103 protein-coding genes, 1 tRNA gene and 3 pseudogenes (1 of these 107 running past the window's edge) are annotated in these 113,603 nt (G+C 63.1%); 42 read left to right on the top strand and 65 right to left on the bottom strand.

All coding sequences use genetic code 11. From position 1 onward, the window contains the following. Positions 1-127 precede the first annotated feature (127 nt). From U0S50_RS14340 to U0S50_RS14350, 3 genes and pseudogenes are all read right to left on the bottom strand, one after another. Positions 128-697, bottom strand: a pseudogene (locus U0S50_RS14340) (hypothetical protein); the annotation flags it as partial. A 66-nt stretch (positions 698-763) separates the two neighbouring features. Further along, positions 764-949 carry a hypothetical protein gene (locus tag U0S50_RS14345; protein ID WP_062900434.1) on the bottom strand — a complete coding sequence of 62 codons (186 nt, stop codon included), beginning with the start codon at positions 947-949 and terminating at the stop codon, positions 764-766. A 69-nt stretch (positions 950-1,018) separates the two neighbouring features. Continuing rightward, positions 1,019-1,498, bottom strand: coding sequence for a DUF736 domain-containing protein (locus U0S50_RS14350; RefSeq protein WP_062900435.1), 480 nt, complete (start codon positions 1,496-1,498; stop codon positions 1,019-1,021). 157 nt (positions 1,499-1,655) lie between these two features. Between U0S50_RS14350 and U0S50_RS14355 the strand changes: the two genes are divergently transcribed. Then, on the top strand, positions 1,656-1,874 hold the full coding sequence (locus tag U0S50_RS14355) for a hypothetical protein (RefSeq protein WP_232014688.1): 219 nt from the start codon (positions 1,656-1,658) through the stop codon (positions 1,872-1,874). A gap of 506 nt (positions 1,875-2,380) precedes the next feature. On the opposite strand, the gene U0S50_RS14360 is transcribed toward U0S50_RS14355, so the two are convergent. From U0S50_RS14360 to U0S50_RS14435, 16 genes are all read right to left on the bottom strand, one after another. Continuing rightward, complete coding sequence (locus U0S50_RS14360) at positions 2,381-2,815, bottom strand: MucR family transcriptional regulator (protein ID WP_062900437.1); 435 nt, start codon at positions 2,813-2,815, stop codon at positions 2,381-2,383. Positions 2,816-2,936: 121 nt separating this feature from the next. Next, on the bottom strand, positions 2,937-3,224 hold the full coding sequence (locus tag U0S50_RS14365; RefSeq protein WP_062900438.1) for a hypothetical protein: 288 nt from the start codon (positions 3,222-3,224) through the stop codon (positions 2,937-2,939). A gap of 95 nt (positions 3,225-3,319) precedes the next feature. After that, positions 3,320-4,195, bottom strand: a complete 876-nt coding sequence (locus U0S50_RS14370) for a hypothetical protein (protein WP_322309454.1) — start codon at positions 4,193-4,195, stop codon at positions 3,320-3,322. Between the two features lie 481 nt (positions 4,196-4,676). After that, positions 4,677-5,108, bottom strand: coding sequence for a hypothetical protein (locus U0S50_RS14375; RefSeq protein WP_062900439.1), 432 nt, complete (start codon positions 5,106-5,108; stop codon positions 4,677-4,679). 73 nt (positions 5,109-5,181) lie between these two features. Then, the gene (locus U0S50_RS14380; RefSeq protein ID WP_062900440.1) at positions 5,182-6,867 is read right to left on the bottom strand and encodes an ATP-binding protein; all 1,686 of its coding nucleotides are present in this window, start codon (positions 6,865-6,867) and stop codon (positions 5,182-5,184) included. 110 nt (positions 6,868-6,977) lie between these two features. Beyond that, on the bottom strand, positions 6,978-7,460 hold the full coding sequence (locus tag U0S50_RS14385; protein ID WP_062902940.1) for a hypothetical protein: 483 nt from the start codon (positions 7,458-7,460) through the stop codon (positions 6,978-6,980). Between the two features lie 68 nt (positions 7,461-7,528). Beyond that, entirely contained in the window at positions 7,529-7,891 is a 363-nt protein-coding gene (locus tag U0S50_RS14390) for a hypothetical protein (protein ID WP_232014690.1), read from the bottom strand. 110 nt (positions 7,892-8,001) lie between these two features. Next, complete coding sequence (locus U0S50_RS14395; protein ID WP_062900442.1) at positions 8,002-8,646, bottom strand: hypothetical protein; 645 nt, start codon at positions 8,644-8,646, stop codon at positions 8,002-8,004. A gap of 66 nt (positions 8,647-8,712) precedes the next feature. Next, a complete protein-coding gene (locus U0S50_RS14400; RefSeq protein ID WP_062900443.1) occupies positions 8,713-8,982 on the bottom strand; it encodes a hypothetical protein in 270 nt (89 codons plus the stop codon). Continuing rightward, complete coding sequence (locus U0S50_RS14405; protein ID WP_062900444.1) at positions 8,979-9,521, bottom strand: hypothetical protein; 543 nt, start codon at positions 9,519-9,521, stop codon at positions 8,979-8,981. Before U0S50_RS14405 ends, U0S50_RS14400 begins: the two co-directional genes overlap by 4 nt. A 31-nt stretch (positions 9,522-9,552) precedes the next feature. Then, entirely contained in the window at positions 9,553-10,029 is a 477-nt protein-coding gene (locus U0S50_RS14410; protein ID WP_062900445.1) for a hypothetical protein, read from the bottom strand. A 139-nt stretch (positions 10,030-10,168) separates the two neighbouring features. Continuing rightward, a complete protein-coding gene (locus tag U0S50_RS14415; protein WP_062900446.1) occupies positions 10,169-10,405 on the bottom strand; it encodes a hypothetical protein in 237 nt (78 codons plus the stop codon). A gap of 62 nt (positions 10,406-10,467) precedes the next feature. After that, complete coding sequence (locus U0S50_RS14420; protein ID WP_232014691.1) at positions 10,468-11,316, bottom strand: hypothetical protein; 849 nt, start codon at positions 11,314-11,316, stop codon at positions 10,468-10,470. Positions 11,317-11,335: 19 nt separating this feature from the next. Then, entirely contained in the window at positions 11,336-11,725 is a 390-nt protein-coding gene (locus U0S50_RS14425) for a hypothetical protein (protein ID WP_232014692.1), read from the bottom strand. Positions 11,726-11,782: 57 nt separating this feature from the next. Further along, positions 11,783-12,976 (bottom strand): hypothetical protein, encoded by a 1,194-nt coding sequence (locus U0S50_RS14430; protein ID WP_062900447.1) that lies wholly within the window; start codon positions 12,974-12,976, stop codon positions 11,783-11,785. A gap of 308 nt (positions 12,977-13,284) precedes the next feature. After that, positions 13,285-14,217, bottom strand: a complete 933-nt coding sequence (locus tag U0S50_RS14435; protein WP_062900448.1) for a LysR family transcriptional regulator — start codon at positions 14,215-14,217, stop codon at positions 13,285-13,287. A gap of 99 nt (positions 14,218-14,316) precedes the next feature. Here U0S50_RS14435 and U0S50_RS14440 point away from each other — a divergent pair, with 99 nt between their 5' ends. The 6 genes and pseudogenes from U0S50_RS14440 to U0S50_RS14465 form a co-directional block, all read left to right on the top strand. Next, complete coding sequence (locus tag U0S50_RS14440) at positions 14,317-15,069, top strand: 3-oxoacyl-ACP reductase family protein (RefSeq protein WP_062902942.1); 753 nt, start codon at positions 14,317-14,319, stop codon at positions 15,067-15,069. A 23-nt stretch (positions 15,070-15,092) separates the two neighbouring features. Continuing rightward, positions 15,093-15,695, top strand: coding sequence for an NADPH-dependent F420 reductase (locus U0S50_RS14445; RefSeq protein WP_062900449.1), 603 nt, complete (start codon positions 15,093-15,095; stop codon positions 15,693-15,695). Between the two features lie 532 nt (positions 15,696-16,227). Next, positions 16,228-16,407 (top strand): hypothetical protein, encoded by a 180-nt coding sequence (locus tag U0S50_RS14450; protein ID WP_062900450.1) that lies wholly within the window; start codon positions 16,228-16,230, stop codon positions 16,405-16,407. Between the two features lie 37 nt (positions 16,408-16,444). Beyond that, complete coding sequence (locus U0S50_RS14455) at positions 16,445-19,315, top strand: HsdM family class I SAM-dependent methyltransferase (protein WP_062900451.1); 2,871 nt, start codon at positions 16,445-16,447, stop codon at positions 19,313-19,315. 1 nt (position 19,316) lies between these two features. Continuing rightward, the gene (locus U0S50_RS14460) at positions 19,317-20,033 is read left to right on the top strand and encodes a hypothetical protein (RefSeq protein ID WP_062900452.1); all 717 of its coding nucleotides are present in this window, start codon (positions 19,317-19,319) and stop codon (positions 20,031-20,033) included. 131 nt (positions 20,034-20,164) lie between these two features. Next, positions 20,165-20,791 (top strand): annotated as a pseudogene (locus U0S50_RS14465) (transposase); the annotation flags it as partial. 438 nt (positions 20,792-21,229) lie between these two features. Here U0S50_RS14465 and U0S50_RS14470 read toward each other — a convergent pair. The 7 genes from U0S50_RS14470 to U0S50_RS14500 form a co-directional block, all read right to left on the bottom strand. Next, positions 21,230-21,802, bottom strand: coding sequence for an RES family NAD+ phosphorylase (locus tag U0S50_RS14470; RefSeq protein ID WP_322309455.1), 573 nt, complete (start codon positions 21,800-21,802; stop codon positions 21,230-21,232). Positions 21,803-21,819: 17 nt separating this feature from the next. Continuing rightward, positions 21,820-22,401 (bottom strand): hypothetical protein, encoded by a 582-nt coding sequence (locus tag U0S50_RS14475; protein WP_062900454.1) that lies wholly within the window; start codon positions 22,399-22,401, stop codon positions 21,820-21,822. 84 nt (positions 22,402-22,485) lie between these two features. Further along, complete coding sequence (locus U0S50_RS14480; RefSeq protein WP_062900455.1) at positions 22,486-23,496, bottom strand: hypothetical protein; 1,011 nt, start codon at positions 23,494-23,496, stop codon at positions 22,486-22,488. A gap of 90 nt (positions 23,497-23,586) precedes the next feature. Continuing rightward, on the bottom strand, positions 23,587-23,904 hold the full coding sequence (locus U0S50_RS14485; protein WP_322309456.1) for a hypothetical protein: 318 nt from the start codon (positions 23,902-23,904) through the stop codon (positions 23,587-23,589). A gap of 23 nt (positions 23,905-23,927) precedes the next feature. Continuing rightward, positions 23,928-28,223 (bottom strand): strawberry notch family protein, encoded by a 4,296-nt coding sequence (locus U0S50_RS14490; protein WP_062900456.1) that lies wholly within the window; start codon positions 28,221-28,223, stop codon positions 23,928-23,930. Positions 28,224-28,361: 138 nt separating this feature from the next. Beyond that, entirely contained in the window at positions 28,362-30,380 is a 2,019-nt protein-coding gene (locus U0S50_RS14495; RefSeq protein ID WP_062900457.1) for a ParB/RepB/Spo0J family partition protein, read from the bottom strand. A 32-nt stretch (positions 30,381-30,412) separates the two neighbouring features. After that, on the bottom strand, positions 30,413-31,345 hold the full coding sequence (locus U0S50_RS14500; RefSeq protein ID WP_223181169.1) for a toprim domain-containing protein: 933 nt from the start codon (positions 31,343-31,345) through the stop codon (positions 30,413-30,415). Between the two features lie 205 nt (positions 31,346-31,550). Between U0S50_RS14500 and U0S50_RS14505 the strand changes: the two genes are divergently transcribed. Continuing rightward, positions 31,551-31,751 carry a helix-turn-helix domain-containing protein gene (locus tag U0S50_RS14505; protein WP_062900458.1) on the top strand — a complete coding sequence of 67 codons (201 nt, stop codon included), beginning with the start codon at positions 31,551-31,553 and terminating at the stop codon, positions 31,749-31,751. A gap of 115 nt (positions 31,752-31,866) precedes the next feature. On the opposite strand, the gene U0S50_RS14510 is transcribed toward U0S50_RS14505, so the two are convergent. The 4 genes from U0S50_RS14510 to U0S50_RS14525 form a co-directional block, all read right to left on the bottom strand. Next, a complete protein-coding gene (locus U0S50_RS14510) occupies positions 31,867-32,457 on the bottom strand; it encodes a mobile mystery protein B (RefSeq protein WP_062900459.1) in 591 nt (196 codons plus the stop codon). Next, positions 32,454-32,918 (bottom strand): mobile mystery protein A, encoded by a 465-nt coding sequence (locus tag U0S50_RS14515; protein WP_062900460.1) that lies wholly within the window; start codon positions 32,916-32,918, stop codon positions 32,454-32,456. Before U0S50_RS14515 ends, U0S50_RS14510 begins: the two co-directional genes overlap by 4 nt. Positions 32,919-33,053: 135 nt before the next feature. After that, entirely contained in the window at positions 33,054-34,289 is a 1,236-nt protein-coding gene (locus tag U0S50_RS14520) for a tyrosine-type recombinase/integrase (RefSeq protein WP_062900461.1), read from the bottom strand. A 172-nt stretch (positions 34,290-34,461) separates the two neighbouring features. Further along, positions 34,462-34,548, bottom strand: a tRNA-Leu gene (locus U0S50_RS14525). Positions 34,549-34,749: 201 nt separating this feature from the next. Here U0S50_RS14525 and U0S50_RS14530 point away from each other — a divergent pair. From U0S50_RS14530 to U0S50_RS14560, 7 genes are all read left to right on the top strand, one after another. Next, positions 34,750-35,685, top strand: coding sequence for a complex I NDUFA9 subunit family protein (locus U0S50_RS14530; RefSeq protein WP_322309457.1), 936 nt, complete (start codon positions 34,750-34,752; stop codon positions 35,683-35,685). Between the two features lie 202 nt (positions 35,686-35,887). After that, positions 35,888-36,682, top strand: a complete 795-nt coding sequence (locus U0S50_RS14535; protein WP_322309458.1) for an undecaprenyl-diphosphate phosphatase — start codon at positions 35,888-35,890, stop codon at positions 36,680-36,682. A 159-nt stretch (positions 36,683-36,841) separates the two neighbouring features. Next, positions 36,842-38,284 carry an NAD(P)-dependent oxidoreductase gene (locus U0S50_RS14540; RefSeq protein ID WP_322309459.1) on the top strand — a complete coding sequence of 481 codons (1,443 nt, stop codon included), beginning with the start codon at positions 36,842-36,844 and terminating at the stop codon, positions 38,282-38,284. A gap of 24 nt (positions 38,285-38,308) precedes the next feature. Further along, a complete protein-coding gene (locus tag U0S50_RS14545; RefSeq protein WP_322309460.1) occupies positions 38,309-39,442 on the top strand; it encodes a DUF2059 domain-containing protein in 1,134 nt (377 codons plus the stop codon). Positions 39,443-39,474: 32 nt separating this feature from the next. After that, entirely contained in the window at positions 39,475-44,004 is a 4,530-nt protein-coding gene (gene gltB / locus U0S50_RS14550; RefSeq protein WP_322309461.1) for a glutamate synthase large subunit, read from the top strand. Between the two features lie 160 nt (positions 44,005-44,164). Continuing rightward, complete coding sequence (locus U0S50_RS14555; protein ID WP_322309462.1) at positions 44,165-44,596, top strand: hypothetical protein; 432 nt, start codon at positions 44,165-44,167, stop codon at positions 44,594-44,596. A gap of 71 nt (positions 44,597-44,667) precedes the next feature. Next, positions 44,668-45,339, top strand: a complete 672-nt coding sequence (locus U0S50_RS14560) for a glutathione S-transferase family protein (protein ID WP_322309463.1) — start codon at positions 44,668-44,670, stop codon at positions 45,337-45,339. 64 nt (positions 45,340-45,403) lie between these two features. Here U0S50_RS14560 and U0S50_RS14565 read toward each other — a convergent pair whose 3' ends face one another. Together U0S50_RS14565 and ubiG are read right to left on the bottom strand one after the other, a co-directional pair. Further along, positions 45,404-46,012: a YdeI/OmpD-associated family protein gene (locus tag U0S50_RS14565; protein ID WP_322309464.1), complete on the bottom strand. Its 609-nt coding sequence runs from the start codon at positions 46,010-46,012 to the stop codon at positions 45,404-45,406. A gap of 2 nt (positions 46,013-46,014) precedes the next feature. After that, positions 46,015-46,740, bottom strand: coding sequence for a bifunctional 2-polyprenyl-6-hydroxyphenol methylase/3-demethylubiquinol 3-O-methyltransferase UbiG (gene ubiG / locus U0S50_RS14570; RefSeq protein WP_322309465.1), 726 nt, complete (start codon positions 46,738-46,740; stop codon positions 46,015-46,017). A 154-nt stretch (positions 46,741-46,894) separates the two neighbouring features. On the opposite strand from ubiG, the gene U0S50_RS14575 reads away from it, so the two are divergent. Beyond that, positions 46,895-48,142: an aspartate kinase gene (locus U0S50_RS14575; protein ID WP_322309466.1), complete on the top strand. Its 1,248-nt coding sequence runs from the start codon at positions 46,895-46,897 to the stop codon at positions 48,140-48,142. 200 nt (positions 48,143-48,342) lie between these two features. Here U0S50_RS14575 and katG read toward each other — a convergent pair whose 3' ends face one another. From katG to U0S50_RS14590, 3 genes are all read right to left on the bottom strand, one after another. Beyond that, entirely contained in the window at positions 48,343-50,517 is a 2,175-nt protein-coding gene (gene katG / locus U0S50_RS14580; RefSeq protein WP_322309467.1) for a catalase/peroxidase HPI, read from the bottom strand. Between the two features lie 295 nt (positions 50,518-50,812). Further along, positions 50,813-53,302, bottom strand: a complete 2,490-nt coding sequence (locus U0S50_RS14585) for a TonB-dependent receptor (RefSeq protein WP_322309468.1) — start codon at positions 53,300-53,302, stop codon at positions 50,813-50,815. A 111-nt stretch (positions 53,303-53,413) separates the two neighbouring features. Then, the gene (locus tag U0S50_RS14590; protein WP_322309469.1) at positions 53,414-53,587 is read right to left on the bottom strand and encodes a YezD family protein; all 174 of its coding nucleotides are present in this window, start codon (positions 53,585-53,587) and stop codon (positions 53,414-53,416) included. 195 nt (positions 53,588-53,782) lie between these two features. On the opposite strand from U0S50_RS14590, the gene U0S50_RS14595 reads away from it, so the two are divergent. The 5 genes and pseudogenes from U0S50_RS14595 to U0S50_RS14615 all read left to right on the top strand — a co-directional run bounded on the left by U0S50_RS14595 (position 53,783) and on the right by U0S50_RS14615 (position 58,434). Beyond that, positions 53,783-54,787, top strand: coding sequence for an NAD(P)H-dependent flavin oxidoreductase (locus tag U0S50_RS14595; RefSeq protein WP_322309470.1), 1,005 nt, complete (start codon positions 53,783-53,785; stop codon positions 54,785-54,787). A 32-nt stretch (positions 54,788-54,819) separates the two neighbouring features. Next, positions 54,820-55,563 (top strand): hypothetical protein, encoded by a 744-nt coding sequence (locus U0S50_RS14600; RefSeq protein WP_322309471.1) that lies wholly within the window; start codon positions 54,820-54,822, stop codon positions 55,561-55,563. 95 nt (positions 55,564-55,658) lie between these two features. Next, the gene (gene ptsP, locus U0S50_RS14605; RefSeq protein WP_322309472.1) at positions 55,659-57,956 is read left to right on the top strand and encodes a phosphoenolpyruvate--protein phosphotransferase; all 2,298 of its coding nucleotides are present in this window, start codon (positions 55,659-55,661) and stop codon (positions 57,954-57,956) included. Positions 57,957-58,056: 100 nt separating this feature from the next. Continuing rightward, positions 58,057-58,302: pseudogene (locus tag U0S50_RS14610) on the top strand (hypothetical protein); the annotation flags it as partial. 6 nt (positions 58,303-58,308) lie between these two features. Beyond that, positions 58,309-58,434: a hypothetical protein gene (locus U0S50_RS14615; protein WP_322309566.1), complete on the top strand. Its 126-nt coding sequence runs from the start codon at positions 58,309-58,311 to the stop codon at positions 58,432-58,434. Position 58,435: 1 nt separating this feature from the next. On the opposite strand, the gene U0S50_RS14620 is transcribed toward U0S50_RS14615, so the two are convergent. From U0S50_RS14620 to U0S50_RS14645, 6 genes are all read right to left on the bottom strand, one after another. Further along, complete coding sequence (locus tag U0S50_RS14620) at positions 58,436-59,836, bottom strand: serine hydrolase (RefSeq protein WP_322309560.1); 1,401 nt, start codon at positions 59,834-59,836, stop codon at positions 58,436-58,438. Between the two features lie 64 nt (positions 59,837-59,900). Then, the gene (locus U0S50_RS14625) at positions 59,901-61,226 is read right to left on the bottom strand and encodes a replication-associated recombination protein A (protein WP_322309473.1); all 1,326 of its coding nucleotides are present in this window, start codon (positions 61,224-61,226) and stop codon (positions 59,901-59,903) included. Between the two features lie 2 nt (positions 61,227-61,228). After that, positions 61,229-62,383, bottom strand: a complete 1,155-nt coding sequence (locus U0S50_RS14630) for a glycosyltransferase family 1 protein (protein ID WP_322309474.1) — start codon at positions 62,381-62,383, stop codon at positions 61,229-61,231. Positions 62,384-62,443: 60 nt separating this feature from the next. After that, positions 62,444-63,394, bottom strand: a complete 951-nt coding sequence (locus U0S50_RS14635) for a hemolysin family protein (protein WP_322309475.1) — start codon at positions 63,392-63,394, stop codon at positions 62,444-62,446. Between the two features lie 20 nt (positions 63,395-63,414). Next, on the bottom strand, positions 63,415-63,921 hold the full coding sequence (ybeY, locus tag U0S50_RS14640; RefSeq protein ID WP_322309476.1) for an rRNA maturation RNase YbeY: 507 nt from the start codon (positions 63,919-63,921) through the stop codon (positions 63,415-63,417). A 159-nt stretch (positions 63,922-64,080) separates the two neighbouring features. After that, positions 64,081-66,162 (bottom strand): transglycosylase domain-containing protein, encoded by a 2,082-nt coding sequence (locus U0S50_RS14645; protein ID WP_416194997.1) that lies wholly within the window; start codon positions 66,160-66,162, stop codon positions 64,081-64,083. 318 nt (positions 66,163-66,480) lie between these two features. Between U0S50_RS14645 and U0S50_RS14650 the strand changes: the two genes are divergently transcribed. Together U0S50_RS14650 and U0S50_RS14655 are read left to right on the top strand one after the other, a co-directional pair. Then, the gene (locus U0S50_RS14650; protein WP_322309478.1) at positions 66,481-67,335 is read left to right on the top strand and encodes a DMT family transporter; all 855 of its coding nucleotides are present in this window, start codon (positions 66,481-66,483) and stop codon (positions 67,333-67,335) included. A gap of 143 nt (positions 67,336-67,478) precedes the next feature. After that, positions 67,479-68,015: an HdeD family acid-resistance protein gene (locus U0S50_RS14655; RefSeq protein ID WP_322309479.1), complete on the top strand. Its 537-nt coding sequence runs from the start codon at positions 67,479-67,481 to the stop codon at positions 68,013-68,015. Positions 68,016-68,056: 41 nt separating this feature from the next. Here the strand turns inward: U0S50_RS14655 and U0S50_RS14660 are convergent, their stop codons facing one another. Next, the gene (locus U0S50_RS14660; RefSeq protein ID WP_322309480.1) at positions 68,057-68,923 is read right to left on the bottom strand and encodes a sigma-70 family RNA polymerase sigma factor; all 867 of its coding nucleotides are present in this window, start codon (positions 68,921-68,923) and stop codon (positions 68,057-68,059) included. After that, positions 68,923-69,378 (bottom strand): carboxymuconolactone decarboxylase family protein, encoded by a 456-nt coding sequence (locus U0S50_RS14665; RefSeq protein WP_322309481.1) that lies wholly within the window; start codon positions 69,376-69,378, stop codon positions 68,923-68,925. Before U0S50_RS14665 ends, U0S50_RS14660 begins: the two co-directional genes overlap by 1 nt. Before the next feature lie 167 nt (positions 69,379-69,545). On the opposite strand from U0S50_RS14665, the gene U0S50_RS14670 reads away from it, so the two are divergent. Continuing rightward, positions 69,546-69,929 carry a DoxX family protein gene (locus U0S50_RS14670; protein WP_322309482.1) on the top strand — a complete coding sequence of 128 codons (384 nt, stop codon included), beginning with the start codon at positions 69,546-69,548 and terminating at the stop codon, positions 69,927-69,929. Between the two features lie 58 nt (positions 69,930-69,987). Here the strand turns inward: U0S50_RS14670 and U0S50_RS14675 are convergent, their stop codons facing one another. The 3 genes from U0S50_RS14675 to U0S50_RS14685 form a co-directional block, all read right to left on the bottom strand. Further along, the gene (locus U0S50_RS14675) at positions 69,988-70,959 is read right to left on the bottom strand and encodes a DUF6607 family protein (protein WP_322309483.1); all 972 of its coding nucleotides are present in this window, start codon (positions 70,957-70,959) and stop codon (positions 69,988-69,990) included. A gap of 22 nt (positions 70,960-70,981) precedes the next feature. Then, positions 70,982-73,219, bottom strand: coding sequence for a TonB-dependent hemoglobin/transferrin/lactoferrin family receptor (locus tag U0S50_RS14680; protein ID WP_322309484.1), 2,238 nt, complete (start codon positions 73,217-73,219; stop codon positions 70,982-70,984). A 346-nt stretch (positions 73,220-73,565) separates the two neighbouring features. Then, positions 73,566-74,456 (bottom strand): prephenate dehydratase, encoded by an 891-nt coding sequence (locus U0S50_RS14685; protein ID WP_322309561.1) that lies wholly within the window; start codon positions 74,454-74,456, stop codon positions 73,566-73,568. Positions 74,457-74,644: 188 nt separating this feature from the next. Here U0S50_RS14685 and U0S50_RS14690 point away from each other — a divergent pair, with 188 nt between their 5' ends. Both U0S50_RS14690 and U0S50_RS14695 read left to right on the top strand, forming a co-directional pair. After that, entirely contained in the window at positions 74,645-75,295 is a 651-nt protein-coding gene (locus U0S50_RS14690; RefSeq protein ID WP_322309485.1) for a cytochrome c family protein, read from the top strand. Continuing rightward, a complete protein-coding gene (locus tag U0S50_RS14695) occupies positions 75,295-75,765 on the top strand; it encodes a cytochrome c family protein (protein ID WP_322309486.1) in 471 nt (156 codons plus the stop codon). The genes U0S50_RS14690 and U0S50_RS14695 overlap by 1 nt, the downstream gene beginning before the upstream one ends. Positions 75,766-75,837: 72 nt before the next feature. On the opposite strand, the gene U0S50_RS14700 is transcribed toward U0S50_RS14695, so the two are convergent. Beyond that, positions 75,838-76,713: an LOG family protein gene (locus U0S50_RS14700; RefSeq protein WP_322309487.1), complete on the bottom strand. Its 876-nt coding sequence runs from the start codon at positions 76,711-76,713 to the stop codon at positions 75,838-75,840. A 48-nt stretch (positions 76,714-76,761) separates the two neighbouring features. Then, positions 76,762-77,472 (bottom strand): extensin family protein, encoded by a 711-nt coding sequence (locus U0S50_RS14705; protein ID WP_322309488.1) that lies wholly within the window; start codon positions 77,470-77,472, stop codon positions 76,762-76,764. Between the two features lie 183 nt (positions 77,473-77,655). Here U0S50_RS14705 and U0S50_RS14710 point away from each other — a divergent pair, with 183 nt between their 5' ends. The 3 genes from U0S50_RS14710 (at position 77,656) to U0S50_RS14720 (ending at position 81,718) form a co-directional block, all read left to right on the top strand. Then, positions 77,656-78,783: a phosphoserine transaminase gene (locus tag U0S50_RS14710; RefSeq protein WP_322309489.1), complete on the top strand. Its 1,128-nt coding sequence runs from the start codon at positions 77,656-77,658 to the stop codon at positions 78,781-78,783. A gap of 85 nt (positions 78,784-78,868) precedes the next feature. Continuing rightward, positions 78,869-80,455 (top strand): phosphoglycerate dehydrogenase, encoded by a 1,587-nt coding sequence (serA, locus tag U0S50_RS14715; protein ID WP_322309490.1) that lies wholly within the window; start codon positions 78,869-78,871, stop codon positions 80,453-80,455. A gap of 147 nt (positions 80,456-80,602) precedes the next feature. Continuing rightward, complete coding sequence (locus tag U0S50_RS14720; RefSeq protein WP_322309491.1) at positions 80,603-81,718, top strand: ATP phosphoribosyltransferase regulatory subunit; 1,116 nt, start codon at positions 80,603-80,605, stop codon at positions 81,716-81,718. A gap of 23 nt (positions 81,719-81,741) precedes the next feature. On the opposite strand, the gene U0S50_RS14725 is transcribed toward U0S50_RS14720, so the two are convergent. Then, entirely contained in the window at positions 81,742-82,119 is a 378-nt protein-coding gene (locus tag U0S50_RS14725) for a DOPA 4,5-dioxygenase family protein (protein WP_322309492.1), read from the bottom strand. Between the two features lie 458 nt (positions 82,120-82,577). Here U0S50_RS14725 and U0S50_RS14730 point away from each other — a divergent pair, with 458 nt between their 5' ends. Then, positions 82,578-83,867, top strand: coding sequence for an adenylosuccinate synthase (locus tag U0S50_RS14730; protein ID WP_322309493.1), 1,290 nt, complete (start codon positions 82,578-82,580; stop codon positions 83,865-83,867). 82 nt (positions 83,868-83,949) lie between these two features. Here the strand turns inward: U0S50_RS14730 and U0S50_RS14735 are convergent, their stop codons facing one another. Further along, entirely contained in the window at positions 83,950-85,167 is a 1,218-nt protein-coding gene (locus U0S50_RS14735; RefSeq protein ID WP_322309494.1) for a methionine gamma-lyase, read from the bottom strand. A 115-nt stretch (positions 85,168-85,282) separates the two neighbouring features. On the opposite strand from U0S50_RS14735, the gene U0S50_RS14740 reads away from it, so the two are divergent. Then, a complete protein-coding gene (locus U0S50_RS14740; protein WP_322309495.1) occupies positions 85,283-85,741 on the top strand; it encodes an Lrp/AsnC family transcriptional regulator in 459 nt (152 codons plus the stop codon). On the opposite strand, the gene U0S50_RS14745 is transcribed toward U0S50_RS14740, so the two are convergent. After that, entirely contained in the window at positions 85,707-86,630 is a 924-nt protein-coding gene (locus U0S50_RS14745) for a haloalkane dehalogenase (RefSeq protein ID WP_322309496.1), read from the bottom strand. The genes U0S50_RS14740 and U0S50_RS14745 overlap by 35 nt on opposite strands. Before the next feature lie 129 nt (positions 86,631-86,759). On the opposite strand from U0S50_RS14745, the gene U0S50_RS14750 reads away from it, so the two are divergent. Then, on the top strand, positions 86,760-87,350 hold the full coding sequence (locus U0S50_RS14750; RefSeq protein WP_322309497.1) for an NADPH-dependent FMN reductase: 591 nt from the start codon (positions 86,760-86,762) through the stop codon (positions 87,348-87,350). 45 nt (positions 87,351-87,395) lie between these two features. On the opposite strand, the gene U0S50_RS14755 is transcribed toward U0S50_RS14750, so the two are convergent. Beyond that, complete coding sequence (locus tag U0S50_RS14755) at positions 87,396-88,640, bottom strand: spinster family MFS transporter (RefSeq protein WP_416195002.1); 1,245 nt, start codon at positions 88,638-88,640, stop codon at positions 87,396-87,398. Between the two features lie 195 nt (positions 88,641-88,835). Here U0S50_RS14755 and U0S50_RS14760 point away from each other — a divergent pair, with 195 nt between their 5' ends. After that, on the top strand, positions 88,836-90,413 hold the full coding sequence (locus tag U0S50_RS14760; RefSeq protein ID WP_322309499.1) for an amidase: 1,578 nt from the start codon (positions 88,836-88,838) through the stop codon (positions 90,411-90,413). 7 nt (positions 90,414-90,420) lie between these two features. On the opposite strand, the gene U0S50_RS14765 is transcribed toward U0S50_RS14760, so the two are convergent. From U0S50_RS14765 to U0S50_RS14775, 3 genes are all read right to left on the bottom strand, one after another. After that, positions 90,421-91,191, bottom strand: coding sequence for a class I SAM-dependent methyltransferase (locus U0S50_RS14765; RefSeq protein WP_322309500.1), 771 nt, complete (start codon positions 91,189-91,191; stop codon positions 90,421-90,423). 85 nt (positions 91,192-91,276) lie between these two features. Next, complete coding sequence (locus U0S50_RS14770) at positions 91,277-91,759, bottom strand: DUF2721 domain-containing protein (protein ID WP_322309501.1); 483 nt, start codon at positions 91,757-91,759, stop codon at positions 91,277-91,279. Next, positions 91,759-92,979, bottom strand: coding sequence for an LL-diaminopimelate aminotransferase (locus tag U0S50_RS14775; protein ID WP_322309502.1), 1,221 nt, complete (start codon positions 92,977-92,979; stop codon positions 91,759-91,761). Before U0S50_RS14775 ends, U0S50_RS14770 begins: the two co-directional genes overlap by 1 nt. 115 nt (positions 92,980-93,094) lie before the next feature. On the opposite strand from U0S50_RS14775, the gene U0S50_RS14780 reads away from it, so the two are divergent. The 3 genes from U0S50_RS14780 to clpS all read left to right on the top strand — a co-directional run bounded on the left by U0S50_RS14780 (position 93,095) and on the right by clpS (position 96,290). Next, positions 93,095-94,888 (top strand): class I poly(R)-hydroxyalkanoic acid synthase, encoded by a 1,794-nt coding sequence (locus tag U0S50_RS14780; RefSeq protein ID WP_322309503.1) that lies wholly within the window; start codon positions 93,095-93,097, stop codon positions 94,886-94,888. A 121-nt stretch (positions 94,889-95,009) separates the two neighbouring features. Then, positions 95,010-95,744: a phasin family protein gene (locus U0S50_RS14785; RefSeq protein ID WP_322309504.1), complete on the top strand. Its 735-nt coding sequence runs from the start codon at positions 95,010-95,012 to the stop codon at positions 95,742-95,744. Between the two features lie 180 nt (positions 95,745-95,924). Beyond that, on the top strand, positions 95,925-96,290 hold the full coding sequence (gene clpS, locus U0S50_RS14790; RefSeq protein ID WP_416194999.1) for an ATP-dependent Clp protease adapter ClpS: 366 nt from the start codon (positions 95,925-95,927) through the stop codon (positions 96,288-96,290). A gap of 103 nt (positions 96,291-96,393) precedes the next feature. Here the strand turns inward: clpS and U0S50_RS14795 are convergent, their stop codons facing one another. Then, positions 96,394-96,885: a helix-turn-helix domain-containing protein gene (locus U0S50_RS14795; protein ID WP_322309505.1), complete on the bottom strand. Its 492-nt coding sequence runs from the start codon at positions 96,883-96,885 to the stop codon at positions 96,394-96,396. A gap of 89 nt (positions 96,886-96,974) precedes the next feature. Here U0S50_RS14795 and U0S50_RS14800 point away from each other — a divergent pair, with 89 nt between their 5' ends. The 3 genes from U0S50_RS14800 to murA all read left to right on the top strand — a co-directional run bounded on the left by U0S50_RS14800 (position 96,975) and on the right by murA (position 99,670). Continuing rightward, positions 96,975-97,706: an SDR family oxidoreductase gene (locus U0S50_RS14800; protein WP_322309506.1), complete on the top strand. Its 732-nt coding sequence runs from the start codon at positions 96,975-96,977 to the stop codon at positions 97,704-97,706. After that, positions 97,700-98,323 (top strand): 2-hydroxychromene-2-carboxylate isomerase, encoded by a 624-nt coding sequence (locus tag U0S50_RS14805; RefSeq protein WP_322309507.1) that lies wholly within the window; start codon positions 97,700-97,702, stop codon positions 98,321-98,323. Before U0S50_RS14800 ends, U0S50_RS14805 begins: the two co-directional genes overlap by 7 nt. 63 nt (positions 98,324-98,386) lie before the next feature. Beyond that, on the top strand, positions 98,387-99,670 hold the full coding sequence (gene murA / locus U0S50_RS14810; RefSeq protein WP_322309508.1) for a UDP-N-acetylglucosamine 1-carboxyvinyltransferase: 1,284 nt from the start codon (positions 98,387-98,389) through the stop codon (positions 99,668-99,670). 36 nt (positions 99,671-99,706) lie between these two features. Here the strand turns inward: murA and U0S50_RS14815 are convergent, their stop codons facing one another. The 5 genes from U0S50_RS14815 to U0S50_RS14835 all read right to left on the bottom strand — a co-directional run bounded on the left by U0S50_RS14815 (position 99,707) and on the right by U0S50_RS14835 (position 104,652). Further along, on the bottom strand, positions 99,707-101,032 hold the full coding sequence (locus U0S50_RS14815; RefSeq protein WP_322309509.1) for an alpha/beta hydrolase family protein: 1,326 nt from the start codon (positions 101,030-101,032) through the stop codon (positions 99,707-99,709). A gap of 46 nt (positions 101,033-101,078) precedes the next feature. Next, positions 101,079-102,038, bottom strand: a complete 960-nt coding sequence (locus U0S50_RS14820; protein WP_322309510.1) for a DMT family transporter — start codon at positions 102,036-102,038, stop codon at positions 101,079-101,081. Then, on the bottom strand, positions 102,035-103,045 hold the full coding sequence (locus U0S50_RS14825) for a threonine aldolase family protein (protein WP_322309511.1): 1,011 nt from the start codon (positions 103,043-103,045) through the stop codon (positions 102,035-102,037). The genes U0S50_RS14820 and U0S50_RS14825 overlap by 4 nt, the downstream gene beginning before the upstream one ends. 62 nt (positions 103,046-103,107) lie before the next feature. After that, entirely contained in the window at positions 103,108-103,299 is a 192-nt protein-coding gene (locus U0S50_RS14830) for a hypothetical protein (RefSeq protein WP_322309512.1), read from the bottom strand. A gap of 135 nt (positions 103,300-103,434) precedes the next feature. Then, the gene (locus U0S50_RS14835; RefSeq protein WP_322309513.1) at positions 103,435-104,652 is read right to left on the bottom strand and encodes an argininosuccinate synthase; all 1,218 of its coding nucleotides are present in this window, start codon (positions 104,650-104,652) and stop codon (positions 103,435-103,437) included. A 212-nt stretch (positions 104,653-104,864) separates the two neighbouring features. Between U0S50_RS14835 and U0S50_RS14840 the strand changes: the two genes are divergently transcribed. Next, positions 104,865-106,937, top strand: a complete 2,073-nt coding sequence (locus U0S50_RS14840) for a S46 family peptidase (protein WP_322309514.1) — start codon at positions 104,865-104,867, stop codon at positions 106,935-106,937. 55 nt (positions 106,938-106,992) lie between these two features. Here the strand turns inward: U0S50_RS14840 and U0S50_RS14845 are convergent, their stop codons facing one another. From U0S50_RS14845 to U0S50_RS14860, 4 genes are read right to left on the bottom strand one after another with little or no spacing between them, the layout of a single operon-like run. Next, positions 106,993-108,231, bottom strand: a complete 1,239-nt coding sequence (locus tag U0S50_RS14845) for a cyclopropane-fatty-acyl-phospholipid synthase family protein (RefSeq protein WP_322309515.1) — start codon at positions 108,229-108,231, stop codon at positions 106,993-106,995. 36 nt (positions 108,232-108,267) lie between these two features. Next, positions 108,268-109,038, bottom strand: a complete 771-nt coding sequence (locus U0S50_RS14850; RefSeq protein ID WP_322309516.1) for a molybdopterin-binding protein — start codon at positions 109,036-109,038, stop codon at positions 108,268-108,270. Continuing rightward, positions 109,035-109,883, bottom strand: a complete 849-nt coding sequence (locus tag U0S50_RS14855; RefSeq protein WP_322309517.1) for a cytochrome b/b6 domain-containing protein — start codon at positions 109,881-109,883, stop codon at positions 109,035-109,037. The genes U0S50_RS14850 and U0S50_RS14855 overlap by 4 nt, the downstream gene beginning before the upstream one ends. A gap of 30 nt (positions 109,884-109,913) precedes the next feature. Next, positions 109,914-111,617: a class I adenylate-forming enzyme family protein gene (locus U0S50_RS14860; protein WP_322309518.1), complete on the bottom strand. Its 1,704-nt coding sequence runs from the start codon at positions 111,615-111,617 to the stop codon at positions 109,914-109,916. 76 nt (positions 111,618-111,693) lie between these two features. On the opposite strand from U0S50_RS14860, the gene lgt reads away from it, so the two are divergent. Both lgt and U0S50_RS14870 read left to right on the top strand, forming a co-directional pair. Continuing rightward, the gene (gene lgt / locus U0S50_RS14865; RefSeq protein WP_416195000.1) at positions 111,694-112,569 is read left to right on the top strand and encodes a prolipoprotein diacylglyceryl transferase; all 876 of its coding nucleotides are present in this window, start codon (positions 111,694-111,696) and stop codon (positions 112,567-112,569) included. A 25-nt stretch (positions 112,570-112,594) separates the two neighbouring features. Then, on the top strand, positions 112,595-113,603 hold the 5' portion of the coding sequence (locus U0S50_RS14870; RefSeq protein ID WP_322309519.1) for a class I SAM-dependent methyltransferase. Its footprint extends 29 nt past the window's final position; 1,009 of the gene's 1,038 nt are visible here — the first part of the coding sequence; its start codon is at positions 112,595-112,597; its stop codon lies off the right edge, out of view.

Raw genomic sequence — 113,603 nt, forward strand, 5'->3', positions numbered from 1 at the left:
CACAACCTCCGCCTCACGTAGCTTGCCGATAATCTCTTCCGGGCGATGCTTTTTGCTCGGCATTCTATATCTCCTTCGTCGTCCAAAATATCATCAATTTTGGACCACTCAGAAGGGGGCAGATCACCCGCTCGCGCAGAAAATCTTGCGCCGCGATCTGGCTCGCCATCGAGACGGACGACGCCCGGGTTCCCTTCGCCGGCGACCATGGCCAGCCGGTGAGCGCGCGATACATTTCGGCGGCATAATCGCGCATGCATTCGATGGCGTCGCGCTGTTCCGCGAGCGAGCGGCAGAGGAGCTGCTTCTCCTCCAGGCTCGTCGCATAGACTTCGCTGAGGTCCGGCGTGCGCGCGAGATCACCGAGTTCCTGCGCAATTGAATCTTCGCGGCGCGCAAGCTTTCCGGCCGTGAAATGGAATGAATTGACGAAGCCCCATGCGATGTCCGGAGCGAACGCTTCGAGGCGCGTGTCGGTGAAGAGGTCGAAGATCGCGGCGATCACGCCGCCGCATTCGGCCTGCGCGGCGAAAGGCTCGGGCATGTCGAGATCGCTCGGCTCGTCCCCGGCGGAGACGATCGAGAGCGGGATTGGGTCGCCGAAGGCGGCCTGAAATTCAGGCGTGGCGATGGCCTCGGCGTATAGCTGTTTCAGGTCGGCGAAGCGGTCGACGGACGCGGGGTTGGCGTTGGTCATGATGGGCCTCCAGTCAGCAAAAATGAAAATCGGCCGGAGCGGCTGCGCCGCCCGGCCGCACGAGGATCAGTGGAGCGTTGCGCCCGCAGGCTTCCGCGGCGCCGGGCTGGCAGCGATGCCGTCCAGCGGGCGCAGCCCGTTGACGACCTCCCATGCGAGGACGGGCGCGAGCGGTTCGAGCGCGGTTCCGGCGACGATGTCGAAGACAGCGGCGATGACGGCGCCGCATTCGATGAGACGAATCTGGGCCATGACGGCCTCCCAAGCTGGATGAGAAAAATGGGCCGGGAACCGAAGCCCCCGGCCCGTCAAGCCTGACCGTCAGAACGGGACCTCATCATCGACGTCGGCGCCGGCGCCCGCGCCATTATCCATCAGCGCGCCGTCGGTGCCTGCGGTGCTCTCGCCGAACCCGCCGCCCTGCTCACCGTCGCCATAGTCGCGGCGCGACGAGCGGATCGCGGGACCGAAGTCGTCGCGGCGCTGCGGGCGCCGCCACGCGACGCGGTAGCCATCCTGCTCGGACCCGAAGAGCGCGATCGGGAGCGGTTCCGGGAGGCTCGGGTCGTCGATCGAGCCCTGAAGGAAGACTTCGCCGGTGGTATTTTTGGCGACGGCTTCCCAGAGAGCGCCGAGTTGGACCCAGCGATTGCCGACGTTGAGCGCGACGATCTCATAGGCCGGGGCCCGCTCGTGATCGCTCTCGACCGGACGAAGGCCGAGACGCGGCAGATCGATGGTGCGGGTCGCGATCGACCCCATCAGACGGCCGTTCCGATTGCTGAATTCACCAATATTCATGGGACTTTCCTTTGACGTTCATCGCTCCGGCCAATCCCGAAGCGACACCCGCCAAGGTCCCCCTCTCCTCTCTGTCCCGCCGCCGCCGTCCGGCGCCGCGGCCTGCGGTCGCACCCGCCCTCGCGCCCTCACGCACCCGCTCGCTTCAGGCGCGCGGATGCGCTATGCAGGTCGCATGGATGCCGAGACGATGAGGACGGTTGCGCGGCTCGCGCGGTCGCGCGCGGATCGCGGCAGTTCCGCGGCGCATGGTGACGGGCTCCAGCGGCTCGGGGCCGCGCGGGCGCTGCGCCAGCTCGCGATCGATCTCGAAGTCTCGGCCGATGCGTGCGAGGTCAGTCCCCCGCCATCCCGTCGGCGCGGCCGACCGGCCTAGCTCCACCCGGCCCCCGCGCATTTCCCTTTCGGCAGCCAATCGTTACCCTTCAGGGCCGAGATCCGGCGCAGCCGGAGCTCGGTCGGAGCGGCGCGCAGCGCCGCGGAGATAGAGCGGCGGTGCCCGCGGCAGCGGACAGCCGCCCCGCAGCGACATCCAACCATCTGCGGATCAAGCACAACAGTCCGGTGCCAGGCTATTCCAGGGGACAGAGTCTCGAACGCGCCGCAGGCGCGCTGCCAATGCGGCGCGCCTGCGATCGGTCGGACGGCAGTCTCAAGATAAGAGAGGCGGCGGCCGCTAACGCCGCCGGTAGTGTCATTCCGCGATGCGAGGGGTCAGAGCGAGCGGTAGCTCGCGGTCCGGTGACGGCGCGGTCGCGGTGTTGCGCGTGAAGGTCGCCGGACCGCCCACAGAGCGGCGGCCAACGTCAAGACCAATTTCATTGAGGCGTGCCCAAAGCGCGGACGATCTAAGGGCGGGACCTTCCGGAGGATAAGACCGGGCTATTTTGCCTTGGCGCGGCCACGCGGGGCCTTGCCGCCGCCGCCCCGACCCTTGGTTCCGAGGCCAATGGCCTTGGCGAGAGTGCGGCGGGTCTCGGCATAATTGGGCGCGACCATCGGATAGTCCTTGGGAAGGTCCCACTTCGCGCGATACTCGTCGGGGGTCATGTTATAGGCCGTCATCAGGTGGCGGCGGAGCATCTTGAGCTTCTTGCCGTCTTCAAGGCACACGATGTAATCGGGCTTCACGGAGGCGCGGATCGAGACGGCGGGCTCCTGTTTGACTTCGGGGGGCTCGGTCACGCCAAGACCGGCGAGGGCTTCATGGACGGACCGAATGACGAGGGGAATGTCGGATATCGCGACGCTGTTGTTGCTGACATGAGCAGCCACGATATCGGCGGTCAGCGTTACGAGCGTTTCGGAATCGTCCATGCGTTCACCCTTCGAATGCCAAGCTATCTAACTTTACCAATAGCAGGCATTCCACCGGGAACAAAGGGCAAGTAATCGGCAGTCCGACACCGAACTATCTCATCCAGACACTTACAGGGACCTACCAAGGGAACGTCGGTAGCAAGTCCTCGGTCGGTCCGTCGCTGTCGAGCAGCACATAATCACAGCCGTTGTCGCGGCCGAGCGCCAGGATCGCGGGCAGTTCCTTGGGGAGACAGCGCTGCGCTTCGGGCGGTAGCGTCATCGTATGGAGGAACCAGCCATATTGCGTTGGCGCGACGCACAGCGGCCGCCTGTGCGGCGGATAGTCTGCCCAAGCGGTGAGCAGCTGCCCGGTCGCGCAGCGAATATGGGCGGTGCTGAGCACAAGATATTGTCCGGTTTCCATGGCGTATTCCTTGAAGGGAGGCTCTGGTCGAGGGCAATTCAACGAACCGATTCCTGCTGTTCGATCCGCGAATTCGGATCCGCGGTGCTCGATGGTCACGCCGCGAGCCGCGTGACACCGGCGTTGAACCGGTCGATCCATTCGCGGAGCGGCGGTCGCTCTTCGATCGGGATCTGCGCCGCGACTGCCTGGAATTCGACGAGGGCGACGGGTGCGCCGTTCACGATCGCGGCAATCTCGCGGGGCGGCAACAGGCCGCAGTCCCGGATGAACTCGGTCATCGTACCGGGCCGCGCACGGGTGGACCGCCGCCACAGGCCTTCGACATTGATCAGGCGGGGGGCCGCGCGCGCTTCCATCAGGACGATCAGGCGCAGACACCAAGCGGGCAAGGTCTGAACCTCGTGCGGCTTCATCGCGGCGCAGAAGAAGCAGCTCGACTTGACGGGAACGGGAAGGCCTTCGGCCTTGATGCGAGCCGCGCATCGATGCCGGTCCCAACCCCAGTCGCGTAAGGGGTAACAATAGTCATAGCGCGGGTCGACATGCCCCTCGCGGTGCGCATACCGGCGGCTGTCCGCCGGCGATGCATCGTAGCCAATGAGCTTGATCACCTTGCCGCCGCGTGCCCACGCCTGCTTCGCGGGATCCCAGCTCTCGACCCATTTATCCTGTGGCTGGATCTTCCATTTCTGACTGCAACTGTGACGCCCGAAGCTGATCGAGGGCAGGGTCGCGTTGGTGAGGCAGTTTTCGAGCAGGGAGAAATAGGGCGGCCAATGCTTGAAGCGCTTCGGGGCATAGCGGACGATCTCGTGCGCTATGCCGCGGGCATCCATCCAGCGCTGAAATATCGGGAGATAGTCATAGGTTTCCGGACGCTCGCTGCCGGTGTCGGCCGTCAGCACGAGGTCCAGGGGTCGGCCGCGCGCGATCCATTCGATGATCATCGCCGTGCTATCGAGTCCCATGCCCCATGCGGCGATGACCGGCGGACGTGGCAGCGCAGGATCGTCCGGAAGACCCGGGTGTGGCCGGACATCAGACGAGAGGCGGGCGAGCGCGGTAGCCATATCAACGGCACCGGCAGCCGAGCGATCGCCGAAAGAAGCGGTGCGAATGTTGCGGGCGTGAAGATGTCATCGGCGAATACCCTTCCAACGATCCTCGCCGATGCTTCTCCCTTCCCTCCTCCGTATTGGCCGGTCAGGCGACGAGGGTCGTCAACCTTTCGCCATTGCCGGGCGGTCGCGATGAGACCCTGAAAGGCCGCAGCGTCTCTCCAGTGTTCACGATGAACTGGGCGCGACCGCTGGCGGCGCACCGCCTGACGGCAACGGCATAGCAACGCTCGAAGGAGGCGAGTTCCGCGCGCCGCGGCGACAATCGGATCGATGGTTCAGCGTTCGCCATGACAAAGTCCAGTCGAAGTGGATGAGGAGAGGCCCGCCTTCAGGTGCCGACGCGTTTGATCGTGAGCCGGAAGGCATCACCGTCTTCGAACACGACATGAATATGCGCGGCATCGATCCTGGAGCTGGTCGCGATGCTTGCGATATAAGCCTGCGTGCCAAATGCCTCGGAGACGATGTGCGGCGGGCGCTCGTCCGGACCGCCCCCGGCGTTCTCGCATTTGTCGATATGCGTCTCGATCAGTTCGGAAAGGAACGCGGCCATCGTCGAAAGGCGCGTCCTCGCGGAGCCCGCGTCGCCACTCTCGGGAGGGCCGAGGTCGCGCAAGATGGGCGCAAGAGCATCGTTGATCAGGTTCAGGAGATGCGATCTCCCCTCGGCATCCATTCCGGCGAGTAGCGAGGATGGGATCAAATTGTTGACCGCATGGGTCGCGTTGTCGACGAGATCGTCGAATTCGTCTTCCGCCATGGGAGTGACTCCTCGGGAATTGGGCCGGTCAGGTGACCACGGATCGCCCGCTCGGTTCAAGATTCCGGCATCGTCATGCCACAGTGGTTTCAGGGTCGGCGTCATTGGCCGCCAACGCGACCCGCACATTGCCGTGATAGGCCTCGAGCGTGAGCCGCCGCCCGATCGGGATCATCCATTGAACTTCTTCGGCGAAAACGGCGCGGATGTTCTCGGCGAGCGCTTCATCGGCTCCAAGAAGCAGTTCATTTGCAAATTTGCGGGCATCGCGTTCAAAATCGCGGTGCTGGGTGTGCCAACTATCGCTGCTACAATCCTCGTCGTAGGCAAAGCAGCAATCCTCGATCATCTGCGCAAGCGCCGCCGGCGCGATAGTGGCTCCTTCGCGAACGAAGACATGGGTTTCATCAAGACCGCTTCCGCCATTCGCACAGACCAGCATGTCGACGGGAAAGTTCAACGTCGCGATCGGCTCGTCGGACGCGGCGCAGCGGACGACTGGAACTTCGAGCGTGATCATAGGAACGCGGCCAGACAATGTGTCCGAGCAAATCACATCGCCGTCGGCGTAGTGAATCTGACGCCCGTCAATCTCGGTCGCAAAGGACAGGCCCGTGACGCGGGGAAGGTCATCATACCATTTGTAGCCCGCGAACGCGTCCTCGGCGCGGACGGCACGAAAGCCGAGCCTCTCTTCGGTCAGCAGCGATGCCGCGCATTGCTCGATATCGGCGTCATGATCGGGAATCAGGATCATCGGGACGGCCTCGATGCGGGCGCCCTCGGCGCCGCCACGATCGTCCGCCGTGCGTGGGCACCATTCGGAGAGCCAGGCACTGGCTTCGGGAAGTTCGATGCCGAGATCGGCTGCGCGCTGCCAGTTCTGGAATGAAAGTCGGTGGCTGCTCTCGGTTGCAATGGTTCGATAAATGGTGGCCTGAACGGCTACCCGCAGCGAAGCGAGCGCGGCATTATCGACCATTTCCTTGCGCGCAGGGAGCACGAGCTGCAACGATGGCGCGTCGACGATGTCGATCCGGGCCGTCCAGGGATACGAACCATCGACCTCTTTGACCGACGGCAAGCGGCAGGCGACCTTGACCCCGTGAAAGTTGATCCGCGGTTCAGTCGCGAGATCATAATTCGCGCGGAAGATGCCGATCCGGCAACCGTTCCATTCCTCGACCCGATGGGCCCCTTCGAGGAAATCCTCACGCGGCAGCAGTGCGCCGTGGAAGTGGACAGGCAGGGGGAAATGCTTGGCAGCGGCCTCGATCTGGCCCCGAAGATTGCAGAGCCATTCCTTGGGCATGGCGATGATGATCTCTGTGCCCGCCCGGATGCGACAGTTTTCGACAGCCAGGGGCTGCGCTCCTTCCCAGCCGTCCGCGGGGATGGTCATTGTCCAGCCCTCGTCTGCGACCCGCGAGAAGGACCGCACGGTCACGGTCCTGCCGGCCAGGCTGAACACACCCATGCCGGCCGGGTCCTCGCGCTGCGCGATCTCGTCGCTCCAGCCAGAGCGCCCAAGCGTGACGAAGGAAGCAGGGTCGTCGATACCGCGGCCATCGTCGGCGATGTGAAGGCTCGAGCTGCCCTCGTGGTCGCCCAGATGAACGTCGATCCGTCCGGCGCCCGCGCGGCGGGCATTCTGGAACAGCTCGTTGAGAACGTCGGTGATCGTCCCATTGAACAGGCGCGATACCTTCGTGATGAGTTCATCGCCGACCGATGGCCGAATCTCGCGGGGAAGCGTCATGACAGGATCTCCGGTTGCCGGGCAACATCATTGCTGCCGCACCGCCCCGCTCCCCCTTTCCTCCTAGCCCAGGGGAAGCGGGCGCATGGGCCCGTCATCAGGGGCCCCGCTTATCGGCTTCGGCGAATGGCTCGCTCAGCCTCGGTTTCGACATAGACCTGTTGTGAGCGACCGCGGCGGCGCTTGCGGATGCGGCCATCGACATGGGCCTCGGCCCAGCGCCGCGCCTCGGCGGCGCGCATGCCCATCGCGCATTCGTCGGCTTGCTCGAAGATCGTGTAGGCAAGCGCATATTGCTCGCGCTCGGGAAGAGCGAGCAGGGCCGAAGCGACCGGCAGAAGCCCCTCGTAGAATTCGAGAACATGGCGGCCGCCGCCATGGTGCATCAATATGGCGAGGCGGCCCTTCTTGCCGATGCCGGTCGGCCTTGCGATCATCACATTGTGCGAGGCATAGGTGACGCCGGCGCTGCAGCCGTCGGGTTCCGTCGGATAGTAGACGCGATCATCGCGCGCCGGCAGTGGGTGGGCGATGATATCGTAGCCGTCGAACGTTTCGACCTTTCGTATGTGATTATGTCCGATAACGCTCATTTCAGACCCTTTCTTTTTGGGTGGCTTCAGGACGAGGTTGCAGGTTTCGTGGACTCGGCCGACCGACATCAGGCGGCGCGTAAATTGTCGCCCTGACGCAGACCGAGGTCGAAGGCCGTGAGAATGTCGAGGTTGGCCTCAAGGCGATCGAACGCGGCCGTGAGGTCCGCGATTTGGATCCAGACGCACGCATCGCCTGGGTCATGGTCGAGCTCGAATACGATCGGCACCGAGTCCGCTGTCATCTCGGGGAAGATCGAGCGGATGATCAGCAATTCGATCCTGCGACTGAGCGCCCCGATGCGCGGCGCGAGGGCCGCACGTTCGACGGGGCTCATCATCAAATAGCGCTCGGGCGCTACGATGGGCGCCATGCGAACACATGCGATCCGCCCCGCAATCTTGGGCGCAGCGGACGCACCGCCGATCATGCGTCGTTCTGCCGCGACGCCGTCGGCGGGGACCAGGACGCGGTAGATATAATGGGGCGGCGTCCCCGCGAGGCGGGAACGGGAGACAATGATTTCCATCGATTTGCTCCTCAGGCAACGAGCCGCAGGGGCGGCGATCCGGGGTTGGGGAGATGGAGGTCGCGGCGGATGCGCGCCGCCAGGCGATCGGGCTCGAGCAGTTCGCCAATGGCGGCCCAATGATTGCGGTCGCCGCAATAGTCTCGTCGACCTGCGACACGGCGAAACATCACCTCGCGGCCGGACCCGATGCCGAGGCCGAGCTGGACATAGATGCCTTCGCCATGAAGGACGATCTCGCCGCTGACCGCGATGCCGCCCTTGTTCGAGCGCAGGTCGTAGCTTCCGTCGGCGAGGCAAAGCGCGTCGGCGAGGCGCTTCAGCGCCTTCCGGCCATCGCTATGGAAGAGCTTCTTGGCCTGCTCGTCATAGCTGACGCCCTTTTGCGCGAGCACCGCGAGGGCGGATTTGCCTCGCATGTCGGCAATCCGGTCCATGCAGGCGCGGCGAAGCAGACTGTCACCCTCGCCCAAGTCTCTCGCGATGGCGCCGAGATGGCGTGCCAGCAAAATCACGGCGGGATCGAGATCGTCGGACTTGCCCGCGTTCCGGCAATCCGTGATCGCGGCGGTCAGCGCGTGGAGACAGGCGGGAAGCGTCGACAGCCCCGAGGGATCGAGCGCTTGCTGAAATCGGAACGCGATATCGTAAGCCATGGGATAGGCTCCTGCCTTCGGGCGCCCCATCGCGCCCGCCCCTGCCCATCCCCCTCTCCTCCGGCTTCAGTCGGCCAGTTGCGGTTCGCAATTATCGATTAGCTCGGCACAGCAATCCTCGATCTGGACGCCCAGCGGGCTCGGGCCGGGATCGAAGATCATCTTGAGGCATGCGCAGATATCGGGCTGGCCCTGTGTCCCGCACATCAGTTCAAAATCGGACTGATCGGCGGTTCCGCTCGTCTGCGCATAGGCGGCAAAGGCCGATTGCCGCATGATTTGCTCGTCCCACACATCGACATAGAGCGTCACGCTCGCGCTGGTGATGCCGGTCACGTCCTCAATCCCGGGCGGACCGATCGCAGCGTTTCGTCCATCATCTCGCGGGTCGAGGTGCCGAGAATCTCCGTGCCGGTGATGACGAAATATCCGCCGCCATGCTGGCCCGGCCTGAACTTGTCGCAGGTAGACGCCCACTCGAAACCGAAGGGAAGCGCGCTTTTGCAGACCTTTTGGATCAGCGATGCGAGCGCCTCAACATCGGCTTCATGTCCGCGAATGAACGCGACGCGGCCCGTATCGTCGCGATTGTCGTCGATCGTGATGTCCGCATCGAATGAGGGAATATCAGGATAGGGCCAGAGTTCGAGGAAGGATGCGAACGGATCTTCTTCGTGATCTTGCTTGGGGAAGAATTTGCTGAAGGCATCGCTGCAGGCGGCGTAGAGCGACGCGAGCGCCGCCATCTCCCCGCTCGGTGTTCCCTCGAAATCGCCGGACAGTTTCTCGGCGACAAGAAAGCATTCCTCGAGCAGCGATGCTTCTTCGGGCGTGACGGGCACATTGAAGGCCGTCTCGACATAGTTGTTGGCCATGTTCGGATTCCTTGGCGTTCGTGCTGGTCGCTCATTTCTGCGATAGGTGGATGTCCAGGGCCTGGCGGAGCAGGTCGTCGCGCGCGCCATTGACGATGATCGCATCGGGATTGGTCGCCAGGACCGCACTGATGATCGTGTCGGCCGGGCGCTTACGCAGCGGGTACTGGAAGATCTGACCACGCTCGATCGTAACGACAAAGGTGCGCATCAGCCGCTTCAATCGGCGGCGTTCGAGTTCGCGGGCAAGGAGATCGCCGACTTCGACCTCGAGGTCATGATCGTAGGTGAACTTGCCGAAGGACTGCTGCGGCCGGTTCGCGACCAGCCATTGGTTGACTTCCATCTCGGTCCAGCGGCCGACCTTATGGAAGAAGTCAGCGCCGCCCGTCCCTTGGTTGCGGGCATGGAAGGCCAGTTCGCCATCGATATAGACGTCGGCCGTGTAGGCGCTGGTTTCCTGCGACAGCGCAGCATTATAGGTGATGCGGCGAAGTTCGATTTTCATGGGTAGTATACCTCCTGAGTTGGACGATCACCCGAGCCCCTCTCCCTCTTCTCCATGCAGCGACCACGATGGCTGCGCTGTCGGTCGCTGTTTGTCGGGAATTTCAGGCCGTGCTGGAGTATCGAGCCTGGGCTCAATTCTATGTGCGGAGAGTCGCTGTTCGATCGTACAGGTCGAGGAGAATTCCCAACCCCGCGGCTTCCGTATAGGTGAGATCGCGATGGCCATCCGCATCGAGGCCGCTTGCCAGCTCGATGACAGGGTGAACCGAGATAATTTGCCCTGAGGGAAGCCGAAACTGGTTCTCGATGCCGGGTGAGGGAGTGGTGCCGTCAGGCACGTCCATCCGACCTTGAATCTGGAAAATGATGTGCATGAGCTTTCTCCGTGAACGAGTAGATTTGGGCAGTCGTCGCCGCCGATCACTGAAAGGACCGCCTAGGCAGCGAGGTCGAGGAGCGGGAGCGCTGTGACGTCGCCTCCGGTCGCCGCCCGGTCTAGGATGGGATAAGGCAGGCTCGGCACCTTGCGCGCGGCGATCCGGACCGCCCTCGTCAAGGGAAAGAGATAGGCGTGGCAGCCAGGATGGCGGCGCCGTGTCAAAAAGCCGGTGTGTTCTAGGCTGGCGAGCCATTCGCCACGGTCCTCACCGAGGCGCGGCGCGCGGGCACCGGCTCGGATCAAATCCTCCATCGCATATCTCTGACCGCATTCGGCATTGCGGATCTTGGATATTGCCCGCGACGATATGGGGCGCCCATCGGGAAGGATGAGGTCAACGCGCGGGCTTGATCGGCCGGTGTAGCGACTTCCCATCACCGCGTAGAGGCCGCCGACATGGCCAGGAAGGAACACGTGTCCGTCTGCATCGACGCGCCTGACCGGGTCGGCATAGGATATGACCGACAGAATCTCGGGTTTCTGGCGGCGGAGCAGCCGGAACGCCCGTGCCGCCAGGAACGATTCCGAATTGGCGCCCTGACTGTCGAGTATGACGAGACGTCCAAGGTCGCACGCCGCGCGCGGATCGCCGAGGCCCGCCGTTTTCGGAGCGCTTGCATTATTGACCGGGTGCGAGAAGACGCAAACGCCCACGAGTTCCGATCGTCCGCCGCGGCCATTGGCGAAGAGGCCGACCGAGAGCCGTGCGACCGGCATCGCCCCCGCATAATGATGTTCCCTGACGAACGGCGCGGCCTCACGCCGGGTATCGATTATATCGACGGACAGGGTTCCGGGGTCGATCTCCCAGTGCCCGGCACCCAGCGGCACCGGCGCTCGCGCCACCGCTGGGTCCGGTCGGTGATCATTCGGGATCGCCCGCGCCGTCGTCGGTGGATTTGACTGCGGCCGTCCGAGAAAGGTCGGGAATGCGCGGGTCGTTGTAGATGCTGTCGAGCGACAGCGAGAGCGCGCGGTGCTGGGCGCCTTCGGGCGTCGAAGCGTCGATCGTGAAGACCTCGGTCGCGAAGCGGTCATCGCCGCTATAGAAATCGACGTCGACGACATAGGTGACGATATCTGCCGGAGCGGTCGGCGACAGTGACTTGTCGAGCAGGTCGATGACGGTGGATCGCAGACCGTCGATATCAGGATCGAAATCTTCCCACGTCACATGGTCGGGGCATTCATCGACGAGATAGTTGGACATGAGATCCTGCATCGTCTCAAGCAGCGTGTGGCGTGCGTCGGCCATGGTTTTCCTCCTTCGGAAAATTGGCCGCCGGACGATCGCGTCCGGCGGCGCAGAATGTCAGTGGACGGCTTCGAGGAGCTTGCGGGCCTTGCTCTCGATATCGAGCCTGCTGTCCTGGTGGGTCTTGGTACGGGCGAAGGCGGTGATGCCCTGCACGAAGTCGTAGATGCTCTCGGGCGGGCGGCCTTCCTCGCCCAGCACCGTCGCGACAATCTTGGCGGACTCGGCCTTCGAGAAGCCCCGCTTGCGCAGAAAGTCCTCGCGATCTTCGTCCTTCCGGGCGACGATGCGTTCACGCGCGGTTTTGACGCCACTGACGAAGCGCATCGGCGAGGAGTCCGCGAAACGCTCGAGCGCCGGCGCGGCTTCGTGCGCGAAGCGGTTGGCAGCGAATTTCGAGTGCCGGATCTTGACCTCCTCGAAATTCTCCACGCCCCAGAGGTTCCGGTTCATGCAGACGGCGCGGAGATAGAAGGTCGCCATGCCGAGCGTCTTCGCGCCGACCTCAGAGTTCCAGGTGTAGAAGCCGCGGAAGTAGAGATCGGGCTCGCCGTTCGGAAGCTTGCCCGCCTCGATCGGGTGCGTGTCATCGACCAGAAAAAGAAAGACATCGCGGTCCGAGGCATAAAGCGTGGTCGTGTCGCGGCTGACATCGACATAGGGATTATAGTACATGTTCGACCAGTCGAGCACGCCCGGAACCTTCCACCGCGTCTGCCCGACGCCGTCGCCGGCGATCTTCATCACCGCGGCGACGAGTTCGTGATCGAATATCCGGCCATAGTCAGGACCGGTGGCAGCGCGTAATTCGTTCCGACCATCGTGGGTCTGGTAGAGTTTGACCTGCTCGGCCCGGTGCGCGACGAGCCCGTGCTGGAGGTTGATCCCCGCGAGCGCCGCAGGCAGTTCGCGCAGATAGGATGCGGGCGCACTGACAAGGCTGCAAAGCTGTCCGAACGACCAGTTGGTCGGGGCAACGGGCCGTTCTTCACCGGGAACGATGAGCGAGAGGCGTTCGGGGCTGTCGCTGCGCGCCTCGACGCGAATCTCCTTGCTATCCACGACGCGCGCCGTGGAGCGGTCGGCGCGGGTACGAACGGCCGCGTAAAGCTCGGTCAGCGAAAGATAGCGCTCATCGTCGGGCCGCGAGAACCATTCAGAAGATACGCGCCCGATATTTCGGCCGCGGGAAATATCGACACGATAGGCGCCGGAAACGGGATGATCGGTCGTGGGTGCAAGCGTGGCCATGGTGGCTCTCCTTGATTGGCTGGGTTACGCAGAAGGCCGATCAGCCTTCGGACGCACTCCGCCCTCACCCCCTTTCCACCTCTGAAGCAGGGAAGCCGACGATCAGTCCAGACGGTCGAGATCGATCCGAATTCAGGATAGAGCGTCATTCGATGCCGGGGCGGTAAAGTGGCCGTTCCCGCTGCCACCGCCAAACGGTCAAGCTGGTCAATCGCTCACGGGGCTGCTTTTGAAGCAATTCTGACCGGTTGCGGTCGTGCAGCTTTTATCTAGCCAGCATCGAGAAGCAGACTTTCCGGGACTGAGCGTTAACTACCCAAGCTACCCGCAAACCGTTCGGCCAGCCGCTCGCGTTTGAAAACATCGGCGACCCAATCGACGAACGCGCGCGTCTTGCCGGGAAGCAGCGTGCGCGACGCATAATAGACCGAGATCGCACCCGCGTCGGCGTACCAGCGTGGGACCAGCCGCACCAGCTTACCACTCTCGAGTTCCGGCAGCACATCGGGCATCGCGAGAAGCGCGACACCGAGCCCGAGCCGCGCGACTTCGCGCATCGCGGCGGGATCGTTGACGACGATATCCTCACGCAATGTCGCCGCGCTCTCGTTCCCGACCGCATCGCGCATCATCCAGTGGCGGATGCGCCCCGACTGGAGCGAGCGCATGACGATGCCTTCAAACTCGACCAGTCCGGCAGGATCGCCCGGCGCGACGCGGCCCGCCATATAGGCGGGCGATGCGACCGCGACGATATGCGCGGGCGCCAGGGCCCGCGCCACGACTCCCGGCGACAGGTCGAAGCCGCCCCCGATCGCCGCATCATAACCCTCGGCAACAATGTCGACCGGCCGATTCTCGAAATGCCATTCGGGCCGGATGCGGGGATAACGCGCGAGGAAGGCGGGCAGCATCGGCAGCAGGTGCATAACGCCAAAGGTCGGCGCCATACTGACCTTCAGCACCCCCGCCGGTTCCCCGCTGTCCGAAGCAATCCCCGCGATCGCCGCCTGGATGTCGTCGAGGCTTCCCGCAATCGCGAGGCGAAAGGCTTCCCCCGCCTCGGTCAGCGTCAACCTGCGCGTCGACCGGTGGAAGAGCCGCACCCCCAGATTGCGTTCGAGCATCGTGACGTTGCGGCTCACCGCCGCCGGGGTCAGCGCCAGCCGGCGCGCCGCTTCGGAAAAGCTGCCCAGCTCGGCGCTGCGCACAAAGGATATAAGATTGGCGAGCGTTTCCATTTTCAATCAATGATTGAATATATAGCAAATCATTACCGACTAATCGAGCCATAAACATTGCGCCATCTTGGTCTCACCCCACAACAAGGAGTGCAGACCATGACCAAAGCTAGCCAGAACCTCACGGGCAAAACCGCCCTTGTCACCGGCGGCTCGCGCTCGATCGGCGCCGCCATCGCGCGCCGCCTCGCCGCCGACGGCGCGGCGGTCGCCATCACCTACAGCGCGTCGCCCGACAGCGCGGCGAGCGTTGTCGCCGAGATCGAAGCCGCGGGCGGGAAGGCCATCGCCATTGCCGCCGATGCGGGCGACCCCGACGCCGTTCGCGCCGCGGTCATCCAGACCGTCGAAGCCTTCGGCGGCATCGATATCCTCGTCAACAATGCCGGCGTCGCGGTCAACGCGCCGATCGAAGAGTTCCGGTTCGAGGATTATGAGCGCATGCTCGCGGTCAACGTCACCGGCGTCTTCGTCGCGACACAGGAAGCCGCGCGGCGCATGAAAGTGGGCGGCCGCATCATCCACATCGGTTCGTCGATGACGCGCTACGCCGCCTTTCCAACCGCGTCGGTCTATACGCTGACCAAGGGCGCGATCACCGGCTTCAACCGCAGCCTCGCGCGCGATCTCGGGCCCAAGGGGATCACGGTCAACACCGTCCACCCCGGCCCGACCGACACCGACATGAACCCCGCCGACGGCCCCGTCGCCGCGATCGTCGGTCCCGGCATGGCAATCGGCCGCTATGGCCAGCCGGCTGAAATCGCCAGCATCGTCGCCTTCCTGGCCAGCGACGAAGCCGCCTTCGTCACCGGCGCCGACATCGTCGCCGACGGCGGCTTGACCGCCTGACCCGACCAGAAAGGACTATCGTCATGCCCAGCATCGGCATCATCGGCGCCGGCAACATCGGCCGCGCCATCGCCACCGCGCTCGCGAACAAGGATATCCCGGCGACGCTCGCCAACCGCCGTGGCCCCGAGAGCCTCGCCGAGGTCGTCGCGGCCATCGGTCCGGCGATCACCGCCGGAACGCGCGAGGAAGCCGCCGCGAAGGATATCGTCTTCGTCGCGGTGAACTGGTCGAAGCTTCCGGCCGCGCTCGCCGACCTGCCCGACTTTGGCGGCCGCATCGTCGTCGACACCAACAACCCGATCGAAGCGCCGCTATTCAAGCCTTTCGACCTTGGAGGGCGTGCGTCATCAGAAGTGTTCGCCGACATGGTGCCGGGCGCCCGGGTGGTGAAGGCATTCAACCACCTTCAGCCGCATCTCGTCTCGCGCGATCCGGCCAGTGAAGGTGGCCATCGCGTGCTCTTCTACTCAGGCGACGATGCCCCGGCCAAGGCCAAGGTCGGCGCGCTGATCGACCGGCTCGGCTTTGCCGGGATCGATCTCGGCTCGCTCGCGACCGGCGGACGCCTCGTCCAGTTCCCGGGCGGACCGCTCCCTGCTCTGAATTTGGTCAAATTCGACTGATCAAACCGATCGGCGGCGGATTGAAGTGCAATCCGCCGCCACTGGCCGGTGCACCGAAGACTTTCTGACGCCTGGCGGCGTCCGAAACTCTCAACGTTTGCGGTCAGGCCGCTTTCGGTCACGAATCTTTGAAAGCGGACGCGGAGAAATGCTGAGCGCAGTGCGGCCACCCCAATGCACCTTACTTGCAGCCGTTTGGCGCGCGCGACCCGAGGTAGGCCCCGATGCAGGCGCATTCGCCTCCCCGCCATTCCGCACAGCCGGTGAAAGGAAGAAAACCCAACGCATCCTTAGTCACAATTTGCACCCACGCGGATTGCTTGGTGCATTTGTTCCTTATTTGTTCTATTGCGACATTTGAATCGGAGACCGAATTCGAGGACGACGCGTGCTCACCATTCCCAGGTTCCTGATTTCTGGATATCCAGATTTCTTGCAATCCACATTTGTGGATTGCAAGAAAGGCCGATTTCTGTATTTCTCCACCAGATGCGCACGGCCCACGGCGGTCCGCAGTGGGGAGGTTCGCCTGATGGTCGACAAGCAGATCGTAGACGATGGTGCCACGGATGGCGAAAACAAATCGCTCAATTTCAAGGTGAGCGCCGACTTCAAGAAGGACTTCAAAGGGTTCGCTGTCGCGCAAGGCATGACGATGACAGACCTTCTCAAGGAAGGCTTCGCGCTAACGAAGAAAAAGCGGCAGAAGTGATGCTGACGGCGCCGTCGCGGCTGACCGGACTCCGGCGATGACAGTGCACGCGCCCGATGCGGCGTTCGCTGGCGCCGAATGGCTGTTTTCGATCGGCCGCGGGGACGTCCCGGCCGTCGAAGGATTGGTTCCGGTTGCCTCGTTCGATCGCGAAGGGCAGAATCCGGATGTCGTAGCCATGATCGAGCGTGCGGCCAGTTATGGGGCACGCGCGGTCTTCTTCGAGGCGCAGCGACAAGGACGGACCCCGGTCGCGCAGGCGTTCGTCTTCGACACCAAGGATCATCCCGACGACACAAGATTTGCCGAACTCCACAAGCGACTATGGAGCTGGGGCGGCGTGCCGCTGGTCTATCGCGCAGGACCGGGCGTCATCCAGTTGTTTCGCTGCGCACACCAGCCGGATTTCGTCGGTACGGACGATCGTCCGATATGCAATCCGATCCGCACGCTGGAATTGGGCGCGGCGATCGCGGAGCAAGATGTCTGGTGGGACGCGCAGCGAATCCGCAATGGCGCGATCTGGGATGACCCCGACGCATGCCTGCTCATGCTGTCCGCGACCAAGTCGGCTCACCGCAAACTGGTCGCCGGGGTCCGCGCGCTCGCCATACAGCTTTCGGACAGCGAATTGCTTGACCCGGCGCTGCGCCGCCGGCTGCTCATCCTGTCACTGCTGATCGCATATCTCGAAGAGCGACTGGTCTTGCTCCCCCATGATTTCGCGAGCGCCCTGCCCGGTGCCTCTCGCTTCTTCGAGGTCCTTGCCGACGGTCCGGCGCTGATCAGGCTGCTCGAAGCGCTTGAGGCAAGATTCAACGGCCATGTCTTCCGACTTCGCGACAGCGAACGCGCCGCCTTGGCCAAAACTTCCGATCTCGCCCGCTATGCGCGATTGGTGCAGGGCTATGAAGATGAAACCGGCCAGCTCAGCTTCTGGCGCCTTTATTCGTTCCGAGACCTGCCGGTCGAGCTGATCAGCAACATCTACCAGCTCTTCGTGAAAGACGAGGCCAGCTCCATCTACACGCCGCCGGCGCTTGTTCGACTGATGCTCGAGGAGGTTCTCGATTGGGATCGGATCGACGCGCTGATGGAAAGCGACGGAGTCATCCTCGATCCGGCATGCGGTTCGGGCGTTTTCCTCGTCGAGGCGTACAAGCGGCTCGTGCTCCATTGGCGTTCGCGCAACGGATGGGTGCATCCCGGCGTGGAAACTCTTCGCGGGCTGCTCCAGCGCATTCATGGCGTCGATCTCGAGGAAGGTGCGGTCGAGCTCGCAGCATTCAGCCTCTGCCTCAGCCTATGCGACGCCTTGAAGCCCGAGGATATTCGCGCCAGCGTGAAGCTCTTCCCACGCCTTGCCGGCGAGACGCTCCATTGGAGCTGCTTTTTCGACGCAAAGAAAAATGGCCTTATCGCGCAGAAGGTCGCGATCATTGTCGGCAACCCGCCCTTCGCCTCGTCGCTGACGACCAAGGGTGCTCGCGATTGCGCCGCGTCGTATACGAAGGAGTACGGCCCCCTCGCCGACAAGCAGCTCGCCTACCTGTTCCTCCACGAAGCCATGGCGATGGCGACTAAAGGCGGCATTCTCGCAATGATCGAGCCGTCGGGGTTCCTGTACAACCAGAATGCCCATTCGGTCCGCCAAGCGTTCTTCAAAACCTGGCGTGTCCGCGAGCTATTGGACTTTGTATCCGTCCGGGGACTGTTCAAAAAGGGAAACGCCGATCCGAAGATTGTCGTCGTAATCGCAGAGGCGGAAGATCCCGAAGTCGACGGCCGCCTCCTGCACGCAGCTTTCCGGCGCAACGGCCGGGCGACCGCAGAGCAGGGATTCGACATTGATTATTACGATCTTCACTGGATCAGCAACATCGATGCTCAACAGTCGCGGGACATCTGGCGGGCCAATCTGCTGGGGGGCAGCCGGGCGCACGATCTGATCAAGCGGCTGCGCACCTATCCTACGCTGCGACAATTCGCCGAACAGCGGCAATGGGATTTCGGCGAAGGCTATATTGCGGGACAGAAGGGTATCTCGCGCCCCGCCAACCATCTCATCGGCAAACCGCTCCTTCCCACCAGCGCGCTATCCAGCGCCGGTCTCGACACGAGCAATCTTGCCGTCGTGCCCAAGCAACCAATCAAGGATACGAAGACGGAGCGCCGATTTACGCCGCCGCTCCTGCTCATCAAAGAGCATGAAGATCTGCACCACGGGATGTGGACGGGTCACTATCTAACCTATAAACACGAGATCGTCGGCCTTGCGGCACCACGCGGTCAGCTCCCTCAACTCGCGGCGATTGGCGAATGGCTTGAACGGGAGTCGGTAGCCCTGCGAGCCTATATCGCGGGCATCAGCCCCCGCCTGTTTACGCAGCGTGCGACGGCGATCCTAAACGCAGACGTGCTTGCCCTACCCTATCCCGAAAGCGGGAATCTGGATCTCAGCGATAACGAAAGGATCATTGCTGAAGACATCGTCGAGCATCAGCGCGATTTCATTCGGCTTGGTACGGGTTCCGCCGTCATGCAGGCAGCCCCGCCAGCGGCCCTTGAAGCCTTCGACAAGGTGTTCACGCGGCAGTTGAATGCGATCTATTCGCGCACGCCGCTGCGCCCGCTTCCCGCACAAAAATGGTCCGGCGCTATTTGCCGGGCCTTTGCCTTCGGTGATGGCCAAGTCGATTGGACGGGTGCCGATGAACTACGCATCAAACTCGACAGCTTGTTGCGCGAGCGGCGGGGCTCGAGCCTGACGATCACGCGGATTACGCGACTGTACGACAAGGAATTCGTTTTTCTGCTCAAACCCGACCGGCACCGTTTCTGGACCCGATCGGTCGCGCTCCGCGATGCCGACGATGTTCTCGCCGATCTGCGAGGCCAGGGTTTCTGATATGCTGGCCGACGACGGTGAAAGCGTTGGTCATGCGGGTTCGCTTGACGCCGGCGTGCATCTTCCCGGCGAATGGTTCTCATCCCTGATCCGCTTCCTACGCGATGCCCTTCCGGGATGGCGCGACGATCCTGCGCGCGAAACGGCGACAGGGGAGACGAAGTTGACCGCGCAACTCTGCGCGCGCCTCGCCAGCCTGACACGGCACGCTCCGGGATGGGATTTTCTTCAGTTCCGGCGCGAGGAGCCCGACGAAACCAACGGCAATCGCGCAATCGATCTCGCCGTCGCGCCCTGCGGCGATGTCATATGGATCGAAGGGCGGGCGTACACCGAGTATCAGACCCTACTGCCCGTGGAATGCAAGCGCCTCCCCACGCCTCCTGGCTCTGACCGCGACGAGCGCGAATATCTGATCAGCCGTTTCAGCAGCGCGGGCGGAATCCAGCGTTTCAAGGCGGGCCACCATGGGGCTGCACACAATCGCGCGGCGATGATCGGGTACTTGCAGGCCGAAGATTGTGTCTTCTGGCGAACGCAGCTCGACAGTTGGATCGACGGCATTGTGGCGGAGCCGGTGGAAGGATGGTCCGAAAGCGACAAGATCACATTGCACGACCATGACGCCGGAGCGCGTCTTGCCGCTCTGCAGTCCAACCATGTCCGGAAGCCTGGCCTAGCGCCAATCCTCATCGATCACCTTTGGATCGAAATGTAGGTCACGCGTACCTGCCTGACCAATGCGCCGAAGGGAGGGAGCGAGGCCGATGCAGCGGACCGTGGAGATAGCCGATTTCGAGCTACCGCGCGGCGGCATTGCTATTTCCCAGCTGATGACGATGGACCGGGCGAAGAATGATCGACCGGACGCAGGAGCGCTTCGGCATCTGGCCGCATCGGCTTGTAGCGGACGCAGCCTATGGTTCCGCCGCGAACCTGGCGTGGCTGGTGGAAGAGAAAGGCATCGAGCCGCATATCCCCGTGTTCGAAAAATCCGGTCGCAATGACAGCAGCTTCGAGCGCGTCGACTTCATCTATGATTATGACGACGACAGCTATATCTGCCCGGGTGGCAACCACTTGCGGCGGTCTAATCGCAACTTCAGTACACCGCGCACCGGGATCGATAAGGACGGCTCCATCCGCTACCGCGCGCGTCAGCACGACTGCGAAGGCTGTGCTCTGAAGCCGCAATGCACGCCCAATGCGCCAGCCCGCAAGATCACGCGTTCAATCCACGAAGGCGCGCGCGACATGGCCCGCGATATCGCGACAACCGACGCCTATCTTGTGTCGAGCAGAGAGCGGAAGAAGGTCGAAATGCTGTTCGCCCACCTCAAGCGCATCCTGAAACTGGACCGCTTGCGTCTGCGCGGCCCCAATGGTGCCCGTGACGAGTTCCACCTCGCCGCCGCGGCCCAAAACCTCCGGAAAATGGCAAAGATCTTCCCGATCCAGCACCTCGCCACCGCCTGATCAAGGTGGGGAGGCCGTTCGCCTCCCGTCCGCTTCCACCCTCCGCAGTCCGCCGGGCGACTTCTTCAACAGAATAGGGCGCTAAGCCGACAATCATTCGTCGCCTCTGAGGTCGATTCGGACGGGCGGATCGACATCTTCTCCTCGGCCAGGATAGTCGTCGAAGACCGTGACACTGTTGTCGGAACAATTATCGCGCTGGGCGGTCAGCTTCGATGGTCGCCGCATTTTTTTGCGCTGTCTGGATCGAAGTCGATTGCCCGGCGAGCGCGATACGCCGGCGTGGTGAGGTTCCGGGAACAGGAATGAATTTGAAATGCTGGGTATCCGCCTCGAACGTCCGCGCTCGGCGGTTCATTTCCTGCGCGGTTTCTCGCAAAAGTGAAAAATCCACTGCAAAATATGTAGCTCAACGCGCAACCGGGATCGACGGTGGATCTAGAATTCTATGAGTTCGAATCCACGCGGTTTGAGGATCTTGCGGACCCAGCCCTTGTCGATCTGCAGATTCTCACCGGTCAGGTCGATTGCGGGATCCGCTCGCTCGAACAATGCGATGCAAAGTTCGTCCGTGTCGAAGCGCGACCTATACTGGATGCCATCGAACGCCGTCTCGGTATAAACGATCGCGGAAATCCGTTGCGTAATGTCGTAACCACCAGGATTGGTGACCGGATCGAAATCGGCCGCTACGCCGGCAGCGGTGGTCTGAAACCAGGCGAGACCGGGGCCATGCAGCTTGGCAAGGCGTAGTGTTCGTCTGGTCTTGAACGTAGCCGCGCGCTTCTGCTCGACACGGTCCCATAACAGGTCCCGGTCAGCGGGCTTCCGCAGCAGGCTTTCCGCGAACGGGCCAACCAGTGTTTTCCCAAGATAAAGAACGCCGAATTGTCCGTCGGGATCGTCCCAGCGCCAGGACGCGTCCTTGCGGCCATACCAGCGCGCGTCGACGGATTTGCCATGAACACGGTGCAGCGTCCGTCCGGCAGCGATCGTCGCCACCGGCATCATCGATTTTGCCGCCATTGTCAGTCGTCGAGTGTTTGGGCGACACGCACGACACGATCGACATCGTCTTGATTGCCCCTTAGGAGGTCGATCGGCCGCGCGTCGCCCAGACCGTCGTCGCCGCTCACCAGATACTGGAGGACCGCCCAGCCGCTCGCCCCGGGTGCAGCACCGAGAACGCGGGGAATCGCCGGGAGGATGGCATTGCCATCGAACTGGAATGCCGGAAACAGCTTGGCACCATTGTCATCGATCATGAGGAGGCGACGGTCCCGGGCGGCCTTGTAGACGGCCTGCACTGTCTTGTGTCCGAGCAGATTGCGAACTGCTTCGGCATCGAAAGCTCCACCTGCGGCTTCGATCAGTCGCCGTTTGAAGGCGATGGCCCGGGTAATCTCTTCCGCCTGTTCCGGATCGCCGGCTTCGACCGACGGAATGCCGCGCGCGATATTCAGGACAAGCGCGGGGACGTCGATGCTGCCAATCGCCGCCGTCTTGGCGGCAGCTGGCATCATCTTGATGATCCGGTCGGCGCTTGCCAGGATGCGGTCACGCAGGATGCGATCTACATCGATAGCGGCCATACTGGCTGTGCGAGACATGTCGGCGCTCCTAGTTTAGTGAGTTTCATATAGGGCATATTGGGAACGCTTTCAACCATCCACAGACGCCGAAACGATGAACCTTCAAACATGGACGTCGACGGACGTCGTGCCATCACGCTGGCTCCGTGGCCTTGGCGGCTGCCGCTTCAACTCGCTGGGAGTAGCAGTAAACACCGTCCAGTCGCCGTAGTAGACCCCGTCATGCTCGACATAATCGTTGAAGATGGTGAGGCGCCAATCGCACAGCGGGCCGACGACGTTCGACAATCCTCGCGCCCGCCAATCGGACATCACCGCCGGGAAGTAGCGGTCCATCACTTCAGGTGTGGCAGCAAATTTGACGTCACACATATAGGTGGTGTGGACATAAGCGAGCGGCCCGATGACGGGTCCATCACTGCCCCAGTCTTCGAGGTTCTCATCGGGATCTTTGCGACCATGATAGAGGTGGAGATAGAGTTGCGGAACATCCGGGGCGACGGCTTCGGCTCTTGGCATCGTATCACCGGTCTCATTCGCTTCGCGGGCGGCAATCCAGTCCAGATAGCCGAGACGCGTGTCATCGTTTGAGATCTCGTATTTCCAGTCGGCTAACGGATGACCGGCGCGGCGGCTCCACGGTCCCTGCTCTTCCGGCGCGGAAGCGATCGAAATCGGAGGCGGAACGAATGCGGCAATTTCGAACCAGGCGTCGGCCGCGGCTATGGATCCGAGCCCATTCAACTCGGTCCGGCTCATGAGAACATGGTCCGACCCGTTGGTGTCGAAATATAGCGGATCGCCCTCGCCGGTATAGACGGCACGCTGAGCGCTGAACGCGCCGACACACGGATCCGAATTGCGAACAAAAGGAATGCCGTGGTGGGTGCAGAAATCCTCGACCTGATCGAATTGCCCGCCAACCAGGCCATGGGCGCAGATTTCGAGGGCTTGGCCATCGACAATGTGGGACGCATCGACGGTCGCTCCAACCCAGTCGAGCATTCCATGGTCGCACGCTATGGCGTCGATCAGCGGCTCGATCAGATCGCTCCTGATCGCCCCGCCGATCCGAATGATCGCGGATGCACGGTCTGTCATGGGAACCTCCATCGTCTCGATGGCCCTGCGGACAATTCCGCCGCCACACCGAGCCCCCCCCCACTCCCCCCTTTTCGCCTGTAAATTGGCCCAGCACGCAAACTATGGCGGTGACTGGGGGCCGCATTCGGCAGCGCCGATGAGGCTGCGAAGCTTCGACCATGCGAGTGCTTCGCCGGCGCACCGCCCTTGCCGGACGCCTATTTCGTACAGGCGATAGGTCAGGCTGACGATTTCAGGTGTGGCGTTCGAGGGGACGAGGATCAGGAAATCGCTTTCGTCGTCCAGGAGCTCGAAGACCGTGCCGTCGGTCGGCAAGGTCGTGACTGCAATGCTGGCCGAGCTCCCGAGCGCGGTGAGAGCCGTGTTGAAGCGGTCGACAAAGTCCTGATCGACCAGTGGATAGAAGTCGGACATCATGGCCCCCTTCGTGGATTCGGGATTCACTGCGGCCGCTCGGCGATGATCGCGGCGAGGACCTCGTCGGCCTTCTCGACAGGCAGGAAGAGCCGCGTCTTGTACTGGATCACCTCGCTGAACAGACCGCGCGCCTTCAGCCATTCGCGGTCCTGTGGCTGGAAATCCCGGACCTCGAAGCGCCGGCTACTGTTCACCATCGTGGAAACGAGGCGCGCGCCATGGAGGCCCGGGATCAGTGCGCCATCGCCGCCACGCGCCGCCTCGATCAGTTCATCGGGCGTGAGTTTGATCGAGGACTCAAGACCGAAGGCGGACTCCAGTTTCTCGAGCGCGGTGGGCATCACGATGCGTCCGAGGATGGACGTTCCCGCCGCGTCATCGATCCGCCAGACGCGGACATCGTCTTGCGGCAGCTTGTTCCAGACGGGCAAAAGGAGGCCGGTCGCGACGCTGATCGTGTCAATATCGACCTTATCGAGCGCTTCGGACACCTCTGCTTCCCAGAAGCTTTTGAAGCTATCGTGATCGACCTCTTTCCAGAAGGTGTGCCAAAGTTCGGCGAGTTGGATACGATTGGAACCCGTCGGCCGGACAAGCTCCAGCATCTTGACGGGGCGCCCCTCGTCGTCGGTGATCGACCAGGATGGAACGCAAACGGCGACGCGCCCCGAACGGCTGTTCCGCAGATATCGCACGTCGTCGGAGCTTCCCCAGATCTTGTCGAGGCGCGTCCATCCGGTGACGTGCGGCTTCAGATGAAGCTCGAGGCGGAGCAAACGCGTTTCGGCGCCGGATACCGGGTCTTTCCTGAGCACGCGCTCCGAGATCTGAACGATACGCTCGGCCCGGATCGCTTCGACGCCGAGGTCGAGCGTTCCGGCTTCGCGCGCTGCGTCGACGCGGGCCTGTATGAGCCCCATATATTCCTCGAAAACCGCGTTCTGGGTCGCGATCCTGAGCGCGAGGATGCGGTTGAGCCAGCGCTGGATCGGCGGCAGCTTGTCGAGCAAGGTGCCATGCTCATCGACAAGCTTCAGGCCTGTGATGATCTGGAATTTCTCGAGGCTGACGCTCGCGAGCTTGCCGGCGTGGAGGAGGTGATACCACTGGGTCAGGGCCTCGCGGGCATAGCTGCTTTCGAGATTATCGGCGGGATCGAACAGGTTCTGGCCGCCTGTCTGGCGTTGGCCGCGCGTGAGCGCGCCCAGCGTGTCGAGACGGCGCGCGATCGTGCTGATAAAGCGGCGTTCACCCTTGCAGTTGGTCGTGACCGGGCGGAACACCGGCGGCATGGATTGGTAGGTGCGGTGGGTGCGACCGAGGCCCTGGATCGCGATGTCGGCGCGCCATCCGGGTTCGAGCAGGAAGTGGATGCGCCGCTTGCGCGCGGTCGGGCAGTCCAGGTCAGCGTGGTAGGACCGCCCCGTGCCACCCGCCTCGGAAAAGACGAGGATGGGCTTTCGCCCCGACATGAAGTTGTCGGTCTCGGCGATGTTGGAACTGGACGTGCGACGCTCGACCTTCTGCCGGCCCTGCCCATCAACGACAATCCGCCGCGTGCGCCCCGTGACCTCGGAAACCATGTCGGTGCCGAAATGTACGATGAGAAAGTCGAGCGCAGCCGGAACAGGCGGCATCGAGCAGAGCCGCTCGATCAAATCGTCGCGCGCGGCGACCGCTTCCTGGCACAGGACACCGTTGCCGTCGTCATCGAGCATTGGCTCGGAGCGCATTGACCCATCGGTCGCGCGAAAGGCGCGCATTTGCCGGGTTGGGAAGGCGGTCTTCAGATAATCGACCATGGTGTCGAGTGGGGAGACATCGATCGAGAGGTTCGCCCGTTCTTCGGGTGACAGGTCAGCCAGGCGGCGGTCGAGTATTGCCTCGGCGGTACTGGTGAGCTGAACGACGGCGACATGGCCCGCGGCGAGTTCATCCTCGATCGCGCGAACGAGCGTCGGCATCTTCATCGCGATCAGGACCTGCGAGAAGAACCGCTGCTTCGCGCTTTCGAACCGGCTCAGCGCCGATCCCTTGGCCTGGGCGTTCATCGTCTGCCCCGAAATGCGGTCGACGATGTTCGACGCCTTCAGAACCTCGTCGAGGTTCTGGTGAATGATCGCCCATGCATCGGCATAGGCGTCGTAGATGTCGATCTGGTCCGGCGTGAGCTGATGCTCGAGCGGGTCATATTCGACGCCGGCGAAACTGAGCGCCCGGGCGGTGTAGAGACCCATGGACTTGAGATCGCGGGCGACGATTTCCATCGCGGCGATGCCGCCGTCGGTCATCGCGGCGAGAAAGCCGTCGCGATTGGCAAACGCCGTACCGGGACCCCAGAGCCCGAGCCGCGACGCGTAACTCAAATTTTCGGGCTTGGTGGCGCCGGTCGCCGATTCATAGACAACGCGGGCGCGCGGCAGCGCATTTTGCAGGCGGACCCCGGCGAGGCCCTGCTCGGATCCCTTGGCTTGCCGGTACTCGTCCTTGGTCCCGGCGGCGTTGCCCATCGAATGGGATTCATCGAAGAGGATCACGCCTTCGAACCCGGCGCCCGTCCACTCGAGAATCTGCTGCAGGCGCGAGCATTGGTCGTGGCGCTGGGACCGGAGCGTCGCATAGGTGAGGAAGAGGATGCCACTCGCCATGCCGATCGGCTGACCAAGCGGAAAGGCGTCGAGCGGCTGGACGTCGATTGGAAGCCCGCCGAGCGCGCTCCAGTCGCGCCGGGCATCTTCGAGGAGCGTCGCGCCCTTCGAGATCCACATGGCGCGCTGATTGCCGCAGTTCCATTGGTCCCGGATAATTGCGGCGCCTTCACGGCCCTTGCCGACGCCCGTCCCGTCCCCGATGAAGAAGCCCATGCGATAGGGGCGGCCTTCGGGGTCCTCGATCAGCAAGTCGCCTGCCGTGTTGGTGACGAACCGGCCCGAGAGGTCGCGCGAGAAGGCATCGCCTGCGTAAATGATCGCTTCGAGCTGGGCGTCTGACAGCGCCTCGCTTGCCCGCTTCTGGAAAAGCGGGCGATATTGGGGGATCGGGGGCAGAACCGACGCCATGGCGAGCGATTCCACGAGATCGTCGGGGTGGGGCTTCGCGCCTGGAATATCGATGCGGGCGAGCCGCCAAGGCGCATAGATACCGACCGGATCGCCGACAGGGAGCGGCGCGTCGCGGACCGAATAGGCGAGCGGCTGCGCTAGATCATCGGTCGCGGCGATCCGCGAGGGTGCGATGATCCTGGGGCCAGCGAGGCCGGAGAAGAGTGAGGACGACGAAGGCCTCAGCGCGGGACGCATCGGGATTACCGCCGGGGACGCCGGGGGCGGTTCGTCGGATGGGTCAAGCCGCGCCGGAGCCGCGAGCACGATGGGCAGCGCCGCCGCGATGGTGTCGACCGTGTGGCGCTCGGTTTGGCCGATCCAGCCCTTGTCGAAGACGATCAGGCGGACGGCGACGCTGGTGCCATGCTTCGCATAGGGACGGCCGAGAATCGTGATCTCGACGCGCGGGCGGGCAATTTCGGCGACGGAGACATAGCCGCTCGCGCCGCTCGCATCGTGCGCGAAGGTCGGCGACATGATCGCGACGCAGCGTCCGCCCTCGGCAAGACGCAGCAGCGCGGAGCGAAGATGGCGCGCTCCGGCATGGCGATCTTGGCCGCGCCCCTCGCTGCGGCTGAAGGGCGGGTTGATCAGGACAATTGTCGGCCGAACATCCGTCGGCAGCCGGTCGTTGATGAACTCGGCGTCATGGGTCGTGACTGGGCGGCCCGTCACGAGGGAAAGCAGCGCCGCCCGGCAGGGATCGCGCTCGTTGAGCGAAGCGCTCGCGCCCGCGGCGATCGCGCGCGCCGCAAGCATGCCGGTACCTGCCGACGGTTCGAGCACATGATCGCCAGCAGTGACCGCCGCCGCTCGGGCCGCGAGCCAGGACAGCGCCGCCGGCGTGCTGAACTGCTGCATATCGACCTGGTGCTCGCTGCGATAGGTCTGGGTCGGCAGCGCCTTCTCGAACGCGAGGATATCCGCGAATTCGTCTTCGGGCCCCCAGTCCGGGTTCGGGTCATCATCGGGCACGAGCGTGTCCGATGCCTGCGCGGCTTCGAGCGCGTCATAGGCATCGCGCATCGACCAGCGCCCGTCGGCATCGGAGCCGCGGAACGCTTCCACCATCAGGCGCTTGAGCAGCGAGCGGGTCACGGATTGCGGATCGGCGAGCCGGTCGCGCAGTGCGCGGGCGACGCCATAAAGGCGTTCGGCTTTTTCCCGGGCCTCGGTGCCCGGGGTTTCAGCGAGCTTCAGAAGCGGAAGGGTCATGGCAATTCTCCTGAAGAGGTTCGGGAGCAACACGCCCCCGCTGCCATCGCCCCTCCCCCTCTCCTCCCGACTGGAATGGGGGCATAAGAAAAGGGGCCGCGGCGCAGGACCGCGACCCCATAAAATCGAAGAGCGAGATTAGGCCGCGTCGGAGAGCGGCTCGTCCTCGTGGGTATCATCGGCGGGATCGCCCGCCGCCTCGGGTTCGACGGTGCCGCTCGTTTCGTCTTCGCCATCATCGTTCACCGGCTCGGCGACCGGATGCTCGAAGCGCATGGCGTCAGGCAGCCAGGCAAGCGCCTTTTCCTTGACGTCCGCCTCGACGATGATGTTCCCGGCGAAGAGCTGTTCAGCCGAAGAGGCGAGCAGGTTCTTCTTCGACGCCCCGTAGCGCTGGCTGAGCTCGCTGCCGCCGATCTCCTGAAAGAGGTCGATGATGGAGCTCTTGGTGAGCCGCTTGAAATAATTCTTCGCGGTCGGGCGCCACCAGGCGGCGACATCGATCTTGAGCTTGCGACCGAGATGATCGACGAAACCGCTGGCGGAATCTTTCATGGGCACCGCATGGATCGTCCGGGCGATCGCCCAAGCGAGCCAAGCCGCACGCGCTTCTTCGCCGAGCGCGCAGAAGGCATCGTAGCGCCCGGCGACGCCGATGTTCGGCTGGACCCAGCTTCGATCGAGCCCCTCTTCGAGCTTGGCCCATTCGTCAGCCGCGAGCGATCCGCTTTCGAAGCCAATGACACGCGACGGCGCGGCATCGGCGCGAAGGTCGCTGGCGAGATCGGAAGCGTAGCGCCGTAAAGCCGCATCGACCATCACGAAGGTTCCGAGATCGAGCGCAAAGCGGGGATCGCTTGCGACATGGACACGAAGCAGTTCCGCCTTCATCGTTGCGAGCTCGTCGATGAGTCGTTGGCTCATTGCCGGTTTCGCCGAGACAGAGCCGTCGGTCTCGGCGTCGCTATCATCGTCGCCATCGATGTCTTCGTCGGCCTCGGTCGGCACCATGTAGGCCTGATGGTGCACACGCGGCTGGCCATCTTCGCCGATGACGAGGAAGGCAAGTGCCGCGGCCTTTTGGTCGTCGGTCAAGACCGCCGGTCGATTCTGGATGCCGCTCAGTTCGGATTCAAGTTCGCGATACCGCTGTTCCTCGTCCTCGGTGATGCCGTCATCACTCTCGTCGGCAGATTCGGCGATCATGTTCATCTCAGCTTCGATTTCGGCGCAGCGCGCTACCTCCTCTGCGGTCGGTTCAGGAATCTCGCCGCGGACCGGGCGGAGGCCGTCATAATCCGCGAACGAGATGCGCGTCATCGGGACCGCGCGAATTTCCGCGAAGCCCTCGCGCGCCCGGATCGCTTCGGCTTCCGCAGCCAGCTTCTCATCAGCGAGGCGGTCGAGGACGTCGCCATCGATCCAGTTCTCGGATGCACTGTCGGAAAAGAGGTCAGAGTCGATCCGCCCGCCCGCCTCGACATAGGCATCGCGGCCGACGAGCAGCGCTTTCGGGTCGCCGCCCCGGTAGCTGCCGGCGGCGAGCTCACGCCGGATGGTGTACGGGTCGTTGCGGTAATAGCTGTCGCGATATTGCTCGAAGACGCGGGATTGGCGAGCCGTATCCGAGGTGCTGCCATAGGCCTTTGCAATTTCGAGGGTGATTTCGCCCTTGCGCAGCGCATCGAAGATCGTCTCGTGGAGATCGGCGAGACGGACGCGGCCGAGCACGAAGCGCTCGGTTTTGCCGAAGCGCGCCGCGACCTGGGCCGCAGTCTTGTCCTCCTTCTCGATCATGTTCTTGAACGCCATGCACTCGTCCGCGGCGGTCATCGGGAGCTTGTTATTCTCGGCGTAGCTGAACTCGATGGCACGCTTCGCGTCCGGCATCACCATGACCGGAATCTTGAAGTCGTCCGGGAGCCGCCCCTTTTCGATCAGGACGTGCACGCGCTCGAGGCGCCGACCGCCGCCGAAGATGCTGTAGTGGTCCTTCTTGCGCTTGACTGCCGTACCAATCAAATTCTGGAGCACGAAGCCGGCCTCGCCGATCATCGCCTCCAGTTCTGCGTCGGCATCGGGATCGCTTTCGGTCCTGACGTTGAGCGGCGAAGGGACGCAGTTGCGCGCAGGCGCGTATACGATGGGAAATGACATAATCAGTCTCCTGGCGGCGGAAGCCCGACCATTCAGGCCGCTCGGCGCCGCCAGTCCCCCACTCCCTTCCCTCCTTGCCTGAGGACATCGTTCCAGTCGTTTCGGCCGTTCCATGGCCAGATCGTATCGATGCGTCGTCCGGGCACCGCGTGCGCCTTCACGGCGAGCGGCACGGCGAGGCGGCCGGCACGGTCGTTGTCGGGCAACAGGATGAGACGCGACACCGATTCTGGAATAGTAATTTGTGGGATGCGCTCATTGCCGAGTGCGGCCCAGACCGGGATGCCGAGGAGGATCATCGCCGAGATCGCTGTCTCGACGCCCTCGGCAATTCCGAGTGTATAAGCGGCCGGCGCGAGTCGAACCGCACCTGTGCGGGGGTGACCGAGCAATCTGCGAGGGTGCCGGAGGTCGCGCGCGCGTCGGCCCCTGCCATCAAGGAAGGTCCGTTGGACGGCCAACAATCCCGAGTCATCGGTTACCGCGGCGAGCATCGCCGGTCGAAACACGGCCAGTCGGCCCTTGCCGAGAGGCGTTCGGGGAGCGAACCGCAGGCAGTTAGGTGCAATATCGATCGACCTGTTCCGCAAATAGGTCTCCGCGATTGTCCAGTTTATTGGCCGACCAATGCCCCACAGGTCACGGGCACGCTGCTGTAGCCATTCTTTAGGGAGGGAGGATGGCGCCCCCCTGCCGTCACGTGCGTCGAGGGCGTTCAGACCGTCGCGGCGAAGCGCCCGGAGCACATCGGAAATATCGCAGCCGGCAAAGCATTTGAACAAAAGTCGTGTTTCGCCAATCCTGACCGACAGGCTCGGGGTTTTATCCTCATGAGCAGGGCAGCGGCACATGCCAGAATCGCCAGACCAAGTCCCGCCGAAGCGGCGCACAAGAACGGCCCCGGCGACTTCGAGTTCTGGCTTGCGAGACGTTGAAAACCCTGCAGGCATGGCAAGCCTCTTCATCAGGACGGATACGCAATAACCCCCTCTTTTCCTCCTCGCTCCGCTTGGCTGCGGCATTAGTCTGTGGCCCCGCGGCGCGGGAATGCCGCCGACCGGTAGCTACGTGCCCTCCTCCTTGTGAAAATCGTGCCGCCGACCATGCTTGAGCGGGCGAAAGCTGCGTTGGAACCGCGCGCAAAAATGTCTCGTTGCGAGGACATGAAAGATGCGGGATTCCGATGACACTCCGGTTGAGATCGTATTTATCGAGCCCCTTACGGTACGGATTTCCACTGCCGTCAAGCTCACCGGAATCAGTCGATCCAGGATTTACGAACTCATCGAGTCCGGCGACCTTGAAACCGTCAAGGTCGGCCGATCTACGCTGATCCCATATAAAAGTCTGAAAGCCCTAACCAGCGCATAATCGGTTGCGCCACCGCTCGAAAAGAGGGTCCCAAATTTTCGTTCCCACCGTGTAGCTCGCGTCGGAGCAGCTATTGATCGCTTGGTCCATGCGGAGTCACATGCTGGCTATCTAGCTATGATCGTGCAAAGAGCAACAATGGCCCGATATCATGGCTATCGGCTACTTTAAGTGCGGCAACATAAGCTGCTCTCGTTTCGCTGGCATTGACCAGGCCAACGCTTCCCCATGTAAACGGTGTACATCCGAGTTGGACCGCCAGCATGTCGCCGACCATACGCGAAAAACGGCCATTGCCGTTCGGGAAAGGATGGATGGCAACGAGCCGGTGGCTGAATCGGACGGCAATTTCATCGGGTGGGTAGGTTCCATGCTCGACCCAATATCGCGTGTCGTCGATCAGTTGACGAAGGTCCATGGGGATTCTGTAAGCATCGACGCCAATGTTGCGCGGCGTGGTGCGATACTGCCCGGCCCAACGCCACACGTCTCCGAACATGCGTTTGTGAAGCTGGTTCATGAAATCCTGATCGAGAATATCCCGCTTCCGGCTCATCACCCATCGTAAAGCTTGCCTGATATTGATCTGTTCGGCTTCATTCAGCTCATGCCGCATGGTGATATAGGACGGGATGAGTTGTTCGCGCTCCTCGGCGGTCAGCGGCGTGTTGGCGTCGTCGTCATCGTTAAACAGCTTATCTGTCATTCATCATCCCACAGGCCGCGCAAGGAGCCGGATAGAATGAGTTCGATCATGCGCCGCTGTTCTTCGTCGAGATCGGCTTTGAGCAGGGCCTGATTTTCCAGCCGCATGGTATGGTCCAGCCGCGCAATATCCTTGCTCGCTTTCTGCTTCGCGCGGTCGCGCAGGATATCATCAAGCGGCTTCGTCGGTACGAAGGCATAAACGAAAGTGCAGTTCATTGCCTCAGCCGCCTGACGCAGCGTCTTAATCGTGGTGGATCCGCTGACTTCGGCCTTCTCAATCACGGGAATGCGCGAAATCGATGTTCCCATACGAGCGGCAAGCTGGCGGACCGTCATGCCCAGAGCTTCGCGTATTGCCTTTATCCAGCCTCTTGGGGGCACGGCAAAAGACGTTTCGCGCAAGGGCGCGAAACGTCTTTCGAGTTGCTTGCGGGCAAGGGCGGCCTGATCTTCGTTCATATATATATGTCCTGATGAGCCTAAGATGTATATATAAATATGAACATATCAAGATATTTTGATCGTAAATTTATGATCGTTACCTCATAAAATATACATAAATATATGAACGTACTACCGCAAAACCTGAGCGCGCTAGGCAGTCATTCGGCCGCCCCTCTGAAAAGATGGCCGCACAATCTGTGCGCCATCGCGGAGCTGGTCGAGATAGTCCGACCAGTGCTGCATCATGCGCACACGCTCATCCCAATATTCGCCGCGCGTGTAGATTCGCCGCGTCGCGTTTGCATCCAGATGCGCGAGCTGCCTCTCGATCGCATCGGGATGCCACATGCCCATCTGGTTGAGAAGAGTCGCGGCTGTCGAACGGAAGCCATGCGCCGTCATCTCCTCGCGGCTATAGCCGAGACGCCGAAGGGCCGCGCTCACCGTATTCTCGGACATGCACCGCCGGGAAGTTCGAAATGAGGGGAACAGAAATTGCCCATGGCCCGTGAGGCCGTGCAGCGCTTCAAGCATTTCGAGAACCTGCCTGGACAGCGGGACACAATGCTGACGGCGCATTTTCATCTTGTCGGCCGGGATCGTCCACACCGCGTCCTCGACATCGATCTCCGTCCATTCCGCCTGTCGCAGTTCGCCCGGCCTCACGAAGACATGCGGCGTCAGTCGCAGCGCAATTGCCGTGATTTCGTGACCAGCATATCCTTCGATAGCGCGCAGGAGCGCCCCTGTTTCCTTGCGGGTCGTGATCGCGGCGTGGTGCTTTACCTTCGGAGCCGTGAGCGCGCCGCGCAAGTCAGCCGCAAGATCACGGTCCGCCCTTGCGGTGGCGATCGCGTATCGGAAGACCCTGCTGATCACGCTGCGCATCCGACGCGCACTTTCATACCGTCCATTGGCCTCGACCTTACGGAGTACGGCCAGAACCTCCTGGGGCGTGATTTTCGAGATCGGACGGCTGCCGATCAGTGGATTGGCGATATCGAGGAGCCAGCGAATTTTGCGAAGCGTGACGGCCGCGCGCTCTTCCCGTTCGTTTTTCGCCAGCCATTCCTCTGCGATCGTCTTGAACGTGTTGTCCTCGGCGATCTTTCGGGTGATCCGTTCGACCTTCTTTTCCGCGGCCGGATCGAGCCCTGCAAGAAGCAGCTTTCGCGCTGCGTCGCGCAGTTCCCGAGCGGAAGCAATTCCAATATCAGGCCACGAACCGAAGTAGAGAGTCTTTTGTCGGCCCAGGTGACGATAGTTCATTCGCCAGACCTTTGCTCCGCTCGGTCTGACCACGAGATATAGGGCATCGCTATCGGCCATTTTATAGGCCTTTTCTGCGGGCTTGGCGTTCGAAATCTGGATGTGGGTAAGCGTCATGATGGTTTCACCTGCAAGAGGCTGACCGGAACCATCAAAAACACCATCAAAGCTGATGGTACGCTGATGGTTCCGGCTGGATCAGCCTGGATTCCATTCAGCGATTCTCATCGAAAAACGGTGGAAAACCAGCCGCTTGCTGGACGTTCCCGGACGTTGCCGGAAAGGTCACTGGTGCCCAGAAGAGGACTCGAACCTCCACGACCTTGCGATCGCCAGCACCTGAAGCTGGTGCGTCTACCAATTCCGCCATCTGGGCACGGGGTAGGAGCGGGCGCTTAGCGGCGTGGGCGGAGGCTTGTCAACCGCGCTGCGAACAAAGGCGCAGATTATTTTCAGGATCGGCGGTTTTGCGTTGCCGAGGCGCAGCCCGCCCCTTGCCCCGGCGAGCGCTTCGCGGCATGGGAAGCCGAATTGCCCCCTCTTGGGCACGGCAGAGAATCAAACATAGGCGGACGCGATGCAGAAACTGGAAGGACAACTTATCACCGTGCTGGGCGGCGGGGGGTTCGTCGGTCGCTATGTCGTGCAACGGCTGCTGGCGCGCGGTGCGCGCGTCCGTGTCGCACAGCGCGAACCGCGCCAGGCACTGTTCCTGAAACCCCTCGGCGGGCTGGGCCAGACGCAATTTGTCGCCGCCGACGTCCGCGACACGGCCAGCGTGGCCCGCGCTGTTGCCGGCAGCGATGCCGTGATCAACCTCGTCGGCAGCTTTTCAAACATGCAGGCGGTGCAGGCGGTCGGCGCAGGCCATGTTGCCGCCGCCGCCAGCGCCGCGGGTGTCGGCACCCTCGTCCACATGTCGGCGATCGGCGCCGACAGCGAAGCACCCTCGGCCTATGGCCGCAGCAAGGGCGATGGCGAGGCCGCCGTGCGCGCCGCCTTTCCCAGCGCGGTGATCCTGCGTCCGTCGATCATCTTTGGCCGCGAAGATCAGTTCATCAATCGCTTTGCCGCGCTGCTCCGTCTGGCGCCGGTGGTGCCGGTCCTTGCCCCCGAAACAAAGTTCCAGCCGGTTTATGTCGGCGATGTCGCCGATGCGGTGGTCGCCGCTCTCGACGCAAACGCCGCGGGCAAACGGTTCGACCTTGGCGGGCCGCAGGTCCTGAGCATGGCGGCACTGCTCGCGTGGATCGCGGATGCGACAGCCCGCAAGCCGCTGTTCATCAACCTGCCCGACGCCGTCTCCTCCGCCCTCGCCACCGGTCTTGGCTGGATGCCGGGCGCCCCGATCACCCGGGATCAGTGGCAGATGCTGCAGCGGGACAATGTCGTTGACAAGGGCGCCGACGGGCTGAGCCAGTTCGGCATCACCCCAACCTCGCTCGCAGCGCTCGCCGATGGCTGGCTGGTGCAATATCGCCGCAACGGCCGCTTCGCCCAATATGCGGCATGAAGCCCGTGCGCCTGTAGTGCCGGGAAAATAGCCGCTGGAAAAATCCTGCGCCGCTGCGTAGGTCAGGAAACAGGACAGGGGGCGTCCGGCAGAGGTCGGGCGTCCCCTTTTTGATTTTATGCGACAGCAAGGCCAGGATCGTCGATGCCCCTTCACCGTCCGTCCCCTGCCCCCCCCCTTTTTGACCAATGGAGCTTAAACCATGTGGCTGACCGCCATCATCCTCGGCATTGTCGAGGGGCTGACCGAATTTCTGCCAGTATCCTCGACTGGCCACCTGATTTTGGCCACCGAGCTGCTGGGCTATGACGCCGCGCGCTGGGCGATCTTCAACATCGCCATCCAACCCGGTGCGATCCTGGCAATCGTCGTGCTGTACCGGAAATTATTCTGGGATATGGGAACGGGGTTTTTCCGCCGCGATCCCGTCGCCATTGCCTTTGTCCGTAACCTGCTCCTCGCCTTCATCCCCGCCGTGGTGCTCGGCCTTGCCTTTGGCGACTATATCGAACTGCTGCTCGAAAATGCGGTCGTGGTCGCCTGGGCATTGGTGATCGGTGGCTTTGCCATCCTGCTCGTCGAGCGATTCGCCAAGCCCAGGGAAAGCGGCGGCGTAGCCGCACTGTCGACGAAACAGTCCATCATGGTCGGGCTGGTCCAATGTATCGCGATGATCCCAGGCGTCAGCCGGTCGGGCGCAACGATCATGGGCGCGATGGCAATGGGCGTCGATCGCAAGACCGCCGCCGAGTTCAGCTTTTTCCTCGCCCTGCCGACGTTGACCGGCGCCACTGCCTTGCAACTGTTCAAGCATCGCGACGCGGTATCGTCGAACGATCTCGGACTGATCGCGGTCGGCGCGTTCGTGTCCTTCATCGTCGCATGGGCGGTGATCAAGGCCTTTCTGGCGGTCGTCACCCGCTATGGCTTTGCCCCCTTTGCCTGGTACCGAATCATCGTCGGCGCAGCGGCCTTGATCTGGCTGGCCGCCAGATAAGGCCGATTCGGACTTAATTTGAGAAAGATTGTTGCGCCAGCCGTTACCGCCACCGAGATAGCTCCGATTTTAAGGCAGTATTACTAACCTAAATACGAATTCGATAATGACAGATGCTCGGCGGCCATGCTTCCCCCTTTTCAACGAAGGGGAATCTGCATGGCCGCCGAACGCATGCTCCAATTTGTGGGGCGCGAACAAAATTATCCCGACAAGCGCTCAGCCGAAGAGCGTGCCCGCGATTTTCGCGAGATCGCCGAGCGCTATGCAGCGTCCGATGCCGATGCACAGGCGGCGCGATGCTCGCAATGCGGCGTGCCCTATTGCTCGGTGCATTGCCCGCTGCACAACCATATTCCAGACTGGCTGCGCCTGACCGCCGAAGGGCGACTGCGCGAAGCCTATGAGCTGTCGAACGCCACCTCGACGATGCCCGAGATCTGCGGCCGCATCTGCCCGCAAGATCGGCTTTGCGAAGGCAATTGCGTGATCGAATTTTCCGGCCATGGGGCGGTGACGATCGGCAGCGTCGAAAAATATATCACCGATACCGCCTGGGCCGAGGGGTGGGTCGAACCGATCCAGGCCGGACCCGCGACCGGCCAGTCGGTGGGGATCATCGGCGCCGGTCCCGCCGGGCTGACCGCCGCCGAATATCTGCGCGTCCAGGGGCATGAGGTGCATGTCTATGACCGCCATGATCGCGCGGGCGGCCTGCTGACCTATGGCATTCCCGGTTTCAAGCTGGAAAAGGATGTGGTGATGCGCCGCATCGAGCGGCTGGCCGACGGCGGCATTCATTTCCACCTGGGGTTTGAGGTCGGCCGCGAGGCGGCGCTCGACGATCTGCGCCGCAAGCATGATGCACTGTTGATCGCAACCGGGGTGTACAAGCCGCGCGAGATCAAGGTGCCGGGCAATGAAGCCGAAGGCGTCATCGCCGCGCTCGACTATCTGATCGCGTCGAACCGCAAGAGCTTTGGCGACCAGGTTCCCGCCCTTGACGACGGCCGCCTCGATGCCAAGGATAAACATGTCGTCGTCATCGGCGGCGGCGACACCGCAATGGACTGCGTCCGCACCGCGGTGCGCCAAGGCGCGAAATCGGTGAAGTGCCTCTATCGCCGCGACCGCGACAATATGCCGGGGTCACAGCGCGAAGTCGCCAATGCCGAGGAAGAAGGCGTGGAGTTCGTGTGGCTGTCCGCCCCCGAAAGCTTCACCGCCGACAAGGCGGTCAAGCAGGTGGCGGTGGCGGGCATGCGTCTCGGCGCCCCGGATGCCAGCGGCCGCCGCAGCCCCGAACCCGACCCGGGCCGCACCTTCGATGTTCCTGCCGACATGGTCATCAAGGCGCTGGGCTTTGATCCGGAGGATCTGCCGCAGATGTTCGGCTCCCCCGATCTCAGCGTCACGCGCTGGGGCACGCTGCGCGTCGATCACCAGACGATGATGACGAGCCTGCCGGGCGTTTTCGCCGCGGGCGACATCGTGCGCGGCGCCAGCCTGGTCGTCTGGGGCATCCGCGACGGGCGCGATGTGAGCGAACAAATGTCGAAATGGTTGAAGGCGAGAGCAAAAGGCGAAAAGAAGGCAGCCTGACCAACAGGGTAAGGAATAATAGATATGTCGACTTGGAAATCCCTTCTGCTCGCCGGAGCCGTTACGATGGCGCCGCTCCCCGCCTGGGCGCAGGAGGCCCCGGCCGCCGAGACCATCGCCTATGACGCCGCCACAGAAGCGACCGAAGCCGATAACGGCATGACGGCTGACGATGTCGCCGCCGCCAAGACCAAGATGCAGAAGGAAATGGACCAGGCGCTGGCGCTGATCGAAAAGCTGTTCGACACCAGCGACCTGCCGCCGATCGAACCGGCGCGCCTGACGCTGGCACAGACGACCACCGCGGCGCTTGTCCCGACCGGCAGCCTCGAAAAGATGATCGACCGCATGTACGGCCGCTTCGTCAACCTGTTCATGGAAGAAATGAGCAGCAAGTCCGATCTGATGCTGTCGATCAAGACCGGCCTGGAAAGCGACAAGATCGCGAAGCTCGACGATGCGACGAAGGCGAAGGTCGCCGACATGTTCGACCCGCACCGCAAGGCACGCGAAGATCAGATGATGTCGATCATCAAGCCGCTGATCAGCGAGGTACTCGCCGACATGGAAGGGCCGATGCGTAGCGGCCTCGCCCGAGCCTATGCCCGCCAGTTCTCGGTCGAACAGCTTGCCGAGATCAACCGTTTCTTTGCCACCCCGACCGGCGCCGCCTTTGCCGGGGACTCGATGGTGCTTCAGGCGGATCCCGAGGTGATGCTGGCGGTGATCAAGGCGATCCCGCCGATGGTGAACAAATTCATCGATCGGGGCCCCAAGATCGAGAAGCAGTTCAAGGATCTTCCGAAAGAACGTTCGCTGACCGACCTCGACGATAAGGAACTGGCGAAGCTCGCCAAGCTTCTGAAGGTCGACGTCCAGACGCTCAAAAACCATCGCGACATCTGGAACAGCGACACCGAAGAGGCCGTCGATGCAGCCGCCGATGGGGCCGAGGCGGCGGCAGAGGCGGCAGCAGACGTCGCGGGCGATAGCGACTTTGAAACCTATTATGATCGCACCACATGGTCCGACACTGATCGGTCACGGGTCGAAAAGCTCGAAGAAGCGGCCGAAGCCGCCTCCACCGCCGCCTATGAAGCCGAACAACAAGCCATTGCCAACGCCCGCAAGCAGGCGGGCGGCGACCCCACCACCTGACAGGCCCCGGCCTTTATCGCCAGGAACAGACGATGACCCAATACCCGACCCCCGATCATGCCCGCCTTGCCGAAACCGGCATGTACCGCCCCGACCTTGAATCCGACGCCTGCGGCGTTGGCATGGTCGCGGCGACCGACGGCAAGGCCTCGCGCCGCGTCGTCGAGGCGGCGATCGAGGCGCTGCGTGCCGTCTGGCACCGCGGCGCCGTCGACGCCGACGGCAAGACGGGGGACGGGGCGGGCATCCATGTCGACCTGCCCGTGCGGTTCTTTGACGACGCGATCGCGGCATCGGGGCACAAGGTGCTGCCGAACCGCCTTGCGGTCGGCATGGTCTTCCTGCCGCGCACCGACCTTGGCGCGCAGGAGGAGTGCCGTACCATCGTCGAGGCGGAGATCATCGACGCCGGCTTCACCATCTATGGCTGGCGCCAGGTGCCGGTCGATGTGTCGGTGATCGGCGACAAGGCGCAGCGCACCCGCCCCGAGATCGAACAGATCATGATCGCGGGACCGCTGCCCGAGGAACAGTCGCTCGCCGAGTTCGAAAAGCAGCTCTATCTCGTCCGCCGCCGGATCGAGAAAAAGGTGATCGCGGCGCAGATCCACGACTTCTACATCTGCAGCCTGTCGGCGCGCTCGATCATCTACAAGGGGCTGTTTCTCGCCGAGAGCCTGGCCGATTTCTATCCCGATCTGGCGAACAAGATGTTCGAAAGCCGGGTCGCGATTTTCCACCAGCGCTATTCGACCAACACCTTTCCGCAATGGTGGCTTGCCCAGCCCTTCCGTTGCCTTGCCCATAATGGCGAGATCAACACGATCCGCGGCAACAAGAACTGGATGAAAAGCCACGAGATCAAGATGGCGAGCCTCGCCTTTGGCGAGCATTCGGAAGACATCAAACCGGTGATCCCGGCAGGCGCCAGCGATACCGCCGCTCTGGACGCGGTGTTCGAGGCACTGTGCCGCGCCGGCCGCGACGCGCCGACCGCGAAACTGATCCTGGTGCCCGAAGCGTGGGGGCATGACAGTGACCTGCCCGAAGCGCACAAGGCAATGTACAGCTTTCTCGCCAGCGTCATGGAGCCGTGGGACGGCCCCGCCGCGCTGGCGATGACCGACGGCCGATGGGCGGTCGCGGGAATGGACCGCAATGCGTTGCGCCCGCTGCGCTATTCGCTCACCGCCGACAATTTGCTCGTCGTCGGTTCGGAAAGCGGCATGGTGCTGCTGCCCGAGGCGAGCCTGCGCAAAAAGGGGCGACTTGGCCCCGGCCAGATGATCGCCGTCGACCTGGAAGATGGCACGCTTTACGAAGACCGCGCGATCAAGGATCTGATCGCCGGGCGGCAGGATTATGGCGCCCGGGTCAAGGGTTTCCGCACCATGGTGGACCTGCCCAAGAGCGGAAAGCCGAGCATCGGCGGTTGGGAACGCAGCGAATTGCTCCGCCGCCAGGTCGCCGCGGGCCTGACGATGGAAGATATGGAGCTCATCCTCTCGCCGATGGTCGAGGATGCCAAGGAAGCGATCGGATCGATGGGCGACGACACCCCGCTCGCGGTCATTTCGGACAAGCCGCGCCACGTCGCGCAATTCTTTCGCCAGAATTTCAGCCAGGTCACAAACCCGCCGATCGACAGCTTGCGCGAACGGCATGTCATGAGCCTGAAGACGCGCTTTGCCAATCTCGCCAACATCCTCGATGAAAAGGGCCAGAGCGACCATGTGCTGGTCATCGATTCGCCGGTTCTCGTGGGCGACGACTGGGATCGGCTGCGGGCCTATTTCGGCGATGCGGTCGCTGACATCGATTGTACCTTTGCAACCGGCGGCGATGCCTCGACGCTGCGCGAGGCGATCGCCCGCGTTCGCCGTGAGGCCGAGGATGCGGTACGCGCGGGGCGTAGCGAGCTGTTCCTGTCGGACCAGAATATCGGCGCCGGGCGGGTCGGCATGGCGATGGTGCTCGCCGCCGCCGCCGTTCACACCCACCTCGTCCGCAAGGGGTTACGCAGCTATGCCTCCATCAACGTGCGTTCGGCCGAGGTGCTCGACACCCACGCCTTTGCCGTCCTTGTCGGGGTCGGCGCAACAACGGTCCATGCCTATCTGACCGAAGCGACGATCGCCGATCGTCACGCCCGCGGTCTGTTCGGCACCGAACTGACGCTCGACGATTGCCGCCAGCGGTTCCGCAAGGCCATTGACGATGGCCTCCTCAAAATCCTTGCCAAAATGGGGATCGCGGTGATCTCCAGCTATCGCGGCGGCTATAATTTCGAGGCCGTCGGCTTGTCACGCGCGCTGGTCAACGACCTCTTTCCCGGAATGCCCGCCAAGATTTCGGGCGAAGGTTATCAATCGCTGTTCATCAACGCGACCGAAAAGCATGAGGCCGCGTTCGACACGCGCGTCACTGCGCTGCCGATCGGCGGTTTCTATCGCCAGCGCGCGGGCGGAGAGGCCCATGCCTATTCGGCGCAGTTGATGCACCTGCTTCAAACGGCGGTCGCCACCGACAGTTATTCGACCTATTTGCAATTCTCGCGCGGGGTGGCGGACCTGCCGCCCATCTATCTGCGCGACCTGATGGAATTCAACTATCCGGCACAGGGGGTGCCGCTCGACAGCGTCGAGGCGATCACCGAAATCCGCAAGCGCTTTGTCACCCCCGGCATGTCCTTGGGCGCCTTGTCGCCCGAAGCGCATGAAACGCTGGCGATCGCGATGAACCGCATCGGCGCGAAGGCGGTGTCGGGCGAAGGCGGCGAAGACAGCTCGCGCTATCAACCCTATGCCAATGGCGACAATGCCAACAGCAATATCAAACAGATTGCGAGCGGCCGTTTCGGTGTCACCGCCGAATATCTGGGCGCGTGCGACGAGATCGAGATCAAGGTCGCCCAGGGCGCGAAGCCTGGCGAAGGCGGCCAGCTCCCCGGCTTCAAAGTGACCGAATTCATCGCCCGCCTGCGCCATTCGACGCCGGGCGTGATGCTGATCAGCCCGCCGCCGCATCACGACATCTATTCGATCGAGGATCTGGCACAGCTGATCTATGACCTGAAACAGATCAACCCCAAGGCGCGCGTGTGCGTAAAACTCGTCAGCTCCGCGGGCATCGGCACCGTCGCGGCGGGTGTCGCCAAGGCGCATGCCGACGTCATCCTGGTGTCAGGGAACACCGGCGGCACCGGCGCCTCGCCCCAGACCAGCATCAAATATGCCGGCACGCCGTGGGAAATGGGCCTGAGCGAAGTCAATCAGGTGCTGACGCTCAACGGACTGCGCCATCGCATCCGGCTGCGCACCGATGGCGGGCTCAAGACCGGCCGCGATATCGTCATCGCGGCGATCCTGGGCGCAGAGGAATATGGCATCGGAACTTTGAGCCTGGTGGCTATGGGCTGCATCATGGTGCGGCAGTGCCATTCGAACACCTGCCCGGTCGGTGTTTGCACCCAGGATGAAAAGCTGCGCGCCAAATTCGGTGGATCGCCCGAAAAGGTGATCAACCTGATGACGTTCATCGCGGAAGAGGTGCGCGAAATCCTAGCGAAACTCGGCTGCCGCAGCCTCGATGAGGTGATCGGTCGTACCGAATTGCTGCGTCAGGTCAGCCGCGGCGCCGAACATCTCGACGATCTCGACCTCAATCCCATATTGGCCAAGGTCGATGCCCCTGATGATCAACGGCGTTCGATGGGCCCGGCGTATCGCAACCCCGTTCCCGACAGCCTCGACGCCCAGATATTGAGCGACGCGCGCCCGCTGTTCGAACGCGGCGAGCGCATGCAGCTTACTTATAACGTCCGCAACACCCACCGCGCGGTCGGCACCCGCCTGTCGGCCGAGGTCACGCAGCGGTTCGGGATGAAAAGCCTCGCCGACGACCATGTTCATGTCCGGCTACGCGGCACCGCGGGCCAGTCGCTTGGCGCCTTTCTGTGCCACGGCATCACGCTGGAAGTATTCGGCGACGCCAATGACTATGTCGGCAAGGGCCTGTCGGGGGGCCGCATCATCGTGCGCCCGACAGTGTCGAGCCCGCTGGTCAGCCAGCATAACAGCATCGTCGGCAACACCGTCCTCTATGGCGCAACCGCGGGCACGCTGCTGGCCGCAGGCCAGGCGGGTGAACGCTTCGCGGTCCGCAATTCGGGCGCGCGCGTGGTGATCGAGGGCTGCGGCGCCAATGGCTGCGAATATATGACCGGCGGGACGGCCGTGATCTTGGGGCCGGTGGGTTCAAACTTCGGCGCCGGGATGACCGGCGGTATGGCCTTTGTTCTCGATACCGACGACAGTTTCGAACGCCATGCCAACGGTGAATCGATCCTGTGGCAACGTTTGGACAGCGCGCATTGGGAAGGCGTGCTGAAAGAACTGGTCGCCGATCATGCCAAGGCGACGGGCAGCAAATGGTCGGCCGAGATCCTGTCGGACTGGGATCGCTGGCGGACTCGCTTCTGGCAGGTTTGCCCGAAGGAAATGGTGAGCCGCATCGCCCATCCGCTGAGCGATGCCGCCCCCGAAGTCGTCGCGGCGGAATAGCGTTCCGGGCCCCGTCCCCGAGACGGCGGGGCGGAAAGTGCGGACTGTCGCGCCGGGACATCGTCTCGGCGCACGTCCTGCAACGTTCAGCGCAGAGAAAGCGTCGGCCGGCTAAATGAAGAGCCATTGTCGATCTGGCCTCGCTGAAAGGATGAAGCCGATGCCGCGCTGGACCATTGCCGCCCTTCCCCTTCTTGCGCTTGCCGCCCCGCTGCCCGCTGCGGCCGCCGACGGGAGCATGCAACGCGCCGTGGGCACGCTGAACGACCCTGCAACGCAGGATCGGATTGCCGACACGGTTGCGACGTTGATGAGTGCGCTGATGCAGATGAATGTCGGTCCGCTGGCCGAGGCCGTGGCCCGGATCGATCCGGAATCGGACGCCGCCTATATTCCGCCCGATGCAACGCTCGGCGAAATCGCCGGTCGCGACCCCGGCTATGCCGATCGCATGGGGGACGACGTCCGGGCCAGCGCCCGCATGGCGGGTCATGCCGCGTCGGCGCTGGCCACCTATGCCCCTGTTCTGAAAGACATGGCGCGCGACATGGCCGCGCAGTGGGAGCGCGAACGCGAGGCCGCCCGCCGATAATGCCACGGTCCGGGCGCGCATTTGCGCCATAGTCGTTGCGCGCGCCGCCCCGCTGCCGCTATGCGAAACCTATGTGGCAACTCTACCAATTCCCCCTCTGTCCCTTTTCGCGCAAGATCCGGCTTTTGCTGGGCGAAAAGGGCGTCGGATATGAACTGGTGCGCGAATCGCCATGGGAACGCCGCGATGAATTCGTCGATCTGAACCCGGCGGGGCGTACGCCGGTCATGGTGGACGCCGGGCGCGGCCAGGTGCTGATCGACAGCAATGCAATCGCCGAATATTTCGAGGAAACGGTCGAAGGCAAGGCGATGATCAACGGCACCGCCGCCCAGCGCGCCGAGATTCGCCGCCTGGTCGCGTGGTTCGACCAGGATTTCTATTATGAAGTCACCGGCCCCTTGCTGTTCGAGCGGATGCAAAAGCGCATCGTCCATCGTCAGCCACCCGATGGCGGAGCGTTGCGCGAAGCGATGAAGGCGGCAAACCAGCATCTCGATTATATCGATTATCTGATCGACCACCGCACCTGGCTCGCCGGTGCGACGATGAGCCTCGCCGATCTGGCCGCCGCCGCGCATATTTCGGTCGCCGACTATCTGGGCGGCATCGACTGGACGGGGCATGAGCAGACCAAGGGTTGGTATTCGGGCCTGAAATCGCGTCCTAGCTTCCGGCCGCTGCTCGCCGAGCGGATGGAGATCGTCACCCCACCCAAATATTATGAGGATGTCGATTTCTGACTCTTGCCGCCGGACCATACCGCCCGTTGCACGAAGCACGCTGGGCGCTGCGACAGAAAATGCTTCAGCCCGTCTTGTACTTCCAGTTCCGACCTCGCCCTGCGGCGATCCACTCGATCGCTTGAGCGACGCGCCGCGCGCGCGTCTCCTCGCGCTTGGCGTCGGCAATCCACGCACAATATTCGCGGCGATGGCTGGGAGCGAAGGCGTTCCAGGCTTTCTGTGCCGCAACATCGGCGGCCAATGCGGTGGCCAGCGCAGCCGGAACCGCCGCATCCGGGTTCCTCTGCCTGTCGCTGGCACGCCGCGGATCGGGCACCTTGTCGCGGATCAACCGTACCGCCTCCACCAACCGCGCCACGATCTCGGCATCCGGTGGCAGGTCAGCAAGGCCGGCCAGCCGCCCAAAACTGCCCATCGCACCGCCGCGATCAGCGGTTCCCATCACCTCGGCATGACGCCAGAATCCAAAGGCGGCATGTTCCTTGAACGCCGCGAGATTGGCAAGATTGGCGCCCTCAAGCGTAAAAAAGGGCATGCCCCATTTGATCGCTTCGCCGACGTCCGGCACCGCGCCATGGACCAGCACGCGCAGATGGGTCAGGATGGGCCGTGCAAAGGGCTGCGCACTCGCGATATAGGCGTCGACGCGAGGATCGCGGCGACCGGTCATCGCTATCCTGCGTGGCGGGCGGACACCAGATAGTTCAGTGCCTCGCTGCCCCCCAGCTTGAATCCCTTCGCCGCCGATGGCGACAGGCCGGTACGGTCGATGAGTTCCAGCCCCGCGTCCCTGAGCAGCGCCTCCAACTCGTCGGGGCGCAGAAACTGGTCCCAATCATGCGTGCCACGCGGCACCGCGCCGATCCGCTCGGCCGCCTCGACCAACAAGAGTTTCGAAGCAAGCGTTCGGTTCGGGGTCGACAGGATCATCAGCCCGCCGGGCGCCAGCCGCGCAGCGAGTTCGGCAATGAATACGGCCGGGTCGGCAACATGCTCAACCACTTCCATGGACGTGACCAGATCAAAGGTCGCAAGCGGCAGCGCCCCGATTTCTCCGGCATGATAGGTAATCGCCAACCCCTGCCCTTCGGCATGGGCCCTGGCAGCCGCGATATTTTCGGGTGCCGCATCGACGCCCGTTACCGAAGCGCCCATGCGGGCCAGCGGCTCTGCAAGCAATCCCGCCCCACAACCGACATCGAGTGCGCTTTTGCCCTCCAGCGGGCGGCGTGCCCGTGCATCGCCATGCCAATGGCCATCGATCTGTTCGCGAATATAGGAAAGCCGTACCGGGTTCAGGCGGTGGAGCATCGCCGAACTGCCCTTGGGATCCCACCAATCGGCGGCCAAGGCTCCGAAATGGGCGGCTTCATCGGCTTTTATCGTCGCGGTCGTCATGTCATAATCTTTGGCATCACCACCCAGTCCGCGCAAGAAATTTACGCCGCATACGTCGGCGGCCTTGCCAATCCCCTCCCCCTTCCGTAACAGCGCAGCGCCGCAAAACCGACGGGAATGTTGCGGTTGAAACCAGATTTAGAAAGCAGGGCACATGGCGCGGATCGTGATGAAATTCGGGGGCACGTCGATGGCGGGCACCGAACGAATTCGCACGGTTGCGAAGCTGGTCGCACGCGAAGTTGCCAATGGTAACGAGGTCGCGGTGGTCGTGTCGGCAATGGCAGGCGAAACCGACCGGCTGGTGAATTTCTGCCGAGAGGCCAACCCGCGTTACGACCCGGCCGAATATGATGTCGTCGTCGCGGCGGGCGAGCAGGTGACGTCGGGCCTGCTGGCGCTGACGCTGCAAGCGATGGGGGTTCCCGCCCGCAGCTGGCTCGGCTGGCAATTGCCGATCCGCACCGAAGAAGCCCATGCCCGCGCCCGCATCGCCGATATCGACACCGGCGCGCTGTCAGCTGCGATGGCGCAGGGCGAAGTCGCAGTCATTCCGGGCTTTCAGGGGATGATGGACGATGGCCGCGTCGCGACGCTCGGCCGCGGTGGGTCGGACACCAGCGCGGTCGCGGTCGCGGCGGCGGTCAAGGCCGACCGCTGCGACATCTATACCGATGTCGACGGCGTCTATACGACCGATCCGCGCATCGTCGCCCGCGCACAAAAGCTGGACTATGTGACCTATGAAGAAATGCTCGAACTGGCGAGCGTCGGCGCCAAGGTGCTGCAGACGCGGTCGGTCGGGCTTGCGATGAAGATGGGCGTGCGCGTGCAGGTCCTCTCCAGCTTCGTCGAAGGCGACGAAGCCCCGAAAACCGGCACGATGATCGTCAGCGACGAAGAAATAGAGGAACATCAGATGGAACGGCAGCTGATTACCGGCATCGCCCACGACAAGAATGAAGCGAAGATCATCGTCACGCGCGTCCCCGACAAGCCAGGCGGCGTCGCAAACATCTTTGGCCCGCTCGCCGCGGCCGGGATCAATGTCGACATGATCATCCAGAACGTCGGGCGTGACAAAGGTGAAACCGACGTGACGTTCACCGTCCCCGGTGCCGACCTCTTGCGCTCGATCGACCTGCTCGAAGCAGCCAGGGACAAGATCGGCTTCAACCGCATCATCAGCGATGACAAGGTGGCGAAGGTCAGCGTCGTCGGCGTTGGCATGAAAAGCCACGCAGGCGTTGCGAGCACGATGTTCCGGGCGCTGGCCGACCGCGGCATCAACATCCAGGCGATCTCGACCAGCGAAATCAAGGTCAGCGTGCTGATCGACGAGGACGAAACCGAACTCGCCGTGCGCGTGCTCCACACCGCCTACGGCCTCGACGCCGACTGAGCGCAGCCGCAAACGGATCGCAACACTCCAAAGCGGCAAGCTGGAAGGACGCCGTTTCGGCGGTCCACTCGCAGGCCGCCTGGGCGCTGTAGCTGATAAAAACCCGCCCCCAGGCCCATGTCCCCGGGGGCGGGCTCGACCGCCCCCCAAGAGCAGGGCGGCCGGCAACCAATATTCATTCGGCCATTGGCCGCGATTGGTTACGCCAGATCAAAGCGATCGGCGTCCATCACCTTGGTCCAAGCCTTTACAAAGTCCTTCACGAACTTTTCCTCATGGCCATTTTCGGCATAGACCTCGGCAACCGCGCGCAACTGGGCGTTTGATCCAAAGATGAGGTCGGTACGGCTGGCCTTCCACTTCGCAGCACCGGTAGCCCGATCCGACCCGACAAACTCTTCGTCTCCGCTGGCGTCCACCACCTTCCATGCCGTGTTCATGTCGAGCAGGTTCACGAAGAAGTCGTTGGTAAGCTGGCCCTTGCGGTTGGTGAGAACGCCATGATCACGGCCGCCCGCATTGGCGCCAAGGACGCGCAACCCGCCGACCAGCACGGTCATTTCCGGCAGCGACAACCCCATCAGGTCAGCACGGTCCACCATCATCTCTTCGGTCTTCACCGACATCTTGGTCTTGAGATAATTGCGGAAGGCGTCGGCCTGCGGTTCCAGAGGGTCAAAGCTTTCGGCATCGGTCTGCGCCTCGCTTGCATCGCCGCGACCGGTCGAAACCGGCACGCTGATCACAAAGCCCGCATCCTTCGCGGCCTTTTCGACCGCTGCCGCGCCGCCCAGGATAATCATGTCGGCGATCGACACGTCGCGGCTGCCCTTCACGTCTTCCAGCTTGGCAATCACCCGGGCCAGGTCCGCCGGGTCGTTGACCGCCCAATCCTTTTGCGGCGCCAGCCGGACACGCGCGCCATTGGCACCGCCGCGGTGGTCAGACCGGCGATAGCTCGCCGCCGAAGCCCACGCCGCCTTGACCAGTTCGCTCACGGTCAGGCCGCTGGCCAGAATATCGGCCTTGATCGCCGCAACATCGGCATCGCTCAACGGCTTTCCGGCCGGAACCGGGTCCTGCCAGATCAGATCCTCGGACGGGACTTCGGGGCCATGGTAACGCGCTTTGGGCCCCATGTCGCGGTGGGTCAGCTTGAACCACGCGCGGGCGAAAGCATCTTTGAAGGCTTCATGATCATTCCGGAAGCGCTCCGAAATCTTGCGATATTCGGGGTCCATCTTCAACGCCATGTCGGCGGTGGTCATCATCGTGGGAACCTTTTTGGACGGATCATGCGCGTCGGGCGCCATGTCCTCTTCCTTCTGGTTCACCGGCTGCCACTGCTGCGCGCCTGCCGGGCTCTTCACCAGTTCGTAGTCATAGTCGAGCAGCAGGCGGAAGAAATTTTCCGACCATTCGCGCGGGGTGTTGGTCCATGATCCTTCAAGGCCGCTGGTTATCGCATCGCCGCCAATGCCGCTTTGATATCCGCTGGTCCAGCCAAGGCCCTGAAAGGCAATATCTGCCCCCTCGGGCGAAGCACCGACCAGGCTGGCATCGCCAGCACCGTGGCATTTGCCGAATGTGTGGCCACCAGCGGTCAGCGCGACGGTTTCCTCATCGTTCATCGCCATGCGATCAAAGGTCACGCGCATGTCGCGCGCCGACAGCAACGGATCGGGATTACCGCCCGGCCCTTCGGGGTTGACGTAGATCAGGCCCATCTGGATCGCCGCAAGCGGATTTTCCAGATCCATGTCCTTGTCAGGCTGGATACGCGTTTCGGCGCCATCGCCGACCCATTGTTCTTCGGTGCCCCAATAGACGATCTCGGGCTCGAACACGTCTTTGCGGCCGCCGCCAAAACCAAAGGTCGGCCCGCCCATCGATTCGATCGCGACATTGCCGGTCAGGACGAACAGGTCGGCCCAGCTGATCTTGTTGCCATATTTTTGTTTGATCGGCCACAGCAGGCGCCGCGCCTTGTCGAGATTGGCATTGTCCGGCCAGCTGTTGAGCGGAGCAAAGCGCTGCTGTCCCTCGCTGGCGCCCCCGCGCCCGTCGGCGGTCCGATAGGTGCCCGCCGCATGCCACGCCATGCGGATGAAGAAGGGACCATAATGACCATAATCGGCAGGCCACCAGGGCTGGCTGTCGGTCATCAGATCGGTCAGATCCTTCTTCAGCGCCTGATAATCGATCGATTTGAAAGCCTTCACATAATCGAAATCTTCGCCCATCGGGTCGGCGACGCGGCCGCCGGTCTGCAGAATGGTGAGGTCGAGCGCGTCGGGCCACCAGTCGCGATTCTGCCGTCCGAGCAGCGGGCGAACCTCGGCCCCCGAGAACGGGCATTTGCTTTCGGCGTTCATGCAATCTCTCCTTTTTCTGCGATTGTTCGATGGGATTGGCGCGGCAGGATGACCGGCCCATGACGAGCGGGCGGCCGCAAGGCGGTCCACCGCTTGGCGGCACGGTTCCAGGTCGAGTCGATAACCTCATCCTTTCGCTCTGACCGGGGCAGGATAGGCAGCAGCCTTCCATCGACATAACCGAATAAGCTGTATTCAGTAATTGACTGATCCGATCAGAAACGCTGCACGCCGCACCGGAGTTGCAAAACAGGCAGGAAGGGCGGCCCTCCCTGCCCATATCCTTGCATGAGGATCAGAAGCGCGCCTTGATCGTTCCTCCCCATGTCCGCGGGTCGCCCGGCAACCCCGTGATCAGGCCGGTGTTGCCCGGGCCCACGAACAATTGTTCGAAATAGCGGGCGTCGAAGGCGTTTCGAACCCAGACGAATGCCTCGAACCCCGTATCGGCGCGAAAACCGGCACGGATGTTCGACAGCGCATAGCCATCGATCGAGGTATAGGCCGAGGGCGAGGCATTGGACGAGAAGCCCGATCGATAGCTGCCGTCATATCCCAGATAGAATTCGCCATCCCGACCGAACAACGATCCCGGCAGGTTCGCTTCGGCGCCATAGGAAAATGCCCATCGCGACACGCCGGGCAGGCGCTGGCCCGAAATGTCGCAATTGGCTGGGCTGATCCCGCCCGCCGTTCCGGGCGCGCTCGGCGCCTGGCCGGGCCGGGCAATCGTGCCCCCGGACAGTTCGGGCGGGCACGGCGCATCGACGAAACGGACATATTTCGCGTCGGTGTAGGCCGCATTGCCATAGGCGTGAAAACGCTCGCTCGGTCGAAGCGAAAAATCGGCCTCAATGCCCTGCGACCGCACTTTGCCCGCATTGGCCAGATATCCGCGCAACACCCCGAATTGACCATTGTTCACATTGGCCTGATAGTCGCGGATATCGGTACGAAAAGCCGCCAGATTGACCGTGGCGCGGCGCTCCCAGAATTCGGCCTTCACGCCGACCTCATAATGGCCCACCGATTCAGGCTTTACCGTGCCAGCCGCCACGATAGGGTTGTTATTCGCATCGACCGGGACCCCATTCTGGTTGATCCCGCCTGATTTGAAAGTCTTGGCCCAGGTCGCGTACAGCAGAAGTTCCGGCGCCGCCCTGTAACTAAGCGTCAGATCATAGCTGAAATTCCAGTCGCTGAAGCGCGGTGAAATTTCCTGCGGCGCAAAAACGCCCAACCGCGCATTGTTCACGGCGACATTGGTTCCCGGCGGCGGATTGAACAACACGGGCGTCCCGTCGCCCGCAAAAACAAGCCGTCGATAAAAGCCGTCCTTCTTGTCGTAGTTGATCCGAATGCCAGGCTGGATCGACAGGGCGTCGCTGACTTTCCAGCTCAGTTGCCCGAACAATGCCAGGCTGGTGTTCTTCAGATATTGCGTGTTCCGCGCAGTCAGGCCGTTCAGCACCGACGGATCGTTCGACAAGGGGTTTGACGGATTGATCGTCCAGCGGCTCGATGCTGGCCCATGCGCCTCTGTCCCCTGGGTATCGATCCGCTGATGGAAAGCGAAGCCACCTAGGACGAAATCGAACCGATCGCCGCGGTAATTATATCGCAGTTCCTGCGTGTACTGATTTTGCTGCGACGGGTTCTGCGACTTGGTGACGATAGGCAGGCCGATAAAGTCCCGGTCATTTTCCGGGATCCAGTCCCAATAGCGCCAAGCCGTGACCGACGTCAGCGTGCCTGGCCCCAAATCCCACTTGACGCGCAGCGCCAGCCCGCCAATTTCGTTCCCGGCGTTCAGATTGGCGTCGAGATCGGTTCGCCGGTCGAAGGGGTTATCGCTGATCGGGGCATAGCCTTGCGCCGCCGCAAGCGCCGCGAACTGGCGGTTCAGCGGACGCTGGGTCGCACCGGTTCGTACGAAGACCGAGCCGCAGCATTCGGCGTCCTGACGATTCCAGTCGCCGACCAGCGTAACATCGATGTCGTCGGTCGGCCGCCACAAAAGCTGGCCGCGCACGCCGATATTGTCCTGGCTCTGAATCCAGCGATCGGTCGTGACGTTGCGGATTGTGCCGCGGCGGCTGGTCGCAGAAATTGCGATGCGAGCCGCAAGTCGGTCAGATAGCGGCCCCGATATCGCGGCCTTGGCCTGCTTGAAATCAAGGTTGCCGATGCTGAGTTCGGCCTTGCCTTCAAAGTTGAAAGCCGGCTGATTGGTTCTGATGTTGATCGCGCCGGCTGTCGTATTCTTTCCGTATAACGTCCCCTGCGGCCCGCGCAGCACCTCGATCTGGGCGACATCGAGGAAGTCGAAGGTCGCCGACGCGACGCGCGAATAATAGACATCATCGACATAAATGCCGACACCCTGTTCGATCCCGTCGTTGGTCAGGCCGAACGGAACCCCGATGCCGCGGATATTGACTGCCGAGTTGCGTGGGTTGGAGGAATAGAATTGAAGCGAGGGCGCCAGTTGCTGCAACCGCCCGACATTGAAGCTGCCGCTATTGTCGATCTGGTCGCCGCCCACCACCGAAATGGCGACGGGAACGTCCTGTACCGTTTCCGCGCGGCGGCGCGCGGTGACGACGATATCGTTTCCCTGTGTCGCCTGGACGCTTTGTCCGGCGGCTTCATCGGCTTCATCGCCCACGGGGGCGACCGAAGCGGGGGCAGCGAAAACGGGAGCGGCGGAAAGCAGAAAAACGGCAGAAAGCGTGAAGAAGGACGCCGGGGCAACCCGGCGCGTGAATATGGATGGGGCAGTCATGGCAATTCCCTGTTGCAAGCAGTTGCAAGAAAATTGCCACATCCGGTGGTCCGGTCTGCGGCAGAGGATCGGGGCGCACCCCGGTTGGGAGGTTGAAAAGTCGGAGCGGCGTCAGGAATTGGGGTAGCGGTGCCGTTCGGTCACATCGACCTGGACCAGCCGTCCTTCATGGATGGTCAGCTGGATGGCACCGAAGCGAAGCTTTTCCAGCGCATCGAGTACGGTCTGTACCCCGCGCGGAACCGAAGCCGGGACGTCCCCGCCAATATCTTTCGATTGCGTCATATTTTCCTCTCTGAGTCATGGAATCAATGCCTCGAAACTTATATCAAGTTATTTACTAGACAATGATTGTTTTGCTTTGCGCGGCCAAAGGATCGGTTGCCGCGCCGAGCCGTTGGCTACCCACCTCCACGCTTCCCTCATTCCGTTACGGCAATGGATTGCGCCCGGACGCTTGTGCTGGCAAAGGCACTGACGATGAGCAAAATAGATGAATTGATGGCACGCGGGACCGACCTTCTCGGCAGCGAATACGCCATCCTGTGCGGCGCGATGAGCTGGGTTTCGGAGCGCAATCTGGTCAGCGCGATCAGCAATGCCGGCGGTTTCGGCGTCATTGCCTGCGGGGCGATGACGCCCGACCTGCTGGATGCCGAGATCGGGGCGACAAAAGCGCTGACGACCCGGCCATTCGGCGTCAATCTGATCACCATGCACCCGCAATTGTTCGACCTGATCGCGGTGTGCGCGCGGCATGGCGTCGGGCATGTCGTGCTCGCCGGCGGCCTCCCGCCCAAGGGCAGCCTGGAGGCGATCAAGGCATCAGGGGCCAAGGCGATCTGCTTTGCGCCGACGCTGGCGATGGGCAAGAAGCTGGTCCGTTCGGGTGTCGATGCGCTGGTGATCGAGGGCATGGAGGCAGGCGGCCATATCGGCCCCGTATCGACAAGCGTGCTGGCGCAGGAAATCCTGCCCGCGCTTGCCGCCGAGGTGCCGATTTTCGTCGCCGGCGGCATCGGCCGCGGCGAAGCGATCGCCGGCTATCTCGAGATGGGCGCCTCGGGCGTCCAGCTCGGCACCCGTTTCGTCTGCGCAACCGAAAGCATCGCGCACCCCAATTTCAAGAAAGCCTTCATCCGCGCCTCGGCGCGCGAGGCGGTCGCGAGCGTCCAGATCGACCCGCGCCTGCCGGTCATTCCGGTCCGTGCGCTCAAGAATGCGGGCACCGAGGCCTTTACCGCCAAGCAGCGCGAAGTGGCGAACATGCTCGACACGGGTCAGGTCGACATGGGCCAGGCACAGCTTGAAATCGAACATTATTGGGCCGGGGCGCTGCGCCGCGCGGTGATCGACGGCGACGTCGAAAATGGCTCGTTAATGGCCGGGCAATCTGTGGGTATGGTAACACAGGAAGAGAGCGTCGCCGACATCGTCGCAACTTTGGTGCAACAGGCCGAAGCCGCGTTGCACGCTCGGGGTTGAAGCTGCATGATGATGCAGCTGGGGAGAAGGTCATGAATTTGTCGCGTAAGATTATCGTTGCCGGCCTGCTGGTGAGTGTGGCCGCCTGTGCGCCCAAGCCCGCTCCGCCGCCCCCGCCGCCCCCGCCGCCACCCGTGGTGATCGTGGTGCCGCCGCGCCCGCTGCCGCCGGGCAACGCCGCGCTGACGCAGATATTGCCAGCGCGCGGGATGGACGGACGTTTCGTCACCGCAAACAGCAATATTTCGGGCGATCGCGCCTTCTGGCAATTGAGGATCGGCCTCAACGTCGCGGCGATCGGCTGTCGCGGCGCGGACGAAGCCACGCTGGTTTCGGCCTACAACAATATCATCAAGGTCCATGCCCGTACGATCCGGTCGACCGAAAAAACGGTGATCACGCAGCTCGGCAAGGAAACCCGGGGCAATGGCACTGCAGCACGCGACCGTTTGTCGACGCAGCTTTTCAACTATTTTGCTCAGCCGCCGGCGCAGCGCCAGTTCTGTCCGCGCGCCAATGAAATCGCCCAGCTGGTGTCGACAATGCCTGCGGCACAGTTGCTGGAACAGGCCCCGACCTATCTCGCGCGCCTCGACCAGCCTTTCCTCGATTTCTATGAAGCCTATGCTAAATATCAGACCGATGTGGCGGCATGGGACGCAAAATATGCGCCGCGGCCAACCTTGATGCAGGCGCCTCCGGCGCCCGGCGCCGCAACCCCGGCCGGCCCCGACAATGTCACCGCCGTGCCGCAGCCGCCAGCCGGCGCGAGCTAGGCACAGCGCTCCACCGCAATGATCGCGCACCCGATCGGCCCGCGCGGTCATTGCGGCAATAGCGCTTGCGTTTGGCATCTGTTAGCAAGGGGTCAATGACCAACGCCCCACCCCCGCCGACCTCGGCCGCCCAGTCCGCACGCACCATCCTGACCCGGCTCCACGAGGTCATGGCATCGCGCGTCAATGCGCAAGGAAAACTCAATCAGGTCGTCGGCATCATAGGCGAATGCCTCGATAGCGAGGTCTGCTCCATCTATCTTCTGCGCGACGGAGCGCTCGAACTTTATGCGACGCGCGGCCTGAACCAGGAAGCTGTTCATGTCACCCGGCTGGGCCTGGGCGAAGGACTGGTCGGCACAATCGCCGAGCATATCGAAACGCTGAACCTCGACGAAGCGGCGGCGCATCCCGACTTTTCCTATCGCCCCGAAACCGGCGAAGAATTGTTCCACAGCTTTGCCGGCGTCCCGATCATCCGCCGCGAACGCGCCGTCGGTGTCCTGTGCGTCCAGCACGCAGAGCCGCGCCGTTATGACGATATCGAAATAGAAACGCTCCAGACCGTGGCAATGGTTCTGTCCGAACTGATCACCAACGCCGATCTAGTCGACACCACGGCACGCATCGACGCCGCCGCCACTGACCAGTCGGCGCAGCGGCTGACCGGCCAGAAACTGGTCGACGGCATGGGCGCCGGGATCGCGGTGTTTCACCAGCCGCGCATCACGATCGAACATACGGTCGCCGACGACATCGAAGCCGAGCGCCACCGCGTCTATGCCGCGTTCGACAAGATGCGCGAGCAGATCGACCGTATGGCGAGCCAGGCCGAATTCGGGGTCGGCGGCGAGCATGAAGAGGTCCTCGAGACCTATAAGATGTTCGCCTATGACGAAGGCTGGTCGCGCCGGATCAACGAGGCGATCGACAGCGGCCTAACCGCCGAGGCAGCGATCGAGCGCGTCCAGCAGCGCACCCGGATGCGGATGCGCCAGATCGACGACCCGCTGCTGCGCGACCGGATGCACGATCTGGAAGATTTGTCGAACCGACTGATCCGTATCGTGTCCGGCCAGATGGGCACCGCGGCGCAAATGGGACTGCGGCAGGATTCGATCCTGATCGCCCGGAATCTCGGCCCCGCCGAGCTGCTCGAATATGACCGTCGCCGCCTGAAAGGGGTGGTGCTGGAGGAAGGGTCGCTGACTGCGCATGTCATCATCGTCGCGCGCGCCATGGGGGTGCCGGTGGTCGGCCGCGTTCGCGACGTGCGCAGTTCGATCCGCGAAGGCGATCTGCTGCTTCTCGATGCCGGCAACGGCACGGTGAATGTCCGCCCTTCACAGGCGGTGCAGGATGCCTTTGATGCCAAGCTGGAAGCTTCGCAGAAAAGACGCGCCAGCCTCGCGACCTTGCGCGATTTGCCCGCGGTCACCAAGGACGGGGTGGCAATCGAGCTGATGATCAACGCCGGGCTGCGTGAAGATGTCGCGGCGCTCGACCTGACCGGTGCGAGCGGTATCGGCCTGTTCCGCACCGAGTTCCAGTTCCTGGTGTCGGCCACCCTGCCGCAGCGCGAGCGGCAGCAGCGGCTTTATCGCGACGTGCTCGACGCCGCGGGCGACCGTCCGGTCATTTTCCGCACCGTCGACATCGGCGGCGACAAGGCCCTGCCCTACATGAATGTGGAGGATGCCGAGCGCGAAGAGAATCCGGCCATGGGCTGGCGGGCGCTGCGCCTCGCGCTCGAACGCGAAGGGCTGCTCAAGGTCCAGGCGCGCGCGCTGATGGAGGCCGCCGCCGGACGCACGCTCAACGTCATGTTTCCGATGGTGTCCGAACCCTGGGAGTATGAAGCCGCACGCGACCTTTTCGTGCGCCAGCGCGAATGGTTGAAGCAGCGCGGCAAGAAGCTGCCCGCCGCGGTACGCTATGGCGCGATGCTCGAAGTGCCAGGGCTCATCGAAACGCTCGACCTGATGCTGCCGCACCTCGATTTCCTGTCGATCGGCACCAACGACCTCACCCAGTTCCTGTTCGCCGCCGACAGGGCGCACCCCCGGCTTGCCGAACGCTATGACTGGCTGTCGCCGACCGTGATGCGCTACCTGCGCCGCGTCGTGACGACCGTATCGGGCAGCAAGGTCGCCTTGGGCGTCTGCGGCGAAATGGGCGGCCGTCCACTCGAAGCGATGGCGCTGCTGGGCGCCGGGATCGAGCGGCTTTCGATCACCCCCGCCGGGGTCGGCCCGGTCAAGGCGATGATCCGCTCGCTCGATCTTGGCGCGCTGCGCGCCGACATTCCGGCCATCCTCGCCTATCCGTCGCCCGATCCGCGTGGCCAGTATCGTGCCTGGGCGACAAAACATGGCGTCGACCTCGGCGATTGACCGGCAAGGTCATTGCGACCAGGCAAATGTTTATGATATGTTCTCCATTCAGATCGAGGAGAACGAGAATGAGCGATTCGACCGAACGCGCAGCCGGCCAATGCCATTGCGGGGCGATCCGTTTTTCCATGCCCACGACGGTGGACCATCATGCCTTGTGCCATTGCACCGATTGCCGGCGCCATTCGGGCGCGCCGATGGTCGGTTGGGGCCTCGTCGGACAGGCCGATCTCGACATGACGGGTACGCCCAAATCTATGCTTCGTCCGAACATGGACGGCGCCATTTCTGCGGTGATTGTGGTACCGGCCTCTTCTATACCAACGAGACGATTTTTCCCGGAAAGATCGATGTGCAGATCGCCACGCTCGACAATCCCGACCTGATCCCGGCACAGGTCCAGATTCAGACCGCCGAACGTATCGGCTGGATGGAGCATCTGGACGAAATGCCCGCGTTCGAGCGCTATCCGGGCTGACTCAATCGCCTGTACCGGCACGATCCGCGCTGACGATCGCCCGAACAAGCTCGGCGATATCCAGTCGTTCCACGCGATCGTCATAGCCCTGGCGCACGATGACCAGGTCACGCGACGGGACCACGACCAGATACTGTCCGCGATTACCGAAGGCGCCGAAAGCGTCGGCGGGAATGCCCTCCGATTTGTCGAATAGCCAGAAACCTGCGCCATAGCCAAAAGGGCCTTCGGGCTGTGGGCCGCTCGGCGTGGAGATGAAATTGCGCCAGCCCGCAGGCAATAGGCGCTCTTTCCCCCACATGCCGTCGTCTTGATAGAGTAGGCCGAGCCGGGCCAAGTCGCGCGCAGTCGTCCAGACCTGGCTCGACAAAATGTAGTCGCCATCCTTGTCCCGTTCGACAAAGGTGCGTGTCATGCCGATCCGGTCGAAGAAGGCGGCCGGATCAAGCGGCTCCCCGGCTTTCTCCACCGCCGCCTTCAGCGACAGGGTTGCAAGCAATGTGTCGTTGTTCGCATAGCGATAGCGCGTCCCCGGCGGGTGCAGCAGCGGCCATTGCACCGTCCACTGCCGGACCGACGCTCCACCCATATAGATGGCATCGGTGCGGTTGCCGGCACTGTCGCTGGTGAGTCCGCTCGCCATGCGCATCAACTGCTCGGTGGTGATCGCGGCGCGCGGGTCCCCGGGCGATTGCCAATCGGCGATTGCCGCAGGCGCTTTCACATCGACATACCCACGCTCGACCGCATGGCCGATCAGTGTTGCCGCCATGGACTTGGCGACCGAGAAAGTGCGCTGCGCGGTGTGCCGGTCATGCCCGAAGAAATAGCGTTCGGCGACGATGCGTCCGCGCTTGACGACCAGCAGCGAACTGGTGCGGCCGCCAAAGCGCGCTGGATCGCGTACCACCGTTTCGAACGGCGCATCGCTGCGTAACGAAGGCGCGAGGGCGTTCTTGTCGCCAAGCGGCCAAGGCTCCGCGTCGCGCTTCGCCCGCGCCGCACCCTGCCCCGCGTCCACGGCTACGGGTTCTGCGCCGATGGGCAGCGTGACGCACCCCTCGCGGGCGCTCCACTGCGCGATACGCGGCGGCATGTCCGGACGATAAGGTACAGTCACGCGGCGCGCCTGTTCATCCACTTCGGCGGTCAGGCTCCGCACATCCGCCTCGGTCTCGGGATAAATGTTCGTCAGTTCGTCACGCTCGATCGCCGCCAGCGGCTTGCCCGCGCCGTTCCAAAGCGACGAACAGGTAAAAGCGGCGCGATAGCCCGCTGCCCAGGCGCGGATCAGATCGGCGTTGGTGTCAGCCGCCTGCCCGGGCAGCGCCGGCCATATCAGGACCAGGGCCGATGCACGCAGCCACCATGTCTTCGGCACCCCCTTGGGCACGGATATCATTTTCAAGCCGCCTCTCCCCATTTCTGTGCCCAGCTATTGGCCCGGCATGACAGGCGCATTCCAGTCAGCCGCCATCTCTCTCACGGCGACGGGCATCCCACCACGCCAGCCGCTCGGCGATCCGTTTCTCAAAACCCCGCTCGACCGGTTGATAATAGTCGGCGGGTTCCATGCCGTCGGGCCAATAGTTGTCGCCTGAAAAACCGTCGGGCGCATCATGGTCATAGCGATAGCCCGCACCATAGCCCAAATCCTTCATCAGCCCGGTCGGAGCATTGAGAATATTGGCGGGCGGAGCCAACGAGCCCGTCTCGCGCGCGGCAATCCACGCAGCCTTTTGCGCCTTGTAGATTGCGTTCGATTTGGGTGCCGTCGCGCAATAGAGACAGGCCTGCACAATCGCGAGCTCACCTTCGGGCGATCCAAGGAATTGATAGGCATCTTTGGCAGCAAGGCATTGAACGAGCGCCTGGGGGTCGGCAAGCCCGATATCCTCGCTCGCAAACCGCGTGATACGGCGCAGCACGTAAAGCGGCTCTTCGCCTGCCACCAGCATTCGCGCCATCCAATAGAGCGCCGCCTGCGCGTCCGAACCGCGCAGCGACTTGTGAAGCGCGGAAATCAGATTGTAATGGCCGTCGCGATCCTTGTCATAGACCGGCATGCGCCGGTGCAGGAAACTGGCGAGTTCTGCCGGATCGAGCGGGTCGGGGATCGCCGCGGCAAACAGCGTTTCGACCTGATTGAGCAGAAAGCGCCCGTCGCCATCGGCACTGGCGATCAGGGCGGCGCGAGCCTCGCCCGTCACCGGCAACGCGCGACCGACCTCGGCCTCCGCACGGTCCACCAGCGTCGCCAGCGCCGCGTCGTCGAGGCGGTTGAGCACCAGAACCTGCGCCCGGCTGAGCAATGCGGCGTTGAGCGCAAAGCTGGGATTTTCGGTCGTGGCGCCGACCAGCACCACGGTTCCGCGCTCGACAAAAGGCAGAAACCCATCCTGCTGCGCACGATTGAAACGATGAATCTCATCGACAAAAAGCAGCGTCCGCTTGCCCGATGCCGCCATCTTCTCGGCATCGGCAAAGGCCTTTTTCAAGTCGGCCACACCCGAAAAAACAGCAGACAGTGGTGCGAAACGCATCCCCACCGCCTCGGCCAGCAGGCGCGCGATGGTCGTTTTCCCGGTCCCCGGCGGCCCCCAGAGGATGATCGAAGACAACTGCCCAGCCGCGACCATACGGCCGATCGCGCCTTCGGCACCGGTCAGATGCTCCTGCCCAACCACGTCGGACAGTCGGCTAGGACGCAATCGCTCGGCCAGCGGGACCGGCGCCCCTGCCCCACCATGGAGCGGCGCGGGTTCATCGCCAGCGAACAGGTCGCCGGCCATGCTCAACCCTTCCGCTGTTTCTGCCGGATCAACCGCAGGTACGTATCGGCGACCGCCTGATTGATCGCATCCCACTGATAGGCCGTACTTTCCTTGAGCGCGGCGGCGCCGTGCAGGGCGCGCAGTTCAGGATCGCGGCAATAATGCTCCAGATTATCCGCGAAAACGCTGATCGTTCCCGGCGGCACCAGATAGCCTGTCTGGCCATGCTTGACGATGCTGGCGCTTCCCGTCGCGCGGGCGGCGACGACGGGCAAGCCGCACGCCATCGCCTCCAGCGTCACATTACCGAAGGTCTCGGTGACGGAAGGGTTGAACAGCACTTCGCACGACGCCACCGCACGGGCCAGATTTTCGCCGCCCTGGAAACCGACGAATTTCGCATTGGGCAACCGCGATTCAAACCAGTCGCCCGCCGGCCCTTCACCGATCACCACAAGCTGATGCGCAACGCCGCGACGGACAAGCACGTCGATAGTGTCGGCGAATACGTCGAGCCCCTTTTCCATCACCAGCCGGCCGAGGAAGGCAATGACGGGAACGTCATCGGCGATCCCCCAACTGCGCCGCCAGCTCATATCGCGGCGCCCGGGATTGAAAATGTCGCGTTCCACCCCGCGGGTCCAGATACCGATGTCATAGTTCATCCGCTGTTCGCGCAGCACCTGCGCAAAGCTTTCGGACGGCGCGATGAGCGCATCGCAGCGACGATAAAGTCGGCGCAGCCACGCCACGACGAGCGGTTCGAGAAAGGAGAGGTTGTAATAGCGGAAATAGGTTTCGAAACGGGTGTGGACCGAACAGGCCACGGGAATATTTCGCCGCCGTGCCCAGGCTGCCGCCTGCCGCGACACGCGATCGGGGCTGGAAATGTGCAGCATGTTTGGCGCAAAGCGGGCCAGATCCTCGCGCACCCGTGACGAAAGCGACAGCGGAATGCGATACTCGCTGCGTCCGGGGATTGCGACCGACGGCACGCTGATCAGATCGCCGGTCGGTTCGAAATCGGGATCGTCGACCGTCGGCGAATAGACGCGTACCGCAGCTCCCTGGGCCAGAAGATAGCCAACAAGGCGGTTCAGCGCCTTGTTGGCGCCATCAACGGTCATGTTATAATTGCCGCTGAACAGTGCAATGCGAAGGTCGGAAACGTCCATTCGCACCCAGCTAGTCCCATCGGGCCGCAAAGGCAATTGCCCGCGCCCGACCGGCGCGGGTCAGAAAGCCTCGCCGCCCGTGGCGGACGGCGGCGCTTCCAGATCGACCTCGACCGGCGGATGCAGCCGCAGGCGGTGAACGCGGCGCTCGTCGGCCTTCGTCACTTCGATCCGCCAGCCGCTGGGATGCAGCAATATTTCGCCAACCTCGGGGACATGGCCCGCGAGCACGGCGGCGAGCCCGCCCAGCGTGTCGACGTCTTCCTCAACCTCGGCCAGCCGCGGATCGACCGCCTCGCCAATATCGTCAAGCTCAGCACGCGCGTCAGCTTCCCAGCATCCGTCCGCGCCGGGCGCGAACAGCGCGGTTGGCTCGTCGTCATGCTCATCCTCGACCTCGCCGACGATTTCCTCGACCAGATCCTCGAACGTCACCAGGCCTTCGGTTCCGGAATATTCGTCGATGACGATCGCCAGATGGGTTCGCTTCGCGCGCATTTCGGCGAGGAGGTCGAGAACGCCCATCGATTGCGGAACATAGAGCGGCTGGCGCAACAAATCGAGCAGCGGCGGCGGTTCGCGCCCTTCAGCCAGCACCGCAAACACATCCTTGACGTGGATCATGCCGACCACCTCGTCCAGCGTTTCGCGATAGACCGGCAGGCGGCTGTGTCCCGCTTCAACGAACAAGGCCGCGACTTCGGCGAAAGCGGCGCTTTCGGGAATCGCAATGATCTCGCCGCGTGGTACCGCGACATCATCCACGGTCTGCTCGCCGAAATGAAGCAGGTTGCGCACCATCTTGCGCTCGATCGGCGACAGATCGCCGACGACGCTGTTTCCGCGCCGTTCGGGTCCTTCTTCTTCCGCTTCGTCGATGAATTCCTCGATCTGTTCGCGCAGCGACGGCTCGCTGTTACCACGGAACAACAAGGTCCGGAGTCCGGCCAGCAGGCCGGTTCTACTACTGTCCTCTTCCGATCGGTTCGAAGACCCTTGGTCGTCGGGCATGATATTCGGCGTTTCCCTGATCAATCCTGATGCTCATATGGATTGGCGATGCCCAAGGATGCAAGCGCTTTCACTTCCAATGCCTCCATCGCGGCAGCACTGGCATCATCCATGTGATCATAACCGACAAGATGCAGCGTTCCATGGACGATCAGGTGGAGGGCGTGATCCGCGAGCGCAATGCCTTTTTCCTGGGCTTCGCGCGTGCAGGTCTCGCGCGCCAGCACGATGTCTCCCAGCAATATCTCGCCATCGTCGCTGTTCGCCAGTCCGCCGAGCAGATCTTCCTGCACCTGAGGAAAGGACAAGACGTTGGTCGGTCGGTCCTTCCCCCGAAAATCGCGGTTGAGCACCTGAACCTCTGCGTCGTCCGTCAGCCGGACCGAAACCTCTACCATGGGTGCGGCATCGGCGAGCGCGGCATAGGGCGTCAGCGCGAGCGCCGCCGCCACCGCTTCTTCAGCCCCGGCATTCCAGTCGAGCGAGTCGGGCCAGGGCGCAGCCTCATGCGCCTCGACGCTCAGCATGACGACACGGCACCGCCGTCCGCTTCCTCTCCTGTCGCGAGCAGGATAATATAGGCCATAGGCCGCTGAGGCGAATGCCCGGCACGGCAAAAGGAGCAAAAAGACGCAGCAATCATCCGGTCACGCTACCGCTGCCGGAGGCGGGAGGACAGCGAAATTTCATTCACCGCGTCCAGGTGTCGGTGCTGGCGGAACGGGCGCAGGCGGCGGGGTTCCGGGCGGTGGAGCCGCCGGCACCAGTGGCCGCTCACCATCGATCGGCACACGCAGGTCGATCCGCGTGCCGCCGATCTCGGTCCGCAGCACCGCGTCGCCATTGTCGACGCCGATCCGAGTCCGCTCGCCGACCGGAATATCGCCGAGATCGGGTATGTCGAGCGGCTGGATGGGGCCACGCGGATTCGCCGGCGGCGGCACGGCGCGTTTTGCCTTACCCGAAGCTTGAATCATGAAATCGCGCCAGACGCGTGCTGGCAATCCTCCGCCCGAAATGCCTTTCAGGGGGCTGTTGTCGTCGTTGCCGATCCACACCCCCACCACCAACCCGTCGGCATAGCCCACAAACAGCGCGTCGCGATTGTCCTGACTGGTCCCGGTCTTGCCGAAATTGGGCACCGAAAGGCGCGCGGCGCGCCCCGTGCCGCGGTTGACTGCGGCGCGGAGCATCTGCTCGATGCCGTCATGCTCGCGCGACCCGAAATGATCAGGACCGGAAAACAGGCGCTCGAACCAGCCCTTTTCCTCAGCCTTGAACGCCCTGGGCTCAACCGGATAGGCGTCGGCCGCGACCGCGGCATAAGCAGCCGTCAGTTCCAGCAAGGTCATGCTCGACGTGCCCAGCGCCAGGCTGGGGTCGCCCTTCGGCAGCGGCGCCGTGACGCCCAGATCGCGCGCCATGGCGATCACCGCTTCATCGCCAACCTCGCCGAACAGACGAACCGCCGCAACGTTGCTGGACGTCGCAAAGGCATCCGCCAACGTCATCGATGGCGAATAGCGTTCACCAGCATTTTTCGGACGATAGCTTCCGGCTTCAATCGGACCGTTGGCGATACGGTCGTCGGGGCGCCATCCCTGACGCAGCGCGGCCAGATAGACGAACAGTTTGAACGTCGAACCCGGCTGGCGCCGCGCCTGGGTCGCGCGATTGAAGGGCGATGCGGCATAGTCGCGCCCGCCGATCATCGCCACGACTTCGCCGCTCGGGCGCATGGCGACGAGCGCGACCTGCGCCTTGCCCACTCCGGCGCGGGCCGTCACACGGCGGGCAATCCCTTGAAGCCGCGCGTCGAGCGTGGTCGTGATCGTCTGGCGGGAATAGCCGACATCGCTCAGCTTGCGCGCCTCGGGCAAAGCCCAATCGGCAAAATAGGTCCCGGTGGGCAGGTCGTTACGGGTACGCACGTCGATCCGCGGCGTTCGGATCGCCTGTGCCTCACGCGCCGTCATCGCGCCCGTCGCCACCATGGCATTCAGCACCAGCTTCATCCGCTTTTCGGCAAGCTCGGGATTTTTGGTCGGCGCCAGACGCGACGGCGCCTGCACCAGCCCCGCCAGCATCGCCGCTTGCGCCGGAGTCAGATTTTCGGGCTGCCGGTAGAAATAGTGGAGCGACGCAGCGCGCAGCCCATAGGTGTTGTCGCCGAAATAGGCATTGGACAAATAACGCTCGAGAATCTCATCCTTCGTCAGCCAGGCCTCCAGCCAAAAGGCGATCAACGCCTCGCGTGCCTTGCGACCCAGCGTGCGCTTGGGGCTGAGGAATGTGAATTTCGCGAGTTGCTGAGTAATGGTGCTGCCGCCCTGGGTGGGACCGCCGGTCACATTGCTCCATACCGCGCGTGCGATGCTTCGCGGATCAATGCCCCAATGACTGTAGAAGCGGCGATCCTCGATCGCCAGGAACGCCTGCTTGACATGGCGAGGCAGTTTTGCGGCCTCTACCGGCCGCTCGACGATCGCCCCCGTCCGCGCGATCGGCGTTCCGTCCGCAGCAAGCAGGGTGATTTGCGGCGGCGCGATCGGCTCCAGCGATTTTGACAAGGGAGCGGTAATCGCCAACCAGCCCACAATCAGAATCAGGATTAGCGCCAGAACCGCAAAGCCCCGCGCCACCCAGCGCAAGCGCTTGCGGCGCCGCGATTCTGAGGGTGGAGAATCGAGAACGGATTCAAAGGGAACCTCCAGCGGCGAGGGCGCTGCGGGCGGAACGGAAGGAGCAGGCTTACGGAACCAGAACATGGGATGGATAGCGTATTACACCTGCAATACAGTTTAGGCAAATCACGAGCCGCTGACCGCCCGAAGCAAGGCGGCGATCATGGCTTGCATTGGCCGGATGCTCATCCTAACCGTAACGCCATGTTCGCGAAAGCTTCCTTTGCGCCTGATGCCATCCCGGTTCGCAGCCTTCGTGACGAATTTCTTCCTGATCAAATGATGCGCACGGCGCCGCCCATGGGCTCGCCTCCGCCGCCGGTTGTCTCCTTCGACTAACCGACACCCCGATTGACCCTTCGACCCGATGGTCCGAGGGTAGGCATCATACAGGTCATTCTCATGCACATTCGACATATGTCGGCCGCCGCGCCGACCCTTTTCTTCGTCATGTTGTGGAGCAGCGGCGCCATTCTATCCGAAATCGGATTGCGGCATGGCTCCCCGCTCGCCCTGCTGATCCTGCGTTATGTTCTGGCACTCGCCTTGCTCGCCCTGATCGCCCTGCGTCGGAGGACGCTCCTGCCAGCGAAAGGAACCCGCGCACGGGTCGCGCTCACCGGCCTCGCCATCGCCGGGCTCTATTCGGTCTGCTACCTCCTCGCGCTCGACCAGGGGCTGACGCCTGGCGCATTGGCGACGCTGCTCGGGATCCAGCCGCTCCTCACCCTGCTCATCACAGAACGACAGGTCAGCAGCGCACGCTTCTGCGGCCTGATATTCGCGCTTGCCGGGTTGGCGCTGGTTGTATCCGACGGGGTCGCGGCCGCACGCTTTGGCCCCCTTGGCCTGCTGTTCGCCGGATTGTCGCTTCTCGGGATCACCGCCGGATCGATCCTGCAAAAACGTGAAACGCAGGCCCCGTGGGAAGTGCTGCCGCTGCAATATGCCGTCGGGCTCGCCTGCGCCTGTCTGCTCATTCCCTTCGATCCGCTGCACTTCTCTTGGGATTGGGGCTTTATCGGCCCGGCATTGTGGTTGGCCGCCGTCATCTCGGTCGGGGCGACGTTCCTGCTCTATCGGCTCATTGCGCGCGGCAATCTGGTAAATGTCACCAGCCTATTTTATCTCGTTCCCGGCGTGACCGCGATGATGGACTGGGCAATACTCGGCAATCCGATGTCGGTAACCGCCATGGCCGGTCTTGCCCTGGTTCTCGTCGCTCTTCTGCTGGTGCTCCGCCCCGCGCGAGCCTGACGGCGACAGGTCAGAGCCCCCTTGCCGTGGGCAAATGCGACTGCGGCAAGGAGCGCTCCGGCCCCGGCACATGCAAAACGACGAAAAATGGGGTAAAAGGGCCGCGCGCCTTCTTCGGCGTAACTCTAATGGTGGGAGGAGTTATGAAGAATTGGCTTTTCTGGTTGATCGCGGGAATATTGGCACTGGTGGGCGGGTTCTTTGCCCTCGCCAATCCCTTCGGTGCATCCCTTGCGGTGAATTTTCTTGCTGGATGGACCTTCTTGATGATCGGCGCGCTGCAATGTGTCGCCGTATTTAGGACCGAAGGACTAGGCTCCAAATTATGGGCCGGATTGGTCGCCATACTGGCGATCTGGACCGGCATTTCGCTCTTCTCGCATCCGCTTGCCGGACTGTTGTCGTTGACACTGATGCTGGCGGTCATCTTCATGGTCGAAGGGATCGCCAAGATTTTCATGTCCTTTCCGTTGCGGCGGCTGGGCGGCAGCACCGCATTATGGGTCCTTCTGTCGGGGGTCGTCTCCATCATCCTTTCGGTGATGATCTTTTCCGATTTTCCGCAGTCCGCCGCCGTCATGTTGGGCATATTGCTGGCGGTTGAGCTCATTTCGACCGGCGCATCGTTGATCGCCGTCGGTCTGGCCTTCAAGAAAGAGGGTTCGGCAGCGACCGACTGATCGGCCTGTCCACATGCACCGACCCTCGTGAACCATGGGCGTCAGTGCATGTGGCGCAGCTTGTCGGGGTTGCGCATCACATAGATGGCAGCGATGCGGCCATCTTCTATCTCCAGAGCCGTGGTCTGAAACTCGCCATCGGCTTCGCGCGTCACAAAACCCGGCAGGCCGTTGATCATGGCGGCGTGGAGAAAGGTCGATCCGTGCCTAGCGAAATGCACCGCTAGACTGCGATGAAGCCGTACCACGGTACCGAAGCCCAGAACCGGCACCACCGCAGCGGGGCGTTTTCCACCGCCATCGGACCACATGCTGACGTCAGCCGCCAGCATCGCGCCAAGTGCATCCATATCGCCGCCACGGGACGCAGCGAAAAACGCCTCGGCGATCTCCAGTCCCCGTTCGCGGTCGAGCTTGTAGCGTGGACGCGCCTCGCGAACATGGGTTCGCGCCCGCGTCGCCAGTTGCCGCGCGGCGGCGGCGTCGCGGCCGATCGTCGCCGCCACTTCGTCAAAGCCGACGCCGAAAACGTCATGGAGCAGAAAGGCCGCACGTTCGAGCGGAGAGAGCCGCTCGAGCGCGAGCATCAGCGGCAGGGTCACGTCGTCGACCGGTTCCTCCTCAACCAGCGGATCGGGAAGCCACGGTCCGACATAGGTTTCGCGCTGCGACCGTGCCGATTTCATCTGATCGAGGCAAAGCCGGGTCACCGTCCGGCGTAAAAAGGCGGCCGGCTCGCGAACGCTGGCGCGGTCAGCCCCGAGCCAGCGGATAAAGGCATCCTGCACCACATCCTCGGCATCGGCGACCGACCCCAGCATACGATACGCCACACGGGTCAACAGCGGACGCAGCGGATCGAAACTACCCACCGCGTCCGCCATGTCCGGCGAAGCCTCTACAGCCATCAGGCTGCCTTCGTCGCTGGCTTGTCGTACCAAAGCTCGAACGCCGCAACGATCCGGTTCCAGCCGTTTATGACATTGATCATCAGGGTCAAATTCACCTGCTCCTCCGGCGTAAAATGCGCGTCGAGTTCAGCCTTCAGCGCCTTTTGTGTGTGGCCTTCCGACAGACGGGTCAAGGCGTCGGTCCACGCCAGCGCGGCCCGCTCGCGCGGTGTGAATACCGGCGCCTCGCGCCATGCGGCGAGCAGATAAAGCCGCTGTTCGGTTTCACCGTGCGATCGCGCATCGGCGCTGTGCATGTTGATACAGTTGGCGCAACGGTTGATCTGTGACGCGCGGATTTTTACCAGTTCGATCAGGCTGTATTCCAGGCTGGCCTCTACCGCGAGAGACATCGCCATCCACTGCTTCATCAGGTCGGGCGCCGCCGCGAAGGGGTCGTTCTTCGTCGTCATTTCGATACTCCTTTTGGTCTTGCACCCTCTTGACGAGACCCGAGCGCCGAATGTGACATGAGGTGAAATTTTCTGAAACCTTGCCTCCGGCGCAGGGGTTGCAATGAGGCTTTGCAACGCGCCCGTTCCGGCATAGCATCGCCGCACTTTACTGGAGGGGGTAGATCATGAAATTCCTCGATGCTCATGTTGACCGTGCCTATGCGTTGCTGCGGATCGTCAGCGGCCTGCTGTTCCTTGCCCACGGCGTTCAGAAGTTCCTGAACTTTCCCACGGCCTTTCCTTATCCGCTAAACCCCATGCTCTATGCGGCAGCGGCAATCGAACTGGTCGCGGGCAGCCTGATCGCACTGGGCCTGATGACGCGGCCCGCCGCCTTCATCGCCAGCGGCATGTCGGCGGTCGGCTATTGGCTTGCCCATGGCAGCAAGGGGCTGTTCCCGATCGCCAATGGCGGCGAAACCATCGCCCTTTATTGCTTCATCTTCCTCTATATCGCTGCACGCGGATCCGGCATCTGGAGCGTCGACGGAGGCACCAAAGCGGCCTAAAAAAATGGGGCGACCCTTATGGGCCGCCCCGGTCGCGGACTTCACATGGAAGAATGCGTCAAAGCTTGCGCGTGTTCGCCTCGATCAGTTTTCGGGCTTCCGCGATACCTTTTGGCGTCGTCAGTTTTCCATCCTGAATCTGGTCAGCGATTTCGAGCAGGCGGCCGCTGATCACCGTACCGGTATCGGCCTTTTCGGCGATCGCGATGCCGCCCTTCGCCGCAGCGACGGCGTCCCAGCTCGCGCGTACCGCCGCCCAATAGTCCCGGGTCGCGGCCCAATAATCGTCGGCCGCCTTCACATCATAACCGTCAAAGCGGGTGTAGCTGTTGAGCACATATTCCTGAACGACGGGGACGAGCTTTCCGTCCTTCATCCCCATCTTCATATTGTCCTGCCAATGGACCCAGCCTTCAGGCCCATTCTGGTGGCGGTTGATCGCATAGTAACGGTCGTACACCGGATTGCGCACAGCATCGCGGCGCGCCAACGGGCGCCAGGTCCAGTTCGAACGCCAGCGGCGGATACCACCCTGCGTTTCGAACTGGCCCCAGCCGCCATAGCGCGGGCTGTCGTCGACTTGCCACACGGTCTGCGACCAGCGGCCGGTGCGCATGCGTTCGGGAACTGCATCCCATTCCCAGCGATTGCGATCGGAATAGACCAGGACGCGCGCCGGTTCATATTCCCAATCCTGGCGCCAATGCTTGATGATGTGGGTCTGGCCTTCATGTTCGATGACCAACAGGTGCTGAAGGACGATCTTGCGCCCCGTGTCCTCGATCACCCGCACGACCTCGTGCCCACCCGATGTCTTGGCCGCGAGCGGTGTATAATCGGCGTCCCAGCGGGTCGATTCCTGCATGTCAAAGCGGACCTTGTAATTGCCCGCCATCGCCAGAATGTCGGCGCGGTCCTGTTCGAAATTGGCCGCCGCCTCGGCCGCGGCGACCGGCGGATGCGCAAAGGCGGCAGCCGGGATCGCGGCGGACAGCAGCAGCGCGGCGGCGATGGTACGAAATGGGGTCATGATGAACATTCCTTTGCGTTGATCAGAAACGAAAGCTCAACGACACGCTCGCGTTGCGCCTCGGTTGGGTGAAGGCGTCGGCGACGGTCGTGGTGGCGGCGAGCCCGCGCACATCGCTCCACCAGCTATATTTGCGGTCGAGGATGTTGAAGACGCCGGCGCGCAGCGTCAGCCCTTCGACGATGCGCACAAAGGCGGTCGCGTCGAGAATGGTAAAACCGTCGGGGCGGAAACAGGCGGGGGTGCAAAGCCCGCTGGTCCGCGATGCTTCCTTGCGCGCGCTGTGCGTCATGATGATCTGGCCACCGAACCGCCCGCTCTTGGGCTCGCGATAGCCGATTCCCGCAACCAGCTTGAGCGGGTCGATCGAGGCGAGCGGAATACGGGTGCCGTCGGGCGCGATCTGGTCGCCCTTCGCATGGGATAGGGCGAGCGTCGCATACAGGCCGGACGACGCTCGCCCCTCGAACCGTGCTTCGGCGCCTTTGACCCGGACACGATCGAGATTGGTGAATTGGAAGAGGATGGGATCGGCGATGGAGCCCGTTCCGCCAACCTGTTCCTGGCTGATGAAATCCTTGTAGCGCGCCGAAAAGGCGGTGACGTCAAGGTTGACCGCATCGGACCCGAAACGGACGCCACCTTCGAAACTTTCGCTGCGTTCGGGCCCCAGATCGGGGTTGGGCAGCGTCCGGTAAGAGAAGAAGGGCGAGGTCAGATTTTCGAAGAATTGATTGACCTGCCCGGGTTCGGGCGCCTTGAAACCCGTCGCATAGTTGGCGAACAACCGCACCGCGTCGGTCAGTTTCCACACCATGCCCAATTTCGGCGACAGGCGCGATCCATCCTGCTGCGCCGCCTTGAAACCGGGCAGCAACCGGTCATCCTGCGGCGCCAGATCATACCAGTCGAACCGCAGCGCCGGATACAAGATCAGGCGCCCGTCGGCGATCGAGATTTCATCGCCGACGAACAATCCGCCGCGGGTAAAGTCGGTGACCGGAAAGGCGCGGGTCGGATACACCTCGCCCGCCGGGGGGACGGTGCCGTCGCGCAGGCCGCGCTGGCGCGTCTTGCTGATGTCAGCGCCAAAGACCAGGCGATGGCCGATCGCGCCGGTCGCGAAATCGGCGCGCGCATCGACAGAGGCGCCGAAAACGCGATTTTCAAAGCTATTGAGGCGGGTGCGGTCGGCGGCGGGGGTGCGATCTTCCTCGGTATATTGGCGGTCCTCGCCATCCTGCCAGTACAGCGCGGCGCGGGCGAAATCGATCGCCCCCTCGCCCTGCCAGCTCCAGTCGATCGACACCCGACGGCGCTTTCCGGTATCGATAGCCTCCAGCCGGTCGACACGGCCGGCAAAGCCCGGCCCCACCCCCGACAGCCCGTTGGTGTAAAGCCGCGTGTCCAGATATTCCCCGGTCAGGCGCAATCGGTGCCCGTTCGCGGGATCATAGACGATCCGGCCGAGCGCGGCGTCCGAGCGCCCATCCTGCGGATTGGGCCGGGTGCGCGCCGACCCGGTCCCGCCGACGCGCCCCTGATTGTCCAGCTCCTGCCAGTCGCGGCGGGTATAGGCGGCCATCGCCGACCAGTCGCCGCTGCGCCCCGCCACGATTGCGGTTTCACTGAATTCCTTGTCGGCGCTGCTGAAGCCCGCGCGGAGCAGCCCGCCGAGATTCTTGCCGTTGGTCAGGAAATCGGCGGGATCGGCGGTGATGAAGCTGACCGCACCAGCCAGCCCGTCGCTGCCATAGAGCGCCGACGACGGGCCGCGCAGGATTTCGACCGATTTGATCAGCCCCAGATCGACATAGTCGCCGCGCCCCGATGCCTGCGCGCCAAAGCTGAAACCGTCAGGAACGCGCACCCCGTCGACCTGGATCAGCACCCGGTTGCCGCCAATGCCGCGAATGTTGAAACTGTCATTCCCCGCGCGGCCGGTCGCACCGAGCGCGGCGCCAAAGCGAGCGGGCTGGCGCTGGACGCTAATCCCAGGCTCGAAGCGGATAAGGTCGCGAATGTCGGTGGCAAGTTCGTCGGCGATCTGTTCGGCGCTGATCACCGACACGGTGACCGCCAGATCCTCTGCCTTGGTCGGCGTGCGGGTCGCGGTGACGACAATCTGGTTCTTGCGTGCCAGCCAATAGGCGCCGTCATTGTCCTGCGCCGCTGCCGGACTGGCGGCGGCCACCAGCGCAAGCGCAAGGGCGCTGGCGGCGGCAGAATGGGAGGCGGACAGCGAATAGCGACAGATCAATTTTCTTCCCCTTATTAATTGCGATTGATTCGCAATAGATGCGCTCTAAGCGGCGCCAGCGCCAGGGTCAAGATTAATGATAATGCGACTCGTTATTATATATAGCAACCCGGCGCGGCATGCGCCAAGCGAGGACCAACCAACGGGGTAGTCGCGACGCTGCGCCCACGCCCCACCGACAGCGGAACGGATCGAAGAGACAAGAATGGCACGCGCCAGCGCGCCCAGCATTGTGTTTAAGTGGCACCGCGCCCCGGTCGAAGACCGGACAGCACGGGTGCGCGAGCATCGCAGCGAACAACCGCCCCCCAAGGTAGGCGGGATTGGCGGCCTTGCGGCCTGCGGGTCAGCCGCGAACCCTTGCCTGCGCGTAAGTGCCGAGCAGGGTCAGCGACTTGGTCTGGAAATCCAGTTCCTCCAGCGCGCGGTCGACCGCCTCGTCCCCGGGCGCTCCGACGATGTCGGCGTAGAATTTGGTCGCGGCAAAGCTGCCGCCGACCTGATAGCTTTCCAGCTTCGTCATGTTGACGCCATTGGTCGCGAAGCCGCCCAGCGCCTTGTACAGCGCAGCAGGGATGTTCTTCACCTCGAAGATGAAGGTCGTCATCAAGGGAATCCCCTGCGGCAACGCGGCGAGCGGCTGGCGGGCGAGGATGACGAAGCGCGTCATATTATGATCCGCATCCTCGATTCCCGCCTCGTGCAGCGTCAGACCATAGAGCTCGGCGGCATGCGGGGGAGCTATGGCCGCCAGCCCGACCTCATCGCTGTCGGCCACCCACGCGGCGGCACCGGCCGTGTCGCTGTGCGCAACTGGTGCAATATTATTCGCACGAAGCCAGTGCCGGCACTGGCCCAGCGCCTGTTCGTGGCTCATCGCCCGGATCACGGGCCCCAGGTTGCGGCTCATCAACCCGTGGCGGATGCGCAGAAAATGTTCGCCAACGATCGAAAGACCGGATTCGGGAAGCAGAAAGTGAATGTCGGCAACCCGGCCGTGCAGGCTGTTCTCGATCGGGATGATTGCGCGATCGACACGCCCTTCGCGCACGGCATCGATGGCATCTTCAAAGGCATAGCATGGCAGCGGCAGCGCATCGATGTCGAATTCGCGTGCCGCCAGATTGCTGTTCGCCCCGGGGGCGCCCTGAAACGCCAGCCCCCGCGCCGGCGCGGCCAATGCCGCGCTTTTCATTTCATCGACCAAATGTTGTGCCGAAGCCGAATAGCTGCCCATGATTGCCTTTCCGCGCCAGAGCCGCGGCGCATAGCCGGGCACCCGGCCGGGCGCAACCGGACGCTTCGGCCATTTCACCTGCCGACACCTTCATCCCCTTGCGCCGTTCGCCCCGCGCCAGTAAGGGAGCGTCCAAATCACAAGGGCGCGTCCGCGGGCGGGCGCTAGCGAAACGGGGCTGATCGAGCATGGACAATCGCAACAATACTATTGCCGGCTGGGTTTTGTTTGCGGGCATTTGCGCCCTGGGCTTTTCCGTCGGTTCCAGCATGTTGTTCGCCGGCCATGCCCCGGAAACGCCCGGTTTTCCGATCGAGGACGCCGAAGCAGGCGGTGGCGGCGAGGCGGCTGTTCCGCTCGCCAACCTGCTCGCCGCCGCCGATGCGGCAAAGGGTGAAACCGTGTTCGCCAAATGCGCGGCTTGCCACACGATCAATTCGGGCGGCGCCAACGGCATCGGCCCGAATCTGTGGGGCGCGCTGGGCAAGGCTCATGGTCATGTTCCCGGCTTCGCCTATTCGGACGCGCTGAAGTCGGTCCCGGGCAACTGGGATTTCGCCAGCATGGACGAATGGCTGAAAAGCCCGCGCAAATATGCTCCGGGCACGAAAATGTCCTTCGCCGGCCTGTCGAGCGCCGAGGATCGGGCGAACCTGATCGTTTACATGAACAATCAGGGTTCGAACCTGCCCCTGCCCGCACCGGAAGCCGCCCCTGCTGAAGGCGCAGAACCGGCCGACGGCGCAGCGCCGGCTGATGCAACAGCGCCCGCTCCCGCCGATAGTGCTGCGCCGGCCGACGCCGCCGCGGCGCCTGCTCCGGCCGAAGCCGCCAACTAATGCGGATCGCGCCCGTCCTTCTGGCGGGCGCCATCGCTCCCGCGCTTTTCCTTGCCGCATGCGGCAAGGCGGACACCCCGGCAGAACCAGCTGCGGCGAGCCCCGATTCGGCGGCTCCCGTCGACGACGCACCCGAAGCCGCCACCGTTCCGGCGGTCGAGCCGACCGCCGCGATGGGAGAACAGGTCTTCAAGCGGTGCGTCGCCTGCCACACGATCAATGCGGGCGGCAACAATGGCATCGGCCCCAATCTGCATGGCATTGTCGGCCGCGCGGTCGCCTCGCACCCGGGGTTTTCTTACTCCGCCGCAATGAAAGCCAAGGGCGGTGTCTGGGACGAGGCCGCGCTCGACGCCTATCTCGAAGCCCCGATGAAGGCGCTTCCCGGAACGCGCATGGCCTTTGCGGGCGTCATCGACCCTGCCGATCGCAAGTCCCTGTTCCTCTATCTGCAGCAGCAGTCGAACTAGGCCGATCAGGCCGATCCGATCAAAATGAGCGGCTAACCCCGGACCATTTGGCCCGGGACGGGACCGCATCGATCAGTGATGATCGTCCAGCGTCGCGTAGAAATCCTGAATGATGGCCCAGGCCTCGGCGGCTGTCTCCACGAAGGTGAACAGGTTGAGATCGCGGGCGCTGATCACACCCTCCTCGACCAGCGCGTCGAAATTCACGACGCGATGCCAGAACTCCTTGCCGAACAGGACTATCGGGATCGGCTTGATCTTGCCGGTCTGGATCAGGGTCAAAAGTTCGAACATCTCGTCGAACGTACCGAACCCGCCGGGGAACACCGCGACCGCGCGGGCGCGGAGCAGGAAGTGCATCTTTCTCAGCGCAAAATAGTGAAACTGAAAGCTGAGGTCCGGGGTTACGAAACGATTGGGCGCCTGCTCATGCGGCAACACGATGTTGAGCCCGATCGAATCGCGCCCCGCATCAGCCGCACCGCGGTTCGCCGCCTCCATGATCGAGGGACCGCCGCCCGAACAGACAACGAAATGACGGCACCCCTTGTCGTCGCAAGGCACTTGACTGGCGAGCCGCGCAAGCGCCCGCGCCTCTTCATAATATTTGGCCTTCGCCTTCAGCCGCCGCGCAATGTTACGCGACGCATCATCGGTCGCCGCGGTTTCCAGTGCGTCAGCCTCGCCGGGCTCGGGAATTCGGGCCGATCCATAGATCACGAGCGTGGATTCGATCCCTGCCTCGTCGAGCAGCAATTCGGGCTTTAACAGTTCGAGCTGGAAACGGACGGGGCGCAGATCCTCGCGCAACAGGAAATCGGTATCCTGAAAGGCCAGCCGATAGGCAGGGCTGGCGGTTTGCGGTGTGGTGGTCGCCTGCTGGGCGAATTGCGCGTCGTCTTTGGCCTTGTGGAAACGCGAACGATGGGGTTGCTTGTCATTGGTCATTGACGAAGGGCTAGCGGCTTCGACCGGCTTTGCCAAGCCGCCCGGAAATCAGCGGCAAAAGCCGTTGCCGCTCATGTCGAAATGGAAATGATCATGATGCGCGGCATTATATTCGGGGCCAAGCACGGTGCCGAAACGGCGGCAGGCCGATTTATGAAGGGCGCGCAGAAAATCCTGTGATGCACCGTCCCCCTTCCACCCGCCGGTCAGTGTAATCCGCCGCCCGTCGGCAAGCACGAATCCCGACACGTCAATCGCGTTCGAATAGGCATGTTGCGACAGCCGCCCCGAACGCCCGCCATAAATGTTCCGGCAGCTGTATGTGCCGAAGGTTTCGATCTTCACCACCTCCGATTTCAGGAATTTGCGCGCGGCCGGCTTCACCGCATATTGCGCCCACGCCGCGAAATTGCGCGCGAGCGGGCACGTCATCGGACCAAGACCGGACACTGGCGTCCCGACATCGAGCAGCTTGACCGAATCGATCGAGCTGCATCCGCCGCCATGATCCTGATTGGGTAGAGGGGTAAAGCGCACCCCGGCCTGTTGCAGATCGACTGCGCACTGCTGCGCTTCAGGACTGGTGAAGGACGGAGCTCCGGTCAGTTGGGGGCGCGGCGGCATCTTCGTGCTGTTCGCCGATGGCCGCTGCGAGTCGCCGCGCTTCATCACCTCGGGAGCGCCGAAACAGCCCGTCAGCGCCAGCGCCGCGGAAACCGCGACCAGCATCCTCGGCTTCAGGATCGTCGAAATCGCCATGGCGTCAAATTACCGACAAATTCTTTAACGACACGTAAACCATCGCAACGGCTCGTCGAAAATTTCGCATGAAATTTCGTGTGGACAGCGCAATTTATTTGACAGTTGCGCACCCATCCTTAAACGCGGCGCCGGGCCACGCGGTCCCAACGCCGCGCGAGCTCTCTGCAAGGAGAGACTATAATGACTGAAGTGACGACGCCGCAGGTGCGCCCTGCGCGCCCCTATTTTTCTTCCGGTCCCTGTGCCAAGCCGCCGGGCTGGACCCCCGAGAAAATTTCCACCGAATCGCTCGGCCGCTCGCACCGCGCCAAGATCGGCAAGACGCGCCTCCAATATTGCATCGACCTGATGCGCGAGATGCTGCGCCTGCCCGACACGCACCGTATCGGCATCGTGCCGGGATCGGACACTGGTGCCTTTGAAATGGCAATGTGGACGATGCTGGGCGCCCGTCCGGTGACGACGCTGGCATGGGAAAGCTTCGGTGAAGGTTGGGTCACCGATGCCGCCAAGCAGCTGAAGCTCGATCCGACGGTCGTCCGCGCCGATTACGGCCAGCTTCCCGACCTCGGCCAGGTCGACTGGTCGAACGATGTCCTTTTCACCTGGAACGGAACCACCAGCGGCGTCCGCGTGCCGAACGGCGACTGGATCGCCGACGATCGCGAGGGCCTGTCCTTCGCCGACGCGACCTCGGCGGTGTTTGCCTATGACCTGCCGTGGGACAAGATCGACGTCGCGACTTTCAGCTGGCAGAAAGTACTTGGCGGCGAAGGCGGTCACGGCGTCCTGATCCTTGGCCCTCGCGCGGTCGAACGGCTTGAAAGCCATACTCCCGCCTGGCCGCTTCCGAAGGTTTTCCGGCTTACCAAGGGCGGCAAGCTGGTCGAAGGCGTGTTCAAGGGCGAAACGATCAACACCCCATCGATGCTGGCGGTCGAGGACGCGATCTTCGCGCTTGAATGGGCCAGATCGCTCGGCGGCCTTGACGGGCTCAAAGCGCGCAGCGACGCAAACGCCGCCGCGCTCGACAAGATCGTCGCAGCGCGCGACTGGCTCAGCCACCTCGCCGCCGATCCTGCCAGCCGATCGAAAACCTCGGTCTGCCTGTCGGTCGCCGGTGCCGACGAAGCGTTCATCAAAAAGTTCGCAGGACTGCTCGACGCCGAAGGCGCCGCCTATGACATCGCCGGCTATCGCGATGCCCCGCCGGGCCTGCGCATTTGGTGCGGCGCGACCGTTGACACGGCCGATATCGAAGCACTCGGCCCGTGGCTCGACTGGGCCTACGCCTCGCTCAACGCCTGACTTTGTCCCAGCGAAAGCTGGGACCGTTAGCGACCATCCCCATTCCAAAGGATCCCAGCTTCCGCTGGGATGACGGAGACAAGACATGACCACTCCCAAAGTCCTCATCAGCGACAAAATGGACCCCAAGGCCGCCGCGATTTTCGCCGAACGCGGTATTCAGGTCGATGAAATCACCGGCAAGACCAAGGATGAACTGATCGCGATGATCGGCGACTATGACGGTCTCGCCATCCGCTCGGCCACCAAGGTCACCGCCGATGTCCTTGCCGCCGCAACCAATTTGAAGGTCGTCGGCCGCGCCGGGATCGGCGTCGACAATGTCGACATTCCGTCGGCCTCGAAACAGGGCGTTGTCGTGATGAACACGCCCTTCGGCAATAGCATCACCACCGCCGAACATGCGATCGCAATGATGTTTGCTCTCGCCCGTCAGATTCCAGAAGCCAATACTCTGACCCAGGCGGGCAAATGGCCCAAGAACGACTTTATGGGGGTTGAGCTGACGTCCAAGACGCTCGGCCTGATCGGCTGCGGCAACATCGGCAGCATCGTCGCCGAGCGCGCGCTGGGCTTGCGCATGAAGGTTGTCGCCTTCGACCCTTTTCTGACCCCCGAACGGGCGATCGAGCTGGGCGTCGAAAAGGCCGATCTCGACACCTTGTTGGCCAAGGCCGACTTCATCACGCTGCACACGCCGCTCACCGACCAGACGCGCAACGTGATGTCGGCTGAAAATCTGGCCAAGACCAAAAAGGGCGTGCGGATCATCAACTGCGCGCGCGGTGGCCTGATCGACGAAGCTGCGCTGAAGGAAGCGCTCGACAGCGGACACGTCGCGGGCGCGGCGCTCGATGTGTTCGCAACCGAGCCGCCGGCGGCGGATCATCCGCTGTTCGGCACAGCAAACTTCATCTGCACGCCGCACCTCGGCGCCTCGACCGACGAAGCGCAGGTCAATGTCGCGATCCAGGTTGCCGAACAGATTTCGGACTATTTGCTCACCGGCGGTATTACCAACGCGCTCAACGTGCCCAGCCTGTCGGCTGAGGAAGCGCCGAAGCTGCGCCCCTATATGAGCCTCGCCGAAAAGCTTGGCAGCCTGGTGGGTCAGCTCGCGCACGACAATCTCACCACCATTTCGGTGGAGGTCGAGGGCGCGGCGGCGGAGCTCAACATGAAGCCGATCGTCGCGGCCGTGCTCACTGGCCTGATGCGCCGCTATTCCGACAGCGTGAACATGGTCAATGCACCGCATCTGGCGCGCGAGCGCGGGCTCGACGTGCGCGAGGTGCGCCACGACCGCGAGGGCGATTATCACACCCTCGTCCGCGTCACCGTCGCGACGAGCCAGGGCGATCGTTCGGTCGCGGGCACCCTGTTCAGCAACAATGACCCGCGCCTCGTCGAAATGTTCGGGATCAAGGTCGAGGCCGACCTCGACGGCGACATGCTCTATATCGTCAACGAGGACGCGCCGGGTTTCATCGGCCGCATCGGATCGACGTTGGGCGATGCCGGGCTTAACATCGGCACCTTCCACCTCGGTCGCCGCGCGGCGGGTGGCGAAGCGGTCCTGCTGCTGTCGCTCGACTCCGCGATGCCCGAACCGCTGCTGTGGCAGCTGTGCCAGCTCCCAGGCGTCAAGACCGTGAAGGGCCTGAAATTCTAACGCTTAACCGCTCCTCCCGCTTGCGGGAGGGGCGAAAGAATTTGCGAAACAGCAGGGTGAAATCATCGCCCCTCCCTGCGTCGCTCCAAAAGGCGGGAGGGGAGATCGGTTGAACTCCCTTCGCCACCCGCCTAAAGGCCGCATTCGATGACCAAGGCCCCTGCCCTGCTGCCCGAAGGGCTTCGTGACCGCCTGCCCGCGCAGGCCGAAGCCGCATCGCGTGTCACCCGCGCACTTGTCGATGCGATGCGCGCGCACGGCTATGGCCGGGTATCGCCGCCGCTCGCTGAGTTTCGCGAAACGCTGGGCGGCGATGACGAACGCACCGCCCGTGACCTCTTGCGCTTCACCGATCCGGTGTCGCAGCGCACACTGGCGCTCCGCCCCGACATCACGCGGCAAGTTGGACGCATCGCTACCTCACTGCTCGCCGCCGCCCCGCGTCCCTTGCGGCTTTGCTATGCCGGGCAGGTGGTCAAGCTGCGCGCCAGCCAACTGCGCCCCGCGCGCGAGATGCTGCAGGTCGGCGCAGAACTGATCGGAAGCGACAGCGTCGCCGCCGCGCGCGAGATCGTCAGCGTGGCGATCGACGCGCTTGAAGCGGCGGGGATCGGCCCCGTGACACTCGATTTCACCCTGCCCGACGTCGTCGATCTGCTCGCCAGCGGCCCGCTGCCGGTCACTGCGGATATCGAGGCACTGCGCGATGAACTCGACGCCAAGGATGCCGGCGGGCTCACCCGCATCGGCGCCCAGGCTTATCTGCCACTGCTGCGCGCGACCGGCCCCTTCGATCAGGCGATCGCCGATCTGCGCGCCTTTGACACCACCGGCATATTGGCGGCGCGGATCGACGCGCTCGAAGAAATTGCGGCACCGGTGCGCGAGCGCGTCAACCTGACCCTCGACCCCACCGAACGCCATGGCTTCGCCTATCAAAGCTGGTTTGGCTTTTCGATCTTCGTGCCCGGCCAGGGCGATGCTGTCGGGCGCGGCGGCGCCTATTCCATCCCGCTCGGCGAAGCGCAGGAAGAACCGGCGATCGGCTTTTCGCTCTATCCCGATCCGCTGATCGATGACGGGCTGGGAGTCGAAGACGATAATGACCGCCGCATCTTCCTGCCGCTCGGCCACGACGCCGCGCTGGCGGCAAGCCTGCGCGCCGACGGCTGGCGCACGATCGCCGCGCTGACCGAGGCCGACGAGGCGCCACGGCTGGGCTGCGGCTTCATCCTTGGTCCGGACGGCCCGGCCGAGGCCTGAACCGTCGAAACAGTCCACGCCGCCTAAAAATCGGTCAGGCCAAAGCGCGCGACGCCCTTGTTCGCCCCCGGCGGATCGAGCACCGACAGGTCGAGCTCCACGACATCGCCGATCCATTGCGCAAGCACCGTATGGTCGGCCAGATCATCGTCGGTCAGCGGATGGACAAGCGCGCGCAGCCCCGCGGCTTCGATCGCACCAACGACATCGGCGCGATGGTGGGCGAAAAAATGCACCTCGAACTGTGCTATCGGGTGCGGCCCCACCGCCCCGTCAGTCATCGCGCCGACAAAACGCACAGCCGGATCGCGGCGAAAAACATCGCGTAGCGCCGCCGCCGCCGGGCGCTCGGAACGATCATAATAGATATGGGCATGATATGGCGCCGCGCTATCGATCATCGCTCGTCATCCCCGGGCTTAATGGCAATTAACGGCATACCTACTTTATGGCGCCGTGCCAGCCAATGTACCACTTTTTGAAATCGTCTGCATCGCGCCCATGATGCCGCCTGCGGCGCGGCGGACGCCCGGCTTGGCCCTTAAGCCATAAAGGGTACTAAATCGATGCGTTCATACGGCACTTTTTCAGGCTTCAAGCCCGCCTACGCGGACCGAAGGCACCGCTTTGCACCGGAGCGTTTCGCGCCTGGAGGCGTCCTGTCGCTTATCCTTGCCGCCGCGTTTCCAGCCACCACCATCGCCGCTCGCTTGTCGTCCGCCCCCGACAACGCAATGCCCCATTCTGCCCAATATTGTCGCTTATTCGTGCCAGCCATGCTTGTATCCGCGGCCAAATCCGCTAAGGCCGCGCCGGGTCGGCTCCGCCCGTTTTGGGGCCCGTTCAGCAGGACAGCATCATGGCAAATGTTACCGTCATCGGGTCGCAATGGGGCGACGAGGGCAAGGGCAAGATCGTCGACTGGCTCGCCAGCCGCGCCGACGCGGTCGTGCGTTTCCAGGGCGGGCACAATGCCGGCCATACGCTGGTCGTCGGCGAACAGGTTTACAAGCTGTCGCTACTCCCGTCGGGCATCGTCACCGGCACGCTGTCGATCATCGGCAATGGCGTGGTGCTCGACCCCTGGGCGCTGAAGGACGAAATCGCCAAGCTGCGCGGCCAGGGCGTCGTCATCAACGCAGAGAATTTCGCGATCGCCGACAATTGCGCGCTGATCCTGCCCTTTCACCGCGACCTCGACGCCTTGCGCGAAACAGCGGCGGGGGCGGGCAAGATCGGCACCACCGGGCGCGGCATCGGCCCCGCCTATGAAGACAAGGTCGGCCGCCGCGCGATCCGCGTCTGCGACCTCGCCCATCTCGACCATCTCGAACCCCAGATCGATCGCCTGACCGCGCACCATGATGCGCTGCGCGCCGGTTTTGGCGAACCGCCGATCGACCGCACGCGGTTGATCGATGACCTGCGCGAAATCGCCGATTTCGTCCTCGAATATGCGCAGCCGGTGTGGAAGCGGCTGAAAAAGGTCCGCAAGGCGGGTGCGCGCATCCTGTTCGAAGGCGCGCAGGGCGTGCTGCTCGACATCGACCATGGCACCTATCCCTTCGTCACCAGTTCGAACACGGTCAGCGGCACCGCCGCTGCGGGTTCGGGCCTCGGCCCCGGCTCGGTCGGCTTTGTGCTCGGCATCGCCAAGGCTTATACGACGCGCGTTGGCAGCGGCCCCTTTCCCACCGAGCTGGAAGATGACATCGGCCAGCGGCTCGGCGAGCGCGGGCATGAATTCGGGACCGTCACCGGGCGCAAGCGCCGCTGCGGCTGGTTCGACGCCGTGCTGGTGCGCCAAAGCTGCGCGGTATCGGGCGTGACCGGCATCGCGCTGACTAAGCTCGACGTGCTCGACGGCTTCGACACCATCCGCATCTGCACCGGCTATCGCCTGCGCGGCAAGATCCTCGACTATTTTCCGGCCCACGCCGCCGACCAGGCAGCGGTCGAGCCGATTTACGAGGAAATGGACGGCTGGCACGAATCGACCGCCGGGGCGCGCAGCTATGCCGACCTGCCCGCCCAGGCGATCAAATATATCCAGCGGGTGCAGGAACTGATCGAAACGCCGATCGCGCTGGTATCGACCAGCCCCGAACGCGACGACACCATCCTGATCCGCGACCCGTTCAGCGACTAAAGGTTGGTCGTATCGGGCCGAATTGTCGTTCAAGGCGCCCCGATAGGGAATCGCGGCGCCTCGACCACTTAAACTGCCTCCATCAGGCGTCGACGGAAACCCTTGCGGCCGTCACAGCATCCAGCGCCTGCATCAGGTCGGCGGTGATTTCGTCCACCTCTTCCAGCCCAACAGACAGGCGCACCAGCCCGTCCGAAATACCATGCTCGCGGCGCTCCTCGGTGGTGTAGGTCGAATGGGTCATGCTCGCCGGATGCTGGATCAGGCTTTCGGCATCGCCCAAGGACACCGCGCGCTGGACAAGGTTGAGGCGGTTCATCATCGCTACTCCCGCCGCATAGCCGCCCGTCAGTTCAAAGGCGATCATACCGCCGAAACCCGGCATCTGCCGCCGCGCCAGATCGTGCTGCGCAAAGCCGGCAAGCCCGGGATAATGGACCGCCGCCACCGCCTGATGGGCATCGAGCGCCGCGGCGACCGCCACCGCCGAGCGGCAATGTTCGGCCATCCGCAGCTTCAGCGTCTTCAGCCCGCGCAGCACCAGCATCGCGTTGAACGGCGCCATCACCGCGCCGGTCATGTCCTTGATCCCGACCAGCCGCACCTGCTGCATGTCGGCGGCGGTGCCAAGGGCGATGCCGCCGACCAGATCGCCGTGCCCGCCCAGATATTTGGTCGCCGAATGGACGACGATGTCGGCGCCGAGCGTGATCGGCTGGGTCAACACCGGGGTCGCATAGGTGTTGTCGACGATGGTGCGGGCGCCATGACGGCGCGCGATCGCCGCCACCGCCGCAATATCGACAAGCCGCATGTTCGGATTGGCCGGGGTTTCGAAATAGACGATCTTGGTCGTCTTGCTGATCGCGGCGCTCAGATTGGCGGGATCGGTCAGGTCGGCATGGGTGATCCGGATCCCAAAGCGCGCCAGCCCATGGCGCATGAAGGCAAAGGTGCAGCCATACAGTGTCTTGTCGACGATGATTTCATCACCGGGCTGCAGAAAGGACCACAGCACCCCCGCAATGGCGCCCATGCCCGACGCCGTCGCAACCGCCGCCTCGGCCCCTTCCAGCGCGGCCATCCGCTGTTCGAGCAGGTCGACGGTCGGATTGGCGATACGGCTGTAGAAATAGCCTTCGCGCTCCCCGGCGAAAATCTCCGCGCCCGCCTCGGCGCTCTCGAACACAAAGGTCGAGGAGAGGTGCAGCGGCGGCACCAGCGCGCCATCATGCGCGGCGGCGTCATAACCGGCGTGGATGGCGCGGGTCGCAAAACCCGAAAGCGGAAGGCATGTCATGACCGGCGGCTCCTGTTCTTGGACACCCGCGAAATATCAGATGAGCCGTGGCAAGTGCTGCCGATATGTGCCACCATCTTTATCAATATTGGAATTATCTGCCAGGGATTGTGCAATGGACCGCAAGGATCACCAGATTATCCGTGCCCTGATGACCGACGGGCGGCTCAGCAATCAGGACCTGGCGGCGCGCGTCAACCTCTCGCCCTCGCCCTGCCTGCGGCGTGTGCGTCTGCTCGAGGAGCGCGGGGTGATTGCGGGCTATGCCGCGCTCGTCGATCAGAAGGCGATGGGTTATCCGATCACCGTCTTTGTCGGCATCAAGCTCAGCAAGCATGATCAGGCGACGGTGCGCGCCTTTGAACAGGCGATCGGGGCGATCGACGCCATTCTCGACTGTTTCCTGATGACCGGCGACATCGACTATCTGTTGCGCGTCGTGGCGAGCGACCTCGATGGCTATGAACGCTTCGTCCGCGAACAATTGCACGCGATTGAAGGGATCGCGTCGATCGACACGAGCCTAGCCTATGGCGTCGTCAAACAGAGCCGGGTGCTGCCCCTGCCGATCTGACGCCATCTGCCGCGACAGCGACCGCCGCAATCGCTGCGACAAAACCTTCCGGATCATCCTCCTGAATGAAATGTCCACCCGACAATGTACGGTGTGCCATGCCTTCACTTCCCGGCACCCGCCCCCGGAACAGCGCATCGCCGCCACGTGTGATCGGATCCCCATCGGAAAAGCAGCACAGAAATGGCTTGTCGAACCTTTCCAGGCTGGCCCAGGCGCGTTTCTGGTCGGGTACCGCGACATTGTCGCCGAGCGGCACGAAGGAGGGAAAAACACGCGCTGCGACTTTCGACGCGCGGGTCGGGAACGGCGCGTCATAGGCTGCGATTTCCGCGGCTTCTAGGTCGCGCTTTGTACCCGCATTGACGATTCGCCCAATCGGAAAAACCGGGCTGAATCGCGAAAAAGCACGCCATATGGCAAAGGCCCGCGGCGCGGGCTGGCCTTCGGGCAAACCGCCGTTCGACAGGGCCACACCGCAAAACCTGTCGGGCATTTCGGCAACCAGTCGCAAACCGATCAGCGATCCCCAGTCCTGACAGACCAGAATGATGTCACGAAGATCCAGGGCCTCGAGCCATTGACGCATCCACGCCACCTGGGCGGCATAGCTATATACGCCATGGTCAAGCGGCTTGTCCGAGCGCCCGAAGCCGATGAGGTCGGGCGCCAGAACCCGAAAGCCTGCATCGACCGCTGGGCCGATCATATGGCGATAAAGATAGGACCAGGTGGGCTCACCATGCAGCATCAGCACCGGCCGCGCGCCTTTTTCGCCCTCATCCACATAATGGACACGAAGCCCATCCCCGACATCCAGATAATTCGGTTCAAACGGCCAGTCGGGAAGTCCGACAAACCGATGGTCGGCGGTTCGATAGATATGCATGGGTCGCGTCCCTTTCCTCCCCTTCATCTTCCGGCACCCTTTCCGCATAGGAGCCTGCGCCGCCCGTCACGTCCGGCCGGTCAGCAAGCACCCTTTCGTTTCTGTGCGCTGCATGGCACCTTCATTGGCATGAGCAGAGATATTCTCGTCCTTTACGGCAGCTATCGCCGGGATCGTCAGGGCATCAAACTGGCGCACTGGCTCGTTGATGCAATCGATGCACGCGGCGATCACGCCGAATTGATCGACGCCAAGGCAGTCGGACTCCCGATCCTCGACCAGCGCCACAGCGACTATCCGCCAGGCGAAGCCCCGGCGGCCATGGCTGCGCTCGCCGTGCGCCTGGAAAACGCTGACGGGTTCATCTTTGTCGTTGGCGAATATAATGGGGGCCTTCAACCTGGGCTGAAAAACCTGGTCGATCATTATCTGCCCGAATTTGCGTGGCGACCAGCGGCCATCGCCTCCTATTCGGCCGGTCCTTTTGCGGGAGTCAGATCGGCGACGGCTTGGCGCACGACGCTGGGCGCGATGGCAATGGTTGTCACATCGACCCCGCTCAGCCTTGCCCGGATCGGCGCCGCCTTTGACGCCGACGGCAAACCTACCGGCGAAGACGGCACCCGACTGATCAGAGCCCTTCCACGCTTCGCCGACGATCTTGGCTGGTGGATCGATGCGGCGAAAGCGCAGCGGGCAAGGGTCGGCGCGCCTTTCTGATACGGCACCTTGGGCATCATCCGCGCCTCTTCCGGCAGCGCGCATCTATTCAGCTCTCAGCTCGTTTCCAAGGCGCAGGCTTGCCCGCCAGAAGAAAAAGGCGGGGATCAAGCCCAACCATGCGGCGCCATAAAGCACGTAGCGTATGCTTTCCTGGCCATAGGCAGGGGCAAGCGCATCAGACAGGAGGCCGAAAAGAAACGGCCCCAGCCCAAGGCCGATCAAATTCTGACCGAAGAGCATGATCGACGCCGCGACCGCACGCGCCTGTGGCCTCACCAACCCTTGAACACAGCCATAAGCGGGACCGTAATAGGCATTGTTGACCACGCTGGGGATGACCAGCAACGCCATCGCCACCCACCATTGTTCGACATAATAGCCGAGAAACAACATCGGCGCGACGATAGCCATGCCATATGCCGGAAAGGTCAGTATGTGCTTTTTGTCCCGCTTTCCAAATTTGTCGGCAATCTTGCCGCCGAGCCAGGTACCGACCGCCGCCGCCAGCCCTAGCACCACAGCCATCCCCAGTCCGGCCTCGGTCGTGGACAGGCCATGGCTGCGAATGAAGAAACTGATGGTCCAAAGCGCCTTGCCATACCCCAGGAAGGCCGTGACCGAGGCCGCGATCAGGATATAGACGAATGAGCGGGAACCAAAGATGTCGCGCATGGCATCCGCGGTCGATAGCGGCACAGCCGATCGCGCAGTCGCGGCGGTTGTTTCCTTCACTCGGTCAAGACGCGGCTCGCGCATGATGAACAGCACGATCAGCGCCAACAGCAGCCCCGGCGCTCCCACAAGCATCAACGCAACGCGCCAGCCATAGAGGTCGTTGACGATGCCGCCGATGACCAATCCCAGGAGCGACCCGATCGGCACCCCCATGCCGTAGAACGCGATTGCGGAGGATCGCCTTTCTGCGGGCACGCTGTCGGTAATGAGCGAATGGGCCGCGGGCGTGCACCCCGCCTCCCCCACCCCGACACCGATGCGTGCGAAGAGCAGCTGGACGAAGTTCTGAGCGAGGCCGCACACCGCCGTCATCGCCGACCATATGGCTAAGGCCAACGCGATAAGGCGGACGCGATTCGTGCCCTCCTTGTCCGCGTATCGGGCAATGGGAATACCCAGCAGCGCATAAAACACGGCAAAAGCAGGTCCTGCCAACAAGCCCAATTCCGTATCGGTCAGCCCGAGGTCGGCCTTGATGGGTTCGGCCAGGATATTTACGATCTGTCTATCGAGAAAATTGAAAATATAGACGATCAGCAAGATCCACAACATCGTCCGCGTACTCGCGGCAGCGCCGTTGGACTGATCGTGCAGCAGTTCGGGCGGCTTTGCGACCGACGGGTTGCTTGTCATATTGTCTCTCCGGATTGCTTTGGTGCCGCGCAGACCCGGACCTGTCAATCGCCCCCCCCTGGCCAAGACGGCAAAAATCCTTGCAAAATAGGGGGGGCGTGCCAGCATCGCGACATGCAATTTCACCGCCCTCTGCTCGCCCTTTCGGCGCTATTGATCGCCCAACCTGCCGCTACGACATCAATGCCGCGCCCGCCGCTGGAGGGCATCGACGCGGCCCAGTTGCAGGAGGAGATCAAGGCGGGTCGGATGACCAGCGAAGAGGCCGTAAAAATTTATTTTGATCGCATCGCGCGGATCGATGACAGCGGCCACAACATCAACGCCGTCCTCGCCACTTTTCCCGACGCGCTGGCGCAGGCGCGCGCCCGCGACAAGGAGCGCCGGGCCGGAAGATCGCGCGGTCCGCTGCACGGTATCCCCATCCTGATCAAGGATAATATCGAGGTGGCGGGACCGCTGCCCACCACCGCCGGATCGCTTGCGCTCAAGGATAATGTCACCGGTCGCGATGCGACACTCGTTGCCCGGCTGCGTCAAGCGGGCGCGGTCATCCTGGGCAAGACAAATCTGTCCGAATGGGCGAACATCCGTTCGAACAATTCGACCAGCGGATGGAGCGCGATCGGCGGGCTGACCAAGAACCCGCATGAACTGGCGCGCAACACATGCGGATCGTCGGCGGGCAGCGGCGCGGCGATGGCGGCCTCGCTCGCCACGATGACGATCGGCACCGAAACCGACGGGTCGATCGTCTGCCCGGCGGGGACCAATGGGGTCGTCGGCTTCAAACCCAGCGTCGGGCTGGTCAGCCGCACGCACATCATTCCGATCAGCCACAGTCAGGACACGGCGGGGCCGATGACATTGACGGTCCGGGATGCCGCAGCGATGATGGCCGCCATGGCCGGAAGCGACCCCGCCGACCCGGCAACAAAGGAAGCCGACGCACGCAAGGTCGATTATCTCGACCGGCTGTCTCCCGACGCATTGAAAGGGAAGCGCATCGGCGTAATGCGCGACCGGATCGGGGAGCGGGGCGATATTTCCGCCTTATTCGACGTCGCTCTCGCGGACATGGCGGCGCTGGGCGCCACATTGGTGGAGATTGCGGACAGCCGTTCGGGGATGGATGGCCTGGGCGATGCCGAGTTTGAAATCCTGATGACCGAGTTGAAAGCCGGAATGGCGGCCTATCTTGCCGACCTGCCCGGCACGGATGCCCCGCGCACACTGGCTGACCTGATCGCTTTCAACAAAGCCGATCCGGTCGAGCTACGCTGGTTCGACCAATCGCTGTTTGAGCTAGCCGAAAGCAAGGGCGGGCTGAACGACCCGGCCTATCAAGCCGCGAAAGAGAAAGCCGCCCGCCTGGCGGGTCCGGAGGGAATCGACCGGCTGCTCAGGTCGCATGGCGTCGATATGCTGGTCGCTGTTACCAACGGCCCCGCATGGACAAGCGATCTCGGCAACGGGGACCATTTTACCGGCCCCAGCGCCAGCCAGCTTCCCGCCGTCGCGGGCTATCCGCATCTGACGGTACCGATGGGCGCCGTTGAAGGATTGCCGATCGGCATCAGCTTCATCGGAGCCAAATGGTCCGATGCCGACATCCTTGCGGCTGGCCATGCCTATGAAATTCGCAGCCGCCGACGCATCACCCCAGTCTATCGACGCCCCCCGGCACCCTGACGAAGGATCAAGCCGCAGGTTTTCGAAACCGCAGCATGAAGCGGTCGGTCTTTCCCCGGACCGCCGGGTCGAAGACGTTCTTGCTATGATCATCGCCCGCAACATGCAGCGCATCGCTTTCACCATCGAGCACGAAACCAGCCCGTTCCATATCGGCGCGGACAACCGCCGGGTCGATGCGATGGAGCTTGTCGACCAGCGCGCGGGTGTCGCCGCCTGGACCGGCATGATCGATCACAATTACCGTTCCGCCGGGACGCAGTGCGCGATACCAGTTCGCGACCATCGCATCGACGTCCAGTCGCGGGAATTTATACTTTTCACTTTCCCAGTAGAGGTCGTGATAAACCAGATGCGTGAAGATCATGTCCACGCTGGCAGGGGCCAGCGACATGCCGGGCGCGGCCCGCACCATCGGCGTCAGATTGGGATGGGCCTTTTGCAGCAGAGCCCAGCTTTCCGCTTTGTGAAAGCCAGGCGTGTTCATGGGAATAACGGTTCCCTTGGGCCCGACGAGATCGGCCAACATCTCGCTGTAATATCCGTTGCCCGCGAGCAGATCGGCGATTGTCGATCCACGCTCAACCGCCGCAAAAGAGAGGACTTCCGCCGGATGGCGCCCTTCGTCAAGCTTTCGATTATCGGCAAGGCGCGCCTTGCTGGCGACCGCCGCTGCGACGGATCGCTCCGACGCCTGATCTGCCGCGCTTGCATATCCCGACATCGCCAACAGCATTGCCGCCCCGGCCACCGTCGTCAGCCATCGCAATCCGGTCATGATTTGCCCTCCCCAGTTTCCATAGGGCTGGCGTAGTGATGCACGCGACGCCAGCCCGTATCGACGAGGCGCCTTTACGCTTCCATCAACGGCCCGCCTTGCGCTTCAGCCGGTCCATTTCCTCCAGCTCGAGCAATTCCATCGGCACATGAATGGCCCGAACCGCCAATCGCACCTCGACGAGGAAAAGAATCAGCGACACCAGCAACAACAGCATCGCGACCGCAAAAGCCCACGAAGCCGCGACCCCCAGATTGATGCCGGTGAAAGCCTGCGTGAAGAGCAAGGCGACCAGCAGGCACACCACGATACCGCAAGCCACGGCCGACAGGATCGAGTTGTTAATGATCCCCATCCTGCGATCGGCGATGCGCAATTCCGCGACGATGCGCGCATGTTCTTCGCCTTCGGTTTCGGCCCATTTTTCTCGCAGGTTACGCGAACGATCGACGACACGCGCCAACCGTCCCGCGATGACGTTCAGCAAACTGCCGGTCGCGACCAGAAGGAATACCGGCGTGACCGACAGTTGGATCGTTTGTGCAATTACACTGGCATCGGGGGACATTACCCCCGACCGCCCGCCGCAGCCGAAGGGGCATTCACGCCGTGCATTTGCAGGAATTTGCGCACGTTGCGAGCGGCCTGGCGGATGCGCTGTTCATTTTCGACCATCGCAATGCGCACAAAACCTTCGCCATCCTCGCCATAACCGACACCGGGCGCGATCGCGACCTTGGCCTGGGTCAACAACTGCTTGGAAAATTCCAGGCTGCCCATTTCCTTGAGGGCGGGCGGCAACGGCGCCCATGCAAACATCGACGCCGGCGGGCTCGGAATGTCCCACCCCGCACGGGCGAAGCTTTCCACCATCACGTCGCGGCGCTTTTGATAAAGTTCGCGGTTCCGCTCGACAATGTCCTGCGGGCCGTTGAGCGCGGCACAGGCGGCGGCCTGGATCGGGGTAAAGGCACCATAGTCGAGGTAGGACTTAACGCGGGCCATCGCCGCGATCAGCCTTTTGTTGCCGACGGCAAAGCCCATTCGCCAGCCCGCCATCGAATAGGTTTTCGACATCGAGGTGAATTCGATCGCGACATCCTTTGCCCCCGGCACTTGCAGGATCGAGGGGGTCGGATTGCCGTCATAATAGAGTTCGGAATAGGCAAGGTCGCTAAGAACCCAAACCTTATTCTCCTTCGCCCAGGCCACCAGCCGCTCATAGAAAGCAAGGTCGACCGCCTCGGCAGTCGGGTTCGAGGGATAGTTGACGACCAGGATCGACGGACGCGGAACGGTGAAGGCCATCGCCCGGTCAAGCGCGCGCCAGTAATTTTCGTCCGGCGTCGTCGGCACGCTGCGAATTGTCGCCCCGGCGATGATGAAGCCGAAGGTGTGAATGGGGTAGCTGGGATTGGGAGCCAGCACGACATCGCCCGGACCGGTGATGGCGGTCGCCAGGCTTGCCAACCCCTCTTTCGACCCCATGGTCACGACCACCTCGGTTTCCGGGTCCAGGTCGACATTGAAACGGCGGCCATAATAATTGGCCTGCGCGCGGCGGAGACCGGGAATACCCTTTGATTGCGAATAGCCGTGGGCGTCCGGTTTTTGCGCAACCTCGCACAGCTTGTCGATCACATGCTGCGGCGGCGGCAGATCAGGGTTGCCCATCCCAAGGTCGATGATGTCCTCGCCCGCGGCACGCGCGGCCGCTCGCATCGCATTAACTTCAGCGATGACATAGGGCGGCAGACGCTTGATGCGGTAGAATTCATCTTCAGACATGGGAAACTAGAACAACTCCTTTTCGTATGTGTACGGATTGACGCGAGCAGCGCCTCGCCAGCCGCGCCGCAGCTTGTTATAGGGATTCTCGCGGCAGTGACTAGCGGGAACGAGCATGAACAACGCAGGGAAAGACGGCGGGCCGACGGGCGATACAACAGACGTACCGAACCCCTTTCTCCCTTCCCCAGAGGACCTGCAGCATTGGGCCAGCGTCATGGGCCGCGCGCAGCAGATGATGCTCGATTATGTCATGGAGCAGTCAGCCGACGACAAGATCGCGCAACCGCCGCTGTTCGATCCACGCAAATGGCTGGACAGCCCAGCATCCCAGATGTGGGCGGAGCAGACGGCCCGCATGTGGGAACAAGGCATCGCCTTCTGGTCCTCGCTCGCGACATTGCAGCCCCCCTTTTCACCGGCGACGCCCCCCAGTGCGCCATCCGACAGGCGCTTTTCCGATCCCGACTGGACAACGAACCCGGCCTTTGCCCTGATCCGTCAGACATATGGCCTGTTGTCCGACCAGCTTCTGGAAACCACCCGCCAGATGCAGGGATTGGATGACGCCGCCCGCGCCAAGATGGAATTTGCGGCGAGAACGATGGCCGACGCGCTGTCCCCGACCAATCTCGCGGTCACCAATCCCGAAGTGATCAAGCGCGCCGTGGAAACGCGCGGCGAAAGCCTGCTCAAGGGATTGAAGCATATGCTCGCCGACCTGTCGCGCGGGCAGCTTTCGCACGTCGATGCCGATGCGTTCGAAGTCGGGGTCAATATCGCTACGACCCCGGGCAAGGTGATCCACGAAACGCCGCTGTATCAGCTCATCCATTATGCGCCGACCACGCAAGAGGTGCTGACGGTCCCGCTCGTCATCTTTCCGCCATGGATCAACCGTTTTTATATCCTCGACCTCAATCCGGCGAAAAGCTTCGTTGCCTGGGCACTGGAGCAGGGGCTGTCGGTGTTCATGGTATCCTGGAAGTCGGCCGACGCATCGATGAAAGATGTCGTTTGGGACGATTATATCGCAGCCCAGGTTGACGCGATCGACGTGGTTCGCGATCTTTTGAACGTGCCCCATGTCCATACGATCGGATATTGCGTCGCGGGCACCACGCTCGCCGCGACACTGGCGATGCTGGCGGCCAATGGCGAAGCCGACAAGGTAAAGTCCGCGACATTCTTTACCGCACAGGTCGATTTCGAACAGGCTGGCGAACTCAAGCTCTTTGTCGACGAGGCCTATCTTGCGCTTCTCGAGCAACTGTCGGCGCCGGGTTTTCTCGACGGACGCTATATGGCTGCCACCTTCAACAGCCTGCGGGGGCGCGACCTGATCTGGAACTATGTCGTCAACAATTACCTGCTCGGCAACGACTATCCGCCGTTCGACCTGCTCTATTGGAACGGCGACACCACCAATCTGCCCGCAAAGTGGCACCGCCAGTATCTGATCGACCTTTATCGCGACAACCGGCTGGTCGTGCCCAACAGCCTGACGGTGTGCGATACCCCGATCGACCTGCGGCAGATCAGGACGCCCGCCTATATTCAGGCCGGACGCGAAGACCATATCGCGCCGCTCGCCAGCGTATGGCGGTTGATGGATCATCTGGCCGGACCAAAAACCTTCGTGCTTGCGGGCTCCGGCCATATCGCGGGCGTGGTGAACCCACCGGCTGCGGGTAAATATCAATATTGGACCAGCGACAATGACGCCGCCACCTTGGCAGCCTTTGAAGCCGGCGCCTGTGAGACCAAAGGCAGTTGGTGGCCGCACTGGATCGGCTGGATAAACGAACTGGACGGCGGAAAAGTCGCGACCAAAGGCGGGCGCATTCCCGGAAAAGGCCGAAAAAAGGCGATCGAAGATGCGCCCGGCCGCTATGTCAAACAGCGGTAATATCTTGCGAATATCCTGACTTCGGATCGCGACGGCAAGAATTTTGTGCACCGCACAAAAAATTCCTTGAAATCGCGGCGCGCCTCCTATATTGTGCACTGCAACATAAAGGAGTTGTCCGATGGCTACCAAGATCGATAGTGCCGAAAAGGCTTTCGAGGCCGCGACGCTGGAAACCGCCGCAAAGCCGGTGGAAACTCCCGCAGCCCCGGTCGTGGCCGCCCCCGCGGCGGCGAAGGTCGAGCCGGCTCCTGCCAAGACCAAGACCGTCAAGGCAAAAGCCAAGCCGGTCCAAAAGAAAACCGCAAAGCCGGTGACGAAAAAGGCCGCTCCGAAAAAAGCGACCACCAAGACCATTGCCCCCAAGGCCGCGCCGAAGGCCGCCGCCGTCAGCAAAGGATTCAAGACCATGAACGACACTGTCAAGAAGTTCGCCGAAGACGCCAAGACCCGCGCCGAAACCCTGACCGCCGATTTCAACGAGCGCGCCAAGGAAGCGATGAGCAAGTCGAGCAAGCTCGCCGAAGAAGCCGTTGAATTCAACAAGGCGAACGTCGAAGCGTTGGTCGAAGCCGGCAAGATCGCTGCGAAGAACCTCGAAGTTCTGGGCCAGGAAGGCGTGACCTTCGCGCGCAAGAGCTTTGAAGACACGACCGCTGCGCTGAAGGGCTATACCGCCGTGAAGTCGCCGACCGAATTCTTCAAGCTGTATGCCGAAAACAGCAAAAAGGCGTTCGACGCCGCTGTCGCGCAAACGTCGAAGACCAGCGAGCTGGTCGTCAAGATGACGAACGACAGCTTCGCCCCGATTTCGAACCGCATGTCGGTAATCACTTCGAAGATGAAGGCAGCCTAAGGGCCTTCTTCTTCTCCGCTGACGCAGGCATCTTCCCTCCTCTCCCCGTCTGCGTCGGCGATCACAGGACCGCCCGCTTCACCTTGCGAAGCGGGCGGTTCTTGTTTTTGGCGCAGGCCCCGGGGCAAATTAACCACCCCTCCCTCTTGCGCATCGACTTCGGCTTGCGATATTCCAGCGATGATGCTTCCCGCCTCGATCCCCCAACCGGTCCGCGCCATGGCGGACAAGGATGACGACGCGCCGGGCGCCCCCGGCGTCGGCATCGCGACCCGCACGCGCGCCAAGGCCAAAAAGCCATCGATGTACAAGGTGCTGCTGCTCAACGACGATTACACGCCGATGGAATTCGTCGTCATGGTGCTCCAGCGCTTTTTCAACATGGACATCGAACGCGCGACACAAGTGATGCTCCATGTTCATCAACAGGGCGTCGGGGTGTGCGGCGTGTTCAGCTATGAAGTTGCAGAGACCAAGGTGAACCAGGTGATGGACGCTGCACGGCAGAACCAGCACCCACTCCAGTGCACGCTCGAGAAGGCGTGATCGCGGACGCCCGCGCGCTTTTCCAATTTCAGGAAATCCCTTTGCCCCCGAACGCAATCGACCTGCTCAAGGCTGGCGACTGGCTCGGCAATCCCCGCAGGCTCTAAGCGCCCTTTGCTTCCTGTTCCGCACGAAGCGCGGGCGACGGATCGCCCTTTAGGTCGCCATAGCGCAGCAATTCACCGCATCCCGGACAGACGGCCTCGGTCCCGACATCGGCGCCGCATGCGCGATGGATATAGCGCATGGCTGGTCCATCGCCGGTCTCCCCCGGCGTATAAGCCCATTTCTCGGCCCAATTGCGCATTGCATAAAGGACACCGAACAAGTCCTTGCCCTTCGCCGTCAGCTGATATTCGTAACGCGGGGGCCGTTCCCGATAGGCCTGTTTGATGACGACATGTTCGACAACGAGGAGCTTGAGCCGCGCCGAGACAAGCTGCGGCCCCAGGCCGGTATTGGCGGCGATCGCCTCGAAGCGCCTCCGTCCGAAGAAAAGGTCGCGCAGGATCAGAAGCACTGCGCGGTCGCCGAGCAGCTCAGCCGAGCGCCCGACGGGGCAGAAAGTATCCGAAAGATCCGCACGTTTAGGCATGCTGCATCCCTAGCCGTCTTCGACCGCGAACAAAAATCGCTTGCTACTATGATTATCATAGTCACTATGCACGGCAAGAGGAGAGTCGCATGACCAATCCCGCAGCCATCATCATTGGAGCCGGGGATGCCACCGGGGGCGCGATCGCACGCGCCTTCGCAGCCCAGGGAATGACCGTCTGCGTCAACCGCCGCCCACGAAGCGCCGACCAACTCGAAGTGCTGGCACAATCGATCCGCGACGCGGGGAATCAAGCACGCGCCTTCCCCGGCGACGCGCGCGAAGAGGAAGACATGATTGCTCTCTTCGATCAGGTCGAGGCCGAGGTCGGCCCGGTCGAGGTCGCGGTGTTCAACATCGGCGCGAACGTGAACTTCCCGATCACCGAGACGTCGGTGCGCGTTTACACCAAGGTATGGGAAATGGCCTGCCTGTCGGGCTTCCTGATGGGACGCGAAGCCGCGAAGTGCATGGCACCGCGCGGGCGCGGTACCATCTTGTTCACCGGCGCCACCGCATCGCTGCGCGGCGGATCGGGCTACGCCGCCTTTTCGGGCGCCAAGGGCGCACTGCGCATGCTCGCTCAGTCGATGGCGCGCGAACTGGGCCCGCAAGGCATCCATGTCGCGCACATCATTATCGACGGCGCAATCGACACCGACTTCATCAAGGAGCGCCATCCCGATTTCGATGCGGCAAAACAACAGGATCTGATCCTGAATCCCGATGCGATCGCCGCCAATTATGTGACGCTTCACAATCAACCGCGGAGCGCGTGGACGCACGAGCTCGACCTTCGCCCGTGGGGAGAAAAATGGTGAGCAAAAGCCTCGAGTTCATCTTCGACTTCGGTAGTCCCAACGCCTATCTGGCAATGCAGGTGCTTCCCGCCCTGCTCGAGCGCACCGGCGCGGAGCTGATCATCACGCCCTGTTTGCTGGGCGGGATTTTCAAGGCGACGGGCAACAGAGCGCCGATGGTGCAATATGCCGACGCTCCGGCAAAGCTTGCCTATGAGCATCTGGAGCTGCGCCGCTTCATCGAACGCCACGACCTGACGAAGTTCAGGCTCAATCCGCATTTTCCGGTCAACACACTGCTGATCATGCGCGGCGCGATCGTCGCCGGGGAAGAGGGACGCCTGGGAACCTATGTCGAGGCGGTGAACCGCGCGATGTGGGAGGAGGGGTTGAAGATGGATGACCCGTCGGTCGCCGCCGCCTTTCTGTCCGACAACGGCTTCGACGGCCCCGCCCTGCTCGCGCGGACACAAGAGGCGGACATCAAGGCAAAGCTCGCCGCCAACACCGACGACGCAGTGGCACGCGGCGTGTTCGGCATCCCGACCTTTTTCGTCAGCGACGCGATGTTTTTCGGCAAGGACCGGCTGGGCCAGGTCGAAGCGGCGCTGAGCCGAGCCGACCGCCCTTTAGCCTAGGTCGTCCGTCCACCATTCCTGCCGGGCGCTTGCGCGCGTCCACGCATCCGCTAAAGACAGCCGATGGATCAAATCGTCATTCGCGGCGGCCAGCGACTCAAGGGCCGTATCCCAATTTCCGGCGCTAAAAATGCGGCGCTGACCCTGCTGCCCTGCGCGCTGCTCACCGACGAGCCGCTGACGCTGCGCAACCTGCCACGGCTCGCCGACGTCGATGGCTTTGGCCATCTGCTGAACCAGCTCGGCTGTTCGACGACCATCGAGGGTTCGCGGCCCGAAGATTTCGGGCGGGTGATGACCGCGCGCGCGACGACGCTGACATCTACCGTTGCTCCCTATGACATTGTGCGCAAGATGCGCGCATCGATCCTGGTACTCGGCCCGCTGCTCGCGCGGGCCGGTGAAGCGACGGTGTCGCTGCCCGGCGGCTGCGCGATCGGCAACCGGCCGATCGACCTGCATCTGAAAGCGCTCGAAGCCTTTGGCGCCGAGATCGAGCTTGCCTCGGGCTATGTAAAGGCGAGCGCGCCTGGCGGGCGGCTGGCGGGGGGCAAATTCACCTTTCCGGTCGTGTCGGTCGGCGCGACCGAAAATGCCGTGATGGCGGCGGTGCTGGCAAAGGGCACATGCGTCCTCGAAAATGCGGCGCGCGAACCCGAAATCGTCGATCTGTGCAACTGCCTGGTCGCGATGGGCGCGCATATCGACGGCATCGGCACCGAAACGCTGACGATCGAGGGCGTCGACCGTCTGCACGGCGCGACCTATCGCGTGATGTCGGACCGCATCGAGGCGGGCAGCTATGCCTGCGCGGCCGTGATTACCGAAGGCGATGTCGAACTCGTCGGCGCCAAGGCGTCGGAAATGGAGGCGACACTCGCCGGCCTGCGCGAAGCGGGCGCGACGGTCGAAGAAACCAAGACGGGCATCCGCGTCGCCATGGCGGGCCGTGCGCAGCCGGTGACGCTGTCGACCGCGCCCTATCCCGGTTTCGCCACCGACATGCAGGCGCAGTTCATGGCGATGGCGACGCTGGGCACCGGTGCGTCGCTGTTCACCGAAACCATCTTTGAAAACCGCTATATGCACGTCCCCGAACTCGCGCGCATGGGCTGCGACATTCAGGTCAAGGGGCGCACCGCGATCGTCCGCGGCGTCGATCACCTGGTCGGCGCGCCGGTGATGGCGACCGACCTGCGCGCCTCGATGAGCCTGATCATCGCGGGCCTTGCCGCAAAGGGCGAAACCCAGGTCAACCGCGTCTATCACCTCGATCGCGGCTATGAGCGGCTGGAAGAAAAGCTGCAGGCCGTTGGCGCCGACATCGAACGGGTCAGCGCGGGATAGGGGAATCGCCCCTTCCCCAATGCCGCGTTTCCCGCATTATTGCGCGGTCAGATGTTCCGCCCGTCCATAGGCGCCGCGCGCTTCGCTCTTCATCCAATCGCCAAGCAGTTTCAGATAGCCGTCAGTGATGCGGGTATAGCGGCGCGAACCATCGGGCCCGGCGGTGAATTCGATCATGCCGTGATCGGTGCCGGGAAAGAGATAGAGGTCGACGGGGCGCCCCTCTGCACGCAGGCCGAGCAATGCGGATCGCGTGGTTTCGATGGGCGCTTCCTGATCCTCGCCCGCCAGAACCCATAGCAGCGGGGTGCGCAACCGGCGCAGCGCCGACACCGCATCATAATCCCAGATCAGCTCCAGATTGTCGAACCGCGCCCGGCCTATTCGGCGCAGTTCGTCGTTGGACATACGCAGCATGGCGCCGCTGTGCTCGCCATGGATCCTGGCCACCCACGGCTGGTTTGCAAGCAACGCACGCGCCGAATCGATCTCGTCATAGCCTTCGGAGAAATTGGTGAGCAGCAATCTGGCCGTCGCCTGCGACAGGCGGTTGACCAGCGCCTCCGCCTCCTGCCCCAGGCCCGCGGCGCGCACCTCCGCCACCATCTGTTCGCGATCCTCCTCGATGGGAGAGGCCACAAGGCCAAAGCCCACCGCCACGAAATCGGCCGGAGTCAGCGTCGCGGCGAGCGGCGCGACCCAGCCGCCCTGGCTACCGCCGAAAAAGCCTGTCCGGCCGGTTCGATCGGGAGTCATGGCGCGCGCCTGTTTCAACGCCGCCGCCGCGTCATTCGCCAACAGTTCGAAATTCTGGGTATATTCGCCTTCTGATGCACCAGTTCCACGCTTGTCATAGACGAAGACCGCCAACCCCTGGGCAGCCATCGCATAGCCATAGATGCCCCCGATCGGAGATGAACGTTCGGAACCATGGACCATCACAACGAGCGGACGTCGTGGATCGCTTCCTGGCGGCTCGATCAGCATCCCGCTGAGCCTGCTTCCCGCGCTGTCGAAAGTGGTCGGTGTCTCGCGAAAGGCGATACGCGCCCAGGTTCCAGCGGCTTTGGTCCCCGCCGCGTCCCCGATGCGCACCGTATCGCCCTGACAACGGACCGGCGCGTCGACATCTCCCGTTGCGCCGCGGCGTCCATCGCGAAACAGATAACGAAGCCCGGCGTTCGGATTGCCCCCCGATCGGGCAAGGGCAACGAAATCGCCGTCGGGACCGCGGTACGCCCCTATTTGACATTCGGTCGCGGTGAGCGATGCCTCGGCGACCGGTTGGGCTGAAACGGGGACGGTGACGAGAAACGGAGCGAGCGCTGCCGCCAGTGCGGGCGTGAGGAACCTTCTTGCCATTCCGGTTATTTACATGCGCATATCCGCGCCCGCAAATCGGCTTCGATCAACGGTCGGAATCGACCGGCAAAGACACCATATTGCCGCTGACCGACGGCCGGTCGGGGCGCTTGACCACTGCAATCACCAGACCGACAAGCGCGACCACACCGCCCGCAATCGACAGCGGAGCCCAGCGATAGCCTTCGAACAGGGTCGAAATCCCCATGGCGATGATCGGGATGAGCACGCTCGACCAGGCCGCCTGCCCCGGCCCGACCGCACGGATCACGCCGAAATAGAGCGGAAATGTCACGGCGCTGGCCACGACCCCGAGATAGAGAACGCCACCAAGATAGGGCAAGCTCCATTCGATGACCGGAGGGCCGGTAGTCACCCAGGCGAACAGCGCATCGCCCAGCGCGCCGAACAACATCGCCCAGGCGATCATCACCACCATCGGCTGCGCACGCGCGAACCCGGTACCCTGCATAATATTGGCGGCAGAGGCCATCAGCACGCCCGCGACCGTCAGGGCGGTACCCGTCGCCACGGCCGCAGGGCCCAGCGCCGCCGCGCCATATTCATGCGCAATCATCATGGTAACACCGATAATGGCGATCCCCGCCCCGGCGAGGAAACGCGGCTCAAGCGGCGTTTTCAGGAAAAGGCGCCCGAACAGGGTGTTTGGAACGATCAGCAGCGCGAAAAGAACCGCGACCAGCCCCGACGTGATATGCTGTTCAGCGCGATAGACGAAATTGAAATTCAGCGCGAACTGCGCCAGTCCTAGCAACGCTGCAAAACCGAGCGCGCGGCCATCGAGCAGCAACCTTTCCCCGCGCAGCGCAGCAAAAGCAAACATGGCGATCGCCGCCACCACGAAGCGATAGGCCACCGACCAGCTTGGCGGCACGACCCCCAACTGCCCCTTGATGACGATCCACGTCGATCCCCAGATCAGGGTGACGAGGATGAAAGGGATCAGGACACGCGGGCTGAGCAGCGTCGGCGGCGTAGGCGTCATAACGCCAAGAGGGCCGCCGCGAGCGGAGCGACGGCCTGTGCATCCTGGTCCCAACTGACAACCAGGCGCGCCGCGCCGTCGCCCCAGTCATAAAAATCGAACCCGGCCGAGCGTAGCTGCGCCGCCTCTGCCGCGCTCAGCCGTACGAACAGTTCGTTCGCCTCGACCGGATACATCAACCGTCCCCGGCACGCCGCAGCGAGCGCCGCCGCCCCCGCATTGGCGGCGCGGGCATTGTCGAGCCACAGATCGTCGGCGAGCATCGCGCGGATCTGTGCCGCCACGAAACGCCCCTTGCTGAGCAGGTGGCCGCCGCGCTTCTTGAGTTCGCGCACCCCCGCGCCGCCGCTGCCGCCAAAAAAGACGATCGCCTCGGCCATCATCGCGCCATTCTTTGTGAAACCGAACGACAGGGCATCCACGCCTGCGCGCCAAGTGACATCGGCGGGCGAACAGCCCAGAAAGGCGACCGCATTGGCAAATCGCGCGCCGTCCATATGCAGCTTCAGGCCGCTGCTTCGCGCAACCTCGCTGATCGCTCCAATTTCCTCGGGCCGCCAGGCAAGGCCATATTCGGTCGCATTGGTGATGCTGATCGCTGCAGGCTGGACCTGGTGAACATCCTTGCGGATCCCCGCGATGCGCGCCTTCAGCGCCTCTGCATCGATCTTGGCTCCCTGCCCCGGCAGCGGCATCAGCTTGGCACCGCCCGAATAAAAGGTCGGCGCGCCGCATTCGTCGACCTCGATATGCGCTTCCTCATAACAGAGAATGCCCTGCCAGGGTCGCACGAAATGCGCCAGAATGATGCTGTTCGCAGCGGTCCCAGTCGGGATCCACACCACCTCGCACGCGGTTTCGAAGAGCGCCGAAAAGGCCGTATCGAGCGATTGGCTGAGCGCGTCGCCGTCATAGGCTGTGTCGACGATATTGGCCCTCGCCATCGCCTCCATCACCAGTGGATGAACGGTGGCGGCGTTATCGGAAAAGAAGCGCGTAGCGGTCATACGCCGCCTTTAGCGCAGCCGGTGGCCGCTTGCTAATCCGATCTGCGCCGCAGGCTTCGAAATCAGCGCGGTGCACGGCGATAGAGCCACTGCCGCAGGCTAGGCGACCAGCGCGCCAGATAACGGCCCGGCATCAGCAGCCGCTGGGTAGTGCAATAGGCTGTCACGCGCATACCCACGCGCGGCAGCAACAACCAGCGGGCACGCCATTCGCCGCGCGCCGCCGGAACGGTTTGAAAGGATGGGAAAGCCACGTCATGTCACTCCTGCAAAATAGCAGGACGTTGAATATCAAGCGAAATCGCTAGACATACGGCATTGACGACAGCCGGGCCAGAAACGCGACCAACGGACGGATCGAGGTATCCCCATACCCGTCCGCGATAGAATCAGCGATCGCGCTTCGCGAGCAGCTTCAACCGCAGCGCGTTCAATTTGATGAAGCCGGCCGCGTCCTTCTGGTCATAGGCGCCCGCGTCATCCTCAAAGGTCACATGGCGTTCGCTGTACAGGCTGTGCGGCGACTTGCGGCCGACGACGCTGGCATTGCCCTTGTAGAGCTTCAGCCGAACGGTGCCGCTGACCTTTTCCTGGCTGTGATCGATCGCCGCCTGCAGCATCTCGCGTTCGGGCGCATACCAGAAACCGTTGTAAATGAGCTCGGCATATTTCGGCATGAGCTCGTCCTTGAGGTGCGCGGCGCCGCGATCGAGCGTGATGCTTTCGATGCCGCGATGCGCGCGGGCATAGATTTCGCCACCCGGCGTCTCGTACATGCCGCGCGATTTCATGCCGACGAAGCGGTTCTCGACCAGATCGAGGCGGCCGATACCATGTTTGCGGCCGAGATCGTTGAGCGCCGCGAGCAAGGTCGCGGGCGACATCGCCTGGCCGTTCAGCGCGATGCCGTCGCCGCGCTCGAAATCGATGGTGATATATTCGGGCGCGTCGGGCGCATCCTCCGGATTGACGGTGCGGGAATAGACGTAATCGGGGGTTTCTTCCCACGGATCCTCGAGCACCTTGCCCTCCGACGAGGTGTGGAGCAGGTTGGCGTCGGTGCTGAACGGGCTTTCGCCGCGCTTGTCCTTGGGCACCGGGATCTGGTTCTTCTCGGCGAAATCGATCAGCGCGGTGCGGCTGGTCAGGTCCCATTCGCGCCACGGTGCGATCACCTTGATATCGGGGTTCAGCGCATAGGCCGACAGTTCGAACCGCACCTGGTCGTTGCCCTTGCCGGTCGCGCCATGGGCGACCGCATCGGCGCCGACTTCCTTTGCGATCTCGACCAGCCGCTTCGAGATCAGCGGGCGCGCAATCGAGGTTCCGAGCAGATAATCGCCCTCGTAACGGGCGTTGGCGCGCATCATCGGGAAGACGAAATCGCGGACGAATTCCTCGCGGACATCGTCGATATAGATATGCTCGGGCTTGATCCCCATCAGCTCGGCCTTGGCGCGCGCGGGCTCCAACTCCTCGCCCTGCCCCAGGTCGGCGGTAAAGGTCACGACCTCGCAGCCATAGGTGACTTGCAGCCATTTCAGGATGACGCTGGTGTCGAGACCGCCCGAATAGGCAAGAACAACGCGCTTGATGGACTCGGACATGACTGCACCCTTGGCTGGAAAAGACGCGGGCGCGCCTATCAGCCCTTCCCCCGCGACGCAACGCCCGGCGTGACGAACCGCGCCGCATTCAGGCGGCCGGGGCACGACAGGACAATGGGAAAATAGAAGGGCCCCAAGGAATAGAACTTGGCCGACTCGCATCGCGGGTTTAGGGCCGAGGATATAGCATTACACGACTTAGAGGATTTTTCATGCGCCTGACGCTCGCCTTTGCCGGGACCGCCCTTGCGGCCCTTGCCGCCGCCACGCCCGCCGCCGCCGAGGAAGGAATGTGGACCTTTGACGCCGTGCCGACCGAGGCGATCAAGGCGTCCTATGGCTGGGCGCCCGACCAGCAATGGCTCGACCGCACGCGCGCAGCAGCCGTACGACTGACCGGCGGCTGCTCGGCCTCTTTCGTGTCGGCCGAAGGGTTGATCCTGACCAATCATCACTGCGTCATCGGATGCCTGCAAAATCTGTCGACCGGCGAGAGCGATCTGGTCGCGGGCGGCTTCAACGCCGCCGACCGGGCGCGCGAGATGAAATGTCCCGGCCAGCAGGCCGAGGTCGTCACCGCGATAACGGACGTCACCGGTGACATCGCGAAGGCGATCGGCAGCCTGACCGGCGAAGCGCTGGTCAAGGCACGCGACGCCCGCATCGCCGAAATCGAGGCAGCAGGATGCACCGACCGCGACAAGACCCGTTGCCAGGTCGTGACCTTGTTCGGCGGCGGCCAGTACAAGCTGTATCAGTATCGCAAGTACAGCGACGTCCGCATCGCCTGGGCGCCCGAATTTCAGGCGGCCTTTTTCGGCGGCGACCCCGACAATTTCAACTTCCCGCGCTATGCGATGGATGCGGCCTTTCTGCGCGCCTATGAAAATGGCAAGCCCGCCACGACCCCGGCGCACCTGAAATGGAACCCGCGCGCGCCGCAGGAAGGCGAGATCACCTTCATCGCCGGCAATCCGGGATCGACGAAGCGCCTGCTGACCGAAGCGCAGCGCCGCTTTGAGCGCAGCGAGCGGCTGCCGCTCACCCTGCTCCTGCTGTCCGAATATCGTGGCCGCCTGATCACCAAGATGGAGGAAAGCCCCGAAAAGACGCGCGAAGGCGGCGATGAACTGTTCGGCTATGAAAACAGCTTCAAGGCATTGTCGGGCCAGTTCCGCGCGCTCAACGATGCTGCCTTCACCGCCAAGCTCGCCGCCGAAGAGGCGGAGCTGCGCCAGCGGGTGAAGGGCAATGCCGAAATCGGCGACCCCTGGTCCGAAATCGACGCGGCGGTTGCGGCGCGGCGCGATAGCTATCTCGACAGCGTCTTTCTCGAACGCGGCCCGGCCAGCTTTTCGACGCTGGCGGGCTATGCCCAGACGCTGGTGCGCGCGGCCGCCGAACGCGCCAAACCCAACAGCGAACGCCTGCCCGGCTTTACCGATTCGGCGTTGCCGCTGACCGAAAAGCGGCTGACCGATCCGGTACCGACCTATCCCTGGCTCGAGGAGCTGGCGGTGAGTTTCTGGGCGAGCAAGGCGCGCGAATATCTGGGCACCGACAATGGCGACATCCAGGCGCTGCTCGGCAAGGAAAGCCCCGAAGCGCTGGCAAAGCGGCTGGTCGACGGCAGCAAGCTCGCCGACCCCACCTATCGCAAGCAATTGTGGGAAGGCGGCGCCGCGGCGATCGCGGCATCCGACGATCCGATGATCCGGTTCTTCGCCAAGCTCGATCCGCGGTCGCGCGCGATCAAGACCGCGTTCGACCGCGACTATGACGCCCCCGTCACCGCCGCGCAGGCGCGGCTCGCGAAAGCGCGGTTCGCCGCCTATGGCGACAAGCTCTATCCCGACGCGACCTTCACGCTGCGCCTGTCCTATGGCCGGGTCGAGGGGTGGAAGGAACGCGGCAAGCCGGTGCCCGCGACAACCGTGATGGGCGGCACCTATGACCGCGCGACGGGCCAGCTTCCTTACAAGCTGGCCGACGGTTTCGTGAAGGCGGAGAGCCGGATCGACAAAAATACCGTTTATGACTTTGTGTCTACCAACGACATCATCGGCGGCAATTCGGGATCGCCGGTAATCGCACGCGACGGCAGCGTCATCGGCACCGCGTTCGACGGCAATATCCACTCGCTGGGCGGCGCCTTTGGCTATGACGGCAGCCTCAACCGCACCGTTTCGGTTTCGACCGGCGCGATCCAGCAGGCGCTGGATGTGATCTGGCCTGCCCCGGCGCTGTCGGCCGAACTCAACGGCGGCAAGCGCCGCAAGCGCTGAACCGAGCGGGTTTGCCCGGGCAAGGCGCCCGGGCAAACCCCTTGATCAGCGGAACTCAGACCGAAAAGTTCGTTTCGGCCGCCGCCATATAGTTGCGGGTCAGCGGCAGCGCGTGGCGACTGCGCGTAAACTGAATCTGATAATTGCCCATGCCGCCGCTTTCGAACGCCGCGGTCGCGCCAGCGAGGTAAAAGGTCCACATGCGAAAGAAACGGTCGCCCATCATTGCCACGATCGCATCGCGCTGGGCCACGGTGCGCGCATACCATTGGCGCAGCGTCAGTGCATAATGCAGCCGCAGCGTTTCGACGTCGGTTACGATCAGCCGACTTTTCTCGCTCGCCGCCAGGGTTTCGCTGAGCGCCGGTATATAGCCCCCCGGAAAGATATATTTGCGGGTGAAAGCATCGGTTGCGCCCGGCCGCCCGAACCGCCCGATGGTGTGGAGCAGCATCACACCGTCTGCGGTCATCAGATTGGCGGCGGCCCTGAAAAATGTATCGAAATTGCGCGCGCCGACATGTTCGAACATGCCGACCGACACGATCCGGTCGAACGCCCCCGCATCCCGCACCGCCAGATCGCGATAGTCGATCAGTTCGAAACGCACTCGGTCCGCGACCCCCGCCGCGGCGGCCCGCTCGCGCGCCAGCGACAGCTGTTCTTCCGACAGGGTAATGCCGAGCACCTCGACCTGTTCCAACCGCGCCAGGGTGATCGCCATGCCGCCCCATCCGCAACCGATATCGAGAATGCGCTGCCCCGGCGCGAGGGCGAGTTTTGCGGCGATATGCGCCTTTTTCGCATCTTGCGCCTCGTCGAGCGTCATGCCGGGACGCGGCCAATAGGCGCAGCTATATTGCATGTCCGTATCGAGAAACAGGCGGTAAAGATCGTTTCCGATATCGTAATGATGTGCGACATTTGCGCGCGACCGGCCGCGACGATTGATCGAATTGATCCGCGTCTTGACCCAGTCGGCGGCGTGGCCCACCGGCCCGAGATCCTTTAGCTGGCCGCCGCGATCCCATGGCGCGTTCATCCGCAGCAGCGCGACCAGTTCCATGATGTCCCCCTGGACCAGCTGCATGGTGCCGTCCATGAACGCTTCCGCCGCACCCAGGCGCGGATCCATGATGATCCGGCGCATCGCACGTACGTGAAGGAAGCGGACCGCGACATCGGGGAAACCCTGTACGGGTTCGCCAAATATTTCCCGCGTGCCGTCCGGCGCGATGACCGTCAGTTGTCCGCGACGGATGATGTGCGATAGAAAGGGCCGAAGGATCGACATGCGGGGGAAGCCTCCTTGTGTCGTGATCAGAACCTGTCAGATGCCTGCATACCATTCATAATCGACGCGATCCTCCCAATAACCGCCCTTGCCCGCGCCGATGCTGGCGAGGCTCGCAACCGCCTCTATCCCGGTCAGATATTTGGCATGTTTGTACCCGAGCTGGCGTTCGATGCGCAGCCGGAGAGGCGCGCCATTCGCGATCGGCAGGATTTCGCCGTTGAGCGCCCAGGCGAGGATCGTCTGCGGGTGCAGTGCATCGACCATGTCACAGCTTTCGTAATAATCGGCATCACCGATCCGATCGGCACAGCGAAAGACGATATAGCGCGCGCTGTCACGAACCCCCGCTGCGGAAAGCACGTGCGACAAGGGCGCCCCGGTCCATTCGCCGATCGCGCTCCACCCCTCTACACAGTCGTGGCGGGTGATCTGGGTGCGCTGCGGCAGGCTGCGAATATCGGCCATCGACAGGGACAGCGGCCGCGCGACCAGCCCGGTTACGGCGACCCGCCAGTCGGCAAAGCCCCGCGCCGCATGGGCGGCATAGGCCTGTCCCGGCGGCAGGCGCGTACCGTTCGAGCGAAAGACCGGCGACAGGTCGGCACGGGTGAATTCGCGGGCGAGCGCGTTGCGATCCATCAGCGCGCGCTGGCTGGCGCGGTTCATCTCCTCCCCCATCGACAATATCTTGCGGACCGCGGGCGCGTCGTTGATCGCGTCGCACGCCGACAGCAGCGGCAGCGCCGCGGCGAAGCCTCCCGCCCGCGCGATCAGGCGGCGGCGGGGCAGGACGACGCCTTTCATGCTCCATCCCCCTTCGCGCGCGGCAGGCGGAACCAGCCACTGATCATCGATCGAATTTCGTTCACCGGCCCCGCCAGCAGGACCATGACGATGTGGATGAAAAAGAACAGGACCAGCGCCCAGGCGGCGATGAAATGCAGCGAACGGGCCGACTGGCGCCCGCCAAACAGGTCGACGAGCCACGGAGCAGCCGCGTCCATCCCGGGCGACATGGCAAGGCCAGTCGCGATCATCAGCGGCAGGGCAACGAAGATGACCCCGATATAGCTCAGCTTTTGCAGGATATTGTAACGCGCTGCCGCCTCGCCGCTCGGAAAGCGCAGCCGGGCATGATCCTTCACATCGCGCCAGATATGGCGCGGCGACCATTCGGCGCGCCGGACGTGCAAATCGTTTTTCAGATGCCCGCCGAACAGGCTCCACAGCATGTAGAGGGTCAGGCTGATCGCCAGCACCCACGCGAAGAAGAGATGCCAGCGTCGCCCGTCGGCAAGGCTGTAGCGGGTTGGGATCGTCGCCCACCCCGGAAATGCCCAAGTCTTTTCAACGCCCGCCGCATCGGTCCAGCGACCGAGCACCCCCGTCGTATCGATGCGCGCGGCGCCGATGCGCAGATAACCCGTATCCGGCGTCGATCCGATGGCCAGCCAAGCAGGGTCGACGTTCGCACCATAATGCCCCCAATAGAGGCGCGGATGGGCGTTGAAGATCATCAGCCCACTCATCAGCAGGACAAGCAGGGTCGCGGCGTTGATCCAATGCCAGATGCGTGTCGGCAGGCGGTGGCGATAGACGCGCCTCTCCGCCGCTGACGGAGGAGCGAAGGAAGGGTCAGCCTGGGCCATATCTTCCATTCGCTCCTTCGTTCGTTGCGGTTACGCCGCGACCTCCGCCGCATATTGGCCGCGATATTGATTGCGCAGACTGACCTTGTCGATCTTTTCGCTGCCGAGCTTGGGCAGCGCGTCGCCCGCCATCCAGATTCGGAACGGCACCTTATAGGCCGCGAGCCGTTCCTTCAGAAACGCGATCAGCGCATCGGCATCGACCTGGCTGCCGGGCGCCATCCACACGACCGCGCCGACGACTTCACCGAGCCGCTCGTCGGGAAGGCCGAAAACCGCGCACTCGCTCGCCTCGGGGTGCTCGTAGATCGCAGCCTCCACCTCCTGGCAGCTGATGTTCTCGCCGCCGCGGATAATGATGTCCTTCTTGCGATCGACGATGAACAAATATCCATCCTCGTCGAGATAGCCGAGGTCGCCGGTACGGAAATAGCCATTGTCGAAAAAGGCCGCCCTGGTCGCCGCCTCATTGTTCCAATAGCCTTCGAAATTGGCGACCGAGCGAATGCATACCTCGCCGACACCGCCCTGCGCCAGTGCCTCGCCCGCATCGTCAAGGATCGCGAGATCGACGAGCGGTTTGGACGCCGGGCCTGTCGACAGCGGTTTTTCAAGGTAATTCTCGTTGAGGTTGCCGCAGCCGACGGCGTTGGTTTCGGTCAGGCCATAGCCGAGCAGCGGTTTGCCCCCGTCCATCCCCTCGGCCAGGCGCTTCACATGCTCCGGCGGACGCGGCGCCCCACCCGCCGCATAGCTTTTGCACGTCGACAGATCATATTTCGATCGGTTCGGGTGAACCAGCATTTCATAGCTCATCAGCGGCACGCCGACGAAATAATTGACCTGTTCGTCCTGGATCAGGCGCATCGCCTCTTCCGCGTTCCATTTCGGCATCAGCACCAGTTTGCGCCCCAGGGCAAAACTTTGCAGAAAAACCGGAATTTCAGCGGTAACGTGAAACAGAGGCGTACAAACGAGTGTCGCAGGTTGGATGTCAGACATCAGCCCGTCCTCGGTCAGCAAATGCACGATGCTGATCGTCTGGGTGACATAGTTGAACACCCCCTGGACGACCGCCTCGTGCCGCGAATAGGCGCCCTTCGACTGCCCCGTCGAACCCGAGGTGAAAAGAATGGTCGCCAGATCCTGTCCGGTCAGCTTTGGCAGCACGGTATCCGCGCTGCCCCCCGCCGCGACCGGCGCGATCGCCTCCATGATCGGTTTGGAGATGTCGAGCGTCAGAACGCTGGCGCCGTGGTCGACCTCCGCAAGCCGTTCGGCGCGTTGCGGATCGGCAAGGACCAGCTTCGACTCGCTGTCAGCGATGCCGGCAGCCAGTTCGCCGCCCTGCCACCAACCATTGAGCAGGGTCGCGCAGCCGCCCGCCATCAAAATGCCGAGATAGGCAACGCACCAGGCGTTGGCATTGCGCATCGCAATGGCGACACGGTCGCCCCGCTGAACGCCATGACCGTCGACCAGCCCGGCCGCAACGGCCCGCGCCGCCGCATAAACCTGTTTGAAGCTCAACCGCTCGTCCCCTTCGACCAGAAAGGTCGCATCGCCATGCTGAGCGCAGAAAAAGGCAACATAGTCGGCAAGATTGGTCGGAGCGTTGGTGATGAAGGGCATCTGTCGCCCGAAGCGTTCGACCGTCCCCACCTGGATCGGCCCGCCGGGCCCGGTGATCAGATTATAGGCGGCGTCCAGGCGCATATCGAGCGCAGATGGCATCTTCTATCTCTCCTCTTGGTCTCGTGGCGCGAACCCCTTATGGGGAAGCCTCTCCTGGGGAAGGTCCGAGACGTATATGTTTCTTTTTGCAACTCTAGTCGAAGCAACGCAATATGTGAACTTCCATGATTTGATGGGAGAAAACAGTGAGATCGCGTTCAGCGTCTTCGGCTTGCCGATCCGCTGGTATGCGCTTGCCTATCTCGCAGGCATCTTCCTGGGTTACTGGTATCTGCTGAAACTGATCGCCCAGCCGGGTGCGCCGATGGCGCGGCGCCATGCCGACGACATGATCTTTTACGCGATGCTGGGCATCATCATCGGTGGTCGGCTGGGTTATGTGCTTTTTTACAATCTTGGCGCCTATGCGCAGGATCCGATGGGCATTTTCCGCTTGTGGGACGGCGGTATGTCGCTGCACGGCGGGGTCGTCGGCGTCCTGATCGCCATCTGGTATGTGACGCGGAAAGAAAAACTCAATTTCCTGCGTTTTTGCGACTATATCGCCTGTGTCGTCCCCTTTGGCCTGTTCCTCGGTCGCCTCGCCAATTTCGTCAACGGCGAGCTGTGGGGCCGCGCGACCAACGTTCCCTGGGCGATCATCTTTCCCGACAGCGGCACGATGGACCCGCGCCACCCGAGCCAGCTTTACGAAGCGGGGCTGGAGGGCCTGTTGATGATGGCCATCCTGGCCTTTTTCTTCTGGCGCACCGACGCCCGCTACAAGCCGGGCTTTCTGTTCGGCATGGCAGCGATCATCTATGGGCTCAGCCGCTTTGCGGTTGAGTTCGTGCGCGAACCCGATGTGCAGCTCGGAACCCTATCGTGGGGACTGACCATGGGACAGACGCTGACCTTGCCGATGCTGATCGGCGGCATCTGGCTGGTCGCCACAGCCAAGGGACGCCGCCAGCGCGTCGAACCGATCGCGGGTTCCGACAGCATTGCCTGACGCCCCGCCCCCGGCGGCGCGGCTGATGGCGGAGATTGCAGCGGCGCGGAAGCTGACCGTGGCCGACTATATGGCGGCCGCGAACAGCCATTATTATGCAACGCGCGATCCGCTGGGTGCCGCGGGCGACTTCACCACCGCGCCCGAGATCAGCCAGATGTTCGGCGAGATGGTCGGCATCTGGGCCGCCGATCTGTGGCAACGCGCGGGCATGCCGGCGTTCCGCTATGTCGAACTGGGCCCCGGCCGCGGCACGCTGGCCGTCGATGCGCTGCGCGTAATGGCGCGCTTTGGCTGCACGCCCTTGGGCGTCCATCTGGTCGAAACGAGCCCGGCGCTGCGCGCCGCGCAAACGGCGCGGCTGGCGCAAGCGAACCATCACGACGATGTCGATGATTTGCCCGACGATGCCGCGCTGATCATCATCGCCAATGAGTTTTTCGATGCGCTGCCCGTCCATCAATATGTCGCGACCCCCGAAGGGTGGCGGGAACGCATGGTCGAACGGCAGGAAGGCGCGCTGGTTGCGGTGCCCGGCGCGGTGCCCGCGGACGAGGCGGTACCCGCCGCCCTGCGCGACAGCACCGCAGGCACAATCGTCGAAACCGCGCCGGTATCGGCCGCGATCCTGCAACGCTGTGCCTTTCGCCTGGTGCGGCAGGGCGGCGCGATGCTGGCGATCGATTATGGCTATAGCGGTCCCGCCGCAGGCGACACGCTGCAGGCCGTGAAAGCACATCGCTTTGCCGACCCATTTGTCGATCCGGGCGAGGTCGACCTGACCACCCATGTCGATTTCACTTCGCTCGCCCATGCCGCGCGCGGCGCGGGCGCGTCGGTGTCCGGCCCCGTTCCCCAGGGCACCTGGCTGCGTGCCATGGGAATCGATGCGCGGCTGGCCAGCCTGTCAGCGAGCGCGCCCGATCGCGCGGAGGAGCTAGCCGGGCAGCGCGACCGGCTGGTCGATCCAGCCGCTATGGGGCAATTGTTCAAGGCCATGGCCATTTCCGCGCCCGGTTGGCCTCCCCCTTCGG

The organism is Sphingopyxis sp. (assembly GCF_034380315.1).
GTDB lineage: Bacteria > Pseudomonadota > Alphaproteobacteria > Sphingomonadales > Sphingomonadaceae > Sphingopyxis.

What these genes read in the sequence shown, in the direction of transcription:
- U0S50_RS14345 (WP_062900434.1), bottom strand. Translation starts at nt 949, where the DNA reads ATGGCCCAGATTCGTCTCATCGAATGCGGCGCCGTCATCGCCGCTGTC.
- U0S50_RS14350 (WP_062900435.1), bottom strand. Translation starts at nt 1,498, where the DNA reads ATGAATATTGGTGAATTCAGCAATCGGAACGGCCGTCTGATGGGGTCG.
- U0S50_RS14355 (WP_232014688.1), top strand. Translation starts at nt 1,656, where the DNA reads ATGCGCTATGCAGGTCGCATGGATGCCGAGACGATGAGGACGGTTGCG.
- U0S50_RS14360 (WP_062900437.1), bottom strand. Translation starts at nt 2,815, where the DNA reads ATGGACGATTCCGAAACGCTCGTAACGCTGACCGCCGATATCGTGGCT.
- U0S50_RS14365 (WP_062900438.1), bottom strand. Translation starts at nt 3,224, where the DNA reads ATGGAAACCGGACAATATCTTGTGCTCAGCACCGCCCATATTCGCTGC.
- U0S50_RS14370 (WP_322309454.1), bottom strand. Translation starts at nt 4,195, where the DNA reads ATGGGACTCGATAGCACGGCGATGATCATCGAATGGATCGCGCGCGGC.
- U0S50_RS14375 (WP_062900439.1), bottom strand. Translation starts at nt 5,108, where the DNA reads ATGGCGGAAGACGAATTCGACGATCTCGTCGACAACGCGACCCATGCG.
- U0S50_RS14380 (WP_062900440.1), bottom strand. Translation starts at nt 6,867, where the DNA reads ATGACGCTTCCCCGCGAGATTCGGCCATCGGTCGGCGATGAACTCATC.
- U0S50_RS14385 (WP_062902940.1), bottom strand. Translation starts at nt 7,460, where the DNA reads ATGAGCGTTATCGGACATAATCACATACGAAAGGTCGAAACGTTCGAC.
- U0S50_RS14390 (WP_232014690.1), bottom strand. Translation starts at nt 7,891, where the DNA reads ATGATCGGCGGTGCGTCCGCTGCGCCCAAGATTGCGGGGCGGATCGCA.
- U0S50_RS14395 (WP_062900442.1), bottom strand. Translation starts at nt 8,646, where the DNA reads ATGGCTTACGATATCGCGTTCCGATTTCAGCAAGCGCTCGATCCCTCG.
- U0S50_RS14405 (WP_062900444.1), bottom strand. Translation starts at nt 9,521, where the DNA reads ATGGCCAACAACTATGTCGAGACGGCCTTCAATGTGCCCGTCACGCCC.
- U0S50_RS14410 (WP_062900445.1), bottom strand. Translation starts at nt 10,029, where the DNA reads ATGAAAATCGAACTTCGCCGCATCACCTATAATGCTGCGCTGTCGCAG.
- U0S50_RS14415 (WP_062900446.1), bottom strand. Translation starts at nt 10,405, where the DNA reads ATGCACATCATTTTCCAGATTCAAGGTCGGATGGACGTGCCTGACGGC.
- U0S50_RS14425 (WP_232014692.1), bottom strand. Translation starts at nt 11,725, where the DNA reads ATGGCCGACGCACGCCACACGCTGCTTGAGACGATGCAGGATCTCATG.
- U0S50_RS14430 (WP_062900447.1), bottom strand. Translation starts at nt 12,976, where the DNA reads ATGGCCACGCTTGCACCCACGACCGATCATCCCGTTTCCGGCGCCTAT.
- U0S50_RS14435 (WP_062900448.1), bottom strand. Translation starts at nt 14,217, where the DNA reads ATGGAAACGCTCGCCAATCTTATATCCTTTGTGCGCAGCGCCGAGCTG.
- U0S50_RS14440 (WP_062902942.1), top strand. Translation starts at nt 14,317, where the DNA reads ATGACCAAAGCTAGCCAGAACCTCACGGGCAAAACCGCCCTTGTCACC.
- U0S50_RS14445 (WP_062900449.1), top strand. Translation starts at nt 15,093, where the DNA reads ATGCCCAGCATCGGCATCATCGGCGCCGGCAACATCGGCCGCGCCATC.
- U0S50_RS14450 (WP_062900450.1), top strand. Translation starts at nt 16,228, where the DNA reads ATGGTCGACAAGCAGATCGTAGACGATGGTGCCACGGATGGCGAAAAC.
- U0S50_RS14455 (WP_062900451.1), top strand. Translation starts at nt 16,445, where the DNA reads ATGACAGTGCACGCGCCCGATGCGGCGTTCGCTGGCGCCGAATGGCTG.
- U0S50_RS14460 (WP_062900452.1), top strand. Translation starts at nt 19,317, where the DNA reads ATGCTGGCCGACGACGGTGAAAGCGTTGGTCATGCGGGTTCGCTTGAC.
- U0S50_RS14470 (WP_322309455.1), bottom strand. Translation starts at nt 21,802, where the DNA reads ATGATGCCGGTGGCGACGATCGCTGCCGGACGGACGCTGCACCGTGTT.
- U0S50_RS14475 (WP_062900454.1), bottom strand. Translation starts at nt 22,401, where the DNA reads ATGTCTCGCACAGCCAGTATGGCCGCTATCGATGTAGATCGCATCCTG.
- U0S50_RS14480 (WP_062900455.1), bottom strand. Translation starts at nt 23,496, where the DNA reads ATGGAGGTTCCCATGACAGACCGTGCATCCGCGATCATTCGGATCGGC.
- U0S50_RS14485 (WP_322309456.1), bottom strand. Translation starts at nt 23,904, where the DNA reads ATGATGTCCGACTTCTATCCACTGGTCGATCAGGACTTTGTCGACCGC.
- U0S50_RS14490 (WP_062900456.1), bottom strand. Translation starts at nt 28,223, where the DNA reads ATGACCCTTCCGCTTCTGAAGCTCGCTGAAACCCCGGGCACCGAGGCC.
- U0S50_RS14495 (WP_062900457.1), bottom strand. Translation starts at nt 30,380, where the DNA reads ATGTCATTTCCCATCGTATACGCGCCTGCGCGCAACTGCGTCCCTTCG.
- U0S50_RS14500 (WP_223181169.1), bottom strand. Translation starts at nt 31,345, where the DNA reads ATGAAGAGGCTTGCCATGCCTGCAGGGTTTTCAACGTCTCGCAAGCCA.
- U0S50_RS14505 (WP_062900458.1), top strand. Translation starts at nt 31,551, where the DNA reads ATGCGGGATTCCGATGACACTCCGGTTGAGATCGTATTTATCGAGCCC.
- U0S50_RS14510 (WP_062900459.1), bottom strand. Translation starts at nt 32,457, where the DNA reads ATGACAGATAAGCTGTTTAACGATGACGACGACGCCAACACGCCGCTG.
- U0S50_RS14515 (WP_062900460.1), bottom strand. Translation starts at nt 32,918, where the DNA reads ATGAACGAAGATCAGGCCGCCCTTGCCCGCAAGCAACTCGAAAGACGT.
- U0S50_RS14520 (WP_062900461.1), bottom strand. Translation starts at nt 34,289, where the DNA reads ATGACGCTTACCCACATCCAGATTTCGAACGCCAAGCCCGCAGAAAAG.
- U0S50_RS14530 (WP_322309457.1), top strand. Translation starts at nt 34,750, where the DNA reads ATGCAGAAACTGGAAGGACAACTTATCACCGTGCTGGGCGGCGGGGGG.
- U0S50_RS14535 (WP_322309458.1), top strand. Translation starts at nt 35,888, where the DNA reads ATGTGGCTGACCGCCATCATCCTCGGCATTGTCGAGGGGCTGACCGAA.
- U0S50_RS14540 (WP_322309459.1), top strand. Translation starts at nt 36,842, where the DNA reads ATGGCCGCCGAACGCATGCTCCAATTTGTGGGGCGCGAACAAAATTAT.
- U0S50_RS14545 (WP_322309460.1), top strand. Translation starts at nt 38,309, where the DNA reads ATGTCGACTTGGAAATCCCTTCTGCTCGCCGGAGCCGTTACGATGGCG.
- gltB (WP_322309461.1), top strand. Translation starts at nt 39,475, where the DNA reads ATGACCCAATACCCGACCCCCGATCATGCCCGCCTTGCCGAAACCGGC.
- U0S50_RS14555 (WP_322309462.1), top strand. Translation starts at nt 44,165, where the DNA reads ATGCCGCGCTGGACCATTGCCGCCCTTCCCCTTCTTGCGCTTGCCGCC.
- U0S50_RS14560 (WP_322309463.1), top strand. Translation starts at nt 44,668, where the DNA reads ATGTGGCAACTCTACCAATTCCCCCTCTGTCCCTTTTCGCGCAAGATC.
- U0S50_RS14565 (WP_322309464.1), bottom strand. Translation starts at nt 46,012, where the DNA reads ATGACCGGTCGCCGCGATCCTCGCGTCGACGCCTATATCGCGAGTGCG.
- ubiG (WP_322309465.1), bottom strand. Translation starts at nt 46,740, where the DNA reads ATGACGACCGCGACGATAAAAGCCGATGAAGCCGCCCATTTCGGAGCC.
- U0S50_RS14575 (WP_322309466.1), top strand. Translation starts at nt 46,895, where the DNA reads ATGGCGCGGATCGTGATGAAATTCGGGGGCACGTCGATGGCGGGCACC.
- katG (WP_322309467.1), bottom strand. Translation starts at nt 50,517, where the DNA reads ATGAACGCCGAAAGCAAATGCCCGTTCTCGGGGGCCGAGGTTCGCCCG.
- U0S50_RS14585 (WP_322309468.1), bottom strand. Translation starts at nt 53,302, where the DNA reads ATGACTGCCCCATCCATATTCACGCGCCGGGTTGCCCCGGCGTCCTTC.
- U0S50_RS14590 (WP_322309469.1), bottom strand. Translation starts at nt 53,587, where the DNA reads ATGACGCAATCGAAAGATATTGGCGGGGACGTCCCGGCTTCGGTTCCG.
- U0S50_RS14595 (WP_322309470.1), top strand. Translation starts at nt 53,783, where the DNA reads ATGAGCAAAATAGATGAATTGATGGCACGCGGGACCGACCTTCTCGGC.
- U0S50_RS14600 (WP_322309471.1), top strand. Translation starts at nt 54,820, where the DNA reads ATGAATTTGTCGCGTAAGATTATCGTTGCCGGCCTGCTGGTGAGTGTG.
- ptsP (WP_322309472.1), top strand. Translation starts at nt 55,659, where the DNA reads ATGACCAACGCCCCACCCCCGCCGACCTCGGCCGCCCAGTCCGCACGC.
- U0S50_RS14620 (WP_322309560.1), bottom strand. Translation starts at nt 59,836, where the DNA reads ATGATATCCGTGCCCAAGGGGGTGCCGAAGACATGGTGGCTGCGTGCA.
- U0S50_RS14625 (WP_322309473.1), bottom strand. Translation starts at nt 61,226, where the DNA reads ATGGCCGGCGACCTGTTCGCTGGCGATGAACCCGCGCCGCTCCATGGT.
- U0S50_RS14630 (WP_322309474.1), bottom strand. Translation starts at nt 62,383, where the DNA reads ATGGACGTTTCCGACCTTCGCATTGCACTGTTCAGCGGCAATTATAAC.
- U0S50_RS14635 (WP_322309475.1), bottom strand. Translation starts at nt 63,394, where the DNA reads ATGCCCGACGACCAAGGGTCTTCGAACCGATCGGAAGAGGACAGTAGT.
- ybeY (WP_322309476.1), bottom strand. Translation starts at nt 63,921, where the DNA reads ATGCTGAGCGTCGAGGCGCATGAGGCTGCGCCCTGGCCCGACTCGCTC.
- U0S50_RS14645 (WP_416194997.1), bottom strand. Translation starts at nt 66,162, where the DNA reads ATGTTCTGGTTCCGTAAGCCTGCTCCTTCCGTTCCGCCCGCAGCGCCC.
- U0S50_RS14650 (WP_322309478.1), top strand. Translation starts at nt 66,481, where the DNA reads ATGCACATTCGACATATGTCGGCCGCCGCGCCGACCCTTTTCTTCGTC.
- U0S50_RS14655 (WP_322309479.1), top strand. Translation starts at nt 67,479, where the DNA reads ATGAAGAATTGGCTTTTCTGGTTGATCGCGGGAATATTGGCACTGGTG.
- U0S50_RS14660 (WP_322309480.1), bottom strand. Translation starts at nt 68,923, where the DNA reads ATGGCTGTAGAGGCTTCGCCGGACATGGCGGACGCGGTGGGTAGTTTC.
- U0S50_RS14665 (WP_322309481.1), bottom strand. Translation starts at nt 69,378, where the DNA reads ATGACGACGAAGAACGACCCCTTCGCGGCGGCGCCCGACCTGATGAAG.
- U0S50_RS14670 (WP_322309482.1), top strand. Translation starts at nt 69,546, where the DNA reads ATGAAATTCCTCGATGCTCATGTTGACCGTGCCTATGCGTTGCTGCGG.
- U0S50_RS14675 (WP_322309483.1), bottom strand. Translation starts at nt 70,959, where the DNA reads ATGACCCCATTTCGTACCATCGCCGCCGCGCTGCTGCTGTCCGCCGCG.
- U0S50_RS14685 (WP_322309561.1), bottom strand. Translation starts at nt 74,456, where the DNA reads ATGGGCAGCTATTCGGCTTCGGCACAACATTTGGTCGATGAAATGAAA.
- U0S50_RS14690 (WP_322309485.1), top strand. Translation starts at nt 74,645, where the DNA reads ATGGACAATCGCAACAATACTATTGCCGGCTGGGTTTTGTTTGCGGGC.
- U0S50_RS14695 (WP_322309486.1), top strand. Translation starts at nt 75,295, where the DNA reads ATGCGGATCGCGCCCGTCCTTCTGGCGGGCGCCATCGCTCCCGCGCTT.
- U0S50_RS14700 (WP_322309487.1), bottom strand. Translation starts at nt 76,713, where the DNA reads ATGACCAATGACAAGCAACCCCATCGTTCGCGTTTCCACAAGGCCAAA.
- U0S50_RS14705 (WP_322309488.1), bottom strand. Translation starts at nt 77,472, where the DNA reads ATGGCGATTTCGACGATCCTGAAGCCGAGGATGCTGGTCGCGGTTTCC.
- U0S50_RS14710 (WP_322309489.1), top strand. Translation starts at nt 77,656, where the DNA reads ATGACTGAAGTGACGACGCCGCAGGTGCGCCCTGCGCGCCCCTATTTT.
- serA (WP_322309490.1), top strand. Translation starts at nt 78,869, where the DNA reads ATGACCACTCCCAAAGTCCTCATCAGCGACAAAATGGACCCCAAGGCC.
- U0S50_RS14720 (WP_322309491.1), top strand. Translation starts at nt 80,603, where the DNA reads ATGACCAAGGCCCCTGCCCTGCTGCCCGAAGGGCTTCGTGACCGCCTG.
- U0S50_RS14725 (WP_322309492.1), bottom strand. Translation starts at nt 82,119, where the DNA reads ATGATCGATAGCGCGGCGCCATATCATGCCCATATCTATTATGATCGT.
- U0S50_RS14730 (WP_322309493.1), top strand. Translation starts at nt 82,578, where the DNA reads ATGGCAAATGTTACCGTCATCGGGTCGCAATGGGGCGACGAGGGCAAG.
- U0S50_RS14735 (WP_322309494.1), bottom strand. Translation starts at nt 85,167, where the DNA reads ATGACATGCCTTCCGCTTTCGGGTTTTGCGACCCGCGCCATCCACGCC.
- U0S50_RS14740 (WP_322309495.1), top strand. Translation starts at nt 85,283, where the DNA reads ATGGACCGCAAGGATCACCAGATTATCCGTGCCCTGATGACCGACGGG.
- U0S50_RS14745 (WP_322309496.1), bottom strand. Translation starts at nt 86,630, where the DNA reads ATGCATATCTATCGAACCGCCGACCATCGGTTTGTCGGACTTCCCGAC.
- U0S50_RS14750 (WP_322309497.1), top strand. Translation starts at nt 86,760, where the DNA reads ATGAGCAGAGATATTCTCGTCCTTTACGGCAGCTATCGCCGGGATCGT.
- U0S50_RS14755 (WP_416195002.1), bottom strand. Translation starts at nt 88,640, where the DNA reads ATGTTGTGGATCTTGCTGATCGTCTATATTTTCAATTTTCTCGATAGA.
- U0S50_RS14760 (WP_322309499.1), top strand. Translation starts at nt 88,836, where the DNA reads ATGCAATTTCACCGCCCTCTGCTCGCCCTTTCGGCGCTATTGATCGCC.
- U0S50_RS14765 (WP_322309500.1), bottom strand. Translation starts at nt 91,191, where the DNA reads ATGACCGGATTGCGATGGCTGACGACGGTGGCCGGGGCGGCAATGCTG.
- U0S50_RS14770 (WP_322309501.1), bottom strand. Translation starts at nt 91,759, where the DNA reads ATGTCCCCCGATGCCAGTGTAATTGCACAAACGATCCAACTGTCGGTC.
- U0S50_RS14775 (WP_322309502.1), bottom strand. Translation starts at nt 92,979, where the DNA reads ATGTCTGAAGATGAATTCTACCGCATCAAGCGTCTGCCGCCCTATGTC.
- U0S50_RS14780 (WP_322309503.1), top strand. Translation starts at nt 93,095, where the DNA reads ATGAACAACGCAGGGAAAGACGGCGGGCCGACGGGCGATACAACAGAC.
- U0S50_RS14785 (WP_322309504.1), top strand. Translation starts at nt 95,010, where the DNA reads ATGGCTACCAAGATCGATAGTGCCGAAAAGGCTTTCGAGGCCGCGACG.
- clpS (WP_416194999.1), top strand. Translation starts at nt 95,925, where the DNA reads ATGATGCTTCCCGCCTCGATCCCCCAACCGGTCCGCGCCATGGCGGAC.
- U0S50_RS14795 (WP_322309505.1), bottom strand. Translation starts at nt 96,885, where the DNA reads ATGCCTAAACGTGCGGATCTTTCGGATACTTTCTGCCCCGTCGGGCGC.
- U0S50_RS14800 (WP_322309506.1), top strand. Translation starts at nt 96,975, where the DNA reads ATGACCAATCCCGCAGCCATCATCATTGGAGCCGGGGATGCCACCGGG.
- U0S50_RS14805 (WP_322309507.1), top strand. Translation starts at nt 97,700, where the DNA reads ATGGTGAGCAAAAGCCTCGAGTTCATCTTCGACTTCGGTAGTCCCAAC.
- murA (WP_322309508.1), top strand. Translation starts at nt 98,387, where the DNA reads ATGGATCAAATCGTCATTCGCGGCGGCCAGCGACTCAAGGGCCGTATC.
- U0S50_RS14815 (WP_322309509.1), bottom strand. Translation starts at nt 101,032, where the DNA reads ATGGCAAGAAGGTTCCTCACGCCCGCACTGGCGGCAGCGCTCGCTCCG.
- U0S50_RS14820 (WP_322309510.1), bottom strand. Translation starts at nt 102,038, where the DNA reads ATGACGCCTACGCCGCCGACGCTGCTCAGCCCGCGTGTCCTGATCCCT.
- U0S50_RS14825 (WP_322309511.1), bottom strand. Translation starts at nt 103,045, where the DNA reads ATGACCGCTACGCGCTTCTTTTCCGATAACGCCGCCACCGTTCATCCA.
- U0S50_RS14835 (WP_322309513.1), bottom strand. Translation starts at nt 104,652, where the DNA reads ATGTCCGAGTCCATCAAGCGCGTTGTTCTTGCCTATTCGGGCGGTCTC.
- U0S50_RS14840 (WP_322309514.1), top strand. Translation starts at nt 104,865, where the DNA reads ATGCGCCTGACGCTCGCCTTTGCCGGGACCGCCCTTGCGGCCCTTGCC.
- U0S50_RS14845 (WP_322309515.1), bottom strand. Translation starts at nt 108,231, where the DNA reads ATGTCGATCCTTCGGCCCTTTCTATCGCACATCATCCGTCGCGGACAA.
- U0S50_RS14850 (WP_322309516.1), bottom strand. Translation starts at nt 109,038, where the DNA reads ATGAAAGGCGTCGTCCTGCCCCGCCGCCGCCTGATCGCGCGGGCGGGA.
- U0S50_RS14855 (WP_322309517.1), bottom strand. Translation starts at nt 109,883, where the DNA reads ATGGCCCAGGCTGACCCTTCCTTCGCTCCTCCGTCAGCGGCGGAGAGG.
- U0S50_RS14860 (WP_322309518.1), bottom strand. Translation starts at nt 111,617, where the DNA reads ATGCCATCTGCGCTCGATATGCGCCTGGACGCCGCCTATAATCTGATC.
- lgt (WP_416195000.1), top strand. Translation starts at nt 111,694, where the DNA reads ATGTTTCTTTTTGCAACTCTAGTCGAAGCAACGCAATATGTGAACTTC.